The organism is Streptomyces litchfieldiae (assembly GCF_031845365.1).
GTDB lineage: Bacteria > Actinomycetota > Actinomycetes > Streptomycetales > Streptomycetaceae > Streptomyces > Streptomyces litchfieldiae.
Genome location: NZ_JAVREL010000021.1, coordinates 1 through 112,953, shown reverse-complemented (window position 1 = coordinate 112,953; position 112,953 = coordinate 1). Strand labels below are relative to the sequence as shown.

Annotated in this window: 108 protein-coding genes, 2 pseudogenes and 1 riboswitch (1 of these 111 only partly in view); of the genes and pseudogenes, 65 read left to right on the top strand and 45 right to left on the bottom strand. The window is 72.4% G+C overall.

All coding sequences use genetic code 11. The annotated features are described in order from the left end of the window. Positions 1–93, top strand: partial view of a response regulator transcription factor gene (locus tag RM590_RS28825; protein WP_311707675.1) — the 3' portion only. Its footprint begins 570 nt before the window's first position; only the last 93 of its 663 coding nucleotides appear in the window; its start codon lies beyond the left edge, outside the window; the stop codon is at positions 91–93. Positions 94–213: 120 nt separating this feature from the next. On the opposite strand, the gene RM590_RS28820 is transcribed toward RM590_RS28825, so the two are convergent. Then, positions 214–2,109 carry an anthranilate synthase family protein gene (locus tag RM590_RS28820; RefSeq protein ID WP_311707674.1) on the bottom strand — a complete coding sequence of 632 codons (1,896 nt, stop codon included), beginning with the start codon at positions 2,107–2,109 and terminating at the stop codon, positions 214–216. 235 nt (positions 2,110–2,344) lie between these two features. Between RM590_RS28820 and RM590_RS28815 the strand changes: the two genes are divergently transcribed. Both RM590_RS28815 and RM590_RS28810 read left to right on the top strand, forming a co-directional pair. Further along, positions 2,345–3,703: a class II 3-deoxy-7-phosphoheptulonate synthase gene (locus RM590_RS28815; protein ID WP_394813996.1), complete on the top strand. Its 1,359-nt coding sequence runs from the start codon at positions 2,345–2,347 to the stop codon at positions 3,701–3,703. A gap of 119 nt (positions 3,704–3,822) precedes the next feature. After that, positions 3,823–4,050, top strand: coding sequence for a (2Fe-2S)-binding protein (locus RM590_RS28810; RefSeq protein ID WP_311707672.1), 228 nt, complete (start codon positions 3,823–3,825; stop codon positions 4,048–4,050). Between the two features lie 234 nt (positions 4,051–4,284). Here the strand turns inward: RM590_RS28810 and bfr are convergent, their stop codons facing one another. Continuing rightward, positions 4,285–4,767 carry a bacterioferritin gene (gene bfr / locus RM590_RS28805; protein ID WP_311707671.1) on the bottom strand — a complete coding sequence of 161 codons (483 nt, stop codon included), beginning with the start codon at positions 4,765–4,767 and terminating at the stop codon, positions 4,285–4,287. A 188-nt stretch (positions 4,768–4,955) separates the two neighbouring features. Between bfr and RM590_RS28800 the strand changes: the two genes are divergently transcribed. Continuing rightward, positions 4,956–5,594 (top strand): sulfite oxidase-like oxidoreductase, encoded by a 639-nt coding sequence (locus tag RM590_RS28800; protein ID WP_311707670.1) that lies wholly within the window; start codon positions 4,956–4,958, stop codon positions 5,592–5,594. On the opposite strand, the gene RM590_RS28795 is transcribed toward RM590_RS28800, so the two are convergent. From RM590_RS28795 to thiO, 7 genes are all read right to left on the bottom strand, one after another. After that, positions 5,561–6,481: a deoxyribonuclease IV gene (locus RM590_RS28795; protein ID WP_311707669.1), complete on the bottom strand. Its 921-nt coding sequence runs from the start codon at positions 6,479–6,481 to the stop codon at positions 5,561–5,563. The genes RM590_RS28800 and RM590_RS28795 overlap by 34 nt on opposite strands. A gap of 31 nt (positions 6,482–6,512) precedes the next feature. After that, the gene (locus tag RM590_RS28790; RefSeq protein ID WP_311707668.1) at positions 6,513–7,370 is read right to left on the bottom strand and encodes a transglycosylase SLT domain-containing protein; all 858 of its coding nucleotides are present in this window, start codon (positions 7,368–7,370) and stop codon (positions 6,513–6,515) included. A gap of 294 nt (positions 7,371–7,664) precedes the next feature. Next, a complete protein-coding gene (pknB, locus tag RM590_RS28785; RefSeq protein ID WP_311707667.1) occupies positions 7,665–9,596 on the bottom strand; it encodes a Stk1 family PASTA domain-containing Ser/Thr kinase in 1,932 nt (643 codons plus the stop codon). Between the two features lie 88 nt (positions 9,597–9,684). Then, positions 9,685–10,932 carry a septum formation family protein gene (locus tag RM590_RS28780; protein WP_311707666.1) on the bottom strand — a complete coding sequence of 416 codons (1,248 nt, stop codon included), beginning with the start codon at positions 10,930–10,932 and terminating at the stop codon, positions 9,685–9,687. A 66-nt stretch (positions 10,933–10,998) separates the two neighbouring features. Further along, on the bottom strand, positions 10,999–11,853 hold the full coding sequence (locus tag RM590_RS28775; RefSeq protein WP_311707665.1) for a thiazole synthase: 855 nt from the start codon (positions 11,851–11,853) through the stop codon (positions 10,999–11,001). Positions 11,854–11,857: 4 nt separating this feature from the next. After that, positions 11,858–12,058, bottom strand: a complete 201-nt coding sequence (thiS, locus tag RM590_RS28770; protein WP_311707664.1) for a sulfur carrier protein ThiS — start codon at positions 12,056–12,058, stop codon at positions 11,858–11,860. Continuing rightward, positions 12,055–13,221 carry a glycine oxidase ThiO gene (thiO, locus tag RM590_RS28765; protein WP_311707695.1) on the bottom strand — a complete coding sequence of 389 codons (1,167 nt, stop codon included), beginning with the start codon at positions 13,219–13,221 and terminating at the stop codon, positions 12,055–12,057. Before thiO ends, thiS begins: the two co-directional genes overlap by 4 nt. Positions 13,222–13,227: 6 nt before the next feature. After that, a riboswitch (TPP riboswitch) is annotated at positions 13,228–13,339 on the bottom strand. Positions 13,340–13,417: 78 nt separating this feature from the next. Between thiO and RM590_RS28760 the strand changes: the two genes are divergently transcribed. Genes RM590_RS28760 through RM590_RS28740 form a run of 5 tightly spaced genes read left to right on the top strand, consistent with a single transcriptional unit; the run spans position 13,418 to position 17,614 of the window. Next, positions 13,418–14,629: an NAD(P)/FAD-dependent oxidoreductase gene (locus tag RM590_RS28760; protein ID WP_394813995.1), complete on the top strand. Its 1,212-nt coding sequence runs from the start codon at positions 13,418–13,420 to the stop codon at positions 14,627–14,629. A gap of 32 nt (positions 14,630–14,661) precedes the next feature. Continuing rightward, positions 14,662–15,027, top strand: coding sequence for an Rv2175c family DNA-binding protein (locus RM590_RS28755; protein ID WP_311707662.1), 366 nt, complete (start codon positions 14,662–14,664; stop codon positions 15,025–15,027). Between the two features lie 27 nt (positions 15,028–15,054). Next, positions 15,055–15,702, top strand: a complete 648-nt coding sequence (thiE, locus tag RM590_RS28750; RefSeq protein WP_311707661.1) for a thiamine phosphate synthase — start codon at positions 15,055–15,057, stop codon at positions 15,700–15,702. 31 nt (positions 15,703–15,733) lie between these two features. Next, complete coding sequence (metF, locus tag RM590_RS28745) at positions 15,734–16,660, top strand: methylenetetrahydrofolate reductase [NAD(P)H] (RefSeq protein ID WP_311707660.1); 927 nt, start codon at positions 15,734–15,736, stop codon at positions 16,658–16,660. A 24-nt stretch (positions 16,661–16,684) separates the two neighbouring features. Beyond that, positions 16,685–17,614: a hypothetical protein gene (locus RM590_RS28740; protein ID WP_311707659.1), complete on the top strand. Its 930-nt coding sequence runs from the start codon at positions 16,685–16,687 to the stop codon at positions 17,612–17,614. Positions 17,615–17,626: 12 nt separating this feature from the next. On the opposite strand, the gene RM590_RS28735 is transcribed toward RM590_RS28740, so the two are convergent. Beyond that, positions 17,627–18,667, bottom strand: a complete 1,041-nt coding sequence (locus RM590_RS28735; protein WP_311707658.1) for an aminotransferase-like domain-containing protein — start codon at positions 18,665–18,667, stop codon at positions 17,627–17,629. Between RM590_RS28735 and yczE the strand changes: the two genes are divergently transcribed. Next, positions 18,645–19,214 (top strand): membrane protein YczE, encoded by a 570-nt coding sequence (yczE, locus tag RM590_RS28730; RefSeq protein WP_311707657.1) that lies wholly within the window; start codon positions 18,645–18,647, stop codon positions 19,212–19,214. The two genes, RM590_RS28735 and yczE, sit on opposite strands and share 23 nt — an antisense overlap. Here yczE and RM590_RS28725 read toward each other — a convergent pair. Continuing rightward, positions 19,180–20,595, bottom strand: a complete 1,416-nt coding sequence (locus tag RM590_RS28725; RefSeq protein WP_311707656.1) for a phytoene desaturase family protein — start codon at positions 20,593–20,595, stop codon at positions 19,180–19,182. The genes yczE and RM590_RS28725 overlap by 35 nt on opposite strands. Before the next feature lie 449 nt (positions 20,596–21,044). After that, complete coding sequence (locus RM590_RS28720) at positions 21,045–21,653, bottom strand: TetR/AcrR family transcriptional regulator (protein ID WP_311707655.1); 609 nt, start codon at positions 21,651–21,653, stop codon at positions 21,045–21,047. A 148-nt stretch (positions 21,654–21,801) separates the two neighbouring features. Here RM590_RS28720 and RM590_RS28715 point away from each other — a divergent pair, with 148 nt between their 5' ends. The 3 genes from RM590_RS28715 (at position 21,802) to RM590_RS28705 (ending at position 23,721) form a co-directional block, all read left to right on the top strand. Beyond that, entirely contained in the window at positions 21,802–22,272 is a 471-nt protein-coding gene (locus RM590_RS28715; RefSeq protein WP_311707654.1) for an SAV_6107 family HEPN domain-containing protein, read from the top strand. A 41-nt stretch (positions 22,273–22,313) separates the two neighbouring features. Then, a complete protein-coding gene (locus tag RM590_RS28710; RefSeq protein ID WP_311707653.1) occupies positions 22,314–23,111 on the top strand; it encodes a class I SAM-dependent methyltransferase in 798 nt (265 codons plus the stop codon). A gap of 202 nt (positions 23,112–23,313) precedes the next feature. Further along, entirely contained in the window at positions 23,314–23,721 is a 408-nt protein-coding gene (locus tag RM590_RS28705) for a DUF3040 domain-containing protein (RefSeq protein WP_311707652.1), read from the top strand. A 112-nt stretch (positions 23,722–23,833) separates the two neighbouring features. Here the strand turns inward: RM590_RS28705 and RM590_RS28700 are convergent, their stop codons facing one another. The 4 genes from RM590_RS28700 to RM590_RS28685 form a co-directional block, all read right to left on the bottom strand. Continuing rightward, positions 23,834–26,218 carry a transglutaminaseTgpA domain-containing protein gene (locus tag RM590_RS28700; RefSeq protein WP_311707651.1) on the bottom strand — a complete coding sequence of 795 codons (2,385 nt, stop codon included), beginning with the start codon at positions 26,216–26,218 and terminating at the stop codon, positions 23,834–23,836. 54 nt (positions 26,219–26,272) lie between these two features. Further along, positions 26,273–27,571, bottom strand: a complete 1,299-nt coding sequence (locus RM590_RS28695; RefSeq protein WP_311707650.1) for a DUF58 domain-containing protein — start codon at positions 27,569–27,571, stop codon at positions 26,273–26,275. Further along, positions 27,572–28,564, bottom strand: coding sequence for an AAA family ATPase (locus RM590_RS28690; RefSeq protein ID WP_311707649.1), 993 nt, complete (start codon positions 28,562–28,564; stop codon positions 27,572–27,574). A gap of 127 nt (positions 28,565–28,691) precedes the next feature. Continuing rightward, positions 28,692–29,207: a beta-class carbonic anhydrase gene (locus RM590_RS28685; RefSeq protein WP_311707648.1), complete on the bottom strand. Its 516-nt coding sequence runs from the start codon at positions 29,205–29,207 to the stop codon at positions 28,692–28,694. Between the two features lie 220 nt (positions 29,208–29,427). Here RM590_RS28685 and rsmH point away from each other — a divergent pair, with 220 nt between their 5' ends. The 16 genes from rsmH to RM590_RS28605 all read left to right on the top strand — a co-directional run bounded on the left by rsmH (position 29,428) and on the right by RM590_RS28605 (position 47,334). Beyond that, the gene (gene rsmH, locus RM590_RS28680; protein WP_311707647.1) at positions 29,428–30,405 is read left to right on the top strand and encodes a 16S rRNA (cytosine(1402)-N(4))-methyltransferase RsmH; all 978 of its coding nucleotides are present in this window, start codon (positions 29,428–29,430) and stop codon (positions 30,403–30,405) included. Beyond that, complete coding sequence (locus tag RM590_RS28675; protein ID WP_311707646.1) at positions 30,402–31,106, top strand: FtsB family cell division protein; 705 nt, start codon at positions 30,402–30,404, stop codon at positions 31,104–31,106. Before rsmH ends, RM590_RS28675 begins: the two co-directional genes overlap by 4 nt. Beyond that, positions 31,103–32,968, top strand: a complete 1,866-nt coding sequence (locus tag RM590_RS28670; protein ID WP_311707645.1) for a peptidoglycan D,D-transpeptidase FtsI family protein — start codon at positions 31,103–31,105, stop codon at positions 32,966–32,968. The genes RM590_RS28675 and RM590_RS28670 overlap by 4 nt, the downstream gene beginning before the upstream one ends. Before the next feature lie 56 nt (positions 32,969–33,024). Continuing rightward, positions 33,025–34,725: a UDP-N-acetylmuramoyl-L-alanyl-D-glutamate--2,6-diaminopimelate ligase gene (locus RM590_RS28665; protein WP_311707644.1), complete on the top strand. Its 1,701-nt coding sequence runs from the start codon at positions 33,025–33,027 to the stop codon at positions 34,723–34,725. Beyond that, positions 34,722–36,158: a UDP-N-acetylmuramoyl-tripeptide--D-alanyl-D-alanine ligase gene (locus RM590_RS28660; protein ID WP_311707643.1), complete on the top strand. Its 1,437-nt coding sequence runs from the start codon at positions 34,722–34,724 to the stop codon at positions 36,156–36,158. The genes RM590_RS28665 and RM590_RS28660 overlap by 4 nt, the downstream gene beginning before the upstream one ends. Then, positions 36,158–37,222 (top strand): phospho-N-acetylmuramoyl-pentapeptide-transferase, encoded by a 1,065-nt coding sequence (gene mraY / locus RM590_RS28655; RefSeq protein ID WP_311707694.1) that lies wholly within the window; start codon positions 36,158–36,160, stop codon positions 37,220–37,222. The genes RM590_RS28660 and mraY overlap by 1 nt, the downstream gene beginning before the upstream one ends. Further along, the gene (gene murD / locus RM590_RS28650) at positions 37,219–38,643 is read left to right on the top strand and encodes a UDP-N-acetylmuramoyl-L-alanine--D-glutamate ligase (RefSeq protein WP_311707642.1); all 1,425 of its coding nucleotides are present in this window, start codon (positions 37,219–37,221) and stop codon (positions 38,641–38,643) included. Before mraY ends, murD begins: the two co-directional genes overlap by 4 nt. 38 nt (positions 38,644–38,681) lie before the next feature. After that, a complete protein-coding gene (gene ftsW / locus RM590_RS28645; protein WP_311707641.1) occupies positions 38,682–40,055 on the top strand; it encodes a putative lipid II flippase FtsW in 1,374 nt (457 codons plus the stop codon). Positions 40,056–40,061: 6 nt separating this feature from the next. Beyond that, complete coding sequence (murG, locus tag RM590_RS28640) at positions 40,062–41,153, top strand: undecaprenyldiphospho-muramoylpentapeptide beta-N-acetylglucosaminyltransferase (protein ID WP_311707640.1); 1,092 nt, start codon at positions 40,062–40,064, stop codon at positions 41,151–41,153. A gap of 25 nt (positions 41,154–41,178) precedes the next feature. Further along, positions 41,179–41,982 (top strand): cell division protein FtsQ/DivIB, encoded by an 804-nt coding sequence (locus RM590_RS28635; protein ID WP_311707639.1) that lies wholly within the window; start codon positions 41,179–41,181, stop codon positions 41,980–41,982. 282 nt (positions 41,983–42,264) lie between these two features. After that, positions 42,265–43,506: a cell division protein FtsZ gene (gene ftsZ, locus RM590_RS28630; protein ID WP_311707638.1), complete on the top strand. Its 1,242-nt coding sequence runs from the start codon at positions 42,265–42,267 to the stop codon at positions 43,504–43,506. Continuing rightward, positions 43,503–44,234: a peptidoglycan editing factor PgeF gene (pgeF, locus tag RM590_RS28625; protein ID WP_311707637.1), complete on the top strand. Its 732-nt coding sequence runs from the start codon at positions 43,503–43,505 to the stop codon at positions 44,232–44,234. The genes ftsZ and pgeF overlap by 4 nt, the downstream gene beginning before the upstream one ends. Next, positions 44,231–44,959 (top strand): YggS family pyridoxal phosphate-dependent enzyme, encoded by a 729-nt coding sequence (locus RM590_RS28620; protein ID WP_311707636.1) that lies wholly within the window; start codon positions 44,231–44,233, stop codon positions 44,957–44,959. The genes pgeF and RM590_RS28620 overlap by 4 nt, the downstream gene beginning before the upstream one ends. 122 nt (positions 44,960–45,081) lie before the next feature. Then, a complete protein-coding gene (locus tag RM590_RS28615; protein WP_311707635.1) occupies positions 45,082–45,705 on the top strand; it encodes a cell division protein SepF in 624 nt (207 codons plus the stop codon). A 74-nt stretch (positions 45,706–45,779) separates the two neighbouring features. Continuing rightward, complete coding sequence (locus tag RM590_RS28610; RefSeq protein WP_311707634.1) at positions 45,780–46,067, top strand: YggT family protein; 288 nt, start codon at positions 45,780–45,782, stop codon at positions 46,065–46,067. A 49-nt stretch (positions 46,068–46,116) separates the two neighbouring features. Continuing rightward, positions 46,117–47,334, top strand: a complete 1,218-nt coding sequence (locus RM590_RS28605) for a DivIVA domain-containing protein (protein ID WP_311707633.1) — start codon at positions 46,117–46,119, stop codon at positions 47,332–47,334. 114 nt (positions 47,335–47,448) lie between these two features. On the opposite strand, the gene ileS is transcribed toward RM590_RS28605, so the two are convergent. Continuing rightward, the gene (ileS, locus tag RM590_RS28600) at positions 47,449–50,589 is read right to left on the bottom strand and encodes an isoleucine--tRNA ligase (RefSeq protein ID WP_311707632.1); all 3,141 of its coding nucleotides are present in this window, start codon (positions 50,587–50,589) and stop codon (positions 47,449–47,451) included. A gap of 450 nt (positions 50,590–51,039) precedes the next feature. On the opposite strand from ileS, the gene RM590_RS28595 reads away from it, so the two are divergent. Genes RM590_RS28595 through RM590_RS28585 form a run of 3 tightly spaced genes read left to right on the top strand, consistent with a single transcriptional unit; the run spans position 51,040 to position 53,254 of the window. Beyond that, the gene (locus tag RM590_RS28595; protein ID WP_311707631.1) at positions 51,040–51,597 is read left to right on the top strand and encodes a TraR/DksA family transcriptional regulator; all 558 of its coding nucleotides are present in this window, start codon (positions 51,040–51,042) and stop codon (positions 51,595–51,597) included. A gap of 42 nt (positions 51,598–51,639) precedes the next feature. Then, positions 51,640–52,266, top strand: coding sequence for a signal peptidase II (lspA, locus tag RM590_RS28590; protein WP_311707630.1), 627 nt, complete (start codon positions 51,640–51,642; stop codon positions 52,264–52,266). Positions 52,267–52,312: 46 nt separating this feature from the next. After that, a complete protein-coding gene (locus tag RM590_RS28585; protein WP_311707629.1) occupies positions 52,313–53,254 on the top strand; it encodes an RluA family pseudouridine synthase in 942 nt (313 codons plus the stop codon). Between the two features lie 25 nt (positions 53,255–53,279). Here RM590_RS28585 and RM590_RS28580 read toward each other — a convergent pair whose 3' ends face one another. Next, the gene (locus RM590_RS28580) at positions 53,280–54,401 is read right to left on the bottom strand and encodes a mechanosensitive ion channel family protein (RefSeq protein ID WP_311707628.1); all 1,122 of its coding nucleotides are present in this window, start codon (positions 54,399–54,401) and stop codon (positions 53,280–53,282) included. Positions 54,402–54,502: 101 nt separating this feature from the next. Here RM590_RS28580 and RM590_RS28575 point away from each other — a divergent pair, with 101 nt between their 5' ends. Next, complete coding sequence (locus RM590_RS28575; RefSeq protein WP_311707627.1) at positions 54,503–55,078, top strand: dienelactone hydrolase family protein; 576 nt, start codon at positions 54,503–54,505, stop codon at positions 55,076–55,078. Between the two features lie 58 nt (positions 55,079–55,136). On the opposite strand, the gene RM590_RS28570 is transcribed toward RM590_RS28575, so the two are convergent. Next, positions 55,137–56,054, bottom strand: coding sequence for a thioredoxin domain-containing protein (locus RM590_RS28570; RefSeq protein WP_311707626.1), 918 nt, complete (start codon positions 56,052–56,054; stop codon positions 55,137–55,139). Positions 56,055–56,124: 70 nt separating this feature from the next. Continuing rightward, on the bottom strand, positions 56,125–56,811 hold the full coding sequence (locus RM590_RS28565; protein ID WP_311707625.1) for a hypothetical protein: 687 nt from the start codon (positions 56,809–56,811) through the stop codon (positions 56,125–56,127). 249 nt (positions 56,812–57,060) lie between these two features. On the opposite strand from RM590_RS28565, the gene dnaE reads away from it, so the two are divergent. Both dnaE and RM590_RS28555 read left to right on the top strand, forming a co-directional pair. Beyond that, complete coding sequence (gene dnaE / locus RM590_RS28560; protein WP_311707624.1) at positions 57,061–60,603, top strand: DNA polymerase III subunit alpha; 3,543 nt, start codon at positions 57,061–57,063, stop codon at positions 60,601–60,603. Positions 60,604–60,718: 115 nt separating this feature from the next. Beyond that, positions 60,719–60,952 (top strand): hypothetical protein, encoded by a 234-nt coding sequence (locus RM590_RS28555; protein WP_311707623.1) that lies wholly within the window; start codon positions 60,719–60,721, stop codon positions 60,950–60,952. Between the two features lie 66 nt (positions 60,953–61,018). Here the strand turns inward: RM590_RS28555 and RM590_RS28550 are convergent, their stop codons facing one another. Continuing rightward, positions 61,019–61,147 carry a hypothetical protein gene (locus RM590_RS28550; RefSeq protein WP_311707622.1) on the bottom strand — a complete coding sequence of 43 codons (129 nt, stop codon included), beginning with the start codon at positions 61,145–61,147 and terminating at the stop codon, positions 61,019–61,021. Positions 61,148–61,337: 190 nt separating this feature from the next. Between RM590_RS28550 and RM590_RS28545 the strand changes: the two genes are divergently transcribed. From RM590_RS28545 to RM590_RS28530, 4 genes are all read left to right on the top strand, one after another. Beyond that, positions 61,338–62,558 (top strand): NYN domain-containing protein, encoded by a 1,221-nt coding sequence (locus RM590_RS28545; RefSeq protein ID WP_311707621.1) that lies wholly within the window; start codon positions 61,338–61,340, stop codon positions 62,556–62,558. A 176-nt stretch (positions 62,559–62,734) separates the two neighbouring features. Then, positions 62,735–63,706 (top strand): ABC transporter ATP-binding protein, encoded by a 972-nt coding sequence (locus RM590_RS28540; RefSeq protein WP_311707693.1) that lies wholly within the window; start codon positions 62,735–62,737, stop codon positions 63,704–63,706. Then, positions 63,703–64,494: an ABC transporter permease gene (locus RM590_RS28535; RefSeq protein ID WP_311707620.1), complete on the top strand. Its 792-nt coding sequence runs from the start codon at positions 63,703–63,705 to the stop codon at positions 64,492–64,494. The genes RM590_RS28540 and RM590_RS28535 overlap by 4 nt, the downstream gene beginning before the upstream one ends. Before the next feature lie 90 nt (positions 64,495–64,584). Next, positions 64,585–65,265, top strand: coding sequence for an ABC transporter permease (locus RM590_RS28530; RefSeq protein ID WP_311707619.1), 681 nt, complete (start codon positions 64,585–64,587; stop codon positions 65,263–65,265). Positions 65,266–65,268: 3 nt separating this feature from the next. Here RM590_RS28530 and ybaK read toward each other — a convergent pair whose 3' ends face one another. Further along, entirely contained in the window at positions 65,269–65,763 is a 495-nt protein-coding gene (ybaK, locus tag RM590_RS28525; RefSeq protein WP_311707618.1) for a Cys-tRNA(Pro) deacylase, read from the bottom strand. A 24-nt stretch (positions 65,764–65,787) separates the two neighbouring features. Next, positions 65,788–66,549, bottom strand: coding sequence for an LON peptidase substrate-binding domain-containing protein (locus RM590_RS28520; protein WP_311707617.1), 762 nt, complete (start codon positions 66,547–66,549; stop codon positions 65,788–65,790). A 91-nt stretch (positions 66,550–66,640) separates the two neighbouring features. Between RM590_RS28520 and hisD the strand changes: the two genes are divergently transcribed. The 12 genes from hisD to RM590_RS28460 all read left to right on the top strand — a co-directional run bounded on the left by hisD (position 66,641) and on the right by RM590_RS28460 (position 76,847). After that, complete coding sequence (gene hisD, locus RM590_RS28515; protein ID WP_311707616.1) at positions 66,641–67,978, top strand: histidinol dehydrogenase; 1,338 nt, start codon at positions 66,641–66,643, stop codon at positions 67,976–67,978. Further along, positions 67,975–69,093, top strand: a complete 1,119-nt coding sequence (locus RM590_RS28510) for a histidinol-phosphate transaminase (RefSeq protein WP_311707615.1) — start codon at positions 67,975–67,977, stop codon at positions 69,091–69,093. The genes hisD and RM590_RS28510 overlap by 4 nt, the downstream gene beginning before the upstream one ends. Then, positions 69,090–69,680 (top strand): imidazoleglycerol-phosphate dehydratase HisB, encoded by a 591-nt coding sequence (gene hisB / locus RM590_RS28505; protein ID WP_311707614.1) that lies wholly within the window; start codon positions 69,090–69,092, stop codon positions 69,678–69,680. Before RM590_RS28510 ends, hisB begins: the two co-directional genes overlap by 4 nt. Beyond that, entirely contained in the window at positions 69,677–69,835 is a 159-nt protein-coding gene (locus RM590_RS28500) for a hypothetical protein (RefSeq protein ID WP_311707613.1), read from the top strand. Before hisB ends, RM590_RS28500 begins: the two co-directional genes overlap by 4 nt. A 2-nt stretch (positions 69,836–69,837) precedes the next feature. Then, positions 69,838–70,491 carry an imidazole glycerol phosphate synthase subunit HisH gene (gene hisH / locus RM590_RS28495; protein ID WP_311707612.1) on the top strand — a complete coding sequence of 218 codons (654 nt, stop codon included), beginning with the start codon at positions 69,838–69,840 and terminating at the stop codon, positions 70,489–70,491. Continuing rightward, on the top strand, positions 70,491–71,210 hold the full coding sequence (gene priA, locus RM590_RS28490; RefSeq protein WP_311707611.1) for a bifunctional 1-(5-phosphoribosyl)-5-((5-phosphoribosylamino)methylideneamino)imidazole-4-carboxamide isomerase/phosphoribosylanthranilate isomerase PriA: 720 nt from the start codon (positions 70,491–70,493) through the stop codon (positions 71,208–71,210). Before hisH ends, priA begins: the two co-directional genes overlap by 1 nt. Beyond that, a complete protein-coding gene (locus tag RM590_RS28485) occupies positions 71,207–71,596 on the top strand; it encodes a Rid family hydrolase (RefSeq protein ID WP_311707610.1) in 390 nt (129 codons plus the stop codon). The genes priA and RM590_RS28485 overlap by 4 nt, the downstream gene beginning before the upstream one ends. Continuing rightward, a complete protein-coding gene (gene hisF, locus RM590_RS28480) occupies positions 71,593–72,363 on the top strand; it encodes an imidazole glycerol phosphate synthase subunit HisF (RefSeq protein WP_311707609.1) in 771 nt (256 codons plus the stop codon). Before RM590_RS28485 ends, hisF begins: the two co-directional genes overlap by 4 nt. A 260-nt stretch (positions 72,364–72,623) precedes the next feature. Further along, positions 72,624–73,697 (top strand): pectate lyase family protein, encoded by a 1,074-nt coding sequence (locus tag RM590_RS28475; RefSeq protein WP_311707608.1) that lies wholly within the window; start codon positions 72,624–72,626, stop codon positions 73,695–73,697. A gap of 10 nt (positions 73,698–73,707) precedes the next feature. Beyond that, a complete protein-coding gene (locus RM590_RS28470) occupies positions 73,708–74,718 on the top strand; it encodes a pectate lyase family protein (RefSeq protein WP_311707607.1) in 1,011 nt (336 codons plus the stop codon). Positions 74,719–74,804: 86 nt separating this feature from the next. After that, positions 74,805–75,821: a pectate lyase family protein gene (locus tag RM590_RS28465; RefSeq protein WP_311707606.1), complete on the top strand. Its 1,017-nt coding sequence runs from the start codon at positions 74,805–74,807 to the stop codon at positions 75,819–75,821. 12 nt (positions 75,822–75,833) lie between these two features. Further along, positions 75,834–76,847, top strand: coding sequence for a pectate lyase family protein (locus RM590_RS28460; protein ID WP_311707605.1), 1,014 nt, complete (start codon positions 75,834–75,836; stop codon positions 76,845–76,847). A 132-nt stretch (positions 76,848–76,979) separates the two neighbouring features. Here RM590_RS28460 and RM590_RS28455 read toward each other — a convergent pair whose 3' ends face one another. The 3 genes from RM590_RS28455 to RM590_RS28445 are packed head-to-tail and all read right to left on the bottom strand — an operon-like array spanning position 76,980 to position 80,415. Then, positions 76,980–77,723, bottom strand: a complete 744-nt coding sequence (locus RM590_RS28455) for a succinate dehydrogenase/fumarate reductase iron-sulfur subunit (RefSeq protein WP_311707604.1) — start codon at positions 77,721–77,723, stop codon at positions 76,980–76,982. After that, complete coding sequence (locus RM590_RS28450; RefSeq protein WP_311707603.1) at positions 77,720–79,678, bottom strand: fumarate reductase/succinate dehydrogenase flavoprotein subunit; 1,959 nt, start codon at positions 79,676–79,678, stop codon at positions 77,720–77,722. The genes RM590_RS28455 and RM590_RS28450 overlap by 4 nt, the downstream gene beginning before the upstream one ends. Further along, a complete protein-coding gene (locus tag RM590_RS28445) occupies positions 79,675–80,415 on the bottom strand; it encodes a succinate dehydrogenase (RefSeq protein WP_311707602.1) in 741 nt (246 codons plus the stop codon). The genes RM590_RS28450 and RM590_RS28445 overlap by 4 nt, the downstream gene beginning before the upstream one ends. A 77-nt stretch (positions 80,416–80,492) precedes the next feature. On the opposite strand from RM590_RS28445, the gene RM590_RS28440 reads away from it, so the two are divergent. Next, positions 80,493–81,374 carry a LysR family transcriptional regulator gene (locus RM590_RS28440; RefSeq protein WP_311707601.1) on the top strand — a complete coding sequence of 294 codons (882 nt, stop codon included), beginning with the start codon at positions 80,493–80,495 and terminating at the stop codon, positions 81,372–81,374. Positions 81,375–81,390: 16 nt separating this feature from the next. On the opposite strand, the gene RM590_RS28435 is transcribed toward RM590_RS28440, so the two are convergent. The 5 genes from RM590_RS28435 to RM590_RS28415 form a co-directional block, all read right to left on the bottom strand. Continuing rightward, positions 81,391–81,993, bottom strand: a complete 603-nt coding sequence (locus RM590_RS28435) for a hypothetical protein (RefSeq protein ID WP_311707600.1) — start codon at positions 81,991–81,993, stop codon at positions 81,391–81,393. 5 nt (positions 81,994–81,998) lie between these two features. Continuing rightward, a complete protein-coding gene (locus tag RM590_RS28430; RefSeq protein WP_311707599.1) occupies positions 81,999–82,910 on the bottom strand; it encodes a carbohydrate ABC transporter permease in 912 nt (303 codons plus the stop codon). Next, positions 82,907–83,869 carry a carbohydrate ABC transporter permease gene (locus RM590_RS28425; RefSeq protein ID WP_311707598.1) on the bottom strand — a complete coding sequence of 321 codons (963 nt, stop codon included), beginning with the start codon at positions 83,867–83,869 and terminating at the stop codon, positions 82,907–82,909. Before RM590_RS28425 ends, RM590_RS28430 begins: the two co-directional genes overlap by 4 nt. 45 nt (positions 83,870–83,914) lie before the next feature. Then, on the bottom strand, positions 83,915–85,231 hold the full coding sequence (locus RM590_RS28420; RefSeq protein ID WP_311707597.1) for an ABC transporter substrate-binding protein: 1,317 nt from the start codon (positions 85,229–85,231) through the stop codon (positions 83,915–83,917). Positions 85,232–85,854: 623 nt separating this feature from the next. After that, positions 85,855–87,813: a rhamnogalacturonan lyase gene (locus tag RM590_RS28415; RefSeq protein ID WP_311707596.1), complete on the bottom strand. Its 1,959-nt coding sequence runs from the start codon at positions 87,811–87,813 to the stop codon at positions 85,855–85,857. 883 nt (positions 87,814–88,696) lie between these two features. On the opposite strand from RM590_RS28415, the gene RM590_RS28405 reads away from it, so the two are divergent. Continuing rightward, positions 88,697–88,945 (top strand): hypothetical protein, encoded by a 249-nt coding sequence (locus RM590_RS28405; protein WP_311707697.1) that lies wholly within the window; start codon positions 88,697–88,699, stop codon positions 88,943–88,945. A gap of 223 nt (positions 88,946–89,168) precedes the next feature. Here the strand turns inward: RM590_RS28405 and RM590_RS28400 are convergent, their stop codons facing one another. The 3 genes from RM590_RS28400 to RM590_RS28390 all read right to left on the bottom strand — a co-directional run bounded on the left by RM590_RS28400 (position 89,169) and on the right by RM590_RS28390 (position 91,071). Then, positions 89,169–89,699, bottom strand: coding sequence for a DinB family protein (locus tag RM590_RS28400; protein ID WP_311707595.1), 531 nt, complete (start codon positions 89,697–89,699; stop codon positions 89,169–89,171). 170 nt (positions 89,700–89,869) lie between these two features. Beyond that, positions 89,870–90,502: a GyrI-like domain-containing protein gene (locus RM590_RS28395; RefSeq protein ID WP_311707594.1), complete on the bottom strand. Its 633-nt coding sequence runs from the start codon at positions 90,500–90,502 to the stop codon at positions 89,870–89,872. Next, positions 90,499–91,071 carry a PadR family transcriptional regulator gene (locus RM590_RS28390; protein ID WP_311707593.1) on the bottom strand — a complete coding sequence of 191 codons (573 nt, stop codon included), beginning with the start codon at positions 91,069–91,071 and terminating at the stop codon, positions 90,499–90,501. Before RM590_RS28390 ends, RM590_RS28395 begins: the two co-directional genes overlap by 4 nt. Positions 91,072–91,162: 91 nt before the next feature. On the opposite strand from RM590_RS28390, the gene RM590_RS28385 reads away from it, so the two are divergent. Further along, positions 91,163–91,648 carry a GNAT family N-acetyltransferase gene (locus tag RM590_RS28385; protein WP_311707592.1) on the top strand — a complete coding sequence of 162 codons (486 nt, stop codon included), beginning with the start codon at positions 91,163–91,165 and terminating at the stop codon, positions 91,646–91,648. A 33-nt stretch (positions 91,649–91,681) separates the two neighbouring features. Here the strand turns inward: RM590_RS28385 and RM590_RS28380 are convergent, their stop codons facing one another. Beyond that, complete coding sequence (locus RM590_RS28380) at positions 91,682–92,881, bottom strand: MFS transporter (protein WP_311707591.1); 1,200 nt, start codon at positions 92,879–92,881, stop codon at positions 91,682–91,684. Between the two features lie 125 nt (positions 92,882–93,006). Next, positions 93,007–93,492: a carboxymuconolactone decarboxylase family protein gene (locus RM590_RS28375; RefSeq protein WP_311707590.1), complete on the bottom strand. Its 486-nt coding sequence runs from the start codon at positions 93,490–93,492 to the stop codon at positions 93,007–93,009. A 171-nt stretch (positions 93,493–93,663) separates the two neighbouring features. On the opposite strand from RM590_RS28375, the gene RM590_RS28370 reads away from it, so the two are divergent. Together RM590_RS28370 and RM590_RS28365 are read left to right on the top strand one after the other, a co-directional pair. Next, entirely contained in the window at positions 93,664–94,617 is a 954-nt protein-coding gene (locus tag RM590_RS28370; RefSeq protein ID WP_394813992.1) for an RNA polymerase sigma-70 factor, read from the top strand. A 156-nt stretch (positions 94,618–94,773) separates the two neighbouring features. Beyond that, positions 94,774–95,310, top strand: a complete 537-nt coding sequence (locus RM590_RS28365) for an SET domain-containing protein (protein WP_311707589.1) — start codon at positions 94,774–94,776, stop codon at positions 95,308–95,310. A gap of 52 nt (positions 95,311–95,362) precedes the next feature. Here RM590_RS28365 and RM590_RS28360 read toward each other — a convergent pair whose 3' ends face one another. After that, on the bottom strand, positions 95,363–96,916 hold the full coding sequence (locus RM590_RS28360; RefSeq protein ID WP_311707588.1) for an SGNH/GDSL hydrolase family protein: 1,554 nt from the start codon (positions 96,914–96,916) through the stop codon (positions 95,363–95,365). Between the two features lie 305 nt (positions 96,917–97,221). Here RM590_RS28360 and RM590_RS28355 point away from each other — a divergent pair, with 305 nt between their 5' ends. The 3 genes from RM590_RS28355 to pcaB all read left to right on the top strand — a co-directional run bounded on the left by RM590_RS28355 (position 97,222) and on the right by pcaB (position 102,056). Further along, complete coding sequence (locus RM590_RS28355) at positions 97,222–98,196, top strand: DUF389 domain-containing protein (RefSeq protein ID WP_311707587.1); 975 nt, start codon at positions 97,222–97,224, stop codon at positions 98,194–98,196. A gap of 435 nt (positions 98,197–98,631) precedes the next feature. After that, a complete protein-coding gene (locus RM590_RS28350) occupies positions 98,632–100,623 on the top strand; it encodes an FAD/NAD(P)-binding protein (protein ID WP_311707586.1) in 1,992 nt (663 codons plus the stop codon). Beyond that, positions 100,620–102,056 carry a 3-carboxy-cis,cis-muconate cycloisomerase gene (pcaB, locus tag RM590_RS28345; RefSeq protein WP_311707585.1) on the top strand — a complete coding sequence of 479 codons (1,437 nt, stop codon included), beginning with the start codon at positions 100,620–100,622 and terminating at the stop codon, positions 102,054–102,056. Before RM590_RS28350 ends, pcaB begins: the two co-directional genes overlap by 4 nt. Before the next feature lie 77 nt (positions 102,057–102,133). Here the strand turns inward: pcaB and RM590_RS28340 are convergent, their stop codons facing one another. The 3 genes from RM590_RS28340 to RM590_RS28330 form a co-directional block, all read right to left on the bottom strand. After that, positions 102,134–103,090 (bottom strand): sigma-70 family RNA polymerase sigma factor, encoded by a 957-nt coding sequence (locus RM590_RS28340; protein ID WP_311707584.1) that lies wholly within the window; start codon positions 103,088–103,090, stop codon positions 102,134–102,136. A 10-nt stretch (positions 103,091–103,100) separates the two neighbouring features. Continuing rightward, positions 103,101–104,309: an NAD(P)/FAD-dependent oxidoreductase gene (locus RM590_RS28335; protein ID WP_311707583.1), complete on the bottom strand. Its 1,209-nt coding sequence runs from the start codon at positions 104,307–104,309 to the stop codon at positions 103,101–103,103. 169 nt (positions 104,310–104,478) lie between these two features. Beyond that, complete coding sequence (locus RM590_RS28330; RefSeq protein WP_311707691.1) at positions 104,479–105,003, bottom strand: hypothetical protein; 525 nt, start codon at positions 105,001–105,003, stop codon at positions 104,479–104,481. A 528-nt stretch (positions 105,004–105,531) separates the two neighbouring features. Here RM590_RS28330 and RM590_RS28325 point away from each other — a divergent pair. After that, a complete protein-coding gene (locus tag RM590_RS28325) occupies positions 105,532–106,092 on the top strand; it encodes a hemerythrin domain-containing protein (RefSeq protein ID WP_311707582.1) in 561 nt (186 codons plus the stop codon). Positions 106,093–106,150: 58 nt separating this feature from the next. On the opposite strand, the gene RM590_RS28320 is transcribed toward RM590_RS28325, so the two are convergent. Together RM590_RS28320 and RM590_RS28315 are read right to left on the bottom strand one after the other, a co-directional pair. Further along, positions 106,151–106,648, bottom strand: a complete 498-nt coding sequence (locus tag RM590_RS28320; RefSeq protein WP_311707581.1) for an NUDIX hydrolase — start codon at positions 106,646–106,648, stop codon at positions 106,151–106,153. Beyond that, complete coding sequence (locus tag RM590_RS28315) at positions 106,645–107,082, bottom strand: winged helix-turn-helix transcriptional regulator (protein WP_311707580.1); 438 nt, start codon at positions 107,080–107,082, stop codon at positions 106,645–106,647. The genes RM590_RS28320 and RM590_RS28315 overlap by 4 nt, the downstream gene beginning before the upstream one ends. A gap of 96 nt (positions 107,083–107,178) precedes the next feature. On the opposite strand from RM590_RS28315, the gene RM590_RS28310 reads away from it, so the two are divergent. The 4 genes and pseudogenes from RM590_RS28310 to RM590_RS28295 all read left to right on the top strand — a co-directional run. Continuing rightward, positions 107,179–107,940 carry a thioesterase family protein gene (locus tag RM590_RS28310; protein ID WP_311707579.1) on the top strand — a complete coding sequence of 254 codons (762 nt, stop codon included), beginning with the start codon at positions 107,179–107,181 and terminating at the stop codon, positions 107,938–107,940. Positions 107,941–107,972: 32 nt separating this feature from the next. Next, positions 107,973–109,157 carry a thiolase family protein gene (locus RM590_RS28305; RefSeq protein ID WP_311707578.1) on the top strand — a complete coding sequence of 395 codons (1,185 nt, stop codon included), beginning with the start codon at positions 107,973–107,975 and terminating at the stop codon, positions 109,155–109,157. After that, positions 109,154–109,879, top strand: a complete 726-nt coding sequence (locus RM590_RS28300; RefSeq protein ID WP_311707577.1) for an SDR family oxidoreductase — start codon at positions 109,154–109,156, stop codon at positions 109,877–109,879. The genes RM590_RS28305 and RM590_RS28300 overlap by 4 nt, the downstream gene beginning before the upstream one ends. A gap of 17 nt (positions 109,880–109,896) precedes the next feature. Then, positions 109,897–110,301: pseudogene (locus tag RM590_RS28295) on the top strand (site-specific integrase); the annotation flags it as partial. Here the strand turns inward: RM590_RS28295 and RM590_RS28290 are convergent. The 3 genes from RM590_RS28290 to RM590_RS28280 are packed head-to-tail and all read right to left on the bottom strand — an operon-like array spanning position 110,298 to position 112,634. Next, positions 110,298–111,080 (bottom strand): hypothetical protein, encoded by a 783-nt coding sequence (locus RM590_RS28290; protein ID WP_311707576.1) that lies wholly within the window; start codon positions 111,078–111,080, stop codon positions 110,298–110,300. The pseudogene RM590_RS28295 and the gene RM590_RS28290 sit on opposite strands and share 4 nt — an antisense overlap. Beyond that, positions 111,077–111,592 carry a hypothetical protein gene (locus tag RM590_RS28285; protein WP_311707575.1) on the bottom strand — a complete coding sequence of 172 codons (516 nt, stop codon included), beginning with the start codon at positions 111,590–111,592 and terminating at the stop codon, positions 111,077–111,079. The genes RM590_RS28290 and RM590_RS28285 overlap by 4 nt, the downstream gene beginning before the upstream one ends. Positions 111,593–111,596: 4 nt before the next feature. Beyond that, complete coding sequence (locus tag RM590_RS28280; RefSeq protein WP_311707690.1) at positions 111,597–112,634, bottom strand: glycoside hydrolase domain-containing protein; 1,038 nt, start codon at positions 112,632–112,634, stop codon at positions 111,597–111,599. Positions 112,635–112,738: 104 nt separating this feature from the next. Here RM590_RS28280 and RM590_RS28275 point away from each other — a divergent pair. Beyond that, positions 112,739–112,953, top strand: a pseudogene (locus RM590_RS28275) (hypothetical protein); the annotation flags it as partial.

The window sequence follows — 112,953 nt, the reverse complement described above, 5'->3', positions numbered from 1 at the left end:
CATGTCCAGAACACGCTGGGCAAGCTGCAGCTTCACAACCGGGCGGAACTGGTGCGCTACGCGATCGAGAGCGGGCTCGACGGCGGGGAGTAGCTGGCGCAGGGTGCTTCCCCGCCCACCCACCCCCTCCGAGAGGGGGGCGGGTGGGGGAGGAAAACCGGCGCGGAGCGCCGGGCTGCGCCCGCCCTCCGGCCTTGCGCTGCCGCGCCGAGGCTACGCTTCCGTCCGCGTCCCCGACGCCGTTTCCAGCAGTGTGCTCGCGATGGACGGGCCGTTCAGGGTCAGGACCGATTCGGGGTGGAATTGGACGCCAGTGAAGCCGGGGCCGCGGATCGCGTGGACCTCGTTCGTCGCCTCGTCGCGGGCCACCGCGATCCCGCGGGGGGCCAGCGCCCCGGCCGTGGCCGCGTCGCAGCGCGCCGTGAACGAGTTGTAGAACCCGACCGTCTCCGCGCGGCCGAAGAGGTCGATCCGTTCCTGCGCCCCCTGGTAGGGGCTCGCCTTCCGCACCACCGGCAGCCCCAGCTCCGCCGCGATCAGCTCATGGCCGAGGCAGACCCCGACCACCCCGTGCCGGGGCGCCGCCAGCAGTTCGGCGGTCAGCGCGCGCAGCATCCGCATCTTGGGGTCGGCCGCGTCGTTCGGGTCGCCCGGGCCGGGGCCCAGGACCACGGGGCCCGGGTGCGCCAGCGCCCGTTCCCGCGCGCCGGGCGCGTCGTAGCGCACCACCGACACCTCCGCGCCCGTCGCCCGCAGCAGATGCGCCAGCATCGAGGTGAACGTGTCCTCGCCGTCGACCACCAGCACCTTCCCGCGCGGCGCCCCCTCCGGCGCGGGCGTCCGCATCCGCAGCCAGAACGGGGCCAGCCCGGCGCGGCGCCCGGCCAGTGCCGCCCGGACCCGGGGGTCGTCCCCGAGCCGGGGGCGGGCGGTCTCCGCCGCCGGGGCGCCGGGCCGGACGCCGAGGGCGGTCATGACGGCCGCCGCCTTGGCGTGCGTCTCGGCGACCTCGTTCGCCGGGTCGGAGCCGCGCACCAGCGTCGCGCCAACCGGGACCCGCAGCCGCCCGTCGGCCGCGTCGATGTCGGCGGTCCGGATCAGGATGGGCGAGTCGAGCGTCGCCGCGCCCCCGGCGTCCTGCCCCAGCAGGGCCAGCGCCCCGGCGTAGTAGCCGCGCCCGCCCCGCTCGTGGCGGCTGATGACGCGGCAGGCGTTCTCCACCGGGCTGCCGGTGACCGTGGCGGCGAACATGGTCTCGCGCAGCACGTCCCGCACGTCCATCGAGCTGCGCCCGCGCAGTTCGAACTCCGTGTGCGCCAGGTGCGCCATCTCGCGCAGCCGCGGCCCGACGACCAGCCCGCCCTGGTCGCCGACGGTGCACATCATCTTCAGTTCCTCGTCGACGACCATGGACAGCTCCTCGTTCTCCTTGCGGTCGGCGAGGAACGCGAGCAGCCCCTCCGCGGTGGGCCCGTCGGCGGGATAGCGGTAGGTGCCGCTGATGGGGTTCATCACGACGGTGCCGCCGCTCATCCGCACATGCACCTCGGGGCTCGCGCCGACCAGCACGCGCTGCCCGGTGTGCACCACGAACGTCCAGTACGCGCCGCGTTCGGCGATCAGCAGCCGGCGGAAGAGCGCGAGCGCGGTGCGGCGCGAGAAACCGTCGATCCGGCCGGTGAAGGTGCGCCTGATCACGAAGTTCGCGCCCTGCCCGGCGCCGATCTCGTCGGCCACCACGTCGGCGACGATCCGCTCGTACGCCTCGTCGGAGACGTCGAACGCGCCGTCCCGCACCGTGACCTCGTCCGCGGGCAGCGCGTCGAGCACCTCCGTCAGCGGCAGTTCGTGGGTCTCCTCGGGCAGCAGCACGGACAGCGGCGTGCCGTCGTCGGTCGCCTCGAAGCCGCGCTCCGCGATCTGGCGGAACGGGACGAGCGCCAGCGCGGTCCGCCGCGCGGGCAGGTCGGCGAGCCGTTCGAGCTCGGCGACGGGGCCGGTCAGCACCTCGACCAGGCCGGTGTCATGGCCGGGGGTGCGGCGGCGCAGCAGGGCGAACGGGGTGTCGCCGTCCGCCAGCGCCTGGAGCAGGGCGGTGGTGCGGTCCATGGTGGGAGTCCCTTCCGGGGTTCGAGAGAGAGGGACGGCCCGCACACACGCCGAAGGCCGCCCCTCGGGCGGCCTTCGCGTCGGTCATCTGGAACGCGCAGTCAGTGGGCCGCCTCGGAAGCGGTCCACCACCAGCTACGGGTGTGCTGCGCGATCATGCCGGGCACTATACGCGATGCGCCTGTTGTCTCACTCCCCGATCGGGGCGGAAAACAGGTGGACGTCACCCCGTAACCTGGAGCGCGTGACCGTGAACGCTGACAGCAGCACTTCGATCGCCACCTCCTGGCGAGACCTGCCCGCGGCGCAGCAGCCCGACTACCCGGATCTCGAGGCTCTGCGCGCTGTGACCGCGGACCTCCAGTCGTATCCGCCGCTCGTCTTCGCGGGGGAGTGCGACCAGCTTCGGGCCCGCATGGGCGCGGTCGCCCGGGGCGAGGCGTTCCTGCTGCAGGGCGGCGACTGTGCCGAGGCGTTCGACCAGGTCAGCGCGGACCAGATCCGGGCGAAGCTGAAGACGCTGCTCCAGATGAGCGCGGTGCTCACGTACGCGGCGGCGGTGCCGGTGGTCAAGGTCGGCCGCATCGCCGGGCAGTACTCCAAGCCCCGTTCGAAGCCGACCGAGACGCGCGACGGTGTGACGTTGCCCACCTACCGGGGCGACTCGGTCAACGGCGCGGAGTTCACCGCCGAGGCGCGGGTGCCGGACCCGGAGCGGCTGCGGCGGATGTACCACGCGTCGGCCTCCACGCTGAACCTGGTGCGCGGCTTCACCACCGGCGGCTACGCCGACCTGCGCCAGGTGCACGCGTGGAACCAGGACTTCGTGCGCACCTCGGCCGCCGGTCAGCGCTACGAGGCGCTGGCGCGCGAGATCGACAACGCGCTGAACTTCATGAAGGCGTGCGGCGCCGACCCGGCGGAGTTCCATTCGGTGGAGTTCTACGCGTCGCACGAGGCGCTGCTGCTGGACTACGAGGCGGCGCTGACCCGCACGGACTCGCGCAGCGGGCGGCTGTACGACGTGTCGGGGCACATGGTGTGGATCGGGGAGCGCACCCGGCAGTTGGACGGCGCGCACATCGCGTTCGCCGCCTCCATTCGCAACCCGATCGGCGTCAAGCTGGGCCCGACCACCTCGCCCGAGGAGGCGCTGGCCCTGATCGACCGCCTGGACCCGGAGCGGGAGCCGGGGCGGCTCACGTTCATCACGCGCATGGGCGCGGACAAGATTCGCGACCGGCTGCCCGGGCTGGTGGAGAAGGTCACCGCGTCCGGCGCGCAGGTCGCCTGGGTCTGCGACCCGATGCACGGGAACACGTTCGAGGCCGCCTCCGGGCACAAGACGCGGCGGTTCGACGACGTGCTGGACGAGGTCAAGGGCTTCTTCGAGGTGCACAAGGGCCTGGGCACGCACCCGGGCGGCATCCATGTGGAGCTGACCGGCGACGACGTGACCGAGTGCGTGGGCGGCGGGGACGAGATTTTCGTCGACGACCTGCACCAGCGGTACGAGACGGCCTGCGACCCGCGGCTGAACCGCAGCCAGTCGCTGGATCTGGCGTTCCTGGTCGCGGAGATGTACCGCGCCTGACGCGCGTGGCGCGGCGGTGCCCCGGGCGTGGCCGGTGCCACAGCCCGGGGCACTGTTGCCGCCCTCCGGCCGAGAGGTAAGGTTAGGTTTACCTCAGTAAGCCACCGGAGGGGTGAAGCGTGTACGTCTGCTCGTGCTTCGGCATCACGGAGCAGCAGGTGCGTGACCACGCCGCGGCCGGGGCGTGCACCCCGCGGCAGATCGCCTCCGAGTGCAAGGCCGGCACGGACTGCGGCTCGTGCGTGCGGCGCATCCAGGGTCTGCTGGGCCGGGGTGGCTGCCCGCGCCGGGAGACCCCGGCGGTGGCTCCGGCCGTGCCCGCGGCACCCGCCGTCTCGCTTGCCTAGGGCCTGTATCGAGTTCCCGCCCGGGCCCGCGACGCCAGTCACGGCACCTCGCCGCTCCCCCAGACTCCGTCTGGGAGGTGCCCCCAGCCGAATCGCGCGAATACGGCCGGGTATGAGCTGCGATCCGGTGCCTTGCTGGGGGTACCTCCCAGGCCCCCAAGGGCCTGGGGGGGGGCACCGCGTCTGACGCCGCGGGCTGATCCGACCGGGAACTCGATACAGGCCCTAGCGGCCTCAGGCGCTGCTGGGCTGCTCGATCTGCTGGGCGATGTAGAGCGATTCGCCGAGCTTCTCCACCAGTTCGATCTGGGTCTCCAGGTAGTCGATGTGGTGCTCCTCGTCCTTGAGGATCGACTCGAAGATCTTGGCCGAGGTGATGTCTCCCTTGGCCCGCATGACCTCGATGCCGCGCCGGAGGCGGTCGATCGCCTCCACCTCGATCTCGCGGTCCGCCCGGAACATCTCGGTGACCGTCTGCCCGATTCGGACGTGGAACAGCCGCTGGTAGTTCGGCAGGCCCTCCAGGAAGAGGATCCGGTCGGTGAGCACCTCGGCGTGCCGCATCTCGTCGAAGGACTCGGCTCGGGTGTAGGCCGCCAGCTTGGCCCAGCCGAAGTTCTCCTGCATCTTCGCGTGCAGGAAGTACTGGTTGATGGCGGTCAGTTCGGCGGTCAGTTGTTCGTTCAGGAACTCGATGACCTCGGGGTCGCCCTGCATCGCGGCACACTCCTTCTGCGGATGTGAGGGGAAGGATTCGCTGTCCGCGCATGGTGGCACCACGCGGGCGATCCGTCCAGTAAGCGAAGCCTTACCGAATTACCCCGATTCTCGGGCGATCGTCCCAGGTGGCAGGGGTGGCGGGGTGGCGGTGCGAGCGTCCGGAACGGGTCTGTCACCATGGAGGCATGGGTCATCCGGACAGCCGCGCAGGGGAGGCGCCGGAAGAGGACGCGCGCCGGCTGCCGCCGGGCCAGCGGGCACAGCGCGGATGGCCGGTGACGCACTACGGGCCGGTGCCCCGGTTCCGGCCGGAGCGCTGGGAGTTCCGGGTATTCGGGGCCACCGCGGACGGCGACAAGCGCTGCTGGAACCACGAGGAGTTCGCCGCGCTGCCGCACGAGACCGTCGTGGCCGATCTGCACTGCGTCACCAAGTTCAGCATGCTGGGCGTCGAGTGGGGCGGGGTCCGGGCGGCCACGATCCTCGCCCTCGCCCCGCCCGCGCCCGGCGTCACCCATGTGATGGTGTGGGCCGAGTACGGCTACAGCGCCAATCTGCGGCTGGCCGACTTCGCTGCCGAGTCCACCCTGTTCGCCACCCACCGGGCCGGCGAGCTGCTGACCGCCGAGCACGGATTCCCGCTGCGGCTGGTCGTGCCGCAGCTCTACGCCTGGAAGGGGCCCAAGTGGGTCCGCGGCGTCGAGTACATGACGACCGACCGCCGCGGCTTCTGGGAGGAGCGCGGCTATCACAACGTCGGCGACCCCTGGCGCGAGCAGCGCTACTCCTATCAGGAGGAGCCGGGCGACGGCCCGGAGCTCTGAGCCGCCCCGGACGTCACCGACGCGCGCAGCTCCTTGAGCCGGGCCACGTCGCGGGTGTGCCCCTCGGCCCGGCCCGGCGTCTCGATCACCAGCGGCACCCCCGCCGTCGCCGGATGCCGGAACAGCTCGGCGAACGGCGCGGCGCCGATGTGCCCCGCGCCGATGTTCGCGTGCCGGTCCTTGTGCGCGCCGACCACGTCCTGGGAGTCGTTGGCGTGCACGAGCTTCAGCCGGCCCGGGCCCGCCACCCGCACCAGCTCGTCCAGCGCCGCCGCGGCGCCGCCGGGCGCCGCGAGGTCGTGGCCGGCGGCGAACACATGGCAGGTGTCCAGGCAGACGCCCAGCCGGGGATGGCGGTCCAGCGCGTCGAGATACGGGCCCAGGTCCGCGATCCGCGAGCACAGCGAGGCGCCCTGACCCGCCGTCGGCTCCAGCAGCAGATCCGGCCCGGCGCCGGCGTCCTCGGACAGCTCGGCGAGCAGCGGCAGCAGCAGCCGCCGCACCTGGGCCAGTGCCTCCGGCCGGCCCCGGCCGCCGGTCGCCGACCCGGTGTGCACCACGACGCCGCGCGCCCCTATCACCGCGGCGCGGCGCAGGGAATGGCGCAGTGACACCACCGACAGCTCGGCCGTCAGGGCGTTGTGGGAGCCGAGGTTGATCAGATAGGGCGCGTGCACATAGGCCGCCAGGCCCTCGGCGGCGCACGCCGCGCGGAACTCCTCGTCCTGCGCCGGCCGGCCCGGCGGGGTCGCCCAGCCACGCGGATTGGCGACGAAGACCTGGACGGCCTCGGCGCCCAGCGCCCGGGCATAGGGAACGCCAACGGCGGCCAGGCCCCCGGCTACGGGAACATGGCCGCCGATGGGATTGCGGTCGCGATCGGTCACCGTCCCAGCCTGCCAGGCGGTGACCGGCCGGTCAGTACGGGCCGTTGACGTTGTCGATCGAACCGTAGCGGTCCCACGCGTAGTTGGCGGCCGCGGTGATGTTTGCCACCGGGTCGTAGATGTCGTACGGCGTGCCCTCGACGTGATAGGCGTCAAACGTCGGCTGAATCACCTGGAGCAGACCTATGGACGGCGTTCCATTGATCGCGTTGATATCCCAGAGATTGATCGCGTTCGGGTCGCCGCTGGACTCGCGCATGATGTTCCGGTAGAGGCCGTCATAGGTGCCCGGAATTCCCTTCGCCGCCATGATGTCCAGCGCCTCGCGGATCCAGCCGTCCAGGTCGTTGGTGTAGGTCGGCGCGGCGACCGGCTCGGGGGCCGGCGCCTCGGCCACCGGCTCGGCGGCCGCCTCGGCCTCGGCCTCGGCCTCGGCCTCCGCCTCCGCCTCGGCCGCGGCGGCGGCCTCACGCTCGGCGGCGCGGCTCGCCGCCTCCTCCTCGGCCCGCTCCTCCGCGGCGCGGCGCTCCGCCTCGGCCTGCTCCGCGGCCTCGCGCTCGGCGTCCTCGGCGGCCTGCCGCGCGGCGGCGCGCTGCCCCGCCACGGCGTCGGCCAGCACGGACTCGGAGGCCGGCGCCAGCTCGACGTGGGTGGTGTCCTCCGCCGGGGCGGGGTCGGACGGCTGCCGCTGACCGGGGATGTCGACGGCCTTGATGTCCCAGCCCACGGCCCGGGCGTTGTGCTGGTCGATGACGGCCCGGCCCGAATCGGCGGACGCCGGGACGACGGTGAGCGCCAGAGCGGCCGCGCCCGCCGTGGCGAGGGCGGCGGTCGTGGTCTTCCGCAATCGGGACTTGCGGGGTGTGGCAGTGCTGCGGTGAGCGGGCATGGGGACCTCGTATTCCTTCGCGCGGAAAGCGATTGGCCCTTGTTAACAGCACTTAAAAACCGAGCGCAATGAGCCCCAGTACTAATGGGGATAGTGCCCGGCCGGGAAATTGTTCGGCGAAAGGGAGGCGAAATCCCGGTCCCTGGGAGGGGTCCGGGCCCGGTCACCGGCACACTACGAAAGCACTACGTACCTTCGTATGTGACGCAGCTCCTATGACCGGGCTCACACCTCATCGGTGTTTCGCGGCGGCAAAGTCGTGCGGGGCGGTGCGCGACCGGACCCGGGAAGGTGTCAGCGCACCCAGATCGTGATCGTCGAGCCGCGGGGCGCCAGGTCCCCGCTGTGCACGGACTGGTTGAACACCTCGCCGGTGAAGAAGATCTGGTTCACGTTGACCTCGAAGCCCGCCGCCTCCAGGCGGTCTCGCGCGTCGCCCTCGCTCATGCCGCGCACGTCGGGCACCTCGATCATCTCCGGCCCCTTGGAGAGCGTGAGGTGGATCGTGTCACCCTCGCCGGTGCCCAGGCCGGCCGCCGGGGACTGCTCGGCGACCGTGCCGGCCTCCTCCTCGGAGAAGACGCGCTCCTCCGCCACCTCGACCTCGAAGCCCGCCGCCGTCAGCTCGGCCACCGCCGCGTCCTCCGTCGCCCCCACCACGTCGGGCACGAAGACCTCCCGGCCCTTGCTGACCGCCAGGTTCACCGGGGAGTCCGGCCGGCGCTCCTCGCCCGCGGCCGGGTCGGTCTCGATCACCGAGCCCCGGGGCACCTCGGTGGAGTACCGCCAGCGCTCCTCGCCCGGGGTGAGGCCGGCCTCCTCCAGCTCGCGCTGGGCGTCCTCCAGGGGCATGCCCCGGACGTTGGGCACCTCGATGATCTCCGGGCCCACCGAAACGGTGATGGTGACCGTCGAGTTCTTCCGGACGCGCTCGCCGCGCGCCGGATCGGTGCGGATGACGTGCCCCTCCTCCACGGTCTCGGAGAAGTCCTCCTCGACCCGCACGTTCAGCCCGGCGTCCTCCAGCTCCTCCAGGGCCTCGGCCTGCGGCATGTCGTACACGCCCGGGGTCCGGATGAACTGCCCCGAGTTGATGTACCAGACGCCGACGCCGCCCGCGATCAGCAGCAGCGCCGTCACGATCAGTGCGGCCAGCCGGCGGCGCGGCAGGCTCCGCCACCCGCCGGCGGGCGCGGGCCGCGCCCCGGGCGGCGGGGGCGGCAGGTCGATGCGGCTGGTGACGTTCATCCCGTCCGGGCCCGTGGCCGCCACCCCCGGCGGGCGCGGCACCACGCGGGTGCGCTCCTCCGGGTCCACGGCCGGGCCGCCGTCCGCCGCCCCCTCGGCGAGCGGGTACGGCTCCGCGTCCAGTTGCTCCTCGGTCAGCGCGGCCCGCGCGGCCCGCGCCAGCGACAGCATCCCGGCGGCGTCGGCCGGCCGGGCGCCCGGGTCGCGGGCCGCCGCACGCGCCACCAGCCCGTCCAGCGCGGCCGGCAGCCCCGCGACCGCCAGCGACGGCGCCGGGACATCCTCGTTCACATGGGCGTACAGCACGCGCGCGGGGGAGTCCCCGGTGTGCGGCTTGACGCCGGTCAGCATCTCGTACAGCAGGATCCCGCACGCGTACACGTCGGTGCGGGCGTCGACCGTGCCGCCCTCGATCTGCTCGGGCGCCAGGTAGGACACCGTGCCCAGCAGCGTCCCGGTGGTGGCCGAGGTCTGGCCGTCCACCCCCCGCACCAGGCCGAAGTCGGCCACCTTCACCCGGCCGTCGTCGCCGATCAGCACGTTCTCCGGCTTGATGTCGCGGTGCACCAGCCCGGCGCGGTGCGCGGCGGCGAGCCCGGCCAGCACCGGCTCCAGGATGTCCAGCACCGCGCGCGGGCGCAGCGCGCCGCCGTCGCGCAGCACGTCCCGCAGCGTGCAGCCACCGACGTACTCCATGGCGAGGTAGACATAGGCGCCGTCGGTGCCCTGGTCCAGGACCCCCACGATGTTCGGGTGGTCCAGCCGGGCCACGGACTTGGCCTCCCGGATGAACCGCTCGACGAACGCGCGGTCCCCCGCCAGCGAGGGATGCATCACCTTCAGGGCGAGCACCCGGTCCAGCCGGGTGTCCAGCGCCCGGTAGACCGTCGCCATGCCGCCCACGGCGATCCGCTCATCAACGCGGTAACGACCGTCGAGAACATGCCCGATCAGCGGGTCCTGAAGGGTGGTATCCACGGCTGATGAGTCTACGAGGCGGCCGGGGAGGTCCCGCCGCTCACCACCGTCCCGGTGCAGGACTGGAGCCGAACAGTGACGGAAACGGTCACGATCCGGTCGACAGCTCCAGCTCCCGGCGGATCTCGATCTCGATGTCGATGCCCATCACTTCGTAGCCCGTCTCGACCTCGTCGCCCAGGACGTCCGGGTCGCTTGCCTCGCCCGCGTTCGTCCAGTGGACGAGGGATGCCTCCCGGGCGGCGATCAGCTCGCCGATCAGGCCGTCGATCTCCGCGGGCCACTCGTCGGCCGCCAGCGCCGCCGCCTCGCCGCTGACCGAGTCCGCCATCCGCCCGGCCCACTCCTGGCGCGCGGCCAGGTCCTCCTCCTCCAGCGGCTCGCCCCAGATCGTCATCTCCAGGGGCGTGGTGACCTCCAGATAGCGGAGCTGGTCCTCGTTCATCGAGCTCGCGTCCCCGCGCAGCGACGTGGTCAGGTCCGAGCCGCCGACCTGGCCGAAGAAGCACAGGATCTCGCGGTCGCCCAGGTCCCAGGTCTCGGCGCTGGGGTAGTAGTAGAAGAGCTGGACGTCCAGCGGCAGCGTCCAGGTGTCCAGGACGTATCCCTGGACCAGGGCGTCGCACTCCTGGTTGGCGACGGTGAACATCTCGTCCTCGCCCGGGAAGCCGTCGTACCCCTCGACCTGCGCGATGCCGAACGCCTCCGCCTCGTGCGGCTCGTCGCACGGCAGGCCGGTGACGGTCATCTCCTCGCCGCCCTCGTCGAACGAGTCCAGCCCCGTGCCGGAGTCGAAGCAGTCGCCGACCTCGATGTCGAAGACGCTGAGGGACGTGCCGCCCTCCGCCCCGGGCTCCTCGGTCGGCTCCTCGGTCGGCTCCTCCTCCAACTCCCCCGGGGGCGGCGCCGCCTGGGTGGTCCGGCCGCCGCTGTGGTCGTCCCACATGCTCGCCGGAACGATGACGGACAGCGCCACGATCTGCGCCGCCGCGACCGTCACGGCGGCCACGGCCAGCCCCTTGCCGCGCTCGGCGCGGACGTCCATCCGGGCCAGCGCCAGGATGCCCAGCACCAGGCCCAGCGGGAAGAGGAACAACGCCGCGACGAACGAGCCGACCGCCATGCTGCTGAACGGCCGGGCCGGCCACGGCGGTTGGCCATGGGGCGCGGGCGCGCCGGGCGGCGGGAAGCCGTACTGCGGCGGTGGCGGGGGGAAGCCATACCCGGGCTGCTGCTGCGGCTGCTGCTGCGACGCGTGCGGGGGCGGCGGTGGCACGGTCGGGCCCTGGGGGACCGCCCAGGGGGCGCGGCCGTCCGGCGGCTGCGGTGTGGTCACGGTTCCCCCCAAGGGTATGAAGCGGTGTCCTGCGTCGATCCCCCGGACAACAGCGTGGATCGTATATCAGTGCGAGAACGCCGGCCGTTCCGGATCGAACGCCGCCAGCCCCGCCATGGGGGAGGACGCCTCCGCGAAGTGCCGGCGCGGAATCCGCCCCGCGAGATGCGCGAGCCGCCCCGCCGCCACAGCATGCCGCATCGCGCGCGCCATCAGCACCGGGCGCCGGGCGCGGGTCACCGCCGAGGCCAGCATCACGCCCGCGCACCCCAGCTCCATCGCCAGCGCCGCGTCGGACGCCGTGCCCGCGCCCGCGTCCAGGATCACCGGCACCCCGGCCCGTTCGGTGATGAGCTGGAAGTTGTGCGGGTTGCGGATGCCGAGCCCCGAGCCGATGGGCGAGCCCAGCGGCATGATCGCCGCGCAGCCCGCCTCCTCCAGCCGCCGCGCCAGCACCGGGTCGTCGTTCGTGTACGGCAGCACCCTGAAACCGTCGTCGACCAGCGTCTCCGCCGCGTCCAGCGTGGCCACCGGGTCGGGCAGCAACGTCCGCTCGTCCGCGATCACTTCGAGCTTCACCAGGTCGGTGCCCAGCGCCTCCCGCGCCAGCCGAGCGGTCAGCACAGCCTCGCCCGCGGTGTAGCAGCCGGCCGTGTTCGGCAGCGGCCGGATGCCCAGGTCGTTCAGCACCGACAGCACCGAGCCCCGCACCCCGGGGTCGAGGCGGCGCATCGCCACCGTCGTCAGCTCGGTGCCCGAGGCGGCCAGCGCGTCGTGCAGCACCTGAAGGCTGGGCGCGCCGCCGGTGCCCATGATCAGGCGCGAGGTCAGGCGCAGGCCGCCCAGCAGCAGCGGGCCGTCCGCCGCGGCGGTCTCCCCGGTCTCCTTGGTCTTCTTGGACTCGTCGGTCCCCTCGGTCATGCGGTCAGCCTCCCTGAACGGCGGTCAGCACCTCGACGCGGTCGCCCTCGGCCAGCGTGGTGCCCGGCCACTGGCCACGCGGGATCACGGTCTCGTTCACGGCGGCGGCGATCCCGGACCGGGCCGTGGTGAGGCCCGCCACCAGCGCCTGCAGCGTGGTGCCGGGCGGGAACTCGCGCCGCTCCCCGTTGACCCAGACGGTCACGCGATCACCCCCGGCACGCCGCCGAAGGCCCGTTGGGCGCTGAACGGCCGTGCGTAGTCCGGCAGTTCGCCGGTGGCCAGCGCCTCGGCCAGGGCGTCGCCGGTGACCGGGGCGAGCAGGATCCCGTTCCGGTGGTGGCCGGTGGCCAGGTGCAGCCCGGGCAGCGCGCTGGGGCCGAGCAGCGGGGCGTTGTCCGGGGTGGCCGGCCGCAGCCCGGCCCGCGTCTCCACCAGCGGCAGCTCGGTCAGCCCGGGCACCAGCTCATGGGCGTCCCGCAGCAGTTCGTACACGCCGCCCGCCGTCACCGTGGTGTCCCAGCCGCGCTCCTCGGAGGTCGCGCCGATCACCAGCTCGCCGCTGACGCGCGGCACCAGATAGACATGGCCGCCGCGCACCACCGCCCGCACCGTGCGGGAGAGGAACGGCGCGGGCCCGGCCGGCATGCGCAGCCGCAGCACCTGCCCCTTCACCGGCCGCACCGGCACCGCCACCTCCGGCGGCAGCCCCGCGAGCCCCGCGCTGCGGCTGCCGCCGGCCAGCACGGTCGCGCCGGCCGCCAGCGCCGTTCCGCTGTCGAGCAGCACGCCGGTGGCGCGCCCGCCGGAGACGGTCAACTCCCGGGCCCAGGCGCGGTGGAAGGCCACCCCGGCCCGTTCGCACGCGGTCAGCAGCGCCGCCGTCAGCAGCCGGGGGTCCGCCTGGTGGTCGCCGTCCACGCGCAGCCCGCCGCGCACCCCGGGCGCCAGCATGGGCTCCAGCTTCCGGCACTCCCGCCCGGTCAGCCACTGGGTGTCCAGCCCGCAGCGCTGCTGGAGCAGATGCAGCTCCCGCAGCTCCGCACGGTCGTCGGCGTCCAGCGCGACGGCCAGCGTGCCGCAGGCGCGGTAGCCGATGCCGGCCCCGGCCGCCTCGGCCAGCTCGGCCGCGAAGTCCGGATAACGGGCCGCCGAGGCCAGGTTGAGGTCGAGCAGCGCCTCCTCGCCGTGGTGCAGCTCGGTCACGGCGGCCAGCATCCCGGCCGCCACCTGCGCCGCGCCGCCGCCCGGCCGGGGATCGACGACGGCCGTGCGCAGTCCGCGCCCGGCCGCCCGCCAGGCGGTCACCAGCCCGATGACGCCGCCCCCGACGACCACCGCGTCGAACGAGGTCCGTGTCTCTTCCATGTCGCGCGCAGTCACGCGCCTCCTCCCTTCGCCGGCATGACCCGGATCAGGTGCATACGGTCGGAGGCCGGACAGCCTCCCTCTCAGCCCGGTGCGCCGGGCTCCCGCGGGTGCCTTACCGCCGGCCAGCCTAGTACGGGCCGGCCGGGGCGGCGGAGGCGGCTCCGGGGCCGTCCGGCCCTTGCGCCCTCGTAGGCTGGACGCCGTGACTGAGCAGCGCGTCGTGATCGTGGGGGCCGGACTGGCGGGCGCGGGGACCGCCGCCCGCTTGAGGGAGCAGGGGTTCGACGGCAAGATCGCGCTCGTCGGCGCGGAGCCGCACCGGCCCTACGACCGGCCGCCGCTCTCCAAGGACCTGCTGCTGGGCAAGGCCGAATCCGCCGACCTGGACTTCGACTTCGCGGCCCTCGGCGTCGACCTGCTGCTGGGCCGCGCCGCCACCGGCGTGCTGACCGGCGAGCGGGTCCTGAACACCGACGCCGGGCCGCTGCCCTACGACCACCTGGTGCTGGCCACCGGCGCCGAGCCCGTCACCCTGCCCGGCACCGGCGCGCTGCCCGGCGTCCACGTGCTGCGCACGCTGGCCGACGCCCGCCGCTTGAAGCCGGTGCTGGACGCGCGCGGCAGCGTCGTCGCGGTCGGCGCCGGCTGGATCGGCGCCGAGGTGGCCACCGCCGCCCGGCTGGCCGGCTGCCGGGTCACCGTCGTCGAGGCCGCCCACCAGCCGCTGGCCGGGGTGCTGCCCGCCGAGGTCGGGGCCCCGATGCGGCGCTGGTACGCGGACGCGGGCGCCGAGTTGCGCACCGGGCATCCGGTGACGGCCGTCCGCGACGGCGAGGTGGAGCTGGCGGACGGCACGGTGCTGGGCGCCGACGCCGTGCTGGTCGGCATCGGCTCGCGGCCGGCCACCGGCTGGCTGCGGGACTCCGGCATCCCGCTGGAGCCGGACGGCTCGGTCCGCGCCGACGCGGGCCTGCGCACCGGCGTGCCCGGCGTGTACGCGGTCGGGGACTGCGCGTCGTTCCCCTCGGCCCGGTACGGCAGGCGGCTGCTCGTGCACCACTGGGACAACGCGCTGACCGGGCCGAGCACCGTCGCCGCCGGGATCCTGGGCGGCACGGCGGCGCACGACCCGGTGCCGTACTTCTGGTCCGAGCAGTTCGGGCGTTATGTGCAGTACGCCGGGTATCACGAGCCGGCGGACGCGCTCGTCCGGCGCGGCGACCCGGCCGGGGGCGACGCCGCCTGGAGCGTGTGCTGGCTCCGCGAGGGCGTGCTGCGGGCGCTGCTCACGGTGGACCGGCCGCGCGATCTGGCCCAGGGCCGCCGGCTGATCGAACGGGCCACCCCCCTCGACCCGGAGCGCGTCGCCGACCCGTCCGTACCACTGAAGGCCGCCGCCCGCTGACGGCTGTCGGTGGGAGATGGCACGCTGGAGACGTGACCGAGATTGATGCGAACACCGACGCTCTCGTCCCCGCCTGGCTCACCCTCCCTGATGTCGCCGAAGAGCTCGGCGTGGAGGTGACCCGCGTCCGCCAGTTGGTCAAGGAGGGCCAGCTCATCGCCGTGCGGAGGGGAGAGGGTCGCGTCCTCCAGGTGCCCGCCGCGTTCGTCGGCGACGGAAAGATCGTCCGGGGCCTCGCCGGGACCCTGACCCTGCTCCGGGACGACGGCTTCACCGACGAGGAGATGCTGGAGTGGCTGTTCACGCCCGACGACAGCCTCCCGGGCACGCCCGCACAGGCCCTGCGGGAGAATCGGGGCACGGAGGTGAAGCGCCGCGCCCAGGCGCTCGCCGTGTGATCTGAACGCAGAACGCAAGGGGTACGCATGCGGCTCGCCGACGCCCGGCTCTATCTGTGCACCGACGCGAGGAGGCGGGAGGGCGATCTGCCGGCGTTCCTCGACGCCGTGCTGGCCGGCGGCGTCGACATCGTGCAGTTGCGCGACAAGGAGTTGGAGGCGGCCGAGGAGCTCCGGTACCTGGAGGTCCTCGCGGACGCGTGCCGCAGGCACGGCAAGCTCCTCGCCGTCAACGACCGCGCCGATGTCGCCCACGCCGCCCGGCCGGACGTGCTGCACCTCGGGCAGGGCGACCTGCCCGTCGCCGCCGCCCGGGCCATCCTGGGCGACGGCGTGCTCATCGGGCGGTCCACCCACGCCGAGGCGGAGGTGGACGCGGCCCTGGCCGACCCGAGTGTGGACTACTTCTGCACCGGCCCCTGCTGGCCCACCCCCACCAAGCCCGGCCGGCCCGCGCCCGGCCTGCCCCTGGTCCGGTACGCCGCGTCGGTGGCCGGGGAGCGCCCCTGGTTCGCCATCGGCGGAATCGACGAGGGGAACCTGGACCAGGTGCTGGCCGCCGGCGCCCGCCGTGTCGTCGTCGTCCGGGCCCTGACCCGCGCCGATGACCCGGGAGCCGCCGCGGCGGCCCTGGCCCGCCGGCTGCGGGCGTCCGGAGACCGGACAACGGGGTGATCTGTTTGTATGGCCTGGGTAACCTTCGGTCATGGCCCTTGGGATTGCCAGCACGATGACCGGGCGGGCGCGGACAGTTCGCGACCTGCTCGCCGCCGGTGAGCGCTCGTTCTCGTTCGAGTTCAGCCCGCCGAAGACCGAGCAGGGTGAACGCACCATGTGGAGCGCCATCCGCCGCGTCGAGGCGGTCGCGCCCACGTTCGTCTCGGTGACGTACGGTGCGGGCGGCTCCTCGCGGGAGCGCACCGTGCGCGCCACCGAGCGGATCGCCACCGAGACCACCCTGACCCCCGTCGCCCACCTCACCGCGGTGAACCACTCGGTCGCCGAGCTGCGGAACATCGTGGGGCAGTACGCCGGCGCCGGCATCCGGAACATGCTGGCCCTGCGCGGCGACCCGCCGGGCGATCCGATGGGGGAGTGGACCCGGCACCCGGAGGGTGTCAGTTACGCGGCCGAACTGGTCAGTCTCATCAAGGAGTCGGGCGACTTCTGCGTGGGCGTGGCCGCGTTCCCCGAGATGCACCCACGGTCCACGGACTGGGACACCGACATCCGCCACTTCGTCAACAAGTGCCGCGCCGGAGCGGACTTCGCGATCACGCAGATGTTCTTCTACCCGGAGGACTATCTCCGGCTGCGCGACCGCGTGGCGGCGGCCGGCTGCGAGACGCCGATCATTCCGGAGATCATGCCGATCACGAACGTGCGGCAGATCGAGCGGTTCACGCAGCTCAGCAACGCGGCGTTCCCGCCCGAGCTGGAAAGCCGCATCCTCGCGGTCAAAGACGACCCGATGGCTGTACGCTCGGTCGGGATCGAATTCGCCACGGAGCTGTGCGCGAGGCTGATGGATGAGGACATCCCCGGGCTGCACTTCATCACGCTGAACACATCGGCACACTCCACGGCGACGCTGGACGTCTACAAGAATCTCGGTCTGCATCAGCGGACTTGAGAATCCCTGCGGAGAGGGGCGTACATGGGCTGGGCGGTCCTCTACATCGCGTTCGGCGTCGTGGCCCTATGGCTGCTCGGTGAGGTCCTGCTCCAGTACAAGGCACGGTTGCGCTGGCGACTCGTCGCCTTCTGCGGCTTCCTGTGCGTCGTCGTCGGCGTGCTGCTGCCCTCCGTGTTCGTCATCGCGCTGGGCACGGCCGCGTTCGCCACGGGGCAGACGTTCGTCACGCTGTCCTTCCGCCGCGGCTTCTCCACCGGCTGGGCGCTCGGCGGCAAGCCGGGCACCAGCAAGCGGCGCCGCGAGGTCGGTTCGGGCGGCGCGGTGCAGCCCATGCCGCCGCTGCCGGAGGAGGCGCCCCAGGCCGAGGGCCCCGGCACCGAGGAGTTCGCCGGCTACCAGGACGGCGCGGGGTACGGCGAGGAGATATACGCGGAGGCGCCGCCGCAGCCCGTCGCCGCCCCCGACTACCCGGAGCAGTACGGGCAGGACGAGCAGTACGCACAGGGCGAGCAGCCGTACCAGCAGGAGACGTACCAGGACCCGTACGCCGCCGCGCCGGAGCCGGGCGAGGGCTACCCCGGCTACCCGGCGGAGGCGTACCCCGCCGAGACGCCCGCCTGGGGCACTCCCGGGACCGACTGGGGCACTCACGCCTTGCCGGCCGAGCCCCAGCCCGACCACCAGACGTACGCGGCCGACTACGCGGGCGGGCACGGCGGTTACGCCGACGAGCAGGCCACCGCGGCCTGGGGGACCGCCGGTTCGGCCGACGCGTACTACCAGGAGACGCCGCCCGGCGGGCTCTGGGTCCCGCAGCAGCGCGAGTCCCCCGTGCCCGACCCCGGCTACGGCCCGCCCGGCCCGGACGAGTTCGCCCAGCCGGCCCCGCAGTACGACGCCTACGACTCCTCGGGCCAGGGCTACTACTTCACGGACGACCAGCGTTATTGAGGGCCGGTGCCGTCACGCGACCCAGCGCGGTCCCCGGGCGGCGGACGAGCGCGGGAGGCCGTCGGCGAGCGCGGCGGCCATGCGCTGCACGGCCTCGCGCAGGGCGTCTGGCGGCAGCGTGTAGGGAACGCGCAGGCGCTGTTCGAAGACGCCCGGGTCGGTGGCGAAACGCGCCCCGGCCTCGATCCGCACCCCGTAGTCCAGCGCCCGCTCGGCCGGCGCCGAGGCGATGGGCTCGCCCAGGTCGGCCCAGAGCGACAGGCCGCCGGGCGGTGACCGCCAGGTCCACGACGGGAAGTGCTCGGCCAGGGCGGCGCCCAGCGCGGCGCGCTGCTCGCGCAGCCGGTCGAGGCGCCCCGGCGCCACCTCCCCGCCCTCCGCCAGCAGGTCGAGCGCCAGCAACTGGTCCACCACCGAGCCGCCCATGTCGGTGGCGACGCGCTGGGCGGCGAGTTCGGTCACGAGCCGCGCGGGGGCGCGCAGCCAGCCCATGCGCAGGCCGCCCCAGTGGGTCTTGCTCATCGAGCCGAGAGTGACGACCTGGCCGGGCGCGGCGTGCGAGGCGAACGGCGGCGGGGCGGGGACGTCGAGGGCGAGATCGGCCAGGGTTTCGTCGACGACCAGCCAGGTGCCGGAGCGCTGCGCGGCGCACAGGATACGAACGCGGTCCGGCACGGGCATGAGGCAGCCGGTCGGGTTGTGGAAGTCGGGGATCAGATAGGCCAGTTGGGGCACCGACTGGCGCAGGGTGGCCTCGATGATCCCGATGTCCCAGCCGGTGTCGGTCACCGGGACCGACACGGTGCGCAGCCGGGCGCGGCGCATGGCCTCCAGGGCGTTCGGATAGGTCGGGTTCTCGACCATGACCCGGTCGCCGGGCCCGGCCAGGAGTCCGAGGACCAGCGTGAGCGCGTGCTGGGCGCCGGAGGTCACCAGGATCTGCTCGGGAACGGTGGCCAGGCCGCGCCGGGTGAAACGCTCGGCGATCGCGGCCCGCAGGTCCGGCAGGCCAAAGGGGTGGTAGCCGGGGGTGCGCGCGTCGCTGGGCGTCAACCCGTGGAGCGTCCTGTACGAGGGGCTGGCGCTGCGCACGTCCCTGAGCTTCGGCGTGATCAGCGCGGTCGTCGGCGTGTCGGTGCTGCTGCTGTGGATCCCGCTGCGGCAGCGGCCGACGTTCGGCACCGCCGCGAACATCGTGGTCCTCGCCTTCGCGTCGGACCTCGGCCTGGCGCTGATCCCCCAGAACCTCGGCCTCCCGGCCCGGCTTGGCCTGCTGGCCGGGGGCGTGCTCCTCAACGGGCTGTCCGTCGCCGTCTATGTCGGCGCGCGCCACGGCCCCGGTCCCCGGGACGGGCTGATGACCGGCGCGGCGGCCAGAACCGGGCGTTCCCTCCGGTTCGTCCGCACGGTGATCGAGCTGACCGTGCTCGCCGGGGGCTGGCTCCTGGGCGGCGGGGTGGGGGCCGGCACGGTGCTGTACGCGTTGGCACTCGGCCCGGTCACCCAGTTCTTCCTGCCCCGGTTTGCCTACCGGAGCGCCGCCGAACGCGCCGCCGGGCCGAGAGCTAGTAGGAGCCGCGCCAGTCGGGCCCCTCGTTGATCAGGCCCGCGGCGAGCGTGCCCGACATGCCGGCGTGGGCCAGGCCGCCGCCGGGGTGGGCCAGGGCGCCTACCCGGTAGGCGCCGGGCAGCCGGCCGGTGTTGGCCGCCGCCAGGAACGCGCCGCCCAGGCCCGCCAGCGCCGGGCCCGGGATCACGCCGCCGGGCACGCCCGTGGCTCCTTCGATGTCCAGGGGCGTCCGCGCCTCGCGCCACAACACCCGTTCACCGAGGCCCAGTCCGGCCGCGTCGGCGGCGGCCAGCAGCCGGTCGGCGCCGTCCGCCGCGGCGTCCGGCGCCGCCCAGTCCACCGTGCCCTGCCCCTGCGCCGGCACAAGCGCCGACAGCACCGCCGTCTCATGCGCGCCGTCCGGGCACAGCGCGGGATCGCCCGGGCGCAGCACGGACACCGTCAGCCCGTCGGCGTGCACCAGGGTGCGGTGCGGGGTGCCGTCCGGGCGCGCCCCGCGCAGCGCCAGCAGGAGCGAGAAACGGCTGGATCCGGACGGTGGTTGGCCCATTCCGGCGGCGCCCCACACGACCGTGTCGGCCAGATACCGGGTGCCATCGGCCAGCTCCACGCCCGCCGCGCGGCCGTCGCGCGCCAGCACGCGCGCCGCGCTCGCGCCGAAGACGAACTCCACGCCCCGGTCCAGGCAGCGCTTGTACACGGCGTCGGCCAGCGCCCGCATGCCGCCCGCCGGGTACCAGGTGCCGAAGGTCTGCTCGGCGTAGGCCAGGATCGCGGCGCTCGCCGGCGCGCGCACCGGATCCAGGCCGTAGTCCTGGACGACCCCCGTCAGCAGCGCGGCCAGCCGGGGATCCCGCAGCTCCTCGGCGGCCAGCTCCGCCAGCGTGGCCGGGGCCCGCCGGCGCAGCAGCCCCTGACGGCGCGCGGGGAACGGCTCCAACGCGGCCAGTTCACCGCGCTGTTCGGGACCGGTCAGCGGCTCCTCCAGCAGCGGGCGGCGGGTGGCCTCCCAGACCTGGCGCGCCCGCCCGAGGAGCGCCGCCCAGCGGTCGCCCGCGCCGGCGCCCAGCGCGGTGTCGAGCGCCTGCCGGGCGCCGCCGAGCGCGGCGGGCAGCAGCACGGCGGTGCCGTCGGCGAAGCGGTGCTCGACGGCCGGGTCGACCCGGGTCAGGTCCACGGCCTCGGCCAGCTCCCGGCGGCCGGTCTTGATGTACAGGTCCCGCCAGACGGCGGGGAAGTGCAGCAGCCCGGGGCCGGTGTCGAAGACGAAGCCGTCGCGTTCCCAGCGGCCCACGGCGCCGCCGTACGTGTCGCCGCGCTCCACCACCGTCACCCGGTGGCGCGCCCTGGCCAGCCGGGCGGCGGCCCCCATGGCGCCCATTCCGGCGCCGACCACCACGATCCGAGCCATGGGCCAGCACCTTACCCGGCGCGCCCGGCGGGCCGTTCCTGAGTACCGGCTGAGTACCTATCTGAGTACAAGCGCGCATGGGGAGCGGCCCCGCCAGCCGGAAGGCTGGGGACCGGCCGGGCGCCCGGCCCGTTCCGCCGACACGGGGTGGCGGAGCGGGCGGCCCCGGCTGATCAGGGTCTGTCTGGAGTTCCCGGTCGGATCAGCCCGCGGCGTCAGACGCGGTGCTCCCCCAGGCCCTTGGGGGCCTGGGAGGTGCCCCCAGCAAGGCGGAGTATCGCAACTCGTACTTGGCCGTACTCGCGCGATGCGACTGGGGGCACCTCCCGGACGAAGTCTGGGGGAGCAGCGAGGTGCCGTGACTGGCGTCGCGGGCCCGGGCGGGGACTCCAGACAGGCCCTAGGGGGAGTCTCGCCGGGGGCGGGCCGTGGTCGACGGACCGCGGACCTCAGTCCCCGGCGAGCCGGCCGCGCAGCAGGTCCGACAGCGCCGCGTGCATCTCCTCCGACGGCCGGCCTGCGTGGAACGTCTGCCAGTCCAGCGCCCCGATCATGACCATCCCGACGAGGGCGCCCGCGGTGAGCTGGATGTCCAGTGAATCGCTGAACTCGCCCGATTTCACGCCCTCCTGGAGGATGTCCTCCACCACCCCCGTGACCTGGCGGCGCAGATCGACCAGCGTCGGGTGCCAGGCGCGGCTGGTGCGCCACTGCTCGGCCACCAGGAGCCGCGTGAAGTCGGCGTGGGCGGTGATGAAGGCCAGGCCGGCGCCGGCCATGGCGTCCAGCGCGTCCAGCGAGCCGCCGCCCCGCTCGAACGCCCCCCGCGCGGCCCGCCGCAGCGACACGGTCAGCGGCGCCACGCCGTCGCGCAGCATCGCCTCGAAGAAGTCCGTCTTGCTGCCGAAGTTGTAGTAGACCGTCCCTTTCGCCACGCCCGCCCGTTCGGCGATCTGTTCCACGGTGGTGGAGGAGTAGCCCTGTTCCGCGATGAGAGTGACCGCGGCCGCGTAGAGCCGGCGGCGGGTCGCGCTGCGACGGGTGCTCGCGCTTGTCATGGGGCGATTCTCTACCTCCCCCGGAAGGCCGTGCGCCAGGGATTGTCAGTGCCATGGGTCACCATGTGCACAGATGCGCATACGGCGCAGAACGATCGCAGAGCTGGACCGCTGAATGACGTGAATGACGACTGACTGGAGGCTCGTCATGACCGGAATCCCGACCGATGTGCACCCGGTGCCCCGCCGGGCGCCCGCGCCCCCGGCCGCCCTCGATCTGCTGGCCCAGGCCGAGCGCGGCCTCGACGAGGCGGCGGCGCTCGCCGACCCGGGCGAATCCTATGTCGCCGCGCATCTCGCGGCACTGCGCGCGGCGGCGGCCGTGCTGGCCGTCCGGGGACGGCCGGAGACCTCGGCCCGCGCCCGGCGGCGGATCCGCAGCGTGTGGGAGGTGCTGCCCGAGATAGCGCCCGAGCTGGCGGAGTGGAGCGTGCTGTTCGCCGCCAGCGCCGACCGGCGCGCCCGGATAGAGGCCGGTATCCGAGGGGTGGCCGGCCGCGGGGACGCGGACGACCTGCGCCGCGCCGCGGGCTTCTTCCTGCGGCTGGTGGAGGAGATGCTGCTGCGCCAGCCGGTGTTGCGGGCGGACCGCGATCTGGGCGGGCCAGGCGCGAAGTAGGGTGGTGGCGCCCCTTATCACCGCACCGAGGAGCGCGCGCCATGCCGTCAGAGTCGAGGGTCCGTCCCCCGGGAGGGCCGTTGCCCGGACCGCATGCCGCGCTGCGCGCCGGAGTGGTGTGGAGCGTGCTGCGCGAGGCGCTGCGGCGGCGTGCCGAGGCCGCCGGGCGCCAGTCGCTGGACGTGCTCGACACCGGTGGCGGCAGCGGGAGTTTCGCCGTTCCCGTGGCCGGTCTCGGCCACCGCGTCACGGTCGTGGACCCGAGCCCGGACGCCCTCTTCGCGCTGGAGCGCCGCGCGGCCGAGGAGGCGGTCGGGGACCGGGTGACGGGCGTGCAGGGCGACACCTCCGACCTGCTGGAGGTGGCCGGCCGCGACCGGTACGACCTGGTGCTGTGCCACGGCGTGCTGGAGCACGTGGACGATCCGGCCGCCGCCCTGGCGGCCGTGACCGGCGCGCTGCGCCGCGCCGGCGGCACGCTGAGCCTGCTCGCCGCGGGCGCGGGCGGCGCCGTGCTGTCCCGCGCGCTGGCGGGACGTTTCACCGAGGCCAGACGGGTACTCGGGGATCCCGCGGGGCGCTGGGGCGCGGCCGACCCCGTGCCGCACCGGTTCACCGTGGCCGGGCTGCGCGACTTGGTGGCCGGCGCCGGACTGGTCCCCGGCGAGGTGCACGGCATCCGGATCTTCGCCGATCTGGTGCCGGGATCGCTGGTGGACACGGAGCCGGACGCCCTCCAGGCGCTGACCCGGCTGGAAGCGGAAGCCGCCGGTCAGCCCGCGTTCCAGGCGATCGCGGGCCAGTTGCACCTGCTGGCTGAGCTCCCAGGCGACCTGTAGTCCCGTTCCTCGTATCATCGGGAAGAGCCCCCCGCATGAACCGCGGTCGGCGCGGGAAGGTCTTTTCCATCCCGCGGGCCCGGGAAGGCGGGTGTGGTGGGCGAAATTGGCGTACAGGGGTGGGTTTCACAGGGAGACATCCCTGCCTATCCTTGAAGAGTCGGATCGGGTCGCCACCGCGACCGACGAGTAGGAGGACTCCGTGCCGCTCTCGGACCACGAGCAGCGCATGCTCGAACAAATGGAGCGAGCGCTGTACGCCGAAGACCCCAAATTCGCGACAGCGCTCGAGGGTAACGAGCTGCGCACGTACACGCGCAAGCGGGTCTATCAGGCCATTGCCGGATTCCTGGTCGGTATCGGCCTCCTCATGGGAGGCATGGTCGCGCAGTTCATCGCGCTCAGTGTGGTGGGATTCCTGGTCATGCTCGGGTGCGCCGTCGTCGCCGTGACGGGCTGGCGCAAGTCGCCGCCGCCCGGCGAGGGACAGGCCCGGGCGGGCGGCGGCCGCCCGGCGCGCGGCCAGCGCCAGCGGCAGCGGCAGCGCCGCTCGATGATGACGCGGATCGAGGAGCGCTGGCAGCGGCGCCGCGACGAGCGCGACGACTGAGCGGCCGCCCGACAGCAGCGGACGTCGAAGGGGCCGCCCGGGGATCTCCCCGGGCGGCCCCTTCGCTTGCCTTCCGCTTGCCTCGCGATGCTCCGCGCTCCGCGCCCGCCGGTCAGGCCCGGCGCCAGGGGCGGCGGGCCAGCGCCCTGGCCACGCCGGCCCGCGCCCGCGCCCGGGCGGCCAGCCGCCGCTCGGAGAGCCCGTGCATCACCCGGATGGCGGAACGCGGCAGCAGCAGCGCCCGCAGCCGCTCCCAGCGCCCGGCACCCGCCCGCAGCCCGGCGGCGGCGGCGCGCACGTCGTGCACGAGCCGGCGGTCGGGCGGCGTCCCGTGCGGCGCGTACAGCTCCGTCTCCACCGCCGTGGCCACCCGGAGCACCGCCGCGGCCGGCTCCTCGGGCAGCTCCGCGACCCGCACCACGCGGTGCGCGAGCTGCCGCGGCGTCTCCCAGGGCTGGGGCGCGATCCCGTGGTCCCAGGCGGTGTCGTTCAGTTCCCGCCAGGCGGCCAGCGGCCCGGCGTCCGGCGCCAGCCGCCGCGCCCGGACCCGCGTTCGCCACAGCATCGGCGCGGCCAGCGCGAGCACCGCCAGCAGCCCGCCACCGGTCCAGATCAGCGGCCAGACCGGCAGCCCCGCCTCGTCGTCGTCGCTCTCCGGCGTCCGCGGCTGGTTCCCGCAGGTGCCGTCCGCCGCCGGGTCGCAGCGGTCGGGCGCGGACGAGCTCGCCGACGGCTCCGGCCGGGACGGGCTGGCCTCCTCGGACGGCTCGCCGGGCCGGTCCTGGTCCGGCTGCGCGGGCGTCTCCTCGTGCGAGTACTCCGGCACGCTGCCCTGGCCCGGGGTCGGCTCGAACCGGACCCAGCCCACGCCCTCGAAGTACAACTCCGGCCAGGCGTGCGCGTTGTGGGTGCCCACCTCGTAGGAGCCGCTCGCCTGCCGGGAGCCCGGCGTGAAACCGACGGCGACCTGGGCGGGGATGTCCAGCGTGCGGGCCATCGTTGCCATGGTGAAGGCGAAGTGGACGCAGAATCCTTCCTTCTGGTTCAGGAAGTTGACGATGGCGTCGATGCCGCTGCCCGACGTCACGGCCGTCTCGTAACGGAAGCCGCCCTCCTGCGTGAACCAGTCCTGGAGCGCCACCGCCCGCTCGTAGTCGTTGGTGGCGTCCGCGGTGACCTCGAGCGCCGTCGAGAGGACCTGGGACGGCAGGTTGCCCGGGACGCGCGTGTAGTACTCCTGGAGCTCCGCCGGCGGATCCGGCGCCCCGGCGAGCTGATCGGTGGTCGGCGCCACCAGCAGGTGCTCGACCTCGTAGGTGCGCCCCCGGGAGGTCAGCTCCGGATCGTCCGACACCAGCGTCCCCGAGCCCCGGTCGAACAGCCAGTCGTCCCCGGTCGTCTCGATCGACCGCGCGGGATACGGGACCGGCAGCGAGGACTGGGCGTAGTTGTCCTCCGCGGTGATCGTCGTGGTCACCGTGGTCGTCGGCACCCCCGCGGTCAGCCCGGGAACGGGCCAGGGCGCCTCGGGCACCCGGTCCTCGTACCAGCCCGACGAACGCCACTCCTCGCCCGTGAACTCGTCCAGCGCGACCAGCCGGAGATACATCTCCGAGGGCGCCGGGCTGTTCGTTTCATAGGTGAGGACCGTCTCGTTCGCCGGCCGGGTGAGCTGGTCCTGGAGCGCGACCACCGGGTTCACCGCGTTGATCCGCCCCGGCCCGCCCCGCCCCGAGCCGCCGTTCTCCTCCAGGTCGAGCAGCCCCTCGCCCAGCGACGGCAGCAGCGCGGGCGCCAGCACCGCGACGCCCAGCGTCACCGCCCCGATCCGGCGGCCCGCCCGCGCCCGGGGCCCGCCCGCCAACGCCCCGTCGTTCGCCGTGAGTTGCCTTCCGCGCCCGGGCCCGGCCAGGAAACGGCCCCACTTCCCGACCCGGTCCCGGCCCTCCGCCAGCAGCAGCACCAGATAACCGGCCGCCGCGCACAGGAAGTACGGCCAGCCGGAGTCCTCCTGCGCGACCCCCGCCGCCACCGAGTACAGCGCCAGCAGCGGCAGCCCGGCCGACGCGGCGCTGCGCAGCGGAACGGCGAGCATGTCGACCAGCAGCCCGATGATCAGCACCCCGCCGAACACCATCAGCCGGATGCCGTCGGTCGCCGGGGCCGGCGCCACATAGTGGCTGATGTCCTCGGCGCCGGTCGTCAGCAGCCGCCCGAACTGGTCGAACGCCGCCGGTCCCGGCAGCAGTCCGCCCGTCGCGTACTCCGGCACGCACACCAGCGTGAGCAGCAGCAGCGAGACCACCGCCTGTGCCGCGGCCGTGATCGCGCCCGCCACCCCGCGCCAGCGCAGCAGCATGCCGACGCCGGTCTGCGCGGCGAGCAGGATCGCCGCCTGGACCAGCCAGTCCGATCCGTCGATCAGCGGCAGCAGCGCGCCGGCCGCGGCCAGCGTGGCCAGCCACGCGGCGCAGGCGATCCGTATCCTGCCGTCCATCCCGCCGTTCATCCGCCCGTCCACCTCATCCGGCCGTCCACCTCATCCGGCCGTTCAGTACGGCCCTCTGCCCGAACCCGCGAGCTCCAGCGCGGCCTGCTGCCACAGCCGCGCCAGCGGCACGCCGGGGTAGTGCGCCAGCGCGGTCCACCCCGCCTGCTGGAGGCGGTGCAGCCGGTCGGCCTCGAAGGCCGGGTCGAGCTGCCCGGCCGCCACGAAGGCCACCGCCCCGGTGGCCCGCTGCCGCATCGGGCCGAGCTCCGCGAGCTGCGCCGAGCCCACGGTGCCCAGGAACGCGATCAGCAGCCCGCTGTCCACGCCGCGCAGCGCCGCCCGGGCCTTCTCCATGCCGTTGTCCGGGGAGTGGTCGATCACCGCGAGCGCGTCCATGATCAGCCCGGTGACCTCCCCGGCGTCGCGCGCCTCGGTGTCCGGCCCGGGCAGCAGCGTCCCGGTGTCGGTCACCAGCCGCACGTCGTACCCCTGCGTCATCATGTGCGCGACCGCGGACGCCGCGCCGGACACCGCCCGTTCGAACGGGGACTCCGGGCCCGCGCCCATGAATCCGCCGCGCCGGGTGTCCAGCAGCACGGTGCAGCGGGCCCGCAGCGGCTGCTCCTCGCGGCGCACCATCAGGGAGCCGCGGTGCGCGGTGGAACGCCAGTGGACGCGGCGCAGATCGTCGCCGTGCCGGTAGTCGCGCGGAATGATGTCGTCGTCGCCCGCGACCGCGATCGTGCGCCGCGTGCCCTCGCCGTGCCCGGTGCTGTCACCGCCCAGCCGGACCGGCGGCAGCGCGTCGATCCGGGGCAGCACGGTCATCAGGTCGTAGGCGTTGAACGACCTGCTGAGCTCCACCATGCCGAACGGGTCGGCCAGCCGGAGCTGGAGCGGGCCCAGCGGATACCGGCCGCGCGCGTCGGACCGGACCCGGTAGGTGACCTCCCGCCGGCCGCCCGGCTCGATGCGGTCCAGCACGAACCGCGGCCGGGGGCCCAGCACATAGGGCACCCGGTCCTGGAGCAGCAGCAGCCCGCTGGGGATCCGCGCGACGTTCTCCACGCGCAGATGCACCCGTGCCTCGCTGCCCGCCGCGACCCGCGCCGGCGTCAGCCGCCGGGCCGCCGCCACCCGGCTGCGCGTGCGGTGCAGCACCAGCACGCACAGCACCGGCAGCGCGGCCAGCAGAACGCCCACCCGCAGCAGGTCGGGCTGGCCCAGCGCGTAGGCGCACACGGCGGCGGCGCCGCCCGCGGCCAGGAACGACCGGCCGCGGGTGGTCAGCCCGCCGAACGCGGCCCGCAGCGGACCCCGGTCGTCCTCGCCACCCGTGACGGGATGCGACCCCGCCATCTACATGCTCCGCATACGCTGCGCCGCGTACGGGTCGGGCACCGACGTGCGGCGCAGGATGTCGACGACGAACTGCTCGGTGGTGTGCCGGTTGAGCTGCGCCTGCGCGCTGGGCAGCAGCCGGTGGGCGAGCACCGGCACGGCCAGTTGCTGGATGTCGTCGGGCAGCGCGAAGCCGCGCCCGGCCAGCGCCGCCGCCGCCTTCGCCGCCCGCACCAGATGCAGCGTGGCGCGCGGCGAGGCGCCCAGCCGCAGCTCCGGATGCGCCCGCGTCGCCGCGACGAGCTCCACGGCGTAACGCCGCACGGCGTCCGACACGTGGACCTCGCGCACGGCCTCGATGAGCTTCAGGATGTCGTGCGCGTGAGCCGCGGGCTGCAACGAGTCCAGCGGCGAGAACCCGCCGTGCGACTCCAGCATCCGCAGCTCCGCCTCGGGGTTGGGATAGCCGACCGAGACCCGCGCCATAAAACGGTCCCGCTGCGCCTCGGGCAGCGGGTAGGTGCCCTCCATCTCCACCGGGTTCTGAGTGGCGATCACCATGAACGGGGACGGCAGCTCGTAGGTGCGGCCGTCCGCCGTCACCTGGCGCTCCTCCATGGACTCCAGCAGCGCGGACTGCGTCTTGGGCGAGGCGCGGTTGATCTCGTCGCCGATGACGATCTGCGCGAACACCGCGCCCGGCTTGAACTCGAACTCCTTGCGCTGCTGGTCGTAGACGCTGACACCGGTGATGTCCGACGGCAGCAGATCCGGCGTGAACTGGATCCGCTGCACCGAACAGTCGATCGACTTCGCCAGCGCCTTGGCCAGCATCGTCTTGCCCACTCCGGGAACGTCCTCGAGCAGCAGATGACCGCCGGCGAGCAGCACGGTCAGCGAGAGCCGCACGACCTCCGGCTTGCCCTCGATCACGCTCTCCACGGCGCGGCGTACCTGCTCCGCCGTGGCGCTCAGATCGGTGAGCTTGGTGTGCTCCTCATAGGTCGTCACCGGCCCTCCTCGGCCCCTCTTCCCATGCCCGGCCCGATGCGCGGCCGGGCTGCACCGATTACCCGGACACCGAATCCGACCCGGACGGTTGCCCCCTGCGAGCATTCTTCACACAGGGGGCCGCACGTCACGGGGCCGGGGTGTCCTCGGGGTCGACCTCGGTGAGCAGACCGGTCGTCACATCGAACACAAAGCCGCGTACGTCTTCAGTGTGCGGGAGAAAAGGCGAGGTGCGCACACGGGCCATGGACTGGCGGACGTCCTGGTCCAGGTCCTTGAACGATTCGATGGCCCAGTTCGGCTTCTGGCCGACCTCGAGCTCCAGTTCATGACGGAAGTCCTCGGTCATCCCGAGGAGCCCGCAGCCGGTGTGGTGGATGAGCACGACGGCGTTGGTGCCCAATTTCCGCTGACTGATGGTCAGGGAACGTATGACGTCGTCGGTGACAACGCCCCCGGCGTTTCGTATGGTGTGGCAGTCGCCGAGCGCGAGGCCGAGCGCGGCGTGCAGGTCGAGGCGTGCGTCCATACAGGCGACAATGGCCACCTTGCGAACAGGGCGGGCATCCATACCGGGATCGGTGAATCCGGCCGCATATCGCTTATTGGCGGCGACTAGCTGGTCTGTGACCGTATCCGTCATATCTGTGACGGTAGTACGAACGCCCTGCGCCCGTCTCGCTGGGATGAGTGATGCGGGTCACAGGCGGGGGCGCTTGGGGGCGTTAGCCCGAAACGCGGCGCCCGGAGAACCTCAGTGATTGACCGCGGAAACAGGTGGGCTAGTGTGACGCGCACTGGGAGGCGTGCACCAGGCCGCCGTCTTTCGCCCGTCACCTGTCTCACCTCCCCCCGGAAGGCACATGACGACCAGCAACGACCGGCCGCCGGAAGCCCGGCACCGACCCGTGATGCTCCAGCGCTGCCTGGACCTCCTGGGCCCGGCGCTGCACGGCTCGGGCGCGGTGGCCGTCGACTGCACGCTGGGCCTGGGCGGGCACAGCGAGGCGCTGCTGACGGCGTTTCCTTCGGTGCGGTTGATCGCGCTGGACCGCGACCCGCAGGCGCTGAAGCTCGCCGGCGAGCGGCTGACCCGCTTCGGTGACCGGGCCACGCTGGTCCACGCCGTCTACGACGAACTCCCCGCCGTGCTCGACCGTCTCGGGGTGTCCCGGGTCGCCGGCGTCCTGTTCGACCTCGGCGTCTCCTCCATGCAGCTCGACGAGGCCGACCGCGGCTTCGCCTATGCCCAGGACGCCCCGCTCGACATGCGGATGGACCAGTCCACCGGGCCCAGCGCCGCCGACGTCCTCAACACCTACCCGCCCGGCGAGCTGGTCCGGGTGCTGCGCACCTACGGCGAGGAACGTTTCGCCCGCCGCATCGTGGACGCCGTCGTCACCGAACGCGCCCGCCGCCCCCTCACCTCCAGCGCCCGGCTGGTCGAGCTCATCCGCGACGCTCTGCCCCAGGCCGCCAAGCGCACCGGCGGGAACCCGGCCAAGCGCACGTTCCAGGCGCTGCGCATCGAGGTCAACGGCGAACTGGCCGTGCTCGAACGCGCCCTGCCCGCCGCGGTGGCCGCGCTCGCCGTCGGCGGCCGGATCGTGGTGCTCTCCTACCACTCGCTGGAGGACCGGCTCACCAAACGGGTGCTGGCCGAGGGCGCCGGCAGCACCGCGCCGCCCGGCCTGCCCGTCATCCCCGAGCAGTACCAGCCCCGGCTCCGGCTGCTCACCCGCGGCGCCGAGCAGGCCACGCCCGAGGAGATCGCCGAGAACCGGCGCGCCGCCCCCGTCCGGCTGCGCGCCGCCGAACGCGTGCGGGAGGACGTCCGGTGATCCGACGAGTCCGCCGTTCCCGAGGGCCGTTCACCCAGGTGCGGCTGGCGCGGCTGGCCGCGCTGGTGCCCGCCCGCTCGTCCACCGCCGCCCGCACCCCGTTCGTGCTGCTGCTGGTGGTGCTGCTGGGCGCCGGCATGCTCGGCCTGCTCTTCCTCAACGCCTCGCTGAATCAGGGCTCGTTCGAGCTGAGTGAACTGCGCTCCGAGACGCGCGAGTTGACCGACGAACAGCAGGAGCTCCAGGCCGAGGTGGACGCCTACGCGGCCCCCGACGCGCTGGCCGAGCGCGCCCGCGAGCTGGGGCTGGTCCCGGGCGGCCCGCCCGCGTTCATCTCCCCGGACGGCTCCGTCCTCGGCGACACCGAGCCGGCCCCCGAGCCCACCCAGGAGACCCGGGAGCCGGAGGGCGGCGACGACGCCGAGGCGCCCCGCGATCCCATCGCGCCCCAACTGGGCGAGGGCTCGTCCGGCCCGCCGCGCGCCGGGGACACGCCCCCCGCGCCCTCCGGCACGCCCACCGAACCGTCCGGCACCGCGCACGAGCCGGAACGCGGCGACCAGCACGGTCAGCACGGGCAGAGCGAACGCGGTGGCACCGGCCCCGCGACCCCGCCCGCCACCCCGCTGCGCCCGCCGCCCGCCACCGGCCCCGCCCGGCCGGTCCCCGCCCCGCCGTCCGTCCCGGGGGAGGCCTCGTGAGCGACAACCGGCCCCCCCGCGCCCGCCAGCCGGAGGGCGCCCCGCTGCGCCTGGGCAACCCCCGCCCGCGGCTGCGCCTGATCGGCTTCGGCCTCACCCTGGTGATGGTCGCGTTCTCCGTCCGGCTGCTCCAGGTGCAGGCCGTCGGCGCCTCCTCCTACGCCGAACAGGCCGCCCTCAACCGGCTCGTCGAGGTCACGCTCCCCGCCGAGCGCGGCGACATCACCGACCGCAACGGCGCCGCCCTGGCCACCACCGTGGACGCCTACGACATCACCGCCGACCCGCTCCTGTTCACCGAGGAGCAGACCGGCATCCCCGACGCCCCCGAGCGGGCCGCCGCCCTGCTCGCCCCGCTCCTGGAGCGCGACGAGGACGAGCTGGTCGCCCTGCTCTCCGAGCCGGGCTCCCGCTACGAGGTGCTGGCCCGCCAGCGGACCCCGCAGGTCTGGCGGCAGATCCAGGACCTCCGCAGCAACCTCGGCGAGCAGGCCGCCAAGGGCACCGGCCACCAGGTGCTCGCCGGTGTGCTGGCCCAGGAGAACCCCAAGCGCGTCTACCCCAACGAGGAGCTGGCCGCCGCCATCCTCGGCTTCGTCAACAGCGAGGGCCAGGGCGGCGGCGGGCTGGAGGCCCAGCTCGACGCCCAGCTCTCCGGCGAGGACGGCTCCATCACCTACGCCCAGTCCGGTGGCCGGCGCGTGCCCACCGTCGGCGAGTCGGAGCAGCCCGCGGTGCCCGGCCTGGACACCGAGCTGACCCTCGACCGCGACATCCAGTGGGCCGCCCAGAACGCCATCTCCGCCCAGGTCGAGGAGTCCGGCGCGGACGACGGCACCGTGGTGGTCCAGGACACCGTCACCGGCGAGCTGCTCGCGCTGGCCAGCGCCCCCGGCTACAACCCCAACGACATGGCCTCCGCCGACGCGGCCGACCTGGGCAGCCCGGCCCTGGAGGACGCCTACGAGCTGGGCTCCACCAGCAAGGTCATCACCATGGCCGCCGTGCTGGAGGAGCAGGCCGCCACGCCCTCCACCCACGTGACCGTGCCGAACCGGCTGCCCCGGGCGGACCGCAGCTTCGCCGACCACGAGGAGCACGAGACGCTCTACCTCACCCTCGCCGGTGTCCTCGCCGCGTCCAGCAACATCGGCACCATCCTGGCCGCCGAGGAGCTGGGCGACACCCAGGAGGAGGCGAACGAGGTCCTCCACTCCTATCTGGAGGCCTTCGGCTTCGGAAAGCCGACCGGGCTCGGCTTCCCCGGCGAGACCCCCGGCATCCTGGCCGGCTCCGAGGACTGGAACGCCTCCCAGCAGTACACGATCCCCTTCGGCCAGGGCCTGTCGGTCAACGCGGTGCAGGCCGCCTCGGTCTACTCGACCATCGCCAACGGCGGCGAACGCGTCGCGCCCAGCCTGGTGCGCGGCACCATCGGGCCCGACGGCCAGTACGAGCCGGCCCCCGCGCCCGCGCGCGAACGCGTCGTGAGCGAGGACACCGCCGAGCAGTTGACCCAGATGCTGGAGACCGTCGTCGCCAGCCCCGAGGGCACCGGGGCCGCGGCCCGGATCCCCGGCTACCGCGTTGCGGGCAAGACCGGAACCGCCAACCGCGTGGACCCCGACACGGGCGTCTACGACGGCTACACCTCCTCGTTCGCGGGCTTCGCCCCCGCCGACAACCCGCGCGTCACCGTGTACTGCGTCGTGCAGAACCCCACCGAGGGCCCCTACACCGGCAGCGAGGTCTGCGGGCCCGTGTTCAACGAGGTCATGCAGTTCTCCCTGGCCGCGCTCCAGGTCCCGCCGACCGGCGAGGAGTTCGCCGGCCTCCCGGTCACCTTCGAGCCCGACGCCTGACGCCGACGCCCCACGCCAGACGATCCCGACGCCCGACGAAAGCGGAGCCACAGCACGTGAGAACCATCACCGACGGGTCAACCTCGTTTCGCTCCACCCCCGCCGCGACCGGTACGCTCACCGCCGTGCCCCACGCTGATCAGTCCCGTCCGGCGCCCCGCCCCCGGCACGTGCGGCCCGTGCCCCTCGCGGAGCTGGCCGGGCCACTGGGGGCCGCCGTCCCCGAGGGGGCCCGCCCGGTCACCGGGATCACCCACGACTCCCGCGCCGTCCGCCCCGGCGACATCTACGCCGCGCTGCCCGGCGCCCGCTTCCACGGCGCGGACTTCGCCACCCAGGCCGCCGGACTCGGCGCCGTCGCCGTGCTCACCGACCCGGCCGGCGCCGAGCGCGCCGCCGCCACCGGGCTGCCCGTTCTCACCGTCCCGGACCCGCGCGGCCGGATGGGCGCCGTCGCCGCCGCCGTCTACGGCGAGCCCGGCCGCGACCTGCTCCAGATCGGCGTCACAGGCACCGCCGGCAAGACCACCACGGCCTACCTCGTCGAGGGCGGCCTGCGCGCCGCGCGGAGCGCCGCGGAGACCGGCCTGATCGGCACGGTCGAGACCCGCATCGCCGGGGAGCGCATCAAGTCGGAGCGCACCACCCCCGAAGCCACCGAACTCCAGGCCCTGTTCGCCGTCATGCGGGAACGCGGCGTCCGCGCCGTCGCCATGGAGGTCTCCAGCCACGCGCTCGCCCTGGGCCGGGTCGACGGCTGCGTCTTCGACGTCGCCGTCTTCACCAACCTCAGCCCCGAGCACCTGGACTTCCACCCTGACATGGAGGACTACTACGGGACGAAGGCGCAGCTCTTCACCCCGGCCCGGTCCCGCGCCGGCGTGGTCAACATCGACGACGAGTACGGCCGCCGGCTGGCCGCCGAGGCCACCGTCCCGGTCACCACCTACTCCGCCGAGGGCCACCCCGACGCCGACTGGCGCGCCGTGGACGCCGAAATCGGCCCGCTGGGCTCCACGTTCACCGCCGAGGGCCCGGACGGCGTCCGGGTGCGCGCCGCGGCCCCGCTGCCCGGCACGTTCAACGTCGCCAACGCGCTGGCCGCCCTCGTCGCCCTCACCACCGCCGGCGTCGACCCGGCCACCGCCGCGGACGGCATCGCCGCCGTGCCCGGCGTGCCCGGCCGCCTGGAACGCGTCGACATCGGCCAGCCCTACCTCGCCATCGTGGACTACGCCCACAAGCCCGACGCCGTCGAGTCCGTCCTCTACGCGCTGCGCAAGGTCACCGAGGGCCGGCTGCACGCGGTGCTCGGCTGCGGCGGCGACCGCGACCCGCACAAGCGGCCCAGGATGGGCGCCGCCGTCGCCCGGCTGGCCGACACCGCCGTGCTCACCTCGGACAACCCCCGCTCCGAGGACCCGCTGGCCATCCTGGCCGCCATGCTCGGCGGCGCCGCCGAGGTCCCCGCCCACGAGCGCGGCACCGTGCTCGTGGAGGAGGACCGGGCCGCCGCCATCGCCGCCGCCGTGGCCCGCGCCGAGCCCGGCGACACCGTCCTGGTGGCCGGCAAGGGACACGAGCAGGGCCAGGACATCGCCGGAGTCATCCGGCCCTTCGACGACCGTGACGAGCTGCGCGCGGCCATCGAGCGCGGCCCGCACGCCCCCGGTGCGCCCCCCACCGCCCCACGCACCACTTCCCCCACCGCCCTACCCGATCAAGCCCCCGACGCCAGGCGAGGCCCGTTGCAGTGATCCCCCTATCCGTTGCTGAGCTCATCACTGTCGTGCGGGGAGAGCCGCACGACATACCGGAGTCGCCACCCCGCATCACCGGGCCCGTGGTCATCGACTCCAGGCTGGCGGAGCCCGGCTCCCTCTTCGCCGCGCTGCCCGGCGAACGCGTCGACGGGCACGACTTCGCCGCCGCGGCCGCCGCGGGCGGCGCCGCCGTCACCCTCGCCACGCGTCCCGTCGGCGTGCCCGCGGTCGTCGTCGAGGACGTGACCGCAGCGCTCGGCGCGCTCGCCCGGCACACCGTGCGCAAGCTCGGCGCCACCGTCGTCGCGCTCACCGGCTCGGCCGGCAAAACCAGCACCAAGGACCTCATCGCCCAGCTCCTGGAGCGCACCGCGCCCACCGTGTGGCCGGCCGGCTCGTTCAACAACGAGATCGGCCTGCCGCTCACCGCGCTGCGCGCCGAGGAGTCCACCCGCTATCTGGTGCTCGAAATGGGCGCACGCGGCATCGGCCACATCCGCTACCTCACCTCGCTGACGCCCCCGCGCATCGGCGTCGTGCTCAACGTCGGCACCGCGCACATCGGCGAGTTCGGCGGGCGGGAGGCCATCGCCACCGCCAAGGGCGAGCTGGTCGAGGCACTGCCGGCGGCCGACGACGGCGGCGTGGCCGTGCTCAACGCCGACGACCCGCTGGTGCGCGGCATGGCCGAACGCACCCGGGCCCGGGTGCTGTTCTTCGGCGAGTCCGAGGACGCCCCGATCCGCGGAGACCGGGTGCGTCTGACACCGGACGGCCGACCGGCGTTCCGGCTGAGTACCCCCACCGGGTGCGCTGACGTGACCATGCGGTTGTACGGTGAGCACCACGTGTCGAACGCGCTTGCCGCGGCGGCTGTTGCGCATGAGGTAGGCATGTCCGCGGAGGCGATCGCCGAAACACTCTCCACCGCGGGCGCGCTCTCGAAGTGGCGCATGGAAGTCACCGAGCGAGCGGACGGCGTGACCATCGTCAACGACGCCTACAACGCCAACCCCGACTCCATGCGGGCCGCGCTGCGCGCGCTCGCCGCCATGGGCAAAGCCACCAAGGCGAAGGGGGGCCGCACGTGGGCGGTGCTCGGCCAGATGGCCGAGCTCGGTGACGAGGCGTTCGCCGAGCACGACGCGGTCGGACGGCTGGCCGTCCGGCTCAACGTCAGCAGGCTCGTGTCCGTCGGCGGCCGGGAGGCCGCCTGGCTGGACATGGGCGCCAAGAACGAGGGTTCGTGGGGTGAGGAGTCGGTGCACGTGTCCGACGCTCGGGCAGCGGTGCGGCTGCTGCGCGGTGAGCTGCGACCGGGAGATGTCGTGCTCGTCAAGGCGTCCAGGTCGGTGGGCCTGGAGAAGATCGCCATCGAGCTGACGGGGGACGCCGGTGGCGTCGATGGCGAGGTCGCCCCCCGATGATGAGGGAAATCCTCTTCTCCGGTGCGATCGGACTCTTCCTGACCCTGATCGGCACCCCGTTGCTGATCAAGCTCCTGGCGCGCAAGGGTTACGGACAGTACATCCGGGACGACGGTCCCCGGGACCACCACAGCAAGCGCGGCACGCCCACCATGGGCGGCATCGCGTTCATCCTGGCCACGCTGGTGGCCTACGCGGCCACCAAGGTCCTCACCGGCCAGCAGCCGACCATCTCCGGACTGCTGGTGCTGTTCCTGATGGCCGGCATGGGCCTGGTCGGCTTCCTGGACGACTACATCAAGATCGTGCGGCGCCGCAGCCTGGGCCTGCGGGCGGGCGCCAAGATGCTCGGCCAGTTCCTGGTGGGCGTGACGTTCGCGATCCTCTCGCTGAACTTCGCCGACGCCCGCGAGCTCACCCCGGCCTCCACCCACCTGTCGTTCACCCAGGACTTCAGTTGGTCCATCGGCCCGGTGCTGTTCGTGCTGTGGGCGCTGTTCATGATCCTGGCGATGTCCAACGGCGTGAACCTCACCGACGGTCTGGACGGCCTGGCCACCGGCGCCTCGGTGATGGTCTTCGGCGCCTATGTCTTCATCGGCGTCTGGCAGTACGGCCAGACCTGTTCGGAGTTCGCCACCGCCAGCGCCTCCTGCTACGAGGTGCGCGACCCGCTGGACGGCGCGGTCGTCGCCGCGGCCCTGATGGGCGCCCTGTTCGGCTTCCTGTGGTGGAACACCTCGCCCGCCAAGATCTTCATGGGCGACACCGGCTCGCTCGCCCTGGGCGGCGCGCTGGCCGGCCTGGCGATCGTCTCCCGCACCGAGCTGCTGATGGCCGTCCTCGGCGGGCTGTTCGTCCTCATCACCATGTCGGTGGTCATCCAGGTCGGCTCGTTCCGGCTCACCGGCCGCCGCGTGTTCAAAATGGCGCCGCTCCAGCACCACTTCGAGCTGAAGGGCTGGAGCGAGGTCCTGGTCGTGGTGCGCTTCTGGATCATTCAGGGCATGTGCGTCATCGTCGGCATCGGCATCTTCTACGGCACCTGGGCGGCGGACTGGTGAACGAGTTCTCGGGGCGGCGCGTCACCGTCGCGGGCCTGGGCGTCAGCGGCGTCAGCACCGCGCGCGCCCTCGCCGGGCTCGGCGCCCTGGTGACCGTCGTGGACGGCGCCGACGGCGAACGGCAGCGGCGCACCGCAGGCGAACTGGCCGGCGACGGCGTCGAGGTGCGGCTCGGCGACGGCGCGACACTGCCGCCGGGCACCGAACTGGTCGTCACCTCGCCCGGCTGGCGGCCGGACAGCGCGCTGTTCGCCGCCGCCGGGGCGGCCGGCGTCGAGGTCATCGGGGACGTCGAGGTCGCCTGGCGGCTGCGCGGCCCCGGCGGCCCGCCCTGGCTCGCCGTCACCGGCACCAACGGCAAGACCACCACCGTGCGCATGCTCGCCGCCATCCTGTCGGCGGCGGGCCTGCGCACCGCCGCCGTCGGCAACATCGGCACCCCGATCATCGACACGGTGCTCGCCGAACCGCCGCACGACGTCCTGGCCGTCGAGCTGTCCAGCTACCAGCTCCACTGGGCGCCCTCGCTCCGGCCGTTCGCGGGGGCCGTGCTGAACCTGGCCCCCGACCACCTGGACTGGCACGGCTCGATGGAGTCCTACGCCGCCGCCAAGGGCCGCGTCTACGAGGGCAACACGGCCGCCTGCGTCTACAACGCGGCCGACCCGGCCACCGAGACGCTGGTCCGGAAGGCCGACGTGGTCGAGGGCTGCCGCGCCATCGGCTTCACCCTCGGCGCCCCCGCGCCGTCCCAACTCGGCGTCGTGGACGGCATCCTGGTCGACCGGGCCTTCGTCCCCGACCGGCAGCGGCAGGCGCAGGAGCTGGCCGAGGTCGGGGACATCGACCCGCCCGCCCCGCACAACGTCGCCAACGCCCTGGCCGCCGCCGCCCTGGCCCGCGCCTACGGCGTGGAGCCCCGGGCCGTCCGCGACGGCCTGCGGGCCTTCCGGCCCGACGCCCACCGCATCCAGCACGTCGCCGAGGTGGCGGGGGTGCATTACGTGGACGACTCCAAGGCCACCAACACCCACGCCGCCGAGGCGTCCCTGGCCGCCTACGAGCCGGTGGTGTGGATCGCCGGCGGGCTGGCCAAGGGCGCCACGTTCGACGACCTGGTGCGCGGCGCGGCCCCCCGGCTGCGCGGCGTGGTCCTCCTCGGCGCCGACCGCCGGCTCATCGCCGAGGCGCTGGCGCGACACGCCCCGGATGTGCCGGTCGTCGACCTCGCCCGGACGGACACTGGGGCGATGGCGGCCGCGGTCACCGAGGCGGCCCGGCTGGCGCATCCCGGAGACACCGTGCTGATGGCACCGGCGTGCGCCTCGATGGATATGTTCACCAACTACAACGAGCGCGGCGACGCCTTCGCCGCCGCCGTCCGCGACCTGGCCGGGGGCCGGGCCGGACACGAGCAGTAGCCCGCGGGCCGCCGGCGCGGGCCGAAGGAGGGGCCACGATGACGGCTGATCACCGCGCGCCGCTGCCCGCCTCATCGGGTGCCGTCCAGCGCGGCGCCCAGCGCGAACGGCCGCCGCGCCCGCGTGCGCCGCGCGCCCGCCCCGCACCCCGCGCGCCGCGCCGGGTGCCGCGCGGCGGCCCGCGCGCGCCCCGGTTCATCACGCGCCTGCGCCGGGCGTGGGACCGGCCGCTCACGGCCTACTACGTGATCATGGGCACCGGCCTGCTCATCACCCTGCTCGGCCTCGTCATGGTCTTCTCCGCCTCCCAGATCCAGGCGCTGCGCCACGACCTGCCCGCCGCGTTCTACTTCCGCAAGCAGATGCTCGCCGCCGTGCTGGGCACCGTGCTGCTGCTGGTCGCCTCGCGCGTGTCCGTCCGGCTGCTGCGCGCCCTGACCTACCCGTTCCTCGCCTGCACCGTGGTCCTGCTGGTCCTGGTCCAGGTCCCCGGCATCGGGGTCCAGGTCAACGGCAGCACCAACTGGATCGCCGTCGGAGGATCGTTCCAGCTCCAGCCCAGCGAGTTCGCCAAGCTGGCGCTGGTGCTGTGGGGCGCCGACCTGCTGGCCAGGAAGGGCGACAAGCGGCTGCTGACCCAGTGGCGGCACCTGCTGATCCCGCTGATCCCCGGCGCGCTGCTGGTGTGCGGGCTGGTCATGGTGGGCGGCGACATGGGCACCGTGATGATCCTGATGGCGATCCTGTTCGGCCTGCTCTGGCTGGTCGGCGCCCCCACCCGGCTGTTCGTCGGCGCGCTGGGCGTCGCCGCCGCGCTGGGCGCGCTGTTCATCGCCACCGCGCCGCACCGGATGGACCGGCTGACCTGCGTGGGCGCCACCGAGCTGGGCGAGGAGGGCGGCTGCTGGCAGGCGGTGCACGGGATCTACGCCCTCGCCTCGGGCGGCTGGTTCGGCTCGGGACTCGGGGCAAGTGTGGAAAAATGGGGTGAACTCCCGGAGCCCCACACCGACTTCATCTTCGCCATCACCGGCGAGGAGCTGGGCCTGGCGGGGACGCTGTCGGTCCTCGGTCTCTTCGCGGCTCTAGGCTATGCGGGTATCCGCGTGGCCGGACGCACGGAGGATGCCTTCGTCAGGTATGCCGCGGGAGGGGTGACGGCCTGGCTCATGGTCCAGACCGTGATCAACATCGGTGCGGTGCTGGGCCTGCTGCCCATCGCCGGAGTGCCCCTGCCGCTGTTCTCCTACGGGGGATCTGCCCTGCTGCCCACCATGTTCGCCGTCGGACTGCTGATCGCCTTCGCGCGCAGCGACCCGGCGGCCAGGGCGGCGATGGCGACGCGGAGACCAGGGCTCAAGTGGAAGACGATGAGACGGCGCGGGAAGACGGGGCCGTCCGGAGAGCGGTGAAATTCGGTGCATGTTGTCCTCGCCGGCGGGGGGACCGCCGGCCACATCGAGCCCGCGCTCGCCCTCGCGGACGCCTTGCGCAGGCAGGATCCGACCGTGGGCATCACAGCCCTCGGCACGGAACGTGGCCTGGAGACCCGCCTGGTGCCCGAACGCGGTTACGAGCTCGGGCTGATCCCCGCGGTGCCGCTGCCGCGCAAGCCGACCCCGGAGCTGATGACGGTGCCCGGCCGGCTGCGCGGCACGATCAAGGCGGCCGAGGAGATCATCGAGCGCACCAAGGCCGACTGCGTGGTCGGCTTCGGCGGCTATGTGGCGCTGCCCGGCTATCTGGCCGCCAAGCGCCAGCGGGTGCCGATCGTGGTGCACGAGGCCAACGCCCGCCCCGGGCTCGCCAATCGGATCGGGGCCCGTTACACGAAGTTCGTCGCCGTCTCCACGCCGGAGAGCAAGCTGCGGCACGCCCGTTATCTGGGCATCCCGCTGCGCCGCTCGATCGCGACCCTGGACCGCGCGGCCGTCCGGCACGAGGCCCGCGCCTTCTTCGGGCTGGACGCCAACCTGCCGACGCTGCTCGTCTCCGGCGGCTCGCAGGGGGCCCGGCGGCTGAACGAGGTCATCGCCGCCGCGGTGCCCTATCTCCAGCGTTCCGGGATCCAGGTGCTGCACGCGGTCGGGCCGAAGAACGAGCTGCCCGTGGTCGACACCATGCCCGGTATGCCGCCTTATATCCCGCTATCGTATGTGGACCGCATGGACCTCGCGTATGCCGCGGCCGACATGATGCTCTGCCGCGCCGGCGCGATGACCGTCGCCGAACTGTCCGCCGTCGGGCTGCCGGCCGCCTACGTCCCGCTGCCCATCGGCAACGGCGAACAGCGGCTGAACGCCCAGCCGGTGGTCAAGGCCGGCGGCGGGCTGCTGATCGACGACGCCGAGCTGACGCCGGAGTGGGTCAGGGGAACCGTGCTGCCGGTGCTGACCGACCCCGGCCGGCTGCTGGCCATGTCCCGCGCCGCCGCCGAGTTCGGCCGCCGGGACGCCGACGAGCTGCTGGTCGGCATGGTGTACGAAGCGATCGCCGCGCGCCGGGCCTAGCGCGGCAAAGGGAGTTGACGAGAGCGTGGCCGGAGCGACGACCGCCGAGCGCGGCGGGGACCGCCGTCAGTCGGACTCCGGCCCGCGCCCGCCCGCCGGCCGGCCGCGCCGCTGGTTCCGCCGCCCGCGGCTGCTGATCGCGCTGCTCGTGCCGGCCGTGCTGCTCGGCGGCTTCGGCGCCTGGGCGGCGTACGGCTCGGACTGGCTGCGCATCGAAAGAGTCTCGGTGCACTGGAGCGGCGGGCCGCGGAATCTGACGGAGGAACAGATTCTGGAGGCCGCCGGCGTTTCCGTCGGCGAGCCGATGGCCTCCCTGGACAAGGGGGCGATCGCCGGGCGGCTGCTGGACGAGCTGCCCCGGCTCGCGTCGGTGGAAGTGGTCCGCGGCTGGCCGCACGGCGTCTCGCTGAAGGTGACCGAACGCAGCGCCGTGGTGCTCATGCCGAACGGCGACGGTTATACGGAGGTGGACGCCGGCGGGGTGCCGTTCGCCGAGACCGGGGAGGCGAGGCGGGGGGTACCGTTGCTCGAACTGGAACTGGAAGAGAGTGCGAGTCTGCGCCGATTCGGCGAGGACCGCATTCGCGAGGCGGCGGTCTCCGTGGTCACGTCCCTGCCCGGGGAGCTGCGCCGGGACACCCGGGTCGTGCGCGCCACCTCCTACGACTCCGTCACCCTGGAGTTGTCGGGGGACCGGGTGGTGCGCTGGGGGAGCGCGGAGGACTCGGCGGCGAAGGCCGAGGCGCTGACAGCGGTGATGAACGCGGCTGACGGCGCGCGGTACTTCGACGTCACCGTGCCCAGCGCCCCGGCGGCGTCCGGGGGTTGACGCGCCGGAACATCGGTGCGGGTCAGTACCCAGGTTGGCGGGGACGGAGCGCGATCACATAGGGTGAAAAGAAAAACAGGAGGTTCGGCGTGTTCGTTGAACGCGTACCACTTGTCGACTTAGTGTCCGTTCCGAGGAATCCAGGGAACGACAAGCACAGGTAACCCTAAACTTGAGCGATAGGGTTCGGGGCGGCTTATCCAACCGTCCCATCGGCATCAGTCGGCGCACTGCGGCACTCGCGGAGCGGCGACACGTAAATCGAGGCGAGAGGCCTTCGACGTGGCAGCACCGCAGAACTACCTCGCAGTCATCAAGGTCGTCGGTATCGGCGGCGGTGGCGTCAACGCCATCAACCGGATGATCGAGGTCGGTCTCAAGGGCGTCGAGTTCATCGCGATCAACACCGATGCGCAGGCGCTGCTGATGAGCGACGCCGACGTCAAGCTCGATGTCGGCCGTGAGCTCACCCGAGGGCTGGGCGCGGGCGCCAACCCCGAGGTGGGTCGCAAGGCTGCCGAAGACCACCGCGAGGAGATCGAGGAGGTCCTCAAGGGGGCCGACATGGTCTTCGTCACCGCGGGCGAGGGCGGCGGCACCGGCACCGGCGGCGCACCGGTCGTGGCGAACATCGCACGCTCCCTGGGCGCGTTGACCATCGGCGTGGTCACCCGTCCGTTCACCTTCGAGGGCCGCCGCCGGGCCAACCAGGCGGAGGACGGCATCGCCCAGCTCCGCGACGAGGTCGACACCCTCATCGTCATTCCCAACGACCGGCTGCTGTCCATCTCGGACCGCCAGGTCAGCGTGCTGGACGCGTTCAAGTCGGCCGACCAGGTGCTGCTGTCCGGTGTCCAGGGCATCACCGACCTCATCACCACCCCGGGCCTCATCAACCTCGACTTCGCCGACGTCAAGTCCGTGATGTCGGAGGCAGGTTCGGCCCTGATGGGCATCGGCTCCGCGCGCGGCGACGACCGCGCGGTGGCCGCCGCCGAGATGGCCATCTCCTCGCCGCTGCTGGAGGCGTCCATCGACGGCGCCCGCGGCGTTCTGCTGTCGATCTCCGGCGGCTCCGACCTCGGCCTCTTCGAGATCAACGAGGCCGCCCAGCTCGTCAGCGAGGCAGCCCACCCCGAGGCGAACATCATCTTCGGCGCCGTCATCGACGACGCCCTCGGCGACGAGGTACGGGTCACCGTGATCGCCGCCGGCTTCGACGGTGGCCAGCCGCCGTCCCGCAGCCGCGACAAGGCGCTCGGCGGGTACGGCGTGAAGGAGGAGACCTCCTCCCTCGCCCAGGACCGCGTGCCCGAGCCGGAGCCCGAGCGGCCGGCGTTCAGCGGCCTGGGCGCCCTGCCGTCCCGGGACACCGGCGCGCTGGCCGACCGCGACACGGCGGGCGTGCCCGAGCCGTCGGCCGACTCGGTCCGCGAGCCGGTCAAGGGCCCGCAGGTGCCCTCGGCCCGGCCGTACGACGGCGGCCAGGTCGAAGAGCTCGATGTGCCCGACTTCTTGAAGTGATAGAGCGGCAGACGACACGGAGCGGCGCCCGCTTCGCCTTCACCGACCGGTGGGGCGGAGTGAGCGCCGCTCCGTACGACACCCTCAACCTCGGCGGCGCCGTCGGGGACGACGCCGGGGCCGTGCTGGCCAATCGGGAGACGACCGCCAAGACGCTGGGCCTCGACCCGGCCGGGGTGCGCTGGATGAATCAGGTCCACGGCAACGAGGTCGTCGTGGCCGACGGCCCCTGGCCGGACGGCTCGCCGCCGGAGGCGGACGGCATTGTCACCGCGCGCCGGGGGCTCGCGCTCGCGGTCCTCACCGCCGACTGCACTCCGGTGCTGCTGGCCGACCCCGTCGCGGGAATCGCCGGCGCTGCGCACGCGGGACGGCCCGGGCTGCTGGCGGGAGTCGTGCCGGCGACCGTGGCGGCCATGCGTGAACTGGGCGCCGAGCCGCACCGGATCGTCGCCCGCACCGGGCCGACGGTCTGCGGGGATTGCTACGAGGTGCCGGAGCGGATGCGACAGGAGGCGGAGGCCACGGTGCCAGGCAGTGCGAGCACCACCCGGTGGGGCACCCCGGCCATCGACATCCCACGCGGGGTGCGGGAGCAACTGACCGGCGCGGGGATCACCGACATCGAGCTCTCCCCGGTCTGCACCCTCGAATCCGCCGACCACTTCTCCTACCGCCGTGAGCGGATCACCGGTCGGCTCGCCAGTTATGTCTGGATCGCCCCATGAGCGGCCGGATGCGCGAAGTCGAACTGGCCACCAATCTCGCCCGGGTGGAGGAGCGCATTGCCCGCGCTTGTGACGCGGCGGGGCGCAAGCGGACAGAAGTGACGCTGGTGGTGGTCACCAAGACATATCCGGCCGAGGACGTCCGGCTGCTCGCCGGTCTCGGGGTGCGCCATGTCGCCGAGAACCGCGACCAGGAGGCCGCGGCCAAGGCGGCGGCGTGCGCCGATCTCCCCCTGAACTGGCACTTCGTGGGGCAGTTGCAAACGAACAAGGTGCGTTCCGTGGTCGCGTACGCGGATTGTGTGCACTCCGTGGACCGGCCGAAGTTGGTCTCGGCGCTCTCCTCCGCGGTGGTGAGCGCCGGGCGCGCGCCCCTGAAGTGCCTCATTCAAGTCGCCCTGGAGAAGGAGTCCGGCCACGGCGGCGACCGGGGCGGCGTCGCGCCGGAAGGCGTACGGGAGTTGGCCGACGCGGTCACGGCCGCCGAGGGGCTGCGGCTGGCGGGGCTCATGACCGTCGCCCCGCTCACGGGGGCGTACGCCGGATCACCCGGTCTGGCGTTCGCGCGGTTGATGGAAATCTCAAGGAGCCTGCGCGGCGTGCATCCTGCTGCGAACATGGTCTCGGCAGGTATGAGTGCGGACTTGGAGGAGGCGATCGCGGCGGGAGCGACACACGTGCGCGTCGGAAGCGCGGTGCTCGGAGTCCGCCCTGCCCTCGGGTAACGTCGCCATTCGAGGGGCCACAGCCGAAAATATGGTCAATCCCGAATTCTTCGGGCAGGTTACGTGGATCCACGGCCCGGGCAGATCGGACCCGATCCACCACAGAGCGGAGGACGCAGTCGATGGCTGGCGCGATGCGCAAGATGGCGGTCTACCTCGGCCTCGTGGAGGACGACGGGTACGACCGGCCGGGGTATGGCCCCGATGACGAGTTCGAGCCGGAACCGGAGCCCGAGCGGGGGCGGCGCCAGCCGGCGCACGAGCCGCCGCCGCGGGAGCGGGCCGAGGAGCCGGTGCGGGTCGTGCACCCGCCGGCGCAGCGCGAGACGGAGCCAACACCCGCTCCAGTGCTGTCCGAAAGCAGACGGCCCGGGAGGATCGCTCCCGTGTCTTCCATCACATCCGACCGACAGAATCTGGAGAAGAGCGCACCGGTGATCATGCCCAAGGTCGTGTCAGAGCGGGAGCCGTACCGGATCACCACGCTCCACCCCAGGACGTACAACGAGGCCCGTACCATCGGCGAACATTTCCGCGAGGGCACCCCGGTGATCATGAATCTGACCGAGATGGACGACACGGATGCGAAGCGACTTGTCGACTTTGCGGCTGGTCTCGTCTTCGGTCTCCATGGCAGCATCGAGCGCGTGACGCAGAAGGTGTTCCTTCTGTCGCCTGCTAACGTCGATGTAACGGCGGAGGACAAGGCCCGGATCGCCGAGGGCGGGTTCTTCAACCAGAGCTGACGACAGGACACCGGACCACGGCGTCCCGGCCGAGAGCGGCCGGGGCATGAGACCAGGGGAGAGGGACAGGCAGGATGGACATCGCACTTCAGGTGATCCTGATTGCCTTGTACTGCTTCATCGGCCTGATGCTCTTCCGGCTGGTGATGGACTACGTGTTCATGTTCGCCCGCTCCTGGAGCCCCGGCAAGGCGATGGTCGTCGCGCTGGAAGCCACCTACACTGCCACCGATCCGCCACTGAAGGCGCTGCGGAAGGTGATCCCTCCGTTGCGGTTCGGGGGTGTGGCGCTTGATCTGTCCTTTTTCATACTGATGATCATCGTCTACATCCTGACCATCGTCGTGAGGGCCGGGCTGTGAACGGTTACGGTCTTGCCGATATGCCGACGAATTACGTTGAGGTGAAGAGATGCCGTTGACCCCCGAGGACGTGCGGAACAAGCAGTTCACGACCGTCCGTCTGCGAGAAGGCTACGACGAGGACGAGGTCGATGCCTTCCTCGACGAGGTCGAGGCAGAGCTGACCCGGTTGCTCAGGGAGAACGAGGACCTGCGGGCCAAGCTGGCCGCGGCCACCCGGGCCGCCGCGCAGAACCAGCAGAACATGCGCAAGCCCGACCCGCAGGAACGCCCGGGCGGCCCCATGTCGGCCATATCGGGACCGGGCCCCCAGCAGCAGCAGCATCAGCAGCAGCCGATGGGCGGTCCGCCGCAGCTTCCCGCCGGACCGGGGGGCCCGCAGGGCCACCCCGGCGGCCCCGGACCGATGGGCCACGGCGGCCCCGGCCCGATGGGCCCCGGTGGTCCCGGTGGCCCGCAGGGTCACCCCGGCGCCCCGGTGCCGATGGGCACGCACGGCGGCCAGGGCCTGGGCGGCCCCGGTCTCGGCGGCCCGGGTCTCGGCGGCCCCGGTCACGGTGGCCCCGGTCACGGTGGCCCCGGCCCGCAGCAGATGCCGCAGCCGGCCGGTGGCAACGAGAGCGCGGCGCGCGTGCTCTCGCTCGCCCAGCAGACCGCGGACCAGGCGATCGCGGAGGCCCGTTCCGAGGCCAACAAGATCGTGGGCGAGGCGCGCAGCCGCGCCGAGGGCTTGGAACGGGACGCCCGCGCCAAGGCCGACGCGCTGGAGCGGGACGCGCAGGAGAAGCACCGCGTGGCCATGGGCTCCCTGGAGTCCGCCCGCGCCACGCTGGAGCGCAAGGTCGAGGACCTGCGCGGCTTCGAGCGCGAGTACCGCACCCGCCTGAAGTCGTACCTGGAGAGCCAGCTCCGCCAGTTGGAGAGCCAGTCCGACGACTCGCTTGCCCCGCCGCGTTCGCCCGCCGCCGCGTCGCTGCCGCCGTCGCCCCAGCCCTCGCTGGCCTCGGCGGGCGCCCCGACCAGCCCGGGCGCGGCCATGGGCGGTCACCAGTCCCTCGGCGGCAACCAGCCCATGGGCGGGCACGGCACGCACGGTGGTCACGGCGGGCACGCCGCCCCCAGCGGGCCGCCCTCCTACGGCGGTCAGCAGCAGATGTCCCCGGCGATGACGCAGCCGATGGCGCCGGTGCGGCCCCAGGGTCCGCAGCCGATGCAGCAGGCGCCGTCCCCGATGCGGGGCTTCCTCATCGACGAGGACGACAACTGACGCGCCGCTGACCGAGCGCCGCCCGGCATATCAACGAGGCGCGGACACCAAGGGCTGGGGCCCGGACCGTCTGGTCCGGGCCCCAGCCCTTGGTCGTTCGCCCTCCGGCCGGTCTCAGACGCGGCGCAGGCGGAACGTGACGCCCAGCGCCTCGTCGCCGAACGTCTCGCCGAAGCCGTCCTCGCCCGGCCCCTCGGTGAAGTCCGTCGCCAGCACCTCGGAGGACAGCAGCGCCTGGTGCTCGGTCAGGGCGCGCGCCATCTCCTCGTCCGCCGTCTGCCAGCGCACGGCGATGCGGTCGGCCACGTCCAGGCCGCTGTTCTTGCGGGCCTCCTGGATCAGCCGGATCACATCGCGGGCGAGCCCGGCGCGGCGCAGCTCCGGGGTGATCTCCAGGTCGAGCGCGACCGTGGCGCCCGCGTCGGACGCCACCGACCAGCCCTCGCGCGGGGTCTCGGTGATGATGACCTCCTCGGGCGACAGCGCCACCCGCTCCCCGTCCACCTCGACCGCCGCCGTGCCCGCGCGCAGCGCCGCGGACAGCTCGGCGGCGTCGGCCTCCGTGATGGCCCGCGCGACGGCCGGGGTGCCCTTGCCGAAACGGCGGCCCAGCGCACGGAAGTTGGCCTTGGCGGAGGTGTCCACCAGGGAGCCGCCCATGTCGGAGAGCGCGGACAGCGAGGCCACGTTCAGCTCCTCGGCGATCTGCTCGCGCAGGTCGTCGCTCAGCAGCTCGAAGCCCTGCGCCGCGACCAGCGCGCGGGACAGCGGCTGGCGGGTCTTCACGCCGGACTCGGCGCGGGTGGCCCGGCCCAGCTCGACCAGGCGGCGGGCCAGCAGCATGTCCCGGGACAGGTCCGGGTCGATCAGCGCGAGGTCCGCCTCCGGCCAGGACGTCAGGTGCACCGAGTCCGGCGCCCCGGGCGTCACTGGCACGACCAGGTCCTGCCAGACGCGTTCGGTGAGGAACGGGACCAGCGGCGCCATCAGCCGGGTCACCGTCTCCAGCACCTCGTGCAGCGTGCGCAGCGCGGCCGGGTCGCCCTGCCAGAAGCGGCGGCGGGACCGGCGGACGTACCAGTTGGACAGGTCGTCCACGAAGGTGGAGATCAGCTTGCCCGTGCGCTGGGTGTCATAGCTCTCCATCGCCTTGGTGACCATGTCCACCAGAGCGTTGAGCTCGCTCAGCAGCCAGCGGTCCAGCAGCGGCCGGTCAGCCGGCGCCGGGTCGCTCTCGCCGGGGGCCCAGCCGCAGGTGCGGGCGTACAGGGCCTGGAAGGCGACGGTGTTCCAGTAGGTGAGGAGGGTCTTGCGCACGACCTCCTGGATGGTGCCGTGCCCGACGCGGCGGGCCGCCCAGGGCGAGCCGCCGGCGGCCATGAACCAGCGCACCGCGTCCGCCCCGTGCCGCTCCATCAGCGGGATCGGCTCCAGGATGTTGCCCAGGTGCTTGGACATCTTCCGGCCGTCCTCGGCGAGGATGTGGCCCAGGCAGACCACGGTCTCGTACGAGGAGCGGTCGAAGACCAGAGTGCCGACGGCCATCAGCGTGTAGAACCAGCCGCGGGTCTGGTCGATGGCCTCGCAGATGTACTGCGCGGGATAGCGCTTCTCGAACTCCTCGCGGTTGCGGTACGGGTAGCCCCACTGCGCGAACGGCATGGAGCCGGAGTCGTACCAGGCGTCGATCACCTCGGGTACCCGCCGGGCGGTCAGCTCGCAGCCCTCGGCGGTGCAGGTGAAGGTGACCTCGTCGATGAACGGCCGGTGCGGGTCCAGCCCCGACTGGTCCTCGCCGGTGAGCTCGGTCAGCTCGGCGAGCGAGCCGACACAGGTGAGGTGGTCCTCGGCGCAGCGCCAGATGGGCAGCGGGGTGCCCCAGTAGCGGTTGCGCGACAGGGCCCAGTCCACGTTGTTGTTCAGCCAGTCCCCGTAGCGGCCGTGCTTGACCGAGTCGGGGTACCAGGCCGTCTTCTCGTTCTCCCGCAGGAGGGCGTCCTTCACCCGCGTGGTGCGGATGTACCAGGCCGGCTGTGCGTAGTAGAGCAGCGGGGTGTGGCAGCGCCAGCAGTGCGGATAGCTGTGCTCGTACGGCAGATGCCGGAAGAGCAGGCCGCGCTCGCTGAGGTCGGCGACCAGTGCCTCGTCCGCCTTCTTGAAGAACTGGCCGCCGACCAGCGGCAGTTCCTCCTCGAAGGTGCCGTCCACGCGCACCGGCCGGACCACGGGCAGGCCGTACCGGCGGCAGGTCTGGAGGTCGTCCTCGCCGAAGGCCGGGGCCTGGTGCACGAGGCCGGAGCCGTCCTCGGTGGTGACGTACTCGGCGTTCACCACGAAGTGCGCCTCGGCGCCGCCGAAGTCGACCAGCTCGAACGGGCGCCGGTAGGCCCAGCGCTCCATCTCCGCGCCGGTGAACGTCTGTCCGGTCGCGGTCCAGCCCTCGCCCAGCGCCTTGTCCAGCAGCGCCTCGGCGACGACCAGCCGCTCGTTGCCGTCGGTGGCGACGGCGTAGGTGACGCCGGGGTGCGCGGCGACCGCGGTGTTGGACACCAGGGTCCAAGGGGTGGTCGTCCACACCAGCAGCGACGCCTCGCCGGCCAGCGGCCCGGAGAGCAGGGGGAAGCGGACGTAGACCGAGGGGTCGACGACCGTCTCGTAGCCCTGGGCCAGCTCGTGGTCGGACAGGCCGGTCTCGCAGCGGGGGCACCAGGGCGCCACGCGGTGGTCCTGGCCGAGCAGGCCCTTGTCGAAGATTTCCTTCAGCGACCACCACACGGACTCCACGTACTCGGGATCCATCGTGCGGTAGGCGGCGTCGAGGTCGACCCAGTACCCCATGCGGGTCGTCAGCTCGCTGAACGCGTCGGTGTGGCGGGTCACCGACTCGCGGCACCTGGCGTTGAACTCGGCGATGCCGTACGCCTCGATGTCCTGCTTGCCGGTGAAGCCCAGCTCCTTCTCCACGGCCAGCTCGACCGGCAGGCCGTGGCAGTCCCAGCCCGCCTTGCGGCTGACGTGGAAGCCGCGCATCGTGCGGAAGCGCGGGAACACGTCCTTGAACACCCGGGCCTCGATGTGGTGGGCGCCGGGCATGCCGTTGGCGGTGGGCGGGCCCTCGTAGAACACCCACTCGGGGCGCCCCTCGGACTGCTCCAGGCTCCGGGCGAAGGTCTTGTTCTCCCGCCAGAGATCGAGCACCTCGTGTTCGAGGGCGGGCAGATCGACCTGGGCCGGTACGTGGCGGTACTGCGTCATCGGATCGTCCTCCGGCGGACACACATGGCGTTCTCCGTCGGAGGGACGAGAGCGCGTGCTCCCGCGGTACCACCCTCCTTGGCCGGGGCGGCGCCGGAAAACCGGCCGTGCCCCCGGCCCTCTCATTGGGCCGCGATGCCGGATCTACTCACTCGGAGAGCTTTCCGCCGGCGACTCCGGGGTGATTTTCACGTCGCGCTCGCCCCCGGGCTCACACCATCCCCGGATCGCTCGTGGCTGCCGGACGACGCTACTCGTCCCCATCAATGCCTTTCGCTGCCCCCAGTGTACGGGGCGCCGCCGGGGGGGCGACGACCGGTTATGCGGGGGCCGGGCGGGGCACAACGCAGGGAGAAAACGGCGTGCCCCCGTTGCCGCACCCCTCCAGTCGATTTATCGTTCCGGTCACGATTCGCCAGCTAGATCACACTATGTGAAGGGGCCGCCGCCATGGCAGGGAAGAAGACCGCCGCGGGGGCGGCGAAGAAGCCGGCCCGCGGGACGGCCCAGGAGCGGAAGACAGGAGTCAAGAAGGTGGCATCGAAGAAGAGCACCGCGGACGACCCGTCCGCCCCTGTTCCGCCCGCCCGCCTGTCGGCTCCGGCCGACCCCGGCGGGCTGGCCGTCCGCTCCGGCGAGGACCCGTGGACCGCGGCCGAGGCCGAGGAGGCCCGCACCGCGCTGGCCACCGAGGCCGACCGGCTGCGCGCGGAGATCACGGCCTCCGAGGAGGCGCTGACCGGGCTGATGCGCGACTCGGGGGACGGCGCGGGCGACGACCAGGCCGACACGGGCACCAAGAACGTGACGCGCGAGCACGAGATGGCGCTGGCCTCCAACGCGCGGGAGATGCTCTACCAGACCGAACGCGCCCTGCGGCTGCTGGAGGCGGGCACCTACGGGCTGTGCGAGAACTGCGGGAACCCCATCGGCAAGGCCCGGATGCAGGTCTTCCCGCGTGCCACCCTCTGTGTGGACTGCAAGCAGAAGCAGGAGCGACGTTTCTGACGGATTTCCGGTGATCGCACTGGCGTGGCGTACCCTCGTCCCGTGAGCGAGGCGGAGCGGACCATCGAGACACCGGACGAGCCGGATGGGGCGGACACGTCGGACGTGACGGATGGGACGGACGAGACGGCGGACGTGGCCGGGGACGACGGGGCCGAGGAGAACGAGGCCGGGGAGGGCCGCGGCAAGCGGCGGATCCTGGTGCTCGCCGGGGTCGCGGCGTTCGCCTATGTGCTCGACCTCGTCACCAAGATCATGGTCGTGGAGTGGCTGGAGCACGAGGAGCCGATCGAGGTCCTCGGCGAGTGGCTGCGTTTCGAGGCCGTGCGCAACGGGGGCGCCGCGTTCGGCATCGGCGAGGCGCTGACCGTCGTCTTCACCTGCATCGCCGCCGCCGTGATCGCCGTGATCGTCCGGCTGGCCCGGAAGCTGTACAGCACCCCCTGGGCCATCGCGCTCGGGCTGCTGCTCGGCGGCGCGCTGGGGAACCTGACCGACCGCGTCCTGCGCGCGCCCGGCGCGCTGGAGGGGCACGTGGTCGACTTCATCGCTCCGAAGTACTTCGCCGTGTTCAATCTGGCCGACTCGGCGATCGTCTGCGGCGGCATCCTGATCGTGCTGCTGTCCTTCCGGGGCCTGGACCCCGATGGCACGGTGCACCGCGACTGACCGTGACGGGCCGGGCGGGCATCGCCCGTCCGGCATACTTCAGAGGGTGAGCACCCTTCCCGAGACCCGCGCACTGCCCGTACCGGAGGGACTGGAGGGAGAGCGTGTCGACGCAGCCCTCGCCCGTATGCTCGGCTTCTCCCGGACCAAGGCGGCCGAGCTCGCCGCGGCCGGGAAGGTCCGGCTGGACGGCGCCGAGGTCGGCAAGTCCGAACGTGTGACGGGCGGTTCCTGGCTGGAGGTCGAGATGCCCGCACCGGCGGCGCCGGTGCGCGTCGTGGCCGAGCCGGTCGAGGGCATGGAGATCGTGTACGACGACGCGGACCTCGTCGTCGTCAACAAGCCCGTCGGCGTCGCCGCCCACCCCAGCCCCGGCTGGAGCGGCACCACCGTGATCGGCGGTCTGGCCGCCGCCGGGTACCGGATCGCCACCTCCGGGGCCGCAGAGCGGCAGGGCATCGTGCACCGGCTGGACGTCGGCACTTCCGGGCTGATGGTCGTCGCCAAGTCGGAGACCGCCTACGCGCGGCTGAAGCAGCAGTTCCGCGACCGGACCGTGGACAAGCGCTACCACGCGCTGGTGCAGGGGCACCCCGATCCGCTGAGCGGGACCATCGACGCCCCCATCGGACGCCATCCGCAGCACGACTACAAGTGGGCGGTGACCGCCGACGGCAAGCCGTCGGTGACGCACTACGACCTGATCGAGGCGTTCCGCGGGGCCAGCCTGCTGGACATCAAGCTGGAGACCGGCCGCACCCACCAGATCCGGGTGCACATGGCCGCGCACCGGCACCCCTGCGCGGGCGATCTGACCTATGGCGCCGACCCGACGCTGGCCCGCCGGCTCGGGCTGACCCGGCAGTGGCTGCACGCGGTGCGGCTGGGGTTCACGCATCCCGCGGACGGAAGCCGGGCCGAGTTCACCACGGAGTACCCAGAGGATCTGCGGCTCGCCCTGGAGGCCCTGCGCGCCGAGAGCTCCTGAGCGCCCGGCGCGGGCGGCGGGCGCGTCAGTTCACGGGCTCGCTGGGGGAGGGGCCGCCGGCCTGGCCGGGCAGCGGGCGTTCCGCCGGGGGGACGTCGTTCACCGCGGCGGGCGGTGCGGCGGCCGGGGAGGTGGCGATCCGGGGGAGCGCGTAGGGGTGGTTGTCCCGCAGCCACGCGATCAGCTCCTCGCGGACCGCGCAGCGCAGCGTCCAGGAGTTGTCCGCGTTCCGCGAGGACATCGCGGCGCGCACCTCGATGGTGCTCGGGGTGGTGTCGGTGACCACCAGGCTCCAGTGCCGCCCGTCCCAGTCCTGGCGGTCGAGCAGGAACTCCTGGAGCCGCTTGCGCAGTTCGCCGACGGGGGTGGTGTGGTCGAGGTGCAGGAAGACGGTGCCGGTGATCTCGTGCCCGCCGCGCGACCAGTTCTCGTAGGGCTTGCTGTTGAAGTACGACACGGGCATCGTCAGCCGCCGGTCGTCCCAGATCCGGACGGTGAGGAAGGCCAGCGATATCTCCTCGACGGTGCCCCACTCGCCGTCCACCACCACGGTGTCGCCTATCCGCACCGAGTCGCCAAAGGCCACCTGGAGCCCGGCGAACAGGTTGCTCAGCATGGACTGGGCGGCGACACCGGCGATGATGCCGATGACGCCGGCGGAGGCCAGCATCGAGGCGCCCAGCGCGCGCAGGTCGGGGAAGACCAGCAGCATGGTCACGGCCGTGGCGACGACCGCGAGCAGCGTGGTGATCACGCGCCGGATCATGACGAGCTGGGTGCGGAACTGCCGGACCCGGGCCTGGTCGGCGGTCCTGGCCTCGTAGTGGGCCAGATAGTTCTCCGCGACGGCGCCGGCCGCGCGTATCGTCAGCCAGGCCGCCGAGAAGATCGTGACCATGGCGAGCATGCTCTGGATGAGGTCGTCGCGGCGCAGCTCCAGATCGAACGCGCTGTAGGCGACCTGGACGGCGGCGGACGCCAGCAGCAACTGGAGCGGCATCTGGCAGCGGCGCAGCAGCGCCCACATCTTGGTGTCCGGGTGGCGGGTGTCCGCGGCGCACAGCGCGCGGTCGATCAGCCAGCCGATGACCAGGGTCAGCGCGATGGTGCCGCCGATGACCAGCAGCGGCCGCAACACGTCGTCCATGGGTGGTGTCAGCTCCTCGGTTGCCTGTCTCCGCCCGCCAGGCTAACTGGCAGGATGGGAGGCCCGAGAAGCACGCGTACCACCGGAAGGCCGTCAAGAACGTGAGCTGCATCATGCTCTTCCACTCCGCCTACGGGCCGCGGCCCGCCGTGCGGCAGGCCGTGGAGCGGCTTTCGGCCGCCGGGCACCGGGTCGTCGCGCCCGATCTCTACGGGGGCCGGACCACCGACACGGTCGAGGCGGGCATGGAGATCAAGGACGGGATCGGCCGGGACGAGCTGCTGCGCCGGGCGATCGCCGCGACCGCCCCGCACTCGGACGAGGGCGTGGTGTACGCGGGCTTCTCGCTGGGCGGCTCGCTGGCCCAGACCATCGCGCTGGGCGACAGCCGGGCCAAGGGACTGCTGCTCCTGCACGGCACCGCCGACATCGCCGAGGACGCGTCGGTGGACGGGCTGCCGGTGCAGTTGCACGTCGCCGACCCCGACCCGTTCGAGCCGCACGACTGGCTGAACGCGTGGTACCTGCGGATGCGGCGCGCGGGCGCGGAGGTCGAGGTGTACCGCTACCAGGGCGCCGGCCACCTCTACACCGACCCCGAGCTGCCGGACTACGACGCGGAGGCCGCCGAGGCCACCTGGGCGACCGCGCTGGGGTTCCTCGCCGAGCTGGACTGAACGCACCGGGCGGGCGGCCCCGGGGGGGGCCCCCCGCCCGGATGTGGCACGCCGCTGGTTACTCGGTCGCCCCCGAGTCGCCGGACTCGCCGTCGCCCTCCGCGGTGTCCTCCTCGGATCCGGCGTCGCCCGCCGCCTCGTCCTCGGCGGCGACGCTGTTCGCCTCGACCATCGCCGTGAGGTCCTCGGGCGTCTGCGGGGTCTCGACGACCTCGCCGTTGAACTTCAGGGTCGGGGTGCCCTCGACGTCGGGGTCGGCGTCGAACTTGTCCGACATCTGGAGCGCCCAGACGGCGAAGGTGTCGTTGGTGACGGCGTCCTCGAACTCCTGGTTCCCCTCCAGCTCGGGCACGGTCTGGGCTATCTCGATCAGCCGCTCGTCGTCGCCGAACTCGTCGGTGGACTCGGCCGGGTGGAACTCGGCCGAGTACAGCGCGTCGTGGAAGTCCAGGAACGCCTCGGGGCTGACGTTCAGCGCGGCGCCCAGGGCATTGAGCGCGTTCTTGGAGCCGGAGCCGGTGAGGTTCCCGTCGAGGAACGTGCCGAAGACGTACTCGACGGCGTAGTCGCCGTTCTCCATCCCCTCGCGGACCGTGGCGCCGGTGCCCTGCTCGAACGCGGCGCAGGCGGGGCAGCGGGCGTCCTCGAAGAGGGTGAGGGTGTTGGCCGCGTTCTCGTCGCCGATGCGGATGGTCAGGCCGTCCTCGCCCGACGTGTTGGCCGGGGGCTCGGTGGGGAGGTCGCCCTCGCCGTCGTCGACCTGGGCGCGGACGGCGCCCCAGTCGGTGTTGTCGTCCCCGTCGCCCATGCCGGCGACGAACACGCCGATGCCGGCGGCGACGGCGAGGACGGCGACGGCAGCGCCGCCGACGGTCAACTGGCGGCGAAGCTTCTCGCGCTTCGCCTGGCGCTCGCGCTCGGCGCGCATGCGCTCACGGGCGGCTCTCTTGGCCTCGGGGGAGTTGCGCTTGCTCATGGTGGATGTGTCTCCGGGATTCCGTGTCTCGGTCGTGTGCGGTGCGCAGGGTGGCCGTGCGGCGGCGCGCTCAGCGCGCGAACGCGAGCGTGCCTGCCGGGGACGGCGGCGGGGGCCCGCGGCGGAGAACGGAGTGCCCCGGCGGCGGGGGCGCGGGGGCGGTCTGGGCGCGGCGCGGGGCGCGCGGCGCCGGCGGGGCGGCCGTGGCGCGGGCGGTGCGGACGGCGACGGCCAGCAGCAGCGGGCGGAACGTGGTGGCCGCGGCCGCGCGCAGCAGCCGGCCCAGCGCCCGTTCGCCGCAGCGCAGCCAGGCCGCGGCGGCGAGGCCGACGGCCACGTGCGCGGCGAGCAGCGCCCAGGGGCCGGCGGCCGGGCCGGGGTGGCCGGCCGTGGCGAGCCGGGTCAGCGGGGCGCCGAAGTCGCCGCCGCCGCAGAGCAGATCGACGCCCATCAGCCGCAGCGGCCCGGTCACCGGGCCGCCGCCGGGGCCGTAACAGGCGTCCCGGCCGGTGGTGAAGACGGTGTCGGCCGCCAGTTGCAGCGGCACCAGCAGCGCGGCGATCGCGCCGAACCCGCGCTCGTGGTCGCCGGCCAGCGCCAAGGCCAGCCCGAAGACGGCCGCGGCGACGAGCACGACGGTCGTGGCGGGCAGCGGGGAGCCGGAGAGCAGCACATGGGCCCCGGCGGAGAGCGTGACGCAGAGCGCGGCGAACACCGCCGCGCGCGTCACACGTATCCCCGAAGTCGTCGTGCCCATTGAGAGCGAGTGTGCCACGGGTGCGGACACAGAGGTACGGGTGGTGATCGGACTGTTGCCCGCGGGCCGCGCCTCGAAGCCGCCGCGACCGGGATTCCCGCTCGTCGCGCTGACCTTGGGCGTTGCCGAGAATACGGCTCTGACCTGCGAAAACGTCAATGTTACGGGGTGGTGGAACGGGCGCGTCCGGGCGTGGGGCGGATGTAGGGTTCGGGATGATCGAGGCCCCTGCTGCGGAAGGTTCGGCGCGTGACCAAGCCCTTCACCCACCTGCACGTCCACACCCAGTACTCGCTGCTGGACGGAGCGGCGAGATTGAAGGACATGTTCAAGGCGTGCCAGGAGATGGGCATGTCGCACATCGCGGTCACCGACCACGGCAACCTGCATGGCGCGTACGACTTCTTCCAGCAGGCGACCGGCGCCGGGGTCACGCCGATCATCGGCATCGAGGCGTATGTGGCGCCGGAGTCTCGGCGGCACAAGCGACGGGTGCAGTGGGGCCAGCCGCACCAGAAGCGCGATGACGTCTCCGGTTCCGGTGGTTACACCCACAAGACGATCTGGGCGGCGAACAAGACCGGCCTGCACAACCTGTTCCGGCTGTCCTCCGACGCGTACACCGAGGGCTTCTTCGTCAAGTGGCCGCGCATGGACAAGGAGACGATCGCCCAGTGGTCCGAGGGGCTGATCGCCTCCACCGGCTGCCCGTCGGGCGAGGTGCAGACGCGGCTGCGGCTGGGGCAGCCCGAGGAGGCGCTGAAGGCGGCGGCCGAGTACCGGGACATCTTCGGGAAGGACCGGTACTTCCTGGAGATCATGGACCACGGGCTGGAGATCGAGACCCGGGTGCGGGACGGCCTGCTGGAGATCGGCCGCAAGCTGGGCATCCCGCCGCTGGTGACGAACGACAGCCACTACACGTACGCGCACGAGGCGGACGCGCATGACGCGCTGCTGTGCGTGCAGACCGGCAAGAACCTGTCGGATCCGGACCGTTTCCGCTTCGACGGCGCCGGTTACTACCTGAAGTCGCCGGAGGAGATGTACGCCATCGACTCCTCCGACGCCTGGCAGGAGGGCTGCCGCAACACCCGGCTGGTCGCCGAACAGATCGACACCTCCGGCTGGTTCGAGTCCCGGGACCTGATGCCGCGCTTCGACGTGCCCGAGGGCTACACCGAGGTGACCTGGTTCCAGGAGGAGGTCCGTAAGGGCCTGGCCCGCCGCTACCCGGGCGGAGTGCCGGAGGACCGGCAGCGGCAGGCCGAGTACGAGATGGGCGTCATCATCCAGATGGGGTTCCCGGGGTACTTCCTCGTGGTCGCCGACTTCATCATGTGGGCCAAGGAGCAGGGCATCGCGGTGGGCCCGGGCCGCGGCTCGGCGGCCGGCTCGCTCGTCTCGTACGCCATGGGCATCACCGACCTCGACCCGATCGACCACGGCCTGATCTTCGAGCGGTTCCTCAACCCCGAGCGCGTCTCCATGCCGGACGTCGACATCGACTTCGACGAGCGCAGGCGCGGCGAGGTCATCCGTTATGTGACGGAGAAGTACGGCGCCGACAAGGTGTCGATGATCGGCACCTACGGCACGATCAAGGCCAAGGCCGCGATCAAGGACGCCTCCCGCGTGCTGGGCTACCCGTACGCGATGGGCGACCGCATCACCAAGGCCATGCCCGCCGACGTCCTGGGCAAGGGCATCCCGCTCTCCGGCATCACCGACAAGGACCACCCGCGCTACAGCGAGGCGGGCGAGGTCCGGGGGATGTACGAGAACGAGCCGGACGTGAAGAAGGTGATCGACACCGCGCGCGGGCTGGAGGGCCTGGTCCGGCAGATGGGCATGCACGCGGCCGGCGTGATCATGTCCAGTGAGCGGCTGGTCGACCATGTGCCGCTGTTCGCGCCGAAGAACGACGGTGTGGTCGTCACGCAGTGGGACTATCCGACGTGCGAGTCGCTCGGCCTGCTGAAGATGGACTTCCTGGGCCTGCGCAACCTGACGATCATGGACGACGCCGTCAAGCTCATCAAGAAGAACAAGGGCGTCGACATCGAGCTGCTGAGCCTGACGCTGGACGACCCCAAGACGTTCGAACTGCTCGGCCGCGGCGACACCCTGGGTGTCTTCCAGTTCGACGGCGGGCCCATGCGGTCTCTGCTGCGCATGATGAAGCCGACCCACTTCGAGGACATCTCCGCCGTCGGCGCCCTGTACCGGCCGGGCCCGATGGGCATGAACTCGCACATCAACTACGCGCTGCGCAAGAACGGCCAGCAGGAGATCACCCCGATCCACAAGGAGCTGGAGGAGCCCCTGAAGGAGGTCCTCGACGTCACCTACGGCCTGATCGTGTATCAGGAGCAGGTGCAGAAGGCCGCCCAGGTGCTCGCCGGGTACTCGCTCGGACAAGCCGACCTGCTCCGCCGCGCGATGGGCAAGAAGAAGAAGGAGATCCTCGACAAGGAGTTCGTGCCGTTCCAGCAGGGCATGCGGGGCAACGGGTACTCCGACGAGGCGATCCAGGCCGTGTGGGACGTGCTGGTGCCGTTCTCCGGCTACGCGTTCAACAAGGCGCATTCCTCGGCATATGGCCTTGTCACCTACTGGACGGCATATCTCAAGGCCAATTACCCGGCCGAGTACATGGCCGCGCTGCTCACCTCGGTCCGCGACGACAAGGACAAGTCGGCGGTCTATCTCAACGAATGCCGGCGCATGGGCATCAAGGTGCTCCCGCCGGATGTCAACGAATCCGAGGCGTTCTTTACGCCGCGCGGTGACGAGACGATCGTCTTCGGTCTCACCGCGGTGCGCAATGTGGGACAGAACGTGGTCGACTCGATCGTGGCGACGCGGAAGGCGAAGGGCAAATACAGCTCCTTCCCCGACTTCCTGGACAAGGTCGAGGCCGTCGTCTGCAACAAGCGCACCATTGAATCGCTCATCAAGGCGGGCGCGTTCGACACCCTGGGCCACACCCGCAAGGGCCTCATCGCGCATTTCGAGTCCATGATCGACAACGTGGTGCAGGTCAAGCGCAAGGAGGCCGAGGGGCAGTTCGACCTCTTCGGCGGCATGGACGACAAGGCCGACGGCGACGGCGGCCCCGGCTTCGGCATGGACGTCGTCTTCTCGGACGAGGAGTGGGAGAAGAGCTATCTCCTCGCCCAGGAGCGGGAGATGCTCGGCCTATACGTCTCCGACCACCCGCTCTTCGGCATCGAGCACGTCCTGGACGACAAGGCCGACGCGGCCATCTCCGCGCTCACCGGCGGGGATTACAGCGACGGCGCGATCGTCACCATCGGCGGCATCATCTCCGGCCTCCAGCGCAAGATGACCAAGCAGGGCAACCCCTGGGCCATCGCCACCGTGGAGGACCTGGCCGGCTCCATCGACTGCATGTTCTTCCCCGCCACCTACCAGTTGGTGTCGACCCAACTCGTCGAGGACGCCGTCGTGTTCGTCAAGGGCCGCCTCGACAAGCGGGAGGACGTGCCGCGCCTGGTGGCCATGGAGCTGATGGTGCCCGACCTGTCGGAGGCGTCGGCCGACGCGCCCGTGACGATCACCATCCCCACCCTCAAGGTCACCCCGCCGCTGGTCGAACGGCTCGGCGAGGTGCTCGGGCAGCACCGCGGGCCCACCGAGGTGCGAGTGAAGCTTCAGGGCACGCGCACCACGACGGTGCTGCGGCTGGACCGGCACCGGGTCCAGGCGGATCCGGCGCTCTTCGGCGACCTCAAAGCGCTCCTGGGGCCCACGTGTTTGGCGGGCTGATGCCCCCCTGTTGGCGCGATGATGGAATTCGCTTTACCCGAATAGGGCATTCAGCGGTCTACCTTCGGTGATAGGAATATCGCCGCAAGAGGGGTGGGTCGTTATGGATGCCCGCATGGTCGACAAGGCAGTCTTCCTCCTGTGTCAAGCGCATATGTCACGGCAGGATGCCGTGCGCGCGCTCGCCGAGTATTTCCCCGGAACCGCATTCGAGGACCGGCTCCGCTGTGTCCACGAGGCGTGGGACATCGTGCGCCGGGGCACGCCGCCCGTTGAGTCGGTGCGGTCCGAGGTATCCGACGCCCGCTATTTCGCGGCAGCACACGAAAGGCACGCATTCTCCGACTGAATTCAAGTCGGCTGGCGAGGGCGCGTTCCCCGGGGCGGGGGAACGCGCCCTCGTTCCGTTGCCGGGTCAGTTGTGGCCGAAGCGCTTCTCGCGCTTGCGGGCCTTCGGCTGTTCCAGGGAGCCGTCCGTCCGGGTCTGGGCGGGTGGGGGCTCCGGCGCCGGCGACGGGCGGTTGCGGTTCTTGTTCTTGGCCATGTTCGCCTCCAGGCTTGACACATCATCCGGTCGCGGAGGGCCGGCGCCACCAGATTCGCACGGCGCAACATAGTTCGCATTCCGGGCGGTCCGGGCGGCGGATTCGCCACGCCGAAGATCGAGTTGGCACAGATAACGGCGTGACGGTCGGGCAGACTCAAGAAAACGCTTCCGTGAAAGAAGGTGGAACGTGGACCGCTGCGTCGTCCTGGTGGATGCGGGCTATCTCCTTGGCGCAGCCGCCAGCCTTCTCGCCGGGGAGCCCGCCCGCCCCCGCATCACCGTTGATCACACCGCCCTCATCCAGGGCCTGCGCGAGCGCGCCGAGGCCGACACCGGCCGCGAGCTGCTGCGGATCTACTGGTTCGACGGCGCCCCCGACCGCGTGCCCCAGCCCGAGCACCGCCGGCTGCGCGTCATGCCCCGTGTCACCGTGCGCCTCGGCGCGTTGACGCGCAGCGACGGCCGCTGGGCGCAGAAGGGTGTGGACGCCGCGATGCACGCCGAGCTGACCGAGCTGGCGCGCAACCGCGCCTGCGCCGACATCGTGCTCGTCACCGGCGACGGCGACCTGCTGCCGGGCCTGATGTCCGCCAAGGAGCACGGCGTCGCCGTCCACCTGTGGGCCGTCCAGGCCGCCGACGGCGACTACAACCAGTCCGAGGACCTGGTCGCCGAGGCCGACGAGCGCCGGGTGCTGGACCGCGCCTGGATCACCCGCGCCGTCCGCGTCAACGAGGCGGTCGCCGTCGGCACTCCGCACACCGCCACCCGGCCCGAGATCGCCGCCATCCTCGCCGCCCCGCTGCCCGAGACCGCCGGCGCCCCGGCCGGGCGGCCCGCCGCCGCCCGCGAGCGGTCCGTCGCCGTGAAGAACGGCACCCCGCCCGCGGAGACCGCCTGTCCGCCGCCGGACCGGGACGCCACCGCGCCCGCCGTCAAGGGCGTGCCCACCCCCAAGGACCTCGCCTCCCTCGGCCGGCCCGCCCAGCCCGCCGCGACCGCCACGCTGCGCTGGTCGTCGGACCGCGGCTGGGTGGACCGCGGCACGCCCGAGGAGCCCCCGGAGATCTCCGCGCTGCCGATGCTGTCCCAGCTCACCACCGCGGAACAGCGCTGGGCCGACCGCGAGGAGGACATCACCGCGGTCAGCGGCGACCCGTTCGAGGTGGGCCAGGTCTTCGCCCGCCGCTGGGCCGAACGGCTCACCGCCCCGGCGCACTTGCAGCAGCTCTCCGGCGAATACCCGCGCATCCCGCACCGCATCGACGGCGAACTGCTGCGCTACGCCGCCCGGTTCGGGCTGCTGGCCCACAAGGACGACCAGATCGACGAGCAGGACCGGTACGCGATCCGGGCCGGCTTCTGGCGCGAGGTCGACGGCCGGACCGGCGCCGAGCGCGCCTCGTAGCGCGCCGGGCGGCCTTCTGTCCGGGCTGGGTCCGAAACGTGCCCCGGTGTCCGGGCTCCCGGGCCCGCCACGTAGGCTCGTTGCTCGTGGCCTCATCCATCGCACGGGCCGGCACCCCCACCTCAGCGGCAGAGCGCGCGCCGGGCACCGCGGCGACCGCGCGGGCCGCGTTCGCCGTGCGCGGGCTGACCAAGACCTACGCCGCGCCCCGCCGGTGGCGCCGCGCGGGACGGGACGCCGGGACCGCGCCCGTTCGCGCCAGCGACGGAATCGCGCTGGAGGTCTCCACCGGCGAGATCTTCGGGCTGCTGGGCCCCAACGGCGCCGGCAAGACCACCCTCGTGCGCCAGCTCACCGGGCTGCTGCGCCCCGACTCCGGCAGCATCACGCTGCTCGGCCACGACCTGGTGCGCCACCCCCGGCGCGCCGCCCGGCTGCTGGCCTACCTCGGGCAGGAGTCCACCGCGCTCGACGAGCTGACCGTCGCCCTCGCCGTCGAGACCACCGCCCGGCTGCGCGGCCTGGACGCCGACGCGGCCCGCCGCGAACGGGACGCCGTGCTCGACGAGCTGGGCCTGACGCCGCTGGCTGGCCGGCCGCTCAAGAAGCTCTCCGGGGGACAGCGCCGGCTCGCCTGCGTCGCCGCCGCCCTCACCGGCGGCCGCCCCGTTCTCGTGCTGGACGAGCCCACGGCCGGGATGGACCCCGTCGCCCGCCGCGCGGTCTGGGCCGCCATCGACCGGCGCCGCGCGGAGCACGGCACCACCGTCGTGCTGGTCACCCACAACGTCATCGAGGCCGAGACCGTGCTCGACCGCGTCGCCGTGCTGGACGCCGGGCGCGTCATCGCCTGCGACACCCCCGGCGGCCTCAAGGCCACCGTCGGCGCCGACGTCCGCCTGGACCTCGTCTGGCGCGGCGAGGCGCCGCTGGCCGTCCCGGAGATCGCCGAACTGTACGGCTCGGCCGTCATCACCGGCCGCCGCTGGACCCTGCGCCTGCCGCCCGAGCGCGCCCGCGCCGTGGTGGCCACCGTGACCGAGGGCCCGGCGTTCGCGGCGCTCGACGACTTCACGCTGGCCACCCCGAGCCTGGAGGACGTGTATCTGGCGCTGGGTGGCCGGGGCGAGGGACTGGAGCGCTCGTGACCGACCACCCCGCGCCCGCCCCGGGCGCCGTGCCGCTCGCGCCCGCCGCCCGGCTGTGGCCGGCGCTCGGCGCCGTCTACCGCGCGCAGCTCTCCCGGGCTCGGGTGGCGCGCATCCCGCTGCTGCTCGTCGCCACCTTCCAGTCGCTGGGGATCATGGTCCTGATGCGCGGCGTGGTGGACGGCGGCACCGGGGCGGAGGCCCGCGCCGTGGTGGCCGGGTCCGCCGTGCTCGTCGTGGCGTTCGTCGCGCTCAACCTCCTCGCCCAGTACTTCGGTCAGTTGCGGGCCGGCGGCGGGCTGGACCACTACGCGACGCTGCCGGTGCCCGCCGCCGCGGTGGCGCTGGGCACGGCCGCCGCGTACGCCTCGTTCACGGTGCCCGGCGTGCTCGTCACCGCCGTCGCAGGCGGCCTGCTCTACCAGCTTCCGCTGGGCGGCCTGTGGGTGCTGATCGCCGTGGTGCCGCTGGCCGGGGCCGCGCTCGCCGGGCTGGGCGCCGCGCTCGGCCTGCTGGCGCCACGCGCGGAGCTGGCCACGCTGTGCGGCCAGCTCGGCATGTCCGCCGCGCTGCTGCTCGGCGTGCTGCCCGAGGGCCGGCTGCCCGAGGCCGTGCAGCGGCTGCGCGAGCTGCTGCCCTCCAGCTACGGCGTCGACGCGCTGGCCGCCGCGCTCGGCCCCAGCCCCGACTGGGGCGGCGTCGCCGGCGACCTCGCGGTCTGCGCCGCGGTCGGTGCCGCCGCGCTGGCCCTGGCCACCTGGTCCTACCGCCGGGCCGCGCTGCGCTGAGCCGCGTCGAAGGCCGCGTCCCGGTGTGCTGATACGCCGAACGGCCGTCCCGCGGGCCGAACAGGTGGCCGGACCTGGCAGGATGACGGGGTGACCGTTCCCCAGCCTGCACCGGACAACAGCTCGGCCGCCGCGAACGGGGGCCACGACCCCTGGGCGCCGAAGCCCGCCGCCGAGGCGGACTCCGCCGGTGGGGGCGCGGCCGCGCCCGGGCGGCACTGGGGGCGGGAGATACGCGAGGCGGTGCTGGTCGCGCTGCCGGTCGCCGCGGTCACCGGTGTGCTTCTCGGCCTGTTGTGGCTGTGGCGGGCGCCGCGCGTGCCGCTGATCTCGGACGGCGAGGCCGTTCTCCTGGCGAACTCCGAGGGGCAGCAGGCCATCGGCGCCGACGGCGCCTTCCTGCTGTTCGGCCTCGCGATCGGCGTCGTGACCGGCGCCGTCGTCTTCGTCCTGCGCCGCCGCGGCGGCGTAGCCGTCGTGCTCGGCCTGACCGCCGGCGCGCTGCTCGGCTCCTGGCTGGCCTGGCGGCTGGGCGTCTGGCTCGGCCCCACCGAGGACATCGCCGCCCACGCCGAGTCCGTCGGCGCCGGCGTCCCGTTCGAGGCGCCGCTGGAGCTCGGCGCCCGCGGCGTGCTGCTGGGCCTGCCGTTCGCCGCGCTGCTCGGCCACCTGGTGTGCACCACGGCCTGGGGCCCGGTCGACCCCCCGCGGCACCCCGCCGAGCTGCCGAACTGGCGCGAACCGGCCGCGCCCGGCGCCGGCGACGAATAGTCGCTAACGCGCGATCGGCGCCGTCACCGCGTCCGTCAGCGTCACCAGGTCCGCCGGGGCCAGCTCGATCTCCAGGCCCCGGCGGCCCGCCGACACGAACACCGTCGCGTGGCCGGCGGCCGAGGAGTCCACCACCGTCGGCAGCCGCTTGCGCTGCCCCAGCGGGGAGATCCCGCCCAGCACATACCCCGTGGTCCGTTCGGCCGCCGCCGGATCGGCCATCGCCGCCCGCTTGCCGCCCACCGCCGCGGCCAGTGCCTTCAGCCCCAGCGACGCCGACACCGGCACCACCGCCACCGTCAGCGCCCCGTCCACCTCGGCCACCAGTGTCTTCAGCACCCGCCGGGGATCGGTGCCCAGCGCCCGCGCCGCCTCCTCCCCGTAGGAGGGCGCGGCCGGGTCGTGCTCGTAGGAGTGCAGCGAGAACGCCACCCCCGCCCGGGTCGCCGCCACCGTCGCGGGCGTGCCGCCCGCCGCCGGGCGCTGCTTCCTGCCCACGTCCCAAGGCCCCCTTCGCCGCTGTCAGTTCAGGCTGGTGGGGCGCACCGTGTACTCGGCCCCCGGCACCGACGGGAGCTTACTGATCAGTGCCGTTTCCTGCCGCAGGATTCTCAGCTCCTCGGCCAGCCGGGTCGCGGTGTCCCGCGCCTGCAACAGCCGCTGCTTGTCGCCCGTGTACAGCGTCGTGGCCGCCGCCACCAGATACGACACCACCGACGGATCCTCCGGCAGCTCCTGCCCGGGCGCCAGCGTCCGTTCGTTCGCCCCGGCCAGCACCTTCTGGTACGAGCGGAACGCCCGCAGCACCCCCGAGGCCAGCGCGCCCGCGCCCTCCCCGGCGACCTCCGGCAGCGGCTCCACCTCGGCCGTGAGATACGGCCCGCTCGCGTCCACCGAGACCAGCCGGAACCGGGTCGTCCCGGTGGCCAGCACCTCGTAGCCCTCCGGCGGCTTGCCCTCCCCGGCGCCCGGCCGGGCCCGGATCGTCGAGGCGTCCGCGACACAGCCCACGGCGTGGAACGACTTCATCGGGTCCGCCGCGAACCCGGCCGTCGGCCCGGCCTCCGGCGGCTCCGAGCCGTCCGGCAGCCCCAGCGCGCTGGGCGCCACCTCGTGCCCGTCCCTGATCGCGACCACCCCGAACGGCCGTGGCCCGTCGCCGGGCAGCTCCAGCAGATCCCGCATCAGAGCGCGATACCGGGCCTCGAACACGTTGAGCGGCAGCACGAGCCCGGGGAACAGAACGGTGTTCAGCGGGAAGAGCGGCAGGCGCGTGGTCGTCACGACCGGCCAGCCTATCGGCTGCCCTTCCGCCCAGGGCCCGCATCGTGAAACGCGGCCGCGGCCCCGGAGAGCCGTCTGCGAGACTGGAGAGGTGCTGAACCGAATCGATCTGCGGGATTCGCCCACCCCGGGCGTGATCGACCGCGACCTGCTGCCCCGCGCCGAGCTCGACGTCGAGGCCGCCCTGGAGAAGGTGCGGCCCATCTGCGACGACGTGCGCCATCGCGGCACCGCGGCGCTGATCGACTACGCGCGGCGGTTCGAGCAGGTCACCATCGAGCGCACCCGCGTCCCGGCCGAGGCGCTGACCCGCGCGCTGGCCGAGCTCGACCCCGCCGTGCGGGCCGCCCTGGAGGAGTCCGTCCGGCGCGCCCGCCTCGTCCACCGCGACCAGCGGCGCACCGACTCCACCGTGCGCGTCGTCCCCGGCGGCACCGTCACCGAGCGCTGGGTGCCCGTGGAGCGTGTCGGCCTGTACGTGCCGGGCGGCCAGGCCGCCTACGGGTCGTCCGTCGTGATGAACGTGGTGCCCGCCCAGGAGGCCGGCGTCGCCTCGCTCGCCGTCGCCTCGCCGCCCCAGAAGACCCCCGGGAACGACTGGGGCGAGGGCCTGCCGCACCCGACGATCCTGGCCGCCTGCGCGCTGCTCGGCGTCACCGAGGTGTACGCGGCCGGCGGCGCCCAGGCCATCGCCATGTTCGCCCACGGCACCGAGGAGTGCCCGCCGGTCAAGCTCGTCACCGGCCCAGGGAACGTCTACGTGGCCGCGGCCAAGCGCCTCCTCAAGGGCATCATCGGCATCGACGCCGAGGCCGGCCCCACCGAGATCGCCGTGCTCGCCGACGACAGCGCCGACCCCCGGCTGATCGCCGCCGACCTCATCAGCCAGGCCGAGCACGACGCGCTGGCCGCCGCCGTCCTGGTCACGCCCTCCGCCGCGCTCGCCGACGCCGTGGACGCCGAGCTGGCCGTCCAGGTGCCCGCCGCCAAGCACCACGCCCGCATCGCCGAGGCGCTGGCCGGCCGGCAGTCCGCCGTCGTCCTGGTCACCGACCTCGACCACGGCCTCGCTGTCACCGACGCCTACGCCGCCGAGCACCTGGAGATCCACACCGAGAACGCCGCCGAGATCGCCGCCCGCGTGCGCAACGCCGGCGCCGTCTTCGTCGGCCCGCACGCGCCGGTGTCGCTGGGCGACTACTGCGCGGGCTCCAACCACGTGCTGCCCACCGGCGGTTGCGCCTGCCACTCCTCGGGCCTGTCCGTGCAGTCCTTCCTGCGCGGCATCCACGTCGTGGACTACGACCGGGACGCCCTGGCCGGGGTCGCCCACCATGTGATCGCCCTCGCCGAGGCGGAGGACCTCCCCGCCCACGGCACCGCGGTCAAGGTACGGCTCGACAACTGGAAGGCCCCGCACAGCAAGTGACACCCATCGACGACCTCCCCATCCGCGACGAGCTGCGCGGCAAGACCCCGTACGGCGCGCCGCAGCTCGACGTCCCGGTCCGGCTCAACACCAACGAGAACCCGTACCCGGTCCCCGAGGACCTGGTGCGCCGCATCACCGAGCGCGTGTCCGACGCCGCCCGCGGGATGAACCGTTACCCCGACCGGGACGCGGTGGTGCTGCGCACCCAGCTCGCGCACTACCTCTCCCGCACCACCGGCCACCAGGTCGGCCCCACCCAGGTGTGGGCGGCCAACGGTTCCAACGAGGTGCTCCAGCAGCTCCTCCAGGCGTTCGGCGGCCCGGGCCGCACCGCCCTCGGGTTCGACCCGTCCTACTCGATGCACGCCCTCATCTCCCGCGGCACCGGCACCGGCTGGATCTCCGGGCCGCGCACCGAGGAGTTCAACATCGACCGGGCCGCCGCCGTCGCGGCCATCGCCGAGCACCGGCCCGACGTCGTGTTCATCTGTTCCCCGAACAACCCCACCGGCACCGCCGTCGACGAGGAGACCGTCCTCGCCCTGTACGAGGCGGCCCAGGCCGCCGCGCCGGGGCGGCACGGCGCGCTGGTCGTGGTGGACGAGGCGTACGCCGAGTTCAGCCACCGCCCCTCGCTGCTCCCGCTGATCGAGGGCCGGCCCACGCTCGTGGTCACCCGCACCATGTCCAAGGCGTTCGGCGCGGCCGGCCTGCGCCTGGGCTACCTCGCCGCCGACGCCGCGGTGGTCGACGCCGTGCAGTTGGTGCGCCTGCCGTACCACCTCTCCGCGATCACCCAGGCCACGGCGCACGCCGCCCTGGAGTTCGCCGATACGCTGCTGGGGTACGTGGCGGAGCTCAAGGCCGAGCGGGACCGGCTGGTCACCGAGCTCACCGACATCGGCTGCGAGGTCACCGAGTCCGACGCCAACTTCGTGCAGTTCGGCCGTTTCGACGACGCGCAGGACGCGTGGCGGCGGCTGCTGGAGCACGGTGTCCTCGTCCGGGACAACGGGGTGCCGGGGCGGCTGCGGGTCACGACCGGGACCCGCGCGGAGAACGACGCGTTCCTCGACGCGGTACGCGCAGTGCGGAAGGAGATCAGCCAATGACCCGCGTGGGCCGCGTGGAGCGCACCACCAAGGAGACCTCGGTGCTCGTCGAGATCGATCTCGACGGCAGCGGAAAGGTCGATGTGTCGACAGGGGTCGGCTTCTTCGACCACATGCTGGACCAGCTCGGCCGGCACGGCCTGTTCGACCTCTCCGTGAAGACGGAGGGCGACCTGCACATCGACAGCCACCACACCATCGAGGACACCGCCCTCGCCCTCGGCGCCGCCTTCCGGCAGGCGCTGGGCGACAAGAGCGGCATCGTCCGGTTCGCCGACGCCTCGGTGCCGCTGGACGAGTCCCTGGCCCAGGTCACCGTGGACCTCTCCGGCCGCCCCTACCTCGTGCACCGCGAGCCGGAGGGCATGGCGCCGATGATCGGCTCCTACGACACCACGATGACCCGGCACATCCTGGAGTCCTTCGTCGCCCAGGCCCAGATCGCGCTGCACGTCCATGTGCCCTACGGGCGGAACGCGCACCACATCGTGGAGTGCCAGTTCAAGGCGCTCGCCCGGGCCCTGCGGTACGCCAGCGAGATCGACCCCCGGCAGACGGGGATTCCCTCGACCAAGGGCGCGCTGTGAACGGAGTCTCCACGCTGCTCATCGTCGTGGGCCTGTTCTTCGCCGGCGGCGTCTACTCGTTCGCGAAGCAGGGGCTGCCCCGCGGCGTCGTCGTGCTGCTCGGCATCGCCAGCGGCCTGTGCCTGCTCGCCGGCGTGCTCCGGCTGGAGGGATGACCATGAGCACAGCCACCAAGAACGTGGTCGTCTTCGACTACGGCTTCGGCAACGTCCGTTCCGCCGAGCGCGCGGTCGCCCGGGCCGGGGCCCGGGTCGAGATCACCTCCGACCTGGACGCCGCGCTGAACGCCGACGGCCTGCTGGTGCCCGGCGTCGGCGCGTTCTCCGCCTGCATGAATGGCATCCGCGCCGCCCGCGGCGACTGGGCGGTCGGCCGGCGCCTGGCCGGCGGGCGGCCCGTGCTGGGCATCTGCGTCGGCATGCAGATCCTCTTCGCCCGGGGCATCGAGCACGGCGTGGAGTCCGACGGGCTCGACCAGTGGCCGGGCACCGTCGGGCCCCTGAAGGCCGACACCGTGCCCCACATGGGGTGGAACACCGTCCGCGCCCCCGAGGGCTCCCGGCTCTTCGCCGGACTGTCGCCCGAGGACCGGTTCTACTTCGTGCACTCCTACGCCGTGCACGACTGGGAGCTGCCCGCCGACAGCGGCGGCACCGCGGCCCTGACCGCCCCGAAGGTCACCTGGTCCACCCACGGCGAGCCGTTCATCGCCGCCGTGGAGAACGGGCCGCTGTGGGCCACCCAGTTCCACCCCGAAAAGTCCGGAGACGCCGGCGCCCGCCTCCTCACCAACTGGATCGAGACCCTCTGATGCTGGAACTGCTTCCCGCCGTCGATGTCCGCAACGGCCAGGCCGTCCGCCTGGTCCACGGTGAGTCCGGCACGGAGACCTCCTACGGCGACCCGCTCCAGGCGGCCCTCGCCTGGCAGCGCGCCGGCGCCCAGTGGCTGCACCTGGTGGACCTGGACGCCGCGTTCGGCACCGGCGACAACCGGGACCGGATCGCCGAGGTCACCCGCGCCATGGACATCAAGGTCGAGCTGTCCGGCGGCATCCGCGACGACGACACCCTCGCCGCCGCGCTCGCCACCGGCTGCACCCGGGTCAACCTGGGCACCGCCGCGCTGGAGTCCCCGGACTGGGTGGCCAAGGTGATCGCCGAGCACGGCGACCGCGTCGCCGTGGGCCTGGACGTGCGCGGCACCACCCTGCGCGGCCGGGGCTGGACCCGGGACGGCGGCGACCTGTACGAGACGCTGGAGCGGCTCAACCGCGAGGGCTGCGCCCGTTATGTCGTCACCGACATCAACAAGGACGGCACCCTCCAGGGCCCCAACCTCGACCTCCTGCGGAACGTGTGCGCCGCCACCGACCGCCCCGTCGTCGCCTCGGGCGGCGTCTCCTCCCTGGACGACCTGCGGGCCATCGCTACCCTGGTGCCCGAGGGCGTCGAGGGGGCCATTGTCGGGAAGGCGCTGTACGCCAGGGCGTTCACCCTGGAGGAGGCGTTGGAGGCCGTGACCCCATGAGCATCGAGCGTGTGCGGAGCGGAAGTCCCTGGCAGGAGTCCATCGGGTCCGCACGCGCGGTGGCGGCCGGGGATCTCGTCCTGGTCGCGGGAACGCTGCCGCCGGCGGCCGGGGCGGCCGCCGTCGGCGATCCCTACGAACAGGCCAGGTCGGCGCTGACCGAGGCCGTCGCGGCGCTGGAACCGTTCGGGATCGGCGCCGCATCCGTCATCCGCACCCGGATGTACATCAGCCACGCCCGCGACGCGGAGGAGGTCGGCCGCGCCCATCAGGAGCTGTTCGCCGACATCCGCCCGGTGACCACGGTCGTGGTGGTCGCCGGTTTCACCGACTCGCGGGTGCTGGTGCAAGTCGAGCTGGAAGCGTACCGAGGAGCCGCACCATGAGCCTGGCCGTACGAGTCATCCCCTGCCTGGACGTGGACGGCGGCCGGGTCGTCAAGGGCGTCAACTTCGAGAACCTGCGGGACGCGGGCGACCCGGTGGAGATGGCGCAGATCTATGACGCCGAGGGCGCCGACGAGTTGACGTTCCTGGACATCACGGCCTCCTCGGGCAACCGCGAGACCACATACGACGTGGTGCGCCGCACCGCCGAGCAGGTCTTCATACCGCTCACGGTCGGCGGCGGCGTCCGCACCACGGAGGACGTCGACCGGCTGCTGCGCGCCGGGGCCGACAAGGTCGGGGTCAACACCGCCGCCATCGCCCGGCCGGAGCTGATCCGGGAGATCGCCGAGCGGTTCGGCAGCCAGGTGCTGGTGCTGTCGGTGGACGCCCGGCGCTGCCCGGAGGGCACGGTGACGCCCTCGGGGTTCGAGGTGACCACGCACGGCGGGCGGCGCGGCACCGGGCTGGACGCGGTCGAATGGGCGCACCGCGCCGGTGAGCTGGGCGTGGGGGAGATCCTGCTGAACTCCATGGACGCGGACGGCACCAAGGACGGCTACGACACGTCGATGATCGCGGCCGTCCGCAAGGTGGTGACCGTTCCGGTGATCGCCTCGGGCGGCGCCGGGCGGCTGGAGCACTTCGCGCCGGCCGTCGAGGCGGGCGCGGACGCCGTGCTGGCGGCGTCGGTCTTCCACTTCGGTGAGCTGCGCATCGGCGAGGTGAAGCAGGCGCTGAACGGCGCCGGGTACACCGTTCGTTAGCCGGCGTCCGGCCTGGTCCGGACCGCGGGAATCGCTTTCTATCCCATTTTTCTTTTCAACTCCCGCGCAACGAGCTGCTGCGCGGGCTGTTGACAGTGAAGTAGCAAGCGCTTACCGTCCGACGGTAAGCGCTTGCCCGGGGTGGGGACGAACCCCCGGGCGAGCCTTTCACCATCCTTCGGCAGGCGCCTGATGCCGGAGACCTTTCGCGAGGCGAGAGCCGCCTCTTCACGTGCTCGGGAAAGGAAGGCGTACCACCCATGCGGTTATCCAGGAGCAGGAAACGACGCGGGCCGCTGCCCGCCGCCGTGGTCGCGGGGGCGCTGACCGTCGTGACGCTCGGCGGGGCCGGCTGGGCCGCCCCGGCCCCCGGGCCGGAGCCCGCGCCGGCCGCCGCGGCCGGGGCGCTCGCCGACACGGCGGACGGCTTCGCGGGGGTCAACGCCCTCGGGCAGAACGGCACCACCGGCGGCGCGGGCGGCGAGGTGGTCACCGCGACCACCACGGAGCAGTTCCTCGACTACATCTCCCGGCCGGAGCCGCTGGTCGTGCAGGTCAGCGGGGCGATCGCGCTGCCGACCGGGAACAGCGACGGCATGCACAACGTGGCCTCGGACAAGACCGTCATCGGTCTGGGCGACGACGCAGCGCTGACCGGCGGGGGCCTCAACATCGGGCTGCCGGTGGATGAGGACGCCACCACGCCGCCGGCCGGCGCCGTGCACAACGTGATCATCCGGAATCTGTCCCTTTCGGGTGCGACCGACGACCTGATCAATGTGCAGATGTTCTCCCACCACATCTGGATCGATCACAACGACTTCTCGAACGGCGACGACGGCGCCGTGGACATCAAGCGCGGCTCGGACTACGTCACCGTGTCGTGGAACCACTTCCACGACCACGACAAGACGCTGCTGCTCGGCCACGACGACGACAACGCCGCGCAGGACGACGGGCGGCTGCGGGTGACCTATCACCACAACTGGTTCGACGCGTCCGACCAGCGCAACCCCCGGGTCCGCTTCGGCGAGACGGTGCACGTCTACAACAACTACTACTACGAGAACAGCTATGGCGTCGTCTCGGCCATGGACGCGGGCGTGGTGCTGGAGGGCAACTACTTCTTCAGCGTCAACAACCCCGCCCGCGTGGACTTCAGCGGCGATCTGGGCCGGCTGGTCCAGCGGGACAACATCCTCGTGGACTGCAACCACGAGATAGAGACGCGCGGTTCGGTCGCGGAGCCGGCCACGTACTACTCCTACGACGCGGACCCGGCCGCCGACGTTCCCACCCTGGTGCCGGCCGGTGCCGGCGTCGGGAAGATCTGAGGAGGAAGCCATGCACGAGCTGCCCCCGATCACCCGCCGCCGGCTGCTCGCCGGTTCGGCGGCGACCGCCGCCGCGCTGGCCGCGGCCACCGGCCCCGCGCGGGCCGCCGCCCGCCCCCGCTCCGCGCCCGCGGTGCGGCCGTTCGCCGACACGGCCGACGGTTTCGCCGGCGTCAACTCCCTGGGCCAGAACGGCACCACGGGCGGCGTGGGCGGCGAGGTGGTCACCGTCACCGACGCCGAGACGTTCCTCGACTACTGCGACCGCAACGAGCCGTACGTCATCCAGGTCCAGGGGACCATGCGGATCAGCAGCAAGCAGGGCGTGCGGTCCAACAAGACCATCGTCGGCCTCGGGACGAACGCCGAGATCGCCGGCGGCGGCCTGGACATGTACCGCCGGCAGAACGTGATCATCCGCAATCTGCGCTTCACCGGCGCCGACGACGACGCGATCAGCATCCAGCAGGACTCGCACCACATCTGGATCGACCACTGCGACTTCAGCACGGGCGCCGACGGCCTGATCGACATCGTGCGCGGGGCGGACTACATCACCGTCTCGTGGAACCACTTCCACGACCACAGCAAGACGATGCTCATCGGCCACTCCGACTCCAACGGCAGCCAGGACACCGGAAAGCTGCGGGTCTCGTTCCACCACAACTACTTCGACGGCACGGACCAGCGGCACCCGCGCGTCCGGTTCGCCGAGCCGGTGCACGTCTACAACAACTACTTCCGGAACAACAGCCTCTACGGCGTGGCGTCCACCGAGAACGCGGGCGTGCTCGTCGAGGGCAACTACTTCGAGAACGTGCCCCACCCCATCTACTCGGGCTACGACGAGAGCGGCCCAGGCCGGGTGGTGGAGCGCCGCAACGTGTACGTCGGGTCCGGGACGCCCGAGACGCTGGGCACGGTCGCCGAGCCGAGCACCTACTACGCGTACACGCTGGACGATCCGGCGTCGCTGCCGCGGATCGTCCCGGCGGGGGTCGGCGTCGGCCGCGTCGCCTGAACTTCCGGCCGCCTCCCGGCACTTCACGTGCTGCTTCACCCCCACACCCCCACATCACCCCCCACGACACCCCCATGGAGTACCTCATGCGGAACAAGCCCTTATCCCTGGCCGTCACCGCCACCGCCGCGCTGGCCGTGACCGCCGGCCTCGGCGCGCTCGCCCCCACCGCGCAGTCCAGCCCCGCCGCCGCCCCGGCCTTCGCGCCCTCGGTGCTGGCCGAGACGCCGGACGGCTTCGCCAGTGTCAACGCCGAGGGCCAGAACGGCACCACGGGCGGCGCCGGCGGCTCCGTCGTGATGGTGAGCGACGGCGACGCGTTCGCCGAGGCCGCCGAGAGCGACGGCGCGCTGATCATCCAGGTGGACGGCTCCATCTCGCTGGACGGCATGCAGGACGTCGCCTCGGACAAGACGATCATCGGCATCGGCTCCTCCGGCGCGATCACCGGCGGCGGCCTGGACGTCGACGGCTCCAGCAACGTGATCATCCGCAACCTCACGTTCACGGGCGCGGGCGACGACGCGATCAACATCACCGACGGCGCCCACCACGTGTGGGTCGACCACTGCGACCTGTCAGGCGCGTCCGACGGCGCCCTGGACATCAAGCGCGGGTCGGACTTCGTCACCGTCACCTACAACCACTTCCACGACCAGCAGAAGAACTCGCTGATCGGCCACTCCGACGGCAACGGCAGCCAGGACCTGGGCAACCTGCGGGCCACGTACCACCACAACTTCTTCGAGGGCACCGCCGAGCGCAACCCGCGCGTCCGCTTCGCCGACCCGGTGCACGTGTACAACAACTACTACCTGGACATCGGCGGCACCGACTCCTACGGGGTCGCCACCGCCATGGACGCGGGCGTGCTGGTCGAGGCCAACTACTTCGAGAACGTCGAGTCGCCCACCAAGATCCAGATCTTCGAGTCGGACCCGGGCCGGCTGGTGGAGCGCGGCAACATCTACGACGGCTCCGGCACCCCCGAGTCCGCCGGCACGGTCACCGAGCCGAGCACCTACTACGACTACACGCTGGACGACCCGGCCGACCTGCCGGGCCTGATCCCCGGCGCCGTCGGCGTCGGCAAGCTCGGCTGACCGGGGGCTGGAATGCGTAGATTCATGGCGGCGCTGCTCGGCGCCGGACTCGCGCTCACCCTGGCCCCCGTGGCCCAGCCGGCGACGGCCGCCCCGGCGGTGGCGGCGGACGCCCCCATCGGCTTCGCCGCCGTGTCCGCGCTGGGGCAGAACGGCACCACCGGCGGCGCGGGCGGCCCGGAGATCAGGGTCTCCGACGCGGCCGGCTTCATCGCCGCGATCGGCGCCGACGGCCCGGTGACCGTGCTGGTCGACGGCATGATCACGCTGCCGGCCGGGATGTACGACGTCAGCTCCGACACCACGATCCTCGGTGTCGGCGCCAACTCGGGCATCACCGGCGGCGGCCTCAACATCGGGCTGCCGGTGGACGACGGCATCACCTCGCCGTCGGCCGACGCGGTGCACAACGTCATCATCCGCAACATGAACTTCCGGGACGCCAGCGACGATTCGATCAACGTCCAGATGTACTCGCACCACATCTGGATCGATCACAACGATCTGGCGGAGGGCTACGACGGCCTGATCGACATCAAGCGCGGCGCCAGCTACATCACCGTGTCCTGGAACCACACGCACAACCACACCAAGAACATGCTCCTCGGCCACGACGACGACAACGGGGCCCAGGACGCCGGATACCTGCGGGTCACCTACCACCACAACTGGTACGACAAGACCCCGCAGCGCAACCCCCGGGTGCGGTTCGGCAATCCGGTGCACATCTTCAACAACTACTTCCTGGACAACAGCGACACCGGCCCCGCCTGCCAGGCGGACTCCGGCTGCCTGGTGGAGAGCAACTACTTCCAGGACGTGGAAGAGCCGATGACCAACAGCTACTCCGGTCCGGAGGGCAATATCGTCGAGCGGAACAACCACTACGAGGGCGAGTGCGGCCCCGCGGTGACCGGCGGCGAGGTCATCGACCCGGGGGAGTTCTACGACTTCACCCTGGACCCGGCCGCCCAGGTCAAACAGATCGTCATGGCCGGCGCGGGCACCGGCGTCGTCGGTCCCTGACGCCCTCGGCTCCGAAGAAGTCAGCCCCCAAAGGGAGTTGAGGGTATGGAGAGCGGCCCTCCCGGCACGGAGGGCCGCTCTTCCCATCCGTGCTGCCGTTCGGGCAGGGCCACCCCCCACGTCTCCGGGCGGTCAGCCGCCCTTGCGCACGGCCCGCAGGTACTCGCGGTTCATCGTGGTGATGGACGCGAGCGGGATGCCCTTGGGGCAGACCGTGGTGCACATCCCGGTGTTGGTGCAGCCGCCGAAGCCCTCGTCGTCCATCGTGTCCACCATGTCCAGCACGCGGCTCTCGCGCTCCGGGGCGCCCTGCGGCAGGACGTTGAGGTGGACGACCTTCGCCGAGGTGAACAGCATGGCCGAGCCGTTGGGGCAGGCGGCCACGCACGCGCCGCAGCCGATGCACTCGGCGTGCTCGAACGCGGTGTCCGCGGCGGCCTTGGGCACCGGGGTGGCATGGGCCTCCGGGGCGCTGCCGGTGGGCGCGGTGATGTAGCCGCCGGCGCCGATGATGCGGTCGAACGCCGACCGGTCCACGACCAGGTCCTTGACCACGGGGAACGCGGCGGCGCGCCACGGCTCGATGTCGATCACGTCGCCGTCGGCGAAGTGCCGCATGTGCAACTGGCAGGTGGTGGTCCGCTCCGGGCCGTGCGCCTGGCCGTTGATGACCATGCCGCAGGCGCCGCAGATGCCCTCGCGGCAGTCGTGGTCGAACGCGACGGGCTCCTCGCCGCGCAGGATCAGGTCCTCGTTCAGGGTGTCGAGCATCTCGAGGAACGACATGTCGGGGGAGATCCCGCTGACCTCGTAGGTGGTCATGGCGCCCTTGGCGTCGGGTCCCGACTGCCGCCAGATGCGCAGGGTGAGGTTCACGCGTAGCTCCGCTGGGTGGGGTGGACGTACTCGAAGACGAGGTCTTCCTTGTGCAGGACGGGCGGCGCGCCCTCCCCTCCGTACTCCCACGCTGCCGCGTAGGAGAATTCCTCGTCGTTCCGCGCGGCCTCGCCGTCGGGCGTCTGGCTCTCCTCGCGGAAGTGGCCGCCGCAGGACTCGGCGCGGTGCAGGGCGTCCAGGCACATCAACTGGGCCAGCTCCAGATAGTCGGCCACGCGATTGGCCTTCTCCAGGGACTGGTTGAGCTCGGTGCCGGTGCCGGGCACCTTGACGCGCCGCCAGAACTCCTCGCGCAGGGCCGGGATGCGGTCCAGCGCCTTGCGCAGCCCGGACTCGCTGCGGGCCATGCCGCACTCGTCCCACAGCAGCTCGCCGAGCTCCCGGTGGAACGAGTCGGGGGTGCGGTCGCCGTTGTTGGACAGCAGGGTGTAGAGGCGGTCGGTCACCTCGAACACGGCCTCGGTGACCGCCGGGTGCTCGGGGGAGACCTCCTCGTGCGGGTGCCGGGCGAGGAAGTCGGCCAGCGTGGCGGGCAGGATGAAGTACCCGTCGGCCAGGCCCTGCATGAGCGCGGAGGCGCCCAGCCGGTTGGCGCCGTGGTCGGAGAAGTTGGCCTCGCCGATGGCGAACAGGCCCGGCACGGTGGTCTGGAGGTCGTAGTCCACCCACAGGCCGCCCATCGTGTAGTGGATGGCCGGGTAGATCCGCATCGGCACCCGGTAGGGGTCCTCGGCGGTGATGCGCTCGTACATCTCGAAGAGGTTCCCGTACTTGGCCTCCACCGCCTCGCGGCCCATGCGGGCGATGGCGTCGGCGAAGTCCAGGTAGACGCCCTGGCCGCCGGGGCCCACGCCGCGGCCCTCGTCGCAGACGTTCTTCGCGGCGCGGGAGGCGATGTCGCGGGGGACCAGGTTGCCGAAGGAGGGGTAGATCCGCTCCAGGTAGTAGTCGCGCTCGTCCTCGGGGATGTCGGCGGGCGCGCGGGTGTCGCCGGCCTCCTTGGGCACCCAGATGCGGCCGTCGTTGCGCAGCGACTCGCTCATCAGCGTCAGCTTGGACTGGTGGTCGCCGGAGCGCGGGATGCAGGTGGGGTGGATCTGGGTGAAGCAGGGGTTCGCGAAGTACGCGCCGCGCCGGTGGGCGCGCCAGATGGCGGTGGCGTTGGAGTTCTTCGCGTTGGTGGACAGGTAGAACACGTTGCCGTAGCCGCCGGTGGCCAGCACCACGGCGTCGGCCATGTACGTGTCCACGCGGCCGGTGATCAGGTCGCGGGCGACGATGCCGCGGGCGCGGCCGTCCACCACGATCAGGTCCAGCATCTCGGTGCGCGGGTGCATCTCCACGTTCCCCGCGGCGATCTGGCGGGAGAGCGCCTGGTACGCGCCGAGCAGCAACTGCTGTCCCGTCTGGCCGCGGGCGTAGAAGGTGCGGGAGACCTGGACGCCGCCGAAGGAACGGGTGTCCAGCAGGCCGCCGTACTCGCGGGCGAACGGCACGCCCTGCGCGACGCACTGGTCGATGATCTCCACGGACACCTGGGCGAGCCGGTGCACGTTGGACTCGCGGGCGCGGAAGTCGCCGCCCTTGACGGTGTCGTAGAAGAGGCGCTGGATGGAGTCGCCGTCGTTGCGGTAGTTCTTCGCGGCGTTGATGCCGCCCTGCGCGGCGATCGAGTGGGCGCGGCGCGGGGAGTCCTGGTAGCAGAACTGGATGACGCGGTAGCCCTGTTCGGCCAGGGTGGCGCCCGCCGCGCCGCCGGCCAGGCCGGTGCCCACCACGATGACGGTGTGCTTGCGGCGGTTGGCCGGGTTGACCAGCTTGGCCTCGAAGCGGCGCCGGTCCCAGCGCTCGGCGATCGCGCCGGCGGGGGCGGCGGTGTCGGCCAGCGGCTCGCCGGTGGTGTAGTCGAGGTAGCTGCCGTGGTGCGTGGTCATTCCACAACTCCCGTCATCACGCCGATGGGTACGGAGAGGAAGCCGGCGGTCAGAACGAGGGCGAGACCGTTGGCGGAGACCTTCAGCAGCCGGTCACGGGTGGCGCTGCCCGCGCCGAGCGTCTGGGCGGCGCCGTAGAAGCCGTGCCGGATGTGCAGGCCGACGGCGAGCATCGCCACGATGTAGATGACGTTGCCGTACCAGGTGTCGAAGGTGGCGACGATGTTCTCGTAGGGGCGGCCGTGCTCGCCGTTGGGGTTCACCGTGCCGGTGGTCAGGTCGAGGATGTGCCAGACGACGAACAGCCCGACGATCACCCCGCCCCAGCGCATCGTACGGGTGGCGTAGCTCGTGCGGCCGCGCTGGTGCACGTACTTCACGGGGCGGGCGGCCAGGTCCCGGCGGCTGAGCTGGTACGCGGCCACTGCGTGCGCGACCACGGCGGCCACCAGGGCGACCCGCATGATCCACAGGAACCACTCGTAGTGCAGCACCGGCTCGCCGATGGTGCGCAGCCAGTGCGCGTAGCCGTTCATGTCGTCGGGGCCGAAGAAGACCTTCAGGTTCCCCACCATGTGCGCGATCAGGTAGGACAGCATGATCAAGCCGCTGACGGCCATGACCGTCTTCTTGCCGATCGTCGAGTCCCACAGCCGTCGCCAGCCGGGCCCGCGGCGGACCGGAGGTGTCTGCCGAGGGGCCGGGGAACGGCGATCAGTGCGCGTCGCCAAAGCCATGATCCGAAGGTAGGGCGGACCCGGAGGATCAGTCCAAGACATAGAACTGCTGATTCCGATAGGCGTAGGCTATCGACATGCAGTTGCAGCAGCTCCGGTATTTCGCGGCCGTCGCCGAGACCCGGCACTTCACCCGGGCGGCGCGCCGCGAGCACGTCGCCCAGCCGTCGCTCTCCCAGCAGATCCGCGCCCTGGAGCGGGAGCTGGGCGCCGAGTTGTTCCACCGCGCGCGCGGCCACATCTCGCTGACCGACGCCGGCGCGGCGCTGCTGCCGCTGGCCCGGCGCATCCTGGCCGACACGGAGACGGCCCGCCGCGAGGTGCAGGAGGTGGCCCAGTTGCGGCGCGGCCGGGTGCGGCTCGGCGCCACGCCCAGCCTGTGCGCCAGCCTGGTGCCCGGCGTGCTGCGGACGTTCCGCGACAGCTATCCGGGCGTCGAGCTGTTCGTCCACGAGGACGGCTCCCAGGACCTGGTGCGGATCCTCGCGGCGGGGGAGCTGGACCTCGCGCTGATCATCACCCCGGTGCCCGGGCAGGCCCCGGCGCTGACCACCGAGGAGCTGCTGCGCGAGGAGCTGGTGGTCATCTCCTCACCGGCCGCCCCACCGCCGGTGCCCGGCCGGTACATCGGCATCGGGGACCTGCGGGACCGGCCGCTGGTGATGTTCCGGCACGGCTACGACCTGCGGGAGCTGACCCTCGCGGCCTGCCACGGCGCGGGCTTCGAGCCGGCGTTCAGCGTCGAGGGCGGCGAGATGGACGCCGTGCTCGGCTTCGTGCGGGCCGGGCTGGGGCTGGCCGTGGTGCCCAGCATGGTCGCCGACCGCTCCGGGCTGCGGGCCACCCCGTTCGCCCCGCCCGGGCTGCACCGCACGATCTCGGTGGCCCACCGGGGCGATGTCTCACCGCCGCGCGCGGCCCGCGAACTCCAGCGCATCCTGCTGAGTCACCGCCGCTGAACGCCGCGCGTGTGCGTCAGGCGTCCGGATCGGCCGGCTCCGCCCGGGCCGCGGCCCGCGCCTCGACCGCCACCGCGGCCAGCGCCAGCAGCCCGCCGGTCAGCAGGAACAGCGGCAGCAGCATCCAGACGAACACCGCGCACAGCGCCCAGCCGAACGCCAGCAGCACCGAGCCCGCCACATCCTCCCGGGCCCGCCCGACGGCCTCCCGCACGGCGCCCGCGGCATCCGCGCCCGGCCGCCAGACCGCCGCGGTGCGCAGCAGCAGCACCGCCCACGCCGCCAGCAGGACCAGCGTGACGGCCTGCATGCCGCCCGAGCCGGGGATCACCCCGGCCTGGGCCAGCGACAGATTCCACAGCAGCACCAGCGCGACGCCGGTGAACGCCAGCCCCGCGAGCCACAGGGCGCGGCAGGCCGCCGCGAAGTCCCGCAGCAGCTCCGCCACCCGCACGCTGTCCCCGGACAGATGCCGCCGCAGATGCGCCGTGCCGGCCGCCAGCGCCGGAAGGGCGGTGACGACCGGCAGAGCCAGCAACGCGACCAGGGCACCGGTGATGACGACCTCGCCGAAGAGGGCCAGGCCGGTGTTCCACCGCCGGTTCGCCGTGCGGTCCATGGTGCTCAGCCCTTCAGTCCCTGCGTGGCCACACCCTCGACGATATAGCGCTGGAAGAGGATGAAGAAGATCAGCACCGGAACGAGCGCCAGCATCGCCGCCGCCATCTGGCCGCCGTAGTCCGACACACTCGTCTGGTCGGCGAACTGCCGCAGCATGAGCGGCAGCGGGTACTTGTCCGGGCTGCGCAGATAGATCAGCGGCGCCAGGAAGTCGTTCCAGCTCCAGATGAACGCGAAGATCGACGCCGTCGCCAGCACCGGCCGCATCAGCGGCAGCATGATCGAGTAGAAGATCCGCAGATGCCCCGCGCCGTCGATGCGCGCCGATTCGTCCAGCTCCCGCGGCACGTTCCGCATGAACTGCACCATGAGGAAGACGAAGAACGCGTCGGCCGCCAGGAACTTGCCGACCAGCAGCGGCAGATAGGAATCCGTCCAGCCGATCTCGTTGAACATGATGAACTGCGGAATGATCACCACGTGGAACGGCAGCAGAAGCGTTCCGATCATCAGGGAGAAGAAGAGCTTCCGCCCCGGAAACTCGATGCGGGCGAAGGCGTAGGCCGACACCGAACACGACAGACAGACGCCGATCACCGAACCGACGGCCAGGAACACCGAATTACCGAAGTAGTTCCAGAACGATATGCCACCGATTCCGTCCAGCGCCGAACGGAAGTTGTCCATCGTGGTCTCGTCCGGAATCAGTCCCGTCTCGCCGATGATCTTGTCCGTCGGCCGGAACGACGACAGCAGCATCCACACGCCCGGGTAGAGCATGACCACGAGCAGCGCCCACACGAAGAGGTGGAACCCCACCGTCCGGAGGGTGCGCCGCCGCTTGGCGCGCCGCTGGAGCTGATCCGCTTCCGGCCGCTGCCCGGTCGGCCGGTCAGTGAGGGTGGTGGCGCTCATCGGCCCTCCCCGGAGTAGTGGACCCAGTACCGCGAGGTGCGGAAGAAGATCAGCGTGATGATGCCCACCACGATGACCAGCAGCCAGGCCATCGCCGCGGCGTAGCCCAACTGCCCCTGGCCGAAGCCGCGCTGGTACAGGTACAGCGTGTAGAACAGCGTCGAGTTGGCCGGACCGCCGCGCCCGCCGGAGATGATGAACGCGGAGCCGAAGATCTGGAAGGAGTGGATCGTCTCCAGCACCAGGTTGAAGAACAGCACCGGCGACAGCATCGGCAGCGTGATCCGCGTGAACTTGCGCCACGCGCCCGCCCCGTCCACCTCCGCCGCCTCGTACAGCTCACCGGGGATCTGCTTGAGACCGGCCAGGAAGATCACCATCGGCGCGCCGAACTGCCAGGCGGCCAGCAGGATCATCATCGGCATCGTCTTGCCCGGGTCGCCGACCCAGCCGCCGTTCCAGGTGCCGAAGAAGGCACCCATGTCGTCGATGATGCCCTCGTCGTTGAACATCGCCTTCCACACGATGGCGATGGAGACGCTCGCCCCGATCAGGGAGGGGGCGTAGAACATCGAGCGGTAGGGGCCCTTGCCGCGCCGCCGGTTGTTCAGCAGCATGGCCACGCCCAGCGCGGCGGCCAGCTTGATCGGCGTGCCGACGACCGCGTAGGTCAGCGTGACCTCGACGGAGTCCATGAACCGCGGGTCGTCGATCAGGCGGGTGAAGTTGTCGAAGCCGATCCACTCGCCGCCGCGAATGGGGTGGTAGTTGGTGAACGCCAGGTAGAGCGAGGCGATCATGGGCCCGGCCGTCAGGGCTATGAAGCCCAGCAGCCAGGGAGCGAGGAAGGCGTAGCCGGCCCGGCTCTCGGCGGCCCGCCGCGACGGCCGCTTGGTCTGCGGCCGTCGCGGGAGCTTGCCGGTCTCCGGTGCCCGGGACGCCTCATGGGCGAGGGTCATGCGGAGCTTCCGTTCATCATCCGTACGTCGGGTCGGTGCGGGACGTCACGAGGTCACCAGCAGGTTCTCGGCCTCGGAGAAGAAGCGCTCGACGAACTCGTCCACGTCGATCTGCCGGAAGCTGAACTCCTGGCCCAGCACCTCGACATACTCGGTCTCCAGGGCACCGAAGCCCTCCGGCTGGAACGGCACGGTGGCGGTCGCGTTGCCCTCGTCGCGCAGCCGCTGCTCGAACTCGATGATCCGCTGGTCCAGGCTGCCCTCCTCGACATCCAGGGCGTCCAGGCGGCCCGACGAGGCCGGGATGCCCAGGTCGGTGCCGATGATCTGGCCCGCCTCCGGGTCGTTGATGAGGAAGTCGATCAACTGCGCGGCCTCCTCCGGGTGCTCGGAGTTGGCGCCCATGGCGAGCTGCATGGTCGGCTTGAAGAACGCGTGCTTCTGCCCGTCCGGGCCCGACGGCAGCGGCAGGAGCTGGATGTTCTCGCTGCCCAGGTCGGTGGAGTAGGAGTGCAGGAAGTTGTCCCAGTGGAACTCCGCCGCGGCCTCGTTGCTGGTGAAGCCGCTCTTGGGCAGAAGCTGCTCACCGCGCTCGGCCGGGAAGGTGACGTCCTCCGGCGAGCGGATCGGCTCCGCGGTGTTGATCCAGTCGCGCAGGTCGTCCTCGGTGAAGTTCATCTCGCCGTTCTCCGCGAACGGCTCGATGCCCTGCTGGATGAGGTTCGCCATGAACAGCCACCACGTCATGGTGTAGTCGCCGCCGCCGTACACCTGCGGGTCCATGTCGGCGCCGGCCGCGCTGACCTCGGCGATGAAGTCGTTGTACTCCTCCCAGGTGTAGTCCCACTCCGGCGGGTCGATGCCCAGCTCCGCCAGCAGGTCCGGGTTGTACATGAGGGCCAGCGTGTTCGTGCCGGTGGGCACCGCCACGAGCTGCTCGTTGGCCTCACCGGAGGAAAGCAGTTCCTCGTCTATCTGAGAAACGTCGAGCGAGCCGCCGTCGGTGAATTCGCTCATGTCGTACAGCAGGCCTTGATTGGCGTATTCCAGCAGGCGCGAGACGTCCATCTGCATGACGTCCGGCAGCTCCCCGGAGGTGGCGTCCGTGCTGCGCTGCGTCCAGTAGTCCTGGAACTCCGCGAAGCTGGTCTGAACCGTGATATTCGGGTTCGCCTCCTCGAAGAGGTCGATCGCGGCCTCGTACCGCTGGGCGCGCTCGTCCGCACCCCACCAGGTGAAGTTGAGCGTGATGTCGCCACCTCCCTCACCGCTGTCGCTGTCGGAACCACCGCACGCGGTAAGTGCCAGCGAACCCGCGAGGGCCAGGGCGAGACCACTCATCGCGGTCTTTCTGATTGACATAGGAGCCTCCCTGCTCTGCCAATGCGTAACAGCACTTCAGGAGCGGTGTCACAGCCTTCTCAGCCCCCGGCGGCACCCGAAGTGAATCGTTACAATACCGTCGGGGTCGGCGGGGGCAACCGGACGGCGGGTAACTATTCGGAAACGCCGTTGCGGTCCTTACGACCTCTGTCAACGGCCTCAGATTTGTTGCAAGTTACAGCAGTTGCACGCGGTAACAGTGGTGGCACGGGCCGCCCGGGATCCTCCGGGCGGCCCGGCGTGCAGGCCCTGTCCGGCCGATCTTGCCGGGCCCACGCCGCCATACACGGCACCTCGCTGCTCCCCCAGACTTCTCCCCCAGCTAACGCTGGGAGGTGCCCCCAGGGAGGTGCCCCCAGCCGAATCGCGCGAGTACGTCCCCCAGCCTGGCGGCTGGGAGGTGCCCCATGCGTACGAGTGGCGATCCGGTGCCTTGCTGGGGGTACCTCCCAGGCCCCCAAGGGCCTGGGGGAGCACCGCGTCATGGGGGTACCTCCCAGGCCCCCGAGGGCCTGGGGGAGCCAGGGGCTGATCCTCCCCCAGACTCCGTCCGGGGGGACCCCCATCGACCGACCGGACAGGACCTAACCATTCAGCGCTGGCTAACCAGTCACATACCGGATGGCGGGTCGCGCCGGACGGTCCATGTCCGCCCCGATGAAGAAGCCCGGGTGCGGCGGCTGGTTGTAGGCCACGTTCTGCCAGGCGACCCCGAGGCGGTACTGCGGGTCGTGCATCAGGGTGCGCAGGCGCAGGTCCGTCTCCTCGGTGGTGGTGAAGAGCCGCAGCGCCGACTCGTCCTGGGTGCGGTAGATGACCTCCTCACGCCAGTCGCCGTACAGGTCGGCCTGGAGCACGGGGTTCCCCTTGGTCCAGTTGTTGGTGTACGTGCCCTCGGGGTGGAAGATCTCGTTCTGCGCGCCGTTCTCCCAGTCCCACTTGGCGATGTACGGCACGCCCGCGGGGTCACTGGCCTCGTTGAACGTGTGGTCGAGGATCTCGCGCAGCGGATCGCCGTCCCACCAGATCATGTGGTTGGCCGACGGGATGGTGTTGCCCAGCAGGGTGCCGTCGGCCGCGCGCAGCTCGCCCTCGCGGGAGTTCCACGCGCCGGTCGCGGTGACCGCCCAGCCCTCGGCGCCAGCGTGGGTCGGATCGATGTCGCCGGCCGTGCCGCGCCCGATGTCGCGGCTGGCGGGCATGTCGTAGAGGATCTCGCCGGTGGCGGCGTCCCGGAACGTGGCGCCCCGGTTGCCCGACGCGCTCATGCTCTCGTGGACGGCGAACACCTCCAGCCCCGGCCGGCTCGGGTCGAGATCGCTGACGTGCGCGGCGTCGCCGTGGCCGAGACCGGTGTTGTAGAGGGGAGTGCCGTCGTCGTCGATGGTGAGCGAGCCGTAGACGATCTCGTCCCTGTGGTCGCCGTCGACGTCGGCGACGGACAGGTTGTGGTTGCCCTGTCCCTCGTACTCGTCGCCGTACTCGTCCGAGTCGAACGTCCAGCGCGCCTGAAGCGACTCTCCGTCGAAGTCGAAGGCGGCCAGCGTGGTGCGCGTGTAGTAACCGCGCGCGAAGACGACGGAGGGGTGTTCGCCGTCCAGATAGGCCACGCCCGCCAGGAAACGGTCGACGCGGTTGCCGTAGCAGTCGCCCCAGGAGCAGGTGTCCCCGCGGCCGGGCACGTAGTCGACCGTGTCCACGGCCGCGCCGGTCTCGCCGTCGAAGACGGTCAGGAACTCGGGGCCGGAGAGCACGTACCCGCCGCTGTTGCGGTGGTCGGCGTTCGCGTCACCGATCACGGTGCCGGTGCCGTCCACCGTGCCGTCGGCGGTCTTCATCGCGACCTCGGCGCGGCCGTCGCCGTCGAGGTCGTAGACCATGAGCTGGGTGTAGTGGGCGCCGGCCCGGATGTTCCGGCCGAGGTCGATGCGCCAGAGCTGCTCGCCGTCGAGCGTGTAGGCGTCGACGATGACGTTGCCCGTGTAGCCGGAGCGGGAGTTGTCCTTGGCGTTGCTCGGCTCCCACTTCTGCACGATCTCGTAGGTGCCGTCGCCGTCGAGGTCGCCCACGCTGGCGTCGTTGAGGTGGTAGGTGTACGCCTCCCCGGTCGGGGTGACGCCGCCCGCCGGGCGGTTGACCGGGATGTCGCGGTACTGCTCGGCCCACACGCCGAACTCGTCCGTCCACTCGGGCGGCTGGCCGCCGCCCACCGTCCGGACGCGGTAGACGGACTCGGTGGTGCCGTCGGGATCGGTGAGGCTGGTGGCGCCGCTCAGCGGGGTGCGGGTGATGCGCTCACCGTCGCGGTAGACGTGAAAGGCGATGTTCTCCCGGTCGAGACCGAGCATCCGCCAGCTCACGAAGACACCGTCCTCGGTGGTCACGGCCACCGGGGCGCGGTCCAGGTTCTCCATGGCACGGACCGGCGCACCGGCCGCGCTGGCCGGCCCGGGCAGCGTCACCGCGACGGCGGCGAACGCGGCGAGTCCGGCCAGGCCGGCGACGGCGAGGGGTCTGTGTCTGTTGCGTCCGGTCACGGGGACGGCGGCTCTCCTGCCCATCCGGTGCTCCTTTGCTTCCTCGGACGAGGGACTCCGTCGAGACGGGGGATCGATTTATGAATCGATTCATTCATGGGCCGTGCAGGTGGCCCGGGAACGACACCGATAGCAAGCGCTTTCGGCTGCACCGGAGTGTGGCAACGGTTGATCGGATTCGTCAAGAGTTGTGCAAGCCTGTGTGAGCGGGCGGTGTGCCCTGCGGGCGGCAGCGGCCGGTGGCCGGAATCGCAACGGGCGGACGGCGTGGGGGCGTTGGGCCGGTCATCGCCGCCGACATGACCGCCCGTTTCCTCGTCCTGGAAGATCTCTCGCCCCGCGTCGCCCTGGACCGGCTGCTTCGACGGGACGGAGCGGCAGCGCACGGCGAGCGACTGACCGCGTTCGCCCGCGCCCGCGGCGCGCTGAGCGCGGCCACCGCGGGGCGGTCCGACACCTACTACGCCCGCCGGGCCGGGCTGGGACCGGTTGACGCCGCGGGGGACCGGGCCGGACGATTCGCCCCGCTCCGCGACGAAGCGATCGCACACGCCTCGGCACTCGGGGCGCCCCTCGACGGCCGGGCTGCCCACGAACTCGCCGCGGCCATGGGCGAGCTGGCCGCTCCCGGCCCCTTCCTCGCCCTGAGCAACGGCGACTCGGAAGCCAACAACATCCTGCTCCACGCCTCCGGGCCCGCCGACGCCCGCCTCATCGACTTCGAATTCGCCGGCTACACCCACGCGTTGACCGATGCCGTGTGCCTGTACGTTCCCGGCCCGGCCTGGCTGACGGTGGGCGATCCGGCCACCACGGGTCTCGCCGACCACTACCGCCGCGCCCTGGCTCGAGGCATCCCGGAGGCCGAGGACGACCGGCGGTACGGGACGGCCTTGCCGCGGCCTGCGTGTCCTGGGCGCTCATTCGCCTCCAGCGATTCGCCACGCTCGACACCCGCTCACCGGGGGACCTCAGCCGGCTCCAGCTCATCGCGACGCTGGAAGCCGCCGCCCACACCGCCGAGACCCACCGGGCCGTGCCCCGCCTCACCTCCTGGATCCGCCGTATCGCCGCCGTCCTGCGCCGCCGCTGGCCCGACGCCGACCAGGACTTCTCCGATTCGGCGAGGTTCCCGCCCTACCGAGCACGGCACTGAGCCCGAGCGCCCCTTTCGCACCGAAGTCCGGCCACCGGATGACCGGAACCGAGGCACCGGCGGTGGGCCGCGGGCTGTCAGTCGCCTGGTGCGTGATCCGCGTCAGATCTTCCACCGGGATGGGGAGGCCGCTTTGCCGATCACGGGTGAACAGGTCGCCGGGCACGCGTTTCCGCGGTAGTTGTACGCGGACTCGTACTTCCCCGCGGCCGATTGAGGACCGTCAATGGGTGCCGTCAGGCATGAGACCGCGGAGCATGGCGATCTGCCCCAGGTGTGCGAGGGAGTCCGTGAGCAGACCCCGCAAGCGCTCCTCGACCGTGTGCTCGTTGCCCAGCGTGGGGCTGACGACGATCCGGCCGAGATCGTCGTCAGGTGCCGCCCGCAGGTAACGCTCCGCCAGGTCGTGGACGGCGCCGTGGTAGGCGAGCAGGACCTGGCTTCCCGGGCTGCGGAAAGCCGCCGCCTGCGCGGCCGAGTGCCCGAAACCGGTGTCGGACGGATCCGCGGGACGACCGAAGCGATCGGCCCAGCCATCCGACAGCCACCGCTGGGGGGCGCCCATGAGCTCGGACAGATTCCGGTCCTGACCTCGTGCGACGTGCCAGGCGAGCCACCCGATGCCGTTGCTGCCGGGTGACGGCCTCCAGTCGAGGGCGGCCTCCCCGACACCGTCCACCGACTTGATCAACTCACTCCGAACGCGCCGGAAGAGCCCCAAGGCCAGTCTCTGCCACCCGTCTTCCCTCGCCACCCGCGGCCCCTCTCACGCTCCCGGTCAACGTAACGCAGACCTCATCCTGCGGCAGGCCGGTCCCGGGTGCAGCCAGGTTTTCTTTCGTGCGCCTGCGGAGCCATTCGTCGCGGGCCGGCCGCCAGGCGCGTACGCACCGGCAAACTCGCCGCCTGATCCGCGGGGCGCCGTCAGCTCGCTGCCACAACCGGCTGCCGGAGGATCGTCCTGAGTTTCGCCGGCTCCGTGCGGCGGGGGTCGCTGAGGTAGATCTCGTGGTGGTGCCCGGTCACGCGCAGGTTGTTGGCGGCGAGGTACTCGTGATGGAGCCTGGCCAGTGCCGGGCCCTCGTCGTCGTAGGGGCCGATGTGCAGGAGCTGAGCGCTGGTGCCCTCGTGCAGGGTCTCGCCACGGAGGTCGGCGATCGCGGTGAGGCCCTTCTTCGCCAGCGCGGCCCGTTTGGCCTCCTTGAACAGATCGTCGGTGATCCAGTCGGGCCGGCTGATGAGCATGCGCCAGTGCCAGGCGTCCTTGGCGCGGGTGGTGAACACCTCCGGGTCGTCGGACCACCACAGTCCTTCGAGCGGCCCGACGACGAAGTCCCGGCCGAGCGTGCGTTTGCTGGTGAACTTGATCGTGTAGGCGACGGAGTACAGCGCCTCCACGGCGCGGGCGTAGTCGGCGCTCGTGTTGGGGTCGCCGCGGCCGTCGATGGCGAAGAACTGCTGGGCGGGCACCTCGACCAGCGCCCAGTCGGTGTTCGCCGGCGCGTAGCAGCGCCTGAGTTCTCGTTTGATGTCGTACTTGCTGTCGTTGCTGATCATTGCTGTCCGCCTTCCTGATCGGAGGTGTTGTTGGGTGTGGCCAGTTCCGCCCGGTAGTTGGCCAACCACTGCTGCTCGGCGGTCAGTTGGGCCAGCGTGTAGTCGAAGATGGCGCGCACGAAACCGGGCAGGTCGCCCTGGGCGTCGCGGGCCGCGCCGATGGCGGCGATCTTCGCCGTCAAGGCCGCGGCCCGCCGGTCGAGCGCGGCCCGCAGGCGCTCGGGCGGGATGACCGGCTGGTTGGCCAGGCCGACCAGGACGGGCGGGAAGACCGGCCGGAGTTCGGCCACGGCCGCCTCGGCCGCCCGTGCGCACGCCCGGCGCCCCTCGGCCGTTGGCCCGTAGACCCGGCGGGCCTTTCCCCGCGCCGCTCGCGGGGCGTCGACCTCGGTGATCAGGCCGCGGTCGCGGAGCCGGGTCAGCAGGTAGTAGATCGAGCTGAAGCCCATCTCGGTCCACTCGCGCATGCCGCGGGTGCTGATGACCTCGTCCAGCTCGTAACCGTGTCTCGGCTTCTCCACGAGCAGGCCGAGCAACGTCAGTTCGGCGGGTGTCAGTTCGGCGGCCACGGTCATTACTCTAGTACTGGAATAAAGGCGGGTCCGGCATCCGGCGTAATCGGTTCGCGTGCCGGCGGGCCGCGCAGTAGGTTCCCGGCGCATGCACATCAGAACCGCCACCGCCGACGACGCCGACTTCCTGATCAGCATGCTGCTGGAGGCGTTCAACTGGTCCGGTGACCAGGGTTTCACCCGGGAGCAGATCATGACCGCGCCGGACATCGCGCACTATGTGGCCGGCTGGCCGCGGGCGGGCGACTTCGGGGTGATCGCGGAGGACGAGGCGACGGGCGAGCGCGCCGGTGCGGCCTGGGCCCGGCTGATGCCGGCCGACGACCCCGGGTACGGCTTCGTGGCGCCCGACGTTCCCGAGATCACCATCGCCGTGGCCCCGGAGTACCGCGGGCGCGGCGTGGGGCGCGCCCTGCTGGACGCGCTCCTCGCGGCGGCGGCGGACGCCGGGCTGACGCGGCTGAGCCTCAGCGTCGACGACGGCAACCCGGCCCGCCGCCTGTACAGGTCCCGCGGCTTCACGAAGGTCGGCCGCGAGGGGGACTCGGACACGATGCTGCTGCACCTGACCTGAGCCGCGGTCAGGGATGAGGGCGCGGGCAATCGTTCACGGTTGCCCGCCCTCCGCCGTAACCGTTCGGTCCCACCAGGCGGGGACGAGGGCGGTCAGCATCAGGAGCGCGGTCAGGGCGAATGCCCAGGGGTAGCCGGTCAGGCCGGCCACCGCGCCGAAGCCGACCGCGCCGATGCCCATGCCGGCGTCGTAGGCGATGTTCCACAGGGCGCTGACCGTTCCGTACCCGGAGGCCGGGACCCGGGAGTACATCAGCGTGATGGTCGCGCTCTGGGTGATGCCGAAGCCGACCCCGAACACGGCCGCACCCACGACGACCGCGACGGGGACGCCCGTGAGGGCGACGACGAGGATGCCGGCGGCGGAGGCGACCAGCCCCGGCACGACCAGCCCGGCGGCTCCGCGCCGGTCGGCGCGCCGGCCGGCGAACCAGCGGGACGCGGTCGCGGCGGCCGGTTGCACGAAGAGAGCCGCGGCGACCACGCCGGAATGGCCCGGCGCCAGGGCCAGCGGCAGAAAGGTGACAACGATCCCCGCGCCCACCGCCGTCACCGCGAACACGGCCGTGGGGCGGCCGAGCGCGCCGGAACGGGCCCCGGCGAAGATCCCCAGGGGCGGCCCCGCCGTCGCCTCCCGGCCGGGCAGGCCCGGGACGGCGGCGATGGAGACCAGGGCGATCCCCGCCGCCGCCCAGCAGACGGACCCGTACCCCGTGTGCGATGCCAGCCAGGCCCCGAGCGGCAGGCCCACCAGCGACGGCACACCGGCCATGACGCCGATCAGGGCCAGACCCTCCCCGCGGCGTTCGGGCGGGATCAGCGACGCCGTCAGCGCCCCACCCGCGACCAGGGTGAACGCGAAGCCCAGCCCCCGGACCAGGCACACCGCCACGATCCACGCCATGTTCTGGGACACGGTCAGGACCAGTGCCGGAGCGCCCAGCAACAACAACCCCGCCCCCAGCATCACGCGATACCCACAGCGCGCGGCCAGCCAGGGAGCCATCAGCTCGCCGGCCACCGTGGCCAGCATCAGCGCACCGGTGACCAGGCCCGCCGTGCCGCTGCCCCCGCCCGGCGCGCTCTGCGCGTACGCCGGTACGACCGACAGCAGCAGATAGAAGCTCGCCGAGGAGCCGACGACCGTCACAAAGCGCAAGAGCAGCGGGCGGGTCACCAGACGCGGCCGCGCCCCGGCGACAACTCGGTCCCCAGGACCGGCGGATGAGGCCATGAGGTGAAACCTAGGGGACGGAGCCGCCCGGCGCTGCTGGTGATCACTGGACGGCCCGCCGGCTCGGCCGCGCCGGGCCCGGCCCGGATCGCGTGATCCCGGCCGGGCCGTCGTTCGCCCGCCGGTCAGTCCGCCAGGCCGGCGAACATGCCGGGGGCGTAGGACCCACCCCTCATGCGCGCGATCACGGCGAACCGGTTGGCGGCGTTGATCATGGCGATCAGGGAGATCAGCGCGGCGATCTGGTCCTCGTCGAAGTGCTTGCTCACCTGGGCCCACGTCTCGTCCGACACACCCTCGTGGGCGTCGGCGAGCCGGGTGCCCTCCTCGGCGAGCGCCAGCGCGGCCCGCTCGGCCTCGGTGAACACCGTGGACTCGCGCCAGGCGGCGACCAGGTTGAGCCGGAGCGCCGTTTCGCCCGCCGCGGCGGCCTCCTTCGTGTGGAGGTCGACGCACCAGCCGCAGCCGTTGATCTGGCTGGCGCGCAACTCCACCAACTCCTGGAGGGACTTGGGCAGCGACGACTCCTGGATCGCCAGGCCGACGTTGTAGAACCGCTTGGAGACCTTCGCGCCGATCGGGTTGGTCATCAGGTTGATACGGGGTTCCATGGCTTCGCCCTCTCGTTCGTACGGCGTTGTGACGACCATGGAGATGCCGGCCACCCGGTCCCTGTGACAGCCCGGCGATGTGACCTGCTTCACCGATCGCGGGTGTCACAGAGCCGGCTGGTCCGGCGTCTTGTGCGTGAATCGTCGGGAACGAACAGGCAGGAGCCGGCCATGAGTGGGGGCAGTGAGCGAACGCGGGACAGGGCCGAGCCGCTCGCCCGGGGCGGCCATATGGACGCCGCCACCGAGGCGTTCGTGACCCACCGCAACCTGCTGTTCACCGTCGCCTACGAGATGCTCGGCTCGGCCGCCGACGCGGAGGACATCCTCCAGGAGGTCTGGCTGCGCTGGGCCGGCGTCGATCTCGACGAGGTGCGGGACCGGCGCGCGTTCCTGGTCCGGATCACCACTCGCCAGGCGCTGAGCCGGCTGCGGACGCTCCGCCGGCGCAAGGAGTCCTACGTCGGCCCCTGGCTGCCCGAACCGCTGCTGACCGCGCCCGATGTGGCCGAGGACATCGCGTTGGCGGACAGCGTCTCGATGGCGATGCTGCTGGTGATGGAGACACTCGGCCCGACCGAGCGCGCGGTGTTCGTGCTGCGCGAGGTGTTCGACCTCGACTATGACGAGATCGCGGCAGCCGTCGACAAGACCCCGGCCGCGGTCCGCCAGATCGCCCACCGGGCCCGGGCCCACGTCGCGGCGCGCCGCCCGCGCGGGGCGGTTTCCCCGGCCGAGGCCCAGGACGCGCTCGCCGCGTTCCAACGGGCCGTCGAAACGGGCGACTTGCAGGGCCTGCTCGACATGATCGCTCCGGATGTCGTCCTGCTGACCGACGGCGGCGGAGCCGTGCGGGCGGCGCTGGAGCCCGTCACGGGCGCCGGCAGGGTGGTCGACGTGCTGAGCAGGATCTCCGCCGCGGCGTCGCTGCGGCCGGCGCGGGTCAACGGACATCCGGCGCTGATCGTCCGGCTGGGCGGCCGGATCGACACCGTCCTGGCGATGCGCCTCGACGAAGGCCTCATCACCGGGCTCTACGCCGTCCGCAACCCCGAGAAGTTGTCCTTCGTCGAGCGGGAGACCACGGTGAGCCGCCACGTCCGGGGCCCCTCGGAAGCGGAGTGAGACGCGCGGTGCGGGAACGGGCGGTTGGCGCCCGTATACTCGCTGTCACACGGCCCCGCCGATACCACCCCGGCGGGGCCGTTGTTCATCGTTCAAGGCCCTCGGGCGACGTGAACGCGGTTGTTCCTGCCCACGGGGCGGGAGCATGCTGACCCGGTGACCGACGCCGTCCCCCCGGAGCCGGACTGCTGGCTGCACCCGGACATCGAGCCCCGCCCGTCCCCGATCGCGGGGACCGGACTGTTCGCCCGGGCCCGCGTTCCCGCCGGGACCGTGGTGTCCCGCCTCGGCGGGCGGCTGGTGTCCTGGCCGGAGTTGGACGAGTTGTTCGCGGAGGCCGCGCGGCTGCCCGACGCGCCGTTCATCGACACCATCACGGTGACGGAGACCGCGCACCTGGTGCTGCCGCCCCGGCGGGCCAACGGGTACGGCAACCACAGCTGCGACCCGAACACCTGGTGGGCCGGCGACTACGGCTTCGCCGCCCGCCGGGACATCGCCGCGGGGGAGGAAGTCACCTCCGACTACGCCACGACGAGCGCCGCGCCGGACTTCTCCCTGACCTGCTCCTGCGGATCACCGCGCTGCCGCGGGCTGATCACCGCGGAGGACTGGCGGCTGCCCGAGCTTCAGGAGCGCTACGGCGACCACTGGGTGCCGGCCCTGGCCGCGCGGATCGCCCGGGGCGCTTGATCGTCGCCGTTCATGGTCCGGGGCGGGACGGCCGCCCCGGACCATGGCGGGCTCAGCCGACCCGGGTGAGGACCAGGCCGTTGAGGTGGCCGGTCTGCCCGTACACCGTTACGTTCAACTGGCCGTCCTGAACGGACACCAGCGTGAACGTCTGCCGCGTGACCGAGTTACGGGCGGGAATGACCTGACCGCGGTCGCCGCCCTCGAAGACGAACCCGGAACGCGACGCCCCGGCCGGGTCGCCGACATGGGCCGTCACCGCGTAGGTGCCGTTGGGCACGTCCGTCTTGAACTCGTACCTGCCCTCGAAGTACGCGACGAAGTCGCGCTCCATGGCGTCGAAGCCCTCGCCCCGGTCGCGCGAGATCACGTTGGCGGTGTCCGTGAACCCGTACCCCAAATCGGGCGAGTACAGCGTCTCGGTCGTCACCCCGGCGAAGCCGTCGGCCACCAGGGCGCCGACCGGGCCGAAGTCGAAGCGCTGGTCGGCGGTGAGCGTTTCGAGCCGCAGCTTGGCCGAGGGCGGCGACTGGCCCTTGCCGTTGACGGCGATCACCCGCACCTCGTAACGCGTCGACTCGGCGAGCCCGCCGAGGTCCGCCAGCGGGATGGGCGAGGTGGTGGCCGGCGTGAATTCGGCGTCAGCGTCGTCCTTCGGCCGGGTCTGCACCCGGTACAGATCCGCCCCCGGAACGGCGTCCCAGGTCAGCCGCGCGCCCTCGTGCGAGACGCCCGTGGCGGTCACCCCGGCCGGCCGGTCGGGCCGCTCGCGGGGCGGGCCGGTGTTCTCCACCTCGGCGGCCAGCGGAACGTCCAGCCCGGCGACGTCCTGGGCTATCAGGCGCGCCATCTGAACGGCGCCGTACTCCTGAAAGTGCGTCTCGTCGATGGTGCCGTTGGGCCGGTTCGGGTAGACGCCCGGCGGCACGTGCAGGAACACCGACTTGGCCTCCAGCGGACCGATCGAGTCGAGGTAGGCGCGGCTGGACGCGGACAGGTCCACCAGCGGAACGTTCTCCTGCTCCGCCACCTCGACGGCCTTCTCGACATACTCCGGGAAGGAGACGTTGAACAGGCCGGTTGCCGCGTTGAAGTCGCGGCGCGAGACGGGGGTGACGATGACCGGGATGGCGCCCCGCTCACGGGCCCCCGCGATGTAGTCGTTGCGCAGGTATTCCTGGTAGTCCTCGGGCGGGGTGTAACGCTCGGGGCGGCTGATGGTGGCGTCGTTGTGGCCGAACTGGACGAACAGGTAGTCGCCCGGCTGGATCTCGTTCAGGATCGCGTCCAGCCGGCCCTGCTCGATGAACGACCGGGAACTGCGGCCGCCGATCGCGTGGTTGGCGATTGTGACGTCCTCGGAGAAGAACCGGTCGATCACCTGGCCCCAGCCCATCTGGGGTGCCCAGTACGGGTCGTAGGTCTGTGCCGTGGAGTCGCTGGCGATGTATACCGTCGGGCGCCCGTCGTCCTCGGCCGCCGCGGCGGTGCCCGGCAGCGCCAGGCCGGCCGCCGTGGCGGCGGCGGTGACAAGGCCGATGAGCCCGGCCCTGAGCACGGCGCGTCTGCGGCGCCGTCCCGTGCGTGGTTGCGCTGTTCCGCCCATCCCTCAACTCCTTCGATGACGCTGGGCAGCGGCCCGCCGCGCACGCCCGGCCGCCGCCGGAGAGCCCCGCATGAATCGATTCATTCAAGGAGTCGGCGCAGGGCCGGGCTCGTTGGGGTTCAGGGGTCGGTGGCATGAATCGAGGCGCGCATGGCAAGCGCTTACTGATCGCCGGGAGTTTTCCAACGACGTTACGGAACCGTCAAGACCCGGGCACATTGTGCGCGTTGAGCGGTCGAGTGGTACGACGAACGGTGCCCGGACGGTCGGTGCGGCCGCACCCGGGCGCCCCATAACCTGCCCTCATGCTGCAATTGCGGATCATCACGCCCCCGGACCGCACCGACGAGGTGGTCGCGCTGCTGGAGACCACCGTGGGTGTGGCCCACGTCATGGTCCTGGCGGGCGCCGCCCGGGAGCCGGCCGGTGACGTCGTCGTGGGTGACGTGGCGCGCGAGGCGGCTGACGAACTGCTGGAGGAACTCCGCGAGTTGGGGCTCGATTCGACCGGCGCCATCACGGTGCAGGGCCTCGATCTGTCGCTGTCCGTGCGGTCGGACCGGGCCGAGGACGCCGCGCCGGGCGAGGGCGTGGACGCCGTGCTGTGGGAGTCGTTGCGGGACGCGACCGACGACGAGTCCCGGCTGAGCTTCACCTACCTCGCCTTCCTGGCGGTGGCGACGATGCTGGCGGCCTGCGGCGTGATGCTGGACAGCGCGATCCTGATCGTCGGCGCCATGGTGGTGGGGCCGGAGTTCGGCCCGCTGGCGGGGCTGTGCACCGGGCTGCTCCTGCGGACCGGGCGGGCGGCGTGGCGCTCCCTGCTCGCGCTCCTCGTCGGCTTTCCGGCGGCGATGCTGGTCACCTGCGGCTTCGCGCTGCTGATGGACGCGTTCGGGCTGTTCTCCCGGGAGATGTTCGACCAGCCGCATCCGGCGAGCGAGTTCGTGTGGCAGCCGGACATGATGTCGCTGGTGGTGGCGATGCTGGCCGGGGTGGTGGGCATCCTGTCGCTGACCTCGGCCAAGGCGGGCGCCCTGGTGGGCGTGGCGATCTCGGTGACGACGGTGCCGGCGGCGGGGCACGCCGCGCTCGCGCTGAGCTACGGTCAGTACCACGACGCCCAGGGGTCGATGATCCAGCTCGGGGTCAACCTGGTGGGGATCCTGCTGGCGGGCACGCTCACCCTTCTCGCCCAGAAGCTGCTCTGGGCGAGGGTGCGGAACGCACAGCGGGCGTCGGCCCTCCGCGACCTGGACCTCAAGAGGGCCGGGCGGTGAGGTCGGCCGCCGGCGCGGCCGGCTCCGGGGCCGGCGACCGGAGGCGGCGCGTTCATGTCCGGGAGCGGACCGCCGCAGCGAGTCGCGCGTAGACCGGCCGCTTCATGGCCTCCCGGTGGGCACGGCGATGCTGGTAACGTCCGCGGGGTACTGAGATCCCGGTTGCTCATGGGGGAGTTGAGGTGCGGTACCCGGTCGCGCTGCTTGTCCCGTTGCCGCGTCGGCTGCCGCGGCTGCGCCGCTGAGCCGGCCCCCGCCGGAACCACGTCGTTCCGCTCTCTCGTCACCCGCGCGTTTCACCCCCTGGGCTCCTCTCAGGTCTGCCACATCTTCCCGCACGGCCGTAACCGCGCTGCGCCTTGAATTCGTCGGTGCAACCCGTCAACCCGCACAGCCCGACGGCGGGTTCAAGGCGTTCGAACCTACGTTCAGGAGATGTTGGTGCTTAACGTCTGTATCGTCGGCACAGGCCCACGCGGTCTCTCCGTCCTGGAGCGCATATGCGCCAATGAGCGAAAATCCCCGGTCCACCAGGCAGTTACCGTGCACGTCGTGGAGCCGCACGAGCCGGGGCCCGGAAAGGTGTGGCGCACCGGCCAGTCGCGCCATCTGCTGATGAACACCGTGGCTTCGCAAGTCACCGTCTACACCGACCACAGCGTGGAGATGGACGGCCCGGTGGAGGAGGGGCCCAGCCTGTACGAGTGGGCGGCCGACCTCGCCCGGCGCGCGGGCGCGCCCGACGTGCGCGAACGGTACTCCGCCGAGACGCTGGCCGAGGCCCGCCGCCTGGGCCCGGACGCCTACCCCACCCGCGCGTTCTACGGCGACTACTTGAAGGACGCCTTCCACACGGTCACGGCGGGCGCGCCCGAGCACCTCACCGTCGTCGAGCACCGCACCTCGGCAAGGGAGTTGTCCGACGAGGCCGGCCGCGGCGGCCCGCAGTCCCTGCGACTCGCGGACGGCACCCGGCTCACCGGCCTGGACGCCGTGGTCCTCGCGCTGGGCCATGTGCCGGCCCGGCCCACCCGGAAGGAGCGCGAGCTGGCGGGCGCCGCCGCCGCGCACGGCCTGGCGTACTTCGCCCCCGCCAACCCCGCGGACGTGGACTTCTCCGCGGTCGCGCCGGGCGAGACGGTGTTCGTCCGCGGCCTGGGGCTGAACTTCTTCGATGTGCTCGCGCTGCTGACCTCGGGCCGCGGCGGCACCTTCGAGCGGGACGGCGACGGGCTGCGCTACCGGCCCTCGGGCCGGGAGCCGCGCATCGTCGCCGGCTCCCGGCGCGGCGTGCCCTACCACGCGCGCGGCGAGAACCAGAAGGGCCCCTACGGCCGCCACCTGCCGCGGCTGCTCACCCTCCGGACCGTCGACCGGCTGAAGCGGCGCTCACACGACGGCGAGCGGCTGCACTTCGCCACCGACCTGTGGCCGTTGATCGCCAAGGAGGTGGAGAGCGTCTACTACGGCGCGCTGCTGGCCGCGCGGGGGCGCGAGCGTGAGCGCGAACCGTTTGTCCAGCGCTATGTGGCCGCGCGGGGGCGCGACGCCGAGGCGCGCCTGCTGGACATCGCCGGCATCGCCCCGGCCGACCGCTGGGACTGGGAGGCCATCGCCCGGCCCCACCGCGACCGCGTCTTCCGCGACCGCGCCGACTTCCGCGCCTGGTTACTCGGCCACCTCGCCGAGGACGTGCGCGAGGCCAGGGCGGGCAACGTGCACAGCCCGCTGAAGGCAGCCCTGGACGTGCTGCGCGACCTGCGCAACGAGATACGCCTGGCCGTCGACCACGGCGGGCTGGAGGGCAACTCCTACCGCGACGACCTCCAGGGCTGGTACACCCCGCTGAACGCCTTCCTGTCCATCGGGCCGCCCGTCTCCCGCGTCGAGGAGCTGATCGCGCTGCTCACGTCCGGCGTGGTCGAGGTGCTCGGCCCCGGCGTGCGGCTGCGCGCCCCGGCCCCGGAGGGCCACGGCGGCGGCGCGGCGTTCACGGTGACCTCCGACGCGGTGCCGGGCCCGCCGGTGGCGGCCACCGCCCTTGTCGAGGCGCGGCTGCCGGAGCCCGATCTGCCGCGCACCGCCGAGCCGTTGCTGCGGGCCCTGCTGGAGAGCGGGCAGGCCGCCCGCCACCGCATCGACGGCGTCTGCGGCACCCGCTACGAGACAACGGGCCTGGCCGTCACCGAGCGCCCCTACCGGCTGATCGACGACGCCGGCCGCGCCCACCCGCGGCGGTTCGCCTATGGCGTGCCCACCGAGGCGGTGCACTGGGTGACCGCCGCCGGGATCCGTCCCGGCGTCAACTCCGTGACGCTCGGCGACGCGGACGCCATCGCCCGCGCCGTGCTCGCGCTGTCCGCCCCCGCCGCGGCGCCGGCCGGCGGCAGCACCCCGCCCACCGACCCCCTCGAGGTGAACACATGACAGCGGAGAACGCGGTACCCAAGAACGCGGCGGAGGGGGTGCCCGGCCCCGACGCCGGGCTGCTGTCCCCGGTCCGCGCCGGAACGCCCGCCGAGGCGGCGACGTCCGACCCGGCCTGGTTGCAGGCCATGCTCGACGCCGAGGCGGCCCTGGCCCGCGCCCAGGCCGCTCTCGGCACGGTGCCCGCCACGGCGGCGGCCGCCATCACCCGCGCCGCGCGCGCCGAACTGCTGGACGTGCGCGACCTCTCCCTGGCCGCGCGCGAGACGGCGAACCCGGTGGTCGGCCTGGTCCGCGCGCTCACCCGCGCGGTCGCAGCGGTGGAGCCGGCCGCCGCCGAGTACGTTCACCACGGCTCCACCAGCCAGGACGTCTTCGACACCGGCGCCATGCTGGTCGCCGCCCGCACGCTGCGCCTGATCCGCGCGGATCTGGAACGGGCCGCCGCCGCGCTGGGTCACCTCGCCGCCCGGCACCGCGACACCGCCATGGCCGGTCGCACGCTGGCCCTGCACGCGGTGCCCACCACGTTCGGTCTGAAGGCGGCCGGCTGGCGCCGGCTGCTGCTGGACGCGCGGGACCGGGTGGCGGCCGTGCTCGACGGCGGCCTGCCCGTGTCGTTGGGCGGGGCGGCCGGAACGCTCGCCGGCTACCTGGAGTTCGCCGCGGGCTCACCGGGCGGGTCACCACCGCCGGACTACGCGGACCGGCTCTTGGACGCCTACGCGGCCGAGACGGGCCTGGCCCGCCCGCCGCTGCCGTGGCACGCGCTGCGCACCCCGATCGCCGACCTCGCCGGGGCGCTGGCGTTCGTCACCGGCGCCCTGGGCAAGATCGCCGTCGATGTTCAGTCGTTGACCAGGACCGAGGTCGGCGAGGTCGCCGAGCCCGCGGTGGCGGGGCGCGGCGCGTCCTCCGCCATGCCGCACAAGCGCAACCCGGTGCTGGCCACCCTGCTGCGCAGCGCCGCGCTCCAGGTGCCGGTGCTGGCCGCGGGCCTGACCCAGTGCCTGATGTGCGAGGACGAGCGGTCGGCCGGTGTGTGGCACGCCGAGTGGCAGTTGCTGCGCGAGTGCCTGCGGCTGGCCGGGGGCGCCGCGCACACCGCCGTTGAACTGGCCGAGGGGCTGGTCGTACGGCCCGAACGGATGCGCGCCAACCTGGCGTTGACCGGCAGCCGGGTGGTGTCCGAGCGGGTGTCGGCCGCGCTGGCGCCCCGGCTGGGCAAGGCCCGCGCGAAGGAGTTGCTGACCCGTGCCTCGGCCGAGGCCGACCGCACCGGCCGTTCGCTGGCCGACGCCCTGGCCGCGCTGCCCGAGGTGGCGGAGCACCTGGACGGTGCTCGGGTCGAGCGGCTGCTGGACCCGGAGGGCTACACCGGTGCCGCGTCCGCCCTGGTGGACGGGGAGCTGGGCGGACGCGGCGACGGCTGAACGCCGGCGGCCCCCGCCACCCGGCGGGGGCCGCCCCGGTGCGAGCCGTCGCGCGTGGTGCGGCGGTCGGCGTCGGGTCACCACTCGGTGATGAGCGGCGTGTCCGGTTCGTGCTCGTGCCACGATTCGGTGAGGCGGACGAGGCGGGCGGGGGCGGCGATGCCGCGCACGGTCGCGATCTTGCCGCCCGTGATGTCGAACGTCACGGCCCCGACGACCTGATCGCCGAGCACGAAGAGGATGGCGGGGGCGCCGTTGACCAGCGCGTAGTGGGCGGCGAGCGTGCCGCCGGCGAATCGCCGTTTCGCCGTTGTGGGTTTGAAGCCGGCCCGTGCGATCGCGGCGATGCGCCGCGGAGTGTCGTACCGAAGCAGCGTCTCGGTCAGGCCGGCGCCGTCGGAGATCGCGATCGCGTCGTCGGTGAGCAGCGCCACGAGCCGTTCGGTGCGGCCCGAGGAGGCGGCGGCGAGGAATTCCTCGACGATCCTGCGGGCGGACGCCGGGTCGACTTCGCCGCCGCCGCGGCGGCGCGCGGCGGTGATGCGGTGCCGGGCCCGGTGGAGGTGCTGCTGACTCGCGGACTCGGTGATGTCGAGGATCTCGGCGATCTCGGCGTGGCTGTAGGAGAACGCCTCGCGCAGGAGGTAGACGGCCCGTTCGAGGGGTGACAGGCGCTCCATGAGAGTCAGTACGGCCAGGGAGACGGATTCGCGCTGCTCGAACGTGTCGGCCGGGCCGAGCATCGGGTCGCCGTCGAGGAGCGGTTCGGGCAGCCAGGCGCCGAAGGTGCGTTCGCGGCGGGCCTGTGCCGAGCGGAGCCGGTCCAGGCACCGGTTGGTGGCGACCTTGGTCAGCCATGCTTCCGGCACCTCGATCCGCTGCCGGTCGGCGGCCTGCCAGTGCAGGAACGTGTCCTGCACGACGTCCTCGGCGTCGGCGGCGGAGCCCAGCAGCCGGTAGGCCAGCGAGGCCAGCCGGTTCCGGCTGGCCTCGAACCGACTGATGTCGAAGCGATCAGTGGCGGTGCTGTCCACGCGGATCACCCTAGGCGGCCGCGCCGGACGTCTTCCCGGCGGACGCTTCCGGCGCGGCGGCCAGGCGGCGCTGGCGCCTGGGCAGGCCGAAGGTCGGGTGCAAGGTGCCCCACAGCGACCCCTTTTCGATGGCCCGCTTGATCCGTGCGGCCTTCCGCCCGCCCATGTAGCTCGGCTTCGCCTGCCCTTGGCCGTCGACCGGCTGCCAGATCCCGTCCCGCCGCCCGAGACTGATCGCGTTGTACAGGTAGACCAGCTTGCCGTTCGCGACCTGACGGCCGGTCAGGCGTCCCACGATCGCCTCGATGGCCTGCCGGCCGGTGTAGCCGGCCGAGCCGCAGGACATCGGCAGCGGCCGGCCGTTGTCGCCGATGGCGTGGACACTGTCGCCGACGGCGTAGACGTTCGGGTGCGAGACGGATCGCATGGTGCGGTCGACGACGATCCGGCCGTTCCCGGTGACCTCCAGCCCGCTGGCCGCGGCGATGGGGTTGACCGCGAACCCGGCCGTCCACACGGTCGCGTCGGACGCCAGGGCGGTGCCGTCGGCGCACAGCACCCGCGTCGCCTCGACGGCTTCGACGGTGGTGTGCTCCAGGACGGTGACGCCCAGCCGGTCGCAGGCCCGGCGCAGGTGGCGGCGGGCTCCGGCGGAGAGCCGGGCGCCCAGCTCGCCGCGGGCGACCAGCGCCACCGACAGGCCGGGCCGGGCTTCGGCGATCTCGGTGGCGGTCTCGATGCCGGTCAACCCGTCGCCGACGACCAGCACACTGCCGCCTTCGCTCCGGCTGCCCAGGCTGTCCAGGTGCTCACGCAGGCGCAGCGCCGAGGGCCGGCCGGCGACGTTGAAGGCGTGCTCGGCCACACCGGGGACGCCCTGGTCGGCGACGTGGCTGCCGAACGCGTACACAAGCGTGTCGTAGCCGAGGTCGCCGCCGCCGTCGGCGTCGGCCACGGCGACGACCTGACGCTCGGGGTCGACGGCCGTGACCCGGGCCAGGCGCAGCCGGATCCCCGTGCCCGCGAAGACATCGGCGAGCTGGGGGGCCTCGATCTCCCGGCCGGCCGCGAGCTGGTTCAGCCGCAGCCGCTGGACGAAGTCCGGCACGGCGTTGACGACGGTGATCTCGGTGTCCGCCGGGGAGAGCCGGCGGGCCAGGTTCCCGGCCACGTAGGCCCCGGCGTAGCCGGCGCCGAGGACGACGATGCGGTGCTTCATGGTGTGCTCCTGTCGGTTCGCTTGCTTTCGGTGAGTTGGGCGGAACGGCTCACCGATTGCTGACAGGAACTTCATGTGGCGTGGGTCACATGGCGGCGGGGGCGCCGCCCGACGATGCTCGCCGAGCGGCAGCCGCGGTCGGGCCCTGCGGGTGCGCCGGCCGAACGGGCTACGCGCTGCCCACCGGGTCCGGGTCCAGGCGGGTCAGGAGCTGGTCGCGGTGGAGGTCGGCGACCGGTGCCGTGAGGTCGGGGTGGCGCAGCAGTGTCGCGGCCTGGCGGTCCCGTTCGGCGGGGAGGGTCAGGCGGCGGAAGGCCGTCGGGGCGGCGGCCGCGTGTTCGCCGTGGGAGACGGCCGCGACGGCCTGTTCGGCCAGGGTGCCGGAGGTCAGCAGGCAGGCCGCCCAGCTCGCCACCGTCTCGTCCACCCAGGTGCGCCAGGCGACGTCCTCGCCCTCGGGCAGCACGGTGTCGGCGCCCACGACCCAGTCGAGGCGCGCGGATCCGCCGGGGCCCGCCATCGCGACCAGCCCGGCGTCCATCGCGGTCGGGTACCGCAGCCAGGCGGCCACGGTCACGGCCTGCCGGGCCTGCACCTCGGCGAGCACCTCGGCGAGCGGGCCGCCCGCGGGCGGGTAGGCGCGCAGCAGCCACTGGGTGGTGGCGGCTATGACCGGTGAGAGATCGGCGCACACGGACGTCTTCCTCCCGATCTCGGTGGCGTTCGTGGGCTGGGACAAACGCCAGCCAGCGTACTGCCTGGCCCCGTCCGGCCGTCAGCCCATCGGCCGCGCACCGCGTGCGCGACCGGTGCCGGTCACGGAGAGTATCGGCGGGACGTGCCCGGCGTCCCGGACCCGCACGCGCCCCCGAAGCGGAGAACGCCATGAGACCTGCCCGGATGCCCGGTGCGCCGGCCCTCGCGCGCCGTCCGCCCGCTGCGGAGGGTGGTCGCGCGGCCACGGAAGAGACGTTCGTCACAACGCGTCACGGCCCCCGGGGTGCCCTCGGCGGCCGGCCGCCGTGATGCCGGCCATGGGGCGCCGGCCGGGCGACGCCCCCGGCGCACCCCGGCAGCCACCCCACCCCGCGCCCCCGCGCGGTTCCGGGTGGCGGGTTTCTCGCGCGTGCCCTCGGTTACCCGGTGGCGCGCGGTGCCCGCACCCGATTCACGTTCACCCGAGCCCAACCACGTTGCCCAACCACGTTGAAGGAGACCGTTCATGGAGCACGGCGGAGACATCATCCGGGAACTGACCACCGATCACCGGGAGGTTGAGGATCTCTTCCGGGAGATCGAGGGCCTGCCGATGGGCCAGCACCGGCGCAAGGAACTGGCGGACCAGGTGACGATCGAGCTGGTCCGGCACTCGATCGCGGAGGAGGAACACCTCTACCCGGCCGTGCGCGAGCACGTTCCGGACGGCGGGGAGATCGCGGACAAGGAGATCGCGGACCACGCCTCGGCCGAGCGGATCATGAAGGACCTGGAGGGCTGCGAGGCGACCGATCCGGAATTCGACCGGCTCATGGGGCAGTTGATGATGGAGATCCGGGAGCACATTCGGGACGAGGAGGACAACCTCTTTCCCATGCTGCGGATGTCCTGTTCGCAGGAACGGCTGGAGAACCTGGGCGACAAGGTGCGCCGCGCCAAGATGATGGCCCCCACCCGGCCGCACCCGGCGGCGCCCGACAAGCCACCGCTCAACAAGCTGCTCGCGCCCGGCGCCGGGCTGGTGGACCGGGCCCGGGACGCCATCAGCGGCCGCGGCAAACACTGAGCGACCGGGATCCGTGCCGCCCCGCCGCGCCCGAGCGGCGGGGCGGCGCCCTTCGGGCTCAGCTCGCCTTGACGCCCAGCGCCCGCGCCGCCACGTCGTAGACCAACTGGTCGGCGGGGACGCGGTTTTCCTTGAGCCGGTCCAGGCTCCCCGGGCCGAACCAGCCGAAGCGGGGATGCTTGTCCCACTCCAGCGCCGGTGCCGTCAGGTCGCCGTCCACCTCGATCACGTAGTCGGCCTCGTGCCGCAGGCCCAGGCCGTCGTCACCCTCCCAGGTCAGGACCCCGAGGAAACGGAGCACGCGCCGCACCCGCCAGCCCGTCTCCTCGTGGACTTCGCGGACGAGCGCGTCCAACAGCGTTTCTCCCGGGTCCACATGGCCGCCGATCAAGTCCCAGGTGTCGGGGAAGAGCCGCCGGTGCGGGGCGCGCAGTTGCGCGAACACCTCGCCCCGCCCGTTGAGCACGACCGCGCCCACGACCCACCGCTCGCCCGGCGCGGGCTCGGGGAACGTCACACCCTCGGCCACGGCGACCGCCGGGCGCCCGCCGCTCACGCCGCCCACTCCGGGTCGGCGAAGCGGGGGGTCAGGGAACGGGACGTCGCCTCGCCGCCGCAGTGCTTGCAGACGACCACCGGCTTCAGGTCGGTGCCGCAGTCGTGCTCGAAGACCACCGGCGGGTGCTCGCTGATGTGCCGGTCGCCCCAGGCCATCAACGTCAGCAGGACCGGCCGCAGTTCACGCCCGGCCCGGGTGGGCCGGTACTCGAAGCGCTGAGGGCGCTCCTGGTAGGGAACGCGCTCCAGCACGCCGGCCTCGACGAGGTGGCGCAGCCGGGCGGCGAGCACGTCCCGGGGCGCGCCGAGGTTGCGCGCGATGGCGTCGAAGCGCCGCACGCCGAAGAAGACCTCCCGGAGCACCAGGACGGAGTACTTCTCGCCGATGACGGCGAGGGTGCCGGCGATGGAGCAGGGCCGCTGGTTCTTCATGGCTTCCACCCTAGAACAGGCCGGGGAGTCGGTTTGCTTTTCAAACTGATCGGGCTATCGTCGTTAGTCCAGATTCCCAACGCACTCGGGGGCCTCATGGGCACAGCAGCGATGCTCGTGATCGACCGCCGTTCCTGGGGCTCGGGCCCCGGCTCACACGGCGGATATCTGAGCGCCCGGACGCTCGCCGCCATGCGCCGGAGCCTGGACGCCGGAACGCGCCCCGTGCGCGCCCTGACCACGCACTTCCTCAGCCCCGTCGACGACCGGCCGTTCACCCTGGCCGCCACCGTGGAGCGCGCCGGGCGCGGCAGCGCGGTGGTCACCCTGCGCGGCGAGCAGGGCGGACGCACGGCGCTGCTGGCGTCCGCCGCCTTCGACGGCGGTGCACCGTCCCGGCCCGGACCCGCCCACCAGCGCGCCCCCGCCCCCGACGCGCCGCCGCCCGACGCCTGCCGGCCACTGGTCTTCCCGCGCCAACTCGCCGTGTTCGCCGGACAGTTCGAGTTCCGCCCGACGACCGGCGCCCGCCCGCTGGGCGGCGGCCCCACCGCCGAACTGGTCGCCTGGACCCGCTTCACCGACCGCCGGCCGCTGGACGCCGAGGCCGTCACCGTCCTCACCGACGCGCTGCCGCCCGCGCTCTACGCCCGCTGGACCACCCCGCGCCCCATGCCCACCGCCGAGCTCACCGTCCACTTCGCCGCCGCCCTCGACCGCGCGCCGGCCACCGGCTGGTCCCTCATCCGCATGCGCGCCGTCCACGCGGACGACGGCTGGGCCCTGGACGACAGCGCCGTCTGGGACGAGCTCGGCCGCCCGCTCGCGGTGGCCCGGCAGAGCCGCCGGATCCTCTGACCCCACCCCGCCCGCCAAGGAGGCGAACCGCCATGCGCGAGGCCGTGATCGTCGAAGCCGTCCGCACCCCCATCGGCAAGGGAAAGCCCAACGGCGCGCTGGCCGGCGTCCACCCCGTCGACCTGCTCGCCCATACCCTCACCGCGCTGCTCGACCGGGCCGGGGTTCCGCCCGCCGACATCGACGACGTCATCGGCGGCTGCGTCGACCAGGTCGCCGAACAGGCCCTGAACACCACCCGGCTGGCCTGGCTCGCGGCCGGCCTGCCCGAGTCCGTGCCCGCCACCACCGTGGACCGGCAGTGCGGATCCTCGCAGCAGGCCGTGCACTTCGCCGCCCAGGGCGTGCTCGCCGGCGCCTACGACCTCGTCGTCGCCTGCGGCATCGAGTCCATGAGCCGGGTGCCCATGTGGTCGAACGTGCCGCCCGGCGCCGACCCCTACGGCACCGCCCTCGCCGCCCGCTACCCCGACGGCCTCGTGCCGCAGGGCATCAGCGCCGAACTCATCGCCGCCGCCTGGTCCCTGGACCGCGCGGCACAGGACGCCTTCGCCGCCACCTCCCACCGGCGGGCCGCCGCCGCCCGCGCGGCCGGCCACTTCGCCGACGAGATCGTGCCGGTGCCCACCGGCGCCGGGGTGGTGACCGACGACGAGAGCGTGCGCCCCGCCACCACGCCCGAGGTGCTGGCCACGCTGCGGCCCGCGTTCACCGACCCCCGCTACGGCGAGCGCTTCCCGGAGATCGACTGGTCCGTCACCGCGGGCAACAGCAGCCCCGTCAACGACGGCGCCGCCGCCCTCCTCATCGCCGAGGCCGCGACCGCCGCCCGCCTGGGCCTGCGCCCGCTGGCCCGCCTGCACACCTTCGCGGTCACCGGCTCCGACCCGCTGCTCATGCTGACCGGCATCATCCCCGCCACCGCGAAGGCGCTGCGCCGCGCGGGCCTGTCCCTGGCGGACATCGACCTGTTCGAGGTCAACGAGGCGTTCGCGTCCGTCGTCCTCGCCTGGCTCAAGGACACCGGCGCCGACCCGGCCCGGGTCAACGTCAACGGCGGCGCCATCGCACTCGGCCACCCGCTCGGCGCCAGCGGCGCCCGCCTGATGACCACGCTCGTCCACACCATGCGCCGCACCGGCGCCCGTTACGCCCTGCAAACCATGTGCGAGGCCGGCGGCCTCGCCAACGCCACCATCCTGGAGCGCGTCCCATGAAGCTGTACAACTCCGTCGCCCTGGTCACCGGAGCCAACCGCGGCCTCGGCGCGGCCATCGCCCACGCCCTGCTGGAGCGCGGCGCCGCCACCGTCTACGCCGGCGTGCGCGACCCGGCGACCGTCGTCACCCGGCCCGGGCTGGTGCCCGTCCGCCTCGACGTGACCGACCCGGCCACCGTCGCGGCGGCGGCCGAACGCTGCGGCGACGTCACCCTGCTGGTCAACAACGCGGGCATCGCCCCGTTCGGCTCCACCCTGTCCCCGACCGCGACGGACGACGCCCGGGCGGCCATGGAGACCAACTACTTCGGCCCGCTCGCCCTCTCTCGCGCCTTCGCCCCGGTCCTCGCCCGCAACGGCGGCGGCACCCTGGTCAACGTGCTGTCCGTGCTGTCCTGGCTCAGCTTCCCCACCACCGGCGCCTACAGCGCCTCCAAGGCCGCCGCCTGGGCCCTCACCAACGCCCTCCGCCTCGAACTCCTCGACCGGGGAACGCGGGTGGTGGGCGTGCACGCCGGCTACATCGACACCGACATGGCCGCCGGGGTCACCGAGCCCAAGAGCAGCCCGGAGGACGTGGCCGCCCAGATCCTCGACGCCATCGAGGCGGACCGCGACGAGGTGCTCGCGGACGCCGTCAGCCAGGCCGTCCGCGCCGGCCTCGCCGGGGAACTGACCGCTCTCTACCCGCAGTTGGCGGTCGGCTCCGGAGCGGTATGAGCAACGCGAACGGCCCGGGCGCCGGTACCGAGGCCCGCCGCCCGGGCCAGGCGCACGAGGACTTTCGTGCTGGAGACCGTGTGCGGGAACGCCGGCACCGCCCGGCTGCTGCTCCCGGCTCCTCAAGGGGCGAACGCGAGGACCGGTGTTCGTCACCACCGCCGCCCGGGACCGGGCAAGGTCGTCAGCTCTCGCGACGTCTGCCTCGGACACTGGGCTGCCCCGGCTCTCGGTACGGGCGGGTCCGCGCACCGCTGGACGGGCACACCGCCCTGCGCGGCCTGGCAACGGGCTGGGACCGGCACGAGTACCGCCGCTCTGCCCTGACCCACCTCGGGGAGCAGGGCGCCTCGCCGCCGACGCTGATAGCGAAGTCCCGGCACAGGAAGCCGGAGAACGTTCGCCGCTGCGAGCCTGCTTAGGCTGCCGTGCCGGATTGGCGGCGTTCAAGTGCCTCTGCAGCCCGGCGCCGGTCGGCGGCCAGCACATCGACCGGCGCTCCGGCGCCCCTGCCCGGCGTGTCCCCCCAAGCCCGTATCTTCTCGACCATCTCGGCCAGTCGCGGCTCATCGGGCCCGACGTCGAGGTAGAAAAGCGATTCGTTGAGGTGACGGTCGTCGCCGCCCCAGCGAACCGCACCGTCGAGCTCCGCCAGAATGTCGCGGATCACCAAGAGTTGCAGGTGGGAAAATCCACCACTCGTCCCAGCCGGGTAGAAGCCCGGGCGAATCTGTACAGCCGTGCCGGAAGCCTGATTGCCCTCCGGCCAGTTCCTGCGCACCTCGCTGGGGCTCCGCCAGCCGGTCACGTCATCGTTGCGCAGTTCGCTGATCTCATAGTGAAAGCGGCGGATCACATGGATCAATATGGCTTCAGCGTCTCCGATGCGGACGGTGACGCCGGTGAGGGGAGTGCCGGGAGTTGGGCGGGTCCAGATGTTTCCGCCACCGTTGGTGGTCTTCTCCATCTCCCAGCCGTTCGGGCTTAGTCTGCCCGCGCGTACCCGGTTCTGGTTCTCCTGAACGCGGCGGAAGGCATCGCTGATCTCTTCCCCGGTGGGTGTCTTGGAGTAGGAGGAGGAATCGGCATACGCGGGGGCAGCGAGCAGGGCGGCTCCCGGTACGGAGGCCAGGAACGTCGCGCCGGCCAGCGCACTTGATCGAGCAAGCAGAGTACGTCGGGATACGTCGGGGATCGTCACGATTTCCCTTTCCGTATGGACGGCTCTTCGCTGGGCCTGACGTCGTCGCGCGTCGCACCTGAAGCCACACCTGTGATCAGGGCAAGGGAGGCGAAAACGCCCAGGGCCGGATTGATCCAAGGAGGGATGGCTGCGGAATAGCTGTCGCCCTCATCGATGCGGCATTCGAAACGAAGGGGGAGGTAACTCGCCCCATATCCGTCAACTTCATCTGCTTTTGCCTGCCCGCCCGCTTCGACGCATGCCTCGCGCATGTGCTCGTCTTCCATGAAGGCCACGTGGAGGGTGCCCCACAGATATACGCAGATGGCCGCGCAGATGCTCAGGACGGCACCGGCCCTGAGCCACGAACGTCCGTCGCGAGACCTCTGCTTGCGGCGCGCGATGGACGAGCACAGGTATGCGATGAGGCTGAAGACGACGACAAGGCCGATCAGCAGGATGAAGAGCACAGCGATCGTGTCGAATCCGCCCGCTTTGTCGGAGGCTAGGGCAGAGAGGTTCCAGTTCATCTCATCATCCTGCTGCACTTCTGGAGATCCTGTTGTACTTCTCAAAGATGTAGTAGAGCGCCATGCGCTTGCGGGCGTCGGTGAAGGCTGGCTCCTCCGGCCCCTGGTATCGGCGCAACACCTCGTAGATCTCCGACTCCGTGTAGTCGAGTCTTGGACGGCGCTCCATGGGCTGCTCCTCATCACCGCCGGGCTTGCCGTCGGCCGCCCAGATGTGGGCATGGCCCACGCTGGTGAGGGCGAAGTCGTTGTCGGTGCGGAGCATGTCCCATACAGTGAAGATGTCCGCGTCGCTGGCCGGATTCTTCGGGGTGCCGGTGACAAGCCCAGTGTTGATGGAGTTGTTCCAGGCGAGGATGCCGACGAAGCCGTACATCTGGGCTACCCCGGTGCTGCTGTCTCGCAGCCTGCTGACCCCGGGCAATCCCTGCGCCCAGTCCGGAATATGGCCGTTGTGATACAGCCACACTCCGGCATCTGTGATGAGGTCTTCGTTTTTGTAGTGGCGGAACTCCCAGAACGCCGAGGTCTGAATTAGGGCTTTGCGCATGCCATATGCTCGCGCCGTGTTGGATACCGCGACATCGCGCGCGATAATGGTTTCCAAGCACTGAGTTGTGGTGTACATCCGTTCGTCGTCCTCGGCGAAGCCGATGGACTCCATGTAGGACTGGACATCGGCGAGGAGCCTGGTCCAGTAGCTGATGTCGAACAGGACATCGGGTGTCTGTGCCGCAGGCGGGTTGAAGGAGGCCTGGCCTGTGTCGCGGCCCGAAGCGATGTTGACGTCTATGTTGATGGCACCGTCTCCGGAGCCAATGGTGCGGGTGACGATTTGATCGTAGGCCCAGTCCGTGGGCAGGGAATAGCCGAAGTTGCCCGAGAACGCCGACGACATGTCGGAGACGAACGAGGCGGTCGAGTGCCCTGCCTGGCCGACCCGGGTGCACACATTTCGCGGGCCGTAGACGCCGACCTCATAGGCGTTCCCGTTGTCGGCCATCGCATCCTCGATGCCCTTGAAATAACCCTGGGTATTCAGCGGAACTGGGCGGCCTGACGCCCCGATAGCAGAAAGGCGCCGTTGACCTGCGAGGATGCGAGTGTCTACGTCGTATCCGCTGCAGAGAGCAAGGCACCTTTCCGGTGGTTGAGAGTACAGGGTGGGACCGTCGGCTGTCGGTGGTGGCCGACGGGAAGAGGCTGATCGGGCATGCCGGGGCGGTGTTGCTGTGCCGGTGCGCGGACCGCACAGGGCTCACGCGGGCGCTGGCGAAGGTGCTGCCATCCAGCACGGCGGCCGGCTGGCGGGACCGCACGGGGGTGCTGGTCCAACTGGCAGTCGCGATCGTGCTCGGGGC

What these genes read in the sequence shown, in the direction of transcription:
- RM590_RS28820 (WP_311707674.1), bottom strand. Translation starts at nt 2,109, where the DNA reads ATGGACCGCACCACCGCCCTGCTCCAGGCGCTGGCGGACGGCGACACC.
- bfr (WP_311707671.1), bottom strand. Translation starts at nt 4,767, where the DNA reads ATGCAGGGCGACCCCGAGGTCATCGAGTTCCTGAACGAACAACTGACC.
- RM590_RS28800 (WP_311707670.1), top strand. Translation starts at nt 4,956, where the DNA reads ATGGGTCATCCGGACAGCCGCGCAGGGGAGGCGCCGGAAGAGGACGCG.
- RM590_RS28790 (WP_311707668.1), bottom strand. Translation starts at nt 7,370, where the DNA reads ATGCCCGCTCACCGCAGCACTGCCACACCCCGCAAGTCCCGATTGCGG.
- RM590_RS28775 (WP_311707665.1), bottom strand. Translation starts at nt 11,853, where the DNA reads ATGACCGAGGGGACCGACGAGTCCAAGAAGACCAAGGAGACCGGGGAG.
- thiO (WP_311707695.1), bottom strand. Translation starts at nt 13,221, where the DNA reads ATGGAAGAGACACGGACCTCGTTCGACGCGGTGGTCGTCGGGGGCGGC.
- thiE (WP_311707661.1), top strand. Translation starts at nt 15,055, where the DNA reads ATGCGGCTCGCCGACGCCCGGCTCTATCTGTGCACCGACGCGAGGAGG.
- metF (WP_311707660.1), top strand. Translation starts at nt 15,734, where the DNA reads ATGGCCCTTGGGATTGCCAGCACGATGACCGGGCGGGCGCGGACAGTT.
- RM590_RS28740 (WP_311707659.1), top strand. Translation starts at nt 16,685, where the DNA reads ATGGGCTGGGCGGTCCTCTACATCGCGTTCGGCGTCGTGGCCCTATGG.
- RM590_RS28725 (WP_311707656.1), bottom strand. Translation starts at nt 20,595, where the DNA reads ATGGCTCGGATCGTGGTGGTCGGCGCCGGAATGGGCGCCATGGGGGCC.
- RM590_RS28720 (WP_311707655.1), bottom strand. Translation starts at nt 21,653, where the DNA reads ATGACAAGCGCGAGCACCCGTCGCAGCGCGACCCGCCGCCGGCTCTAC.
- RM590_RS28715 (WP_311707654.1), top strand. Translation starts at nt 21,802, where the DNA reads ATGACCGGAATCCCGACCGATGTGCACCCGGTGCCCCGCCGGGCGCCC.
- RM590_RS28710 (WP_311707653.1), top strand. Translation starts at nt 22,314, where the DNA reads ATGCCGTCAGAGTCGAGGGTCCGTCCCCCGGGAGGGCCGTTGCCCGGA.
- RM590_RS28700 (WP_311707651.1), bottom strand. Translation starts at nt 26,218, where the DNA reads ATGGACGGCAGGATACGGATCGCCTGCGCCGCGTGGCTGGCCACGCTG.
- RM590_RS28695 (WP_311707650.1), bottom strand. Translation starts at nt 27,571, where the DNA reads ATGGCGGGGTCGCATCCCGTCACGGGTGGCGAGGACGACCGGGGTCCG.
- RM590_RS28685 (WP_311707648.1), bottom strand. Translation starts at nt 29,207, where the DNA reads ATGACGGATACGGTCACAGACCAGCTAGTCGCCGCCAATAAGCGATAT.
- rsmH (WP_311707647.1), top strand. Translation starts at nt 29,428, where the DNA reads ATGACGACCAGCAACGACCGGCCGCCGGAAGCCCGGCACCGACCCGTG.
- mraY (WP_311707694.1), top strand. Translation starts at nt 36,158, where the DNA reads ATGAGGGAAATCCTCTTCTCCGGTGCGATCGGACTCTTCCTGACCCTG.
- ftsW (WP_311707641.1), top strand. Translation starts at nt 38,682, where the DNA reads ATGACGGCTGATCACCGCGCGCCGCTGCCCGCCTCATCGGGTGCCGTC.
- RM590_RS28620 (WP_311707636.1), top strand. Translation starts at nt 44,231, where the DNA reads ATGAGCGGCCGGATGCGCGAAGTCGAACTGGCCACCAATCTCGCCCGG.
- RM590_RS28615 (WP_311707635.1), top strand. Translation starts at nt 45,082, where the DNA reads ATGGCTGGCGCGATGCGCAAGATGGCGGTCTACCTCGGCCTCGTGGAG.
- RM590_RS28610 (WP_311707634.1), top strand. Translation starts at nt 45,780, where the DNA reads ATGGACATCGCACTTCAGGTGATCCTGATTGCCTTGTACTGCTTCATC.
- RM590_RS28605 (WP_311707633.1), top strand. Translation starts at nt 46,117, where the DNA reads ATGCCGTTGACCCCCGAGGACGTGCGGAACAAGCAGTTCACGACCGTC.
- ileS (WP_311707632.1), bottom strand. Translation starts at nt 50,589, where the DNA reads ATGACGCAGTACCGCCACGTACCGGCCCAGGTCGATCTGCCCGCCCTC.
- RM590_RS28595 (WP_311707631.1), top strand. Translation starts at nt 51,040, where the DNA reads ATGGCAGGGAAGAAGACCGCCGCGGGGGCGGCGAAGAAGCCGGCCCGC.
- RM590_RS28580 (WP_311707628.1), bottom strand. Translation starts at nt 54,401, where the DNA reads ATGGACGACGTGTTGCGGCCGCTGCTGGTCATCGGCGGCACCATCGCG.
- RM590_RS28570 (WP_311707626.1), bottom strand. Translation starts at nt 56,054, where the DNA reads ATGAGCAAGCGCAACTCCCCCGAGGCCAAGAGAGCCGCCCGTGAGCGC.
- RM590_RS28565 (WP_311707625.1), bottom strand. Translation starts at nt 56,811, where the DNA reads ATGGGCACGACGACTTCGGGGATACGTGTGACGCGCGCGGCGGTGTTC.
- RM590_RS28555 (WP_311707623.1), top strand. Translation starts at nt 60,719, where the DNA reads ATGGTCGACAAGGCAGTCTTCCTCCTGTGTCAAGCGCATATGTCACGG.
- RM590_RS28550 (WP_311707622.1), bottom strand. Translation starts at nt 61,147, where the DNA reads ATGGCCAAGAACAAGAACCGCAACCGCCCGTCGCCGGCGCCGGAGCCC.
- hisB (WP_311707614.1), top strand. Translation starts at nt 69,090, where the DNA reads ATGACCCGCGTGGGCCGCGTGGAGCGCACCACCAAGGAGACCTCGGTG.
- hisH (WP_311707612.1), top strand. Translation starts at nt 69,838, where the DNA reads ATGAGCACAGCCACCAAGAACGTGGTCGTCTTCGACTACGGCTTCGGC.
- priA (WP_311707611.1), top strand. Translation starts at nt 70,491, where the DNA reads ATGCTGGAACTGCTTCCCGCCGTCGATGTCCGCAACGGCCAGGCCGTC.
- RM590_RS28485 (WP_311707610.1), top strand. Translation starts at nt 71,207, where the DNA reads ATGAGCATCGAGCGTGTGCGGAGCGGAAGTCCCTGGCAGGAGTCCATC.
- hisF (WP_311707609.1), top strand. Translation starts at nt 71,593, where the DNA reads ATGAGCCTGGCCGTACGAGTCATCCCCTGCCTGGACGTGGACGGCGGC.
- RM590_RS28475 (WP_311707608.1), top strand. Translation starts at nt 72,624, where the DNA reads ATGCGGTTATCCAGGAGCAGGAAACGACGCGGGCCGCTGCCCGCCGCC.
- RM590_RS28470 (WP_311707607.1), top strand. Translation starts at nt 73,708, where the DNA reads ATGCACGAGCTGCCCCCGATCACCCGCCGCCGGCTGCTCGCCGGTTCG.
- RM590_RS28465 (WP_311707606.1), top strand. Translation starts at nt 74,805, where the DNA reads ATGCGGAACAAGCCCTTATCCCTGGCCGTCACCGCCACCGCCGCGCTG.
- RM590_RS28460 (WP_311707605.1), top strand. Translation starts at nt 75,834, where the DNA reads ATGCGTAGATTCATGGCGGCGCTGCTCGGCGCCGGACTCGCGCTCACC.
- RM590_RS28450 (WP_311707603.1), bottom strand. Translation starts at nt 79,678, where the DNA reads ATGACCACGCACCACGGCAGCTACCTCGACTACACCACCGGCGAGCCG.
- RM590_RS28445 (WP_311707602.1), bottom strand. Translation starts at nt 80,415, where the DNA reads ATGGCTTTGGCGACGCGCACTGATCGCCGTTCCCCGGCCCCTCGGCAG.
- RM590_RS28440 (WP_311707601.1), top strand. Translation starts at nt 80,493, where the DNA reads ATGCAGTTGCAGCAGCTCCGGTATTTCGCGGCCGTCGCCGAGACCCGG.
- RM590_RS28435 (WP_311707600.1), bottom strand. Translation starts at nt 81,993, where the DNA reads ATGGACCGCACGGCGAACCGGCGGTGGAACACCGGCCTGGCCCTCTTC.
- RM590_RS28430 (WP_311707599.1), bottom strand. Translation starts at nt 82,910, where the DNA reads ATGAGCGCCACCACCCTCACTGACCGGCCGACCGGGCAGCGGCCGGAA.
- RM590_RS28425 (WP_311707598.1), bottom strand. Translation starts at nt 83,869, where the DNA reads ATGACCCTCGCCCATGAGGCGTCCCGGGCACCGGAGACCGGCAAGCTC.
- RM590_RS28420 (WP_311707597.1), bottom strand. Translation starts at nt 85,231, where the DNA reads ATGTCAATCAGAAAGACCGCGATGAGTGGTCTCGCCCTGGCCCTCGCG.
- RM590_RS28415 (WP_311707596.1), bottom strand. Translation starts at nt 87,813, where the DNA reads ATGGGCAGGAGAGCCGCCGTCCCCGTGACCGGACGCAACAGACACAGA.
- RM590_RS28395 (WP_311707594.1), bottom strand. Translation starts at nt 90,502, where the DNA reads ATGATCAGCAACGACAGCAAGTACGACATCAAACGAGAACTCAGGCGC.
- RM590_RS28385 (WP_311707592.1), top strand. Translation starts at nt 91,163, where the DNA reads ATGCACATCAGAACCGCCACCGCCGACGACGCCGACTTCCTGATCAGC.
- RM590_RS28380 (WP_311707591.1), bottom strand. Translation starts at nt 92,881, where the DNA reads ATGGCCTCATCCGCCGGTCCTGGGGACCGAGTTGTCGCCGGGGCGCGG.
- RM590_RS28375 (WP_311707590.1), bottom strand. Translation starts at nt 93,492, where the DNA reads ATGGAACCCCGTATCAACCTGATGACCAACCCGATCGGCGCGAAGGTC.
- RM590_RS28370 (WP_394813992.1), top strand. Translation starts at nt 93,664, where the DNA reads ATGAGTGGGGGCAGTGAGCGAACGCGGGACAGGGCCGAGCCGCTCGCC.
- RM590_RS28360 (WP_311707588.1), bottom strand. Translation starts at nt 96,916, where the DNA reads ATGGGCGGAACAGCGCAACCACGCACGGGACGGCGCCGCAGACGCGCC.
- RM590_RS28355 (WP_311707587.1), top strand. Translation starts at nt 97,222, where the DNA reads ATGCTGCAATTGCGGATCATCACGCCCCCGGACCGCACCGACGAGGTG.
- RM590_RS28350 (WP_311707586.1), top strand. Translation starts at nt 98,632, where the DNA reads ATGTTGGTGCTTAACGTCTGTATCGTCGGCACAGGCCCACGCGGTCTC.
- pcaB (WP_311707585.1), top strand. Translation starts at nt 100,620, where the DNA reads ATGACAGCGGAGAACGCGGTACCCAAGAACGCGGCGGAGGGGGTGCCC.
- RM590_RS28335 (WP_311707583.1), bottom strand. Translation starts at nt 104,309, where the DNA reads ATGAAGCACCGCATCGTCGTCCTCGGCGCCGGCTACGCCGGGGCCTAC.
- RM590_RS28325 (WP_311707582.1), top strand. Translation starts at nt 105,532, where the DNA reads ATGGAGCACGGCGGAGACATCATCCGGGAACTGACCACCGATCACCGG.
- RM590_RS28315 (WP_311707580.1), bottom strand. Translation starts at nt 107,082, where the DNA reads ATGAAGAACCAGCGGCCCTGCTCCATCGCCGGCACCCTCGCCGTCATC.
- RM590_RS28310 (WP_311707579.1), top strand. Translation starts at nt 107,179, where the DNA reads ATGGGCACAGCAGCGATGCTCGTGATCGACCGCCGTTCCTGGGGCTCG.
- RM590_RS28305 (WP_311707578.1), top strand. Translation starts at nt 107,973, where the DNA reads ATGCGCGAGGCCGTGATCGTCGAAGCCGTCCGCACCCCCATCGGCAAG.
- RM590_RS28300 (WP_311707577.1), top strand. Translation starts at nt 109,154, where the DNA reads ATGAAGCTGTACAACTCCGTCGCCCTGGTCACCGGAGCCAACCGCGGC.
- RM590_RS28285 (WP_311707575.1), bottom strand. Translation starts at nt 111,592, where the DNA reads ATGAACTGGAACCTCTCTGCCCTAGCCTCCGACAAAGCGGGCGGATTC.